Source organism: Embleya sp. NPDC056575, assembly GCF_042793325.1.
Classification (GTDB): Bacteria; Actinomycetota; Actinomycetes; order Streptomycetales; family Streptomycetaceae; genus Embleya.
This window is the reverse complement of the sequence record NZ_JBHTVA010000021.1, coordinates 1-115,343: the sequence shown is the minus strand read 5'-3', so window position 1 is coordinate 115,343 and position 115,343 is coordinate 1. Positions and strand designations below refer to the sequence as shown.

The window sequence follows — 115,343 nt, the reverse complement described above, 5'->3', positions numbered from 1 at the left end:
CCTCACCCACCGACCCCACCCCGCCCTCCGCCCGCGCCCGGGTGGGTCCGGCCGGATGGGCGTGCGTGCCGGCTCGGGGGCGTTTCGCGACCGGGTCTGCTGTGCTCTCTGCCCGCGCCCGGGTGGGGCCGGTTGGCTCTACCCGCCCGCCCCGGAGCCGTGCCTACCGGCGCCTCCGCGCCCTCCGCCTGCGCCCGGGTGGGTTCGGCCGGATGGGCGTGCCGGCTCGGGGGTGTTTCGCGACCGGGTGTGCTGTGCTCTCCGCTCGAGTTCGGGGTGGTTCGGCTGGTTCTACCCGCCTGCTTCGGGGTTGTGCCGCGACCTGCGGTGCTGCGTTCCGCCGCCGGCGCGGGGGCGGGTGGGGCCGGCCGGATTGGGCCGCCCGCGCCGGAGTTGGTCCGTGACTCGTTCCGCTGCGCTCTCCGCTTGGGGTCGGCTTGCGCTTGGGGTGCGGCCTCGGTTCGGGGGTGGCTCGTGCTTCCGTTATGGCTTTCGGATGGGGCTGGTTCAGGGTCGCCGCGTCACGTGCCGGTGCGCGTCGCCGCGCGCGACTCGGTGTCGGGCGGTGGTTTGTGGCGGGCGGGTCGGGGGTTAGTCGTCGCCGGAGACTCTCAGGACCAGGATGGCCATGTCGTCTCGGGCCTGTTCTTCGGCGAATTGTTCGACCGCGCGGTGGATTCGGGCCGCTACCGCGCCGGCGGTCAGGCCCGTGCAGCCGGACAGGACCTCGGCCAGGCCGTCGTCGCCGAGCATGCGGGTGCCCTCGCGGCGTTCGGTGACGCCGTCGGTGACGCAGACCAGGACGTCGCCCGGGTCCAGGTCCACCGTCTCCAGGACCAGGTCGACCTCGTCCATCACACCGAGCAGCGGCTGCGGGGTGGCCACCGCGTCGACCGTGCCGTCCGGGCGCAGGCGAAGCGGGAGCGGGTGGCCCGCGGAGACCAGGCTCAGGCGTACCCCGCCGCCGTCGCGGTGGGTCATGTGGCCGTGCAGGAGGGTCAGGAACCGGCTGCGCGGGCCCTCGTCCAGGATCGCGGTGTTCAGCCGTTGCAGGACGGCGGGCACCGACATGCCCTCGCGGGTCAGCAACCGCAGCGCCGTGCGGGCCAGTCCGGTGACCGCGGCGGCCTCCGGGCCGGTGCCGCACACGTCGCCGATGGCGAAGCCCCACTTGTCCTCGCCGATGGTGAACAGGTCGTAGAAGTCGCCGCCGACCTCGTTGCCCTCGCCGGAGGCCTGGTAGACGACCTCGACGTCCACCCCCGGCACCTTGGGCAGCTCCGGCGGCAGCAGGCTGCGCTGGAGGGCCTGGCTGGTCGCGTTGCGCTCCGAGTACAGCCGGGCGTTGTCCATCGCGAGCGCGGCGCGGCGGGACAGGTCCTCGGCGAGTTCCAGGGTGTCCCGGCGGAACCGGTCGCCGGCCAGGATGCCGAAGGTCAGCATGCCGATGCCGCGCCCCCGGGCGACCAGCGGCAGCGTGACCGCCTCGCCGGCGACCAGGTCGGTGTGCTCGCGGACCACCTCCGGGTCCAACGACCGCAGGCCCAGCCAGCGCCGGGCGCCGGGCGTGGGCTGCGCGCGCGGCGCCTCGGCGTGGTCCAGCAGCGCGCGAAGGTCGTCGATCCGCATCTCGTCGGCGTGCCACACCACGCTCAGCACCGGCGCGTGCGACTCGCCCGTGTGCACCGCACACCACGTGCCCAGTCGCGGCACCACGATCTGGGCGATCATGGCCAGCGTCATCTCCGGGTCGAGGGTGCCGGCCAGCAGGTCGGACGCCTCGGCGAGGAAGGACAGCGAGCCGCGCCGGACCCGCTCCAACTCGGACAGGCGCGCGCTCTCCACGGTCAGCGAGACCCGGTCGGCGGCGCGCTGGAGCCGGGCCGCGTCGTCGTTGTCGAAGCGGGCCGCCGACTCCGAGGCGACGCCGAGCGTGCCGGTGAGCCGGCCCTCGACCTTGAGCGGCACGGTCACCGCCGAGCGCATCCGGGTCTCCTGGAGGATCGGCACCGCGTCGGGCCCGGCGGCCAGGTCCTCGTGCACGGCGGGCATCCGGGCCGAGCCGTAACGGCCCACCGAGGTCTCCACCGGCACCCGCGACAGCCGATGCACCGCGCCCGCCAGGCCGGTGGTCGCGCGCACCTCCATCTCGCTCTCGTCGTCGGTGGCCAGCAGCACGAACGCGGCGTCGGCGTCGAGCAGGTCGCGGGCACGTTCGACCGCGCGCTGGAGCAGGTCCTCCAGGCCCAGTCGGTTCAGCCCGTCGATCCCGTCCCATTCGCTGTCCACCGGGATCGCCGCCCCGGCGCGACCGCGCGAGGCGTCCCGGTTCTCCAGCAGCGCGCGGGCCTGCGCGGGCACCAGGAGCGCGACCAGCGCGGGATCGCCGTCGGCGTCGCGCAGCCGCACGTGCGAGGCGAAGACGCGCGTGGCCACCCCGTCGGCGGCGCGCACGTCGTACCCGCCCTGCCAGCGGGACAGCTCCAGCATCTCGTCCAGGGTCAGCTCGGTGCCCGGCGTCTGCGGCCAGGCCACCAGGTCGCCCAGCGCCATGCCGATCGCCTCGGTGTCACTCAGACCGAACAACCCGGCCGCCTCGGGGCTCCAGTGGGTCACCTTGCGCGAGGCGTCGGCGTGCACCACCGCCACGCGGACCGGCACCGCGGCGTCGGGCAGCGCGTTGGCGGGCAGCAGCGGCCCGGCCGAACTGGTCGCCGAGACCGGATCGGGCAGTTCCAGCCGGAACCACACCCGCTTGACGTTCTTGGCGTATTCGACCCCCCACGCCGAGGCCAGCGACGCGGACAGGAACAGCCCGCGGCCGCTCTCGTCGCCGTCGTCGAAGCCGGTCGCCGGCTCCGGCAACTCGCGGCTGGGGTAGTGATCGGTGACCTCGATCTGGACGCCGCCGTCGTAGCGCACACACGAGACCTCGGCCGAGGTGCCCGCGTGCACGATCGCGTTGGTGACCAACTCGCTGGTCAGCAGTACGGCGTCGTCGACCACGTCGCCGGCGTCCCAGTCGGTGAGCGTCTTGCGGACGAACGAGCGTGCGGCCGCCACGGACCTGCCCTCGGGTGCGAAGGCAGCGCTCATCCGGGCAGTGATGAGCATGCTCGTTCCCTGATCCATACACTCCCGCATCTGCGACGAACGGCGGCTGCGGTGACGAATCCGGCTCCACAGTCCGGCAGATTCGCACCCTATCGGTTTCGGACGATCGGGCGGACCCCTTCCAAACAGTGACGCATCGATCACGATTCCGACAGATGTCCCGTCCGAGCGTGCCTTTCGGGCCCGCGCTTTCCGGATGACAAGCACCATCCTCCCGGACCGCCTCTGCTCTCAACCCTGTGAGTGAAAGACTGTGGATGGCAAGCGGCCGGAGGCACGGACGGTCGCGGCGAATCTGGTCCGGCGGAGGAAATGCGAGATGGCGAAGGCTTCCCCAGCGCAGGCGCGGACTGCGGCCGTCCGGCAGGGCCGGCACGACGAGCGGGATCTGCGGCGTCTGCTGGCCGCCCTGACCGGGGTCCGTGACGGCAACTTCCGCAAACGCCTGACGGTTTCCGGCGACGGGATCATGTCCGAGATCGCCGTCGTGTTCAACGACATGGTCGAGCGCAACCAGCACCTGTCCGGCGAATTGGCCCGGGTGCGTCGGGTGGTCGGTCGAGAGGGCAAGCTGACCGAGCGGCTGGACCCGGGCCCGGGCGAGGGCGCCTGGGCGACGAGCATCGACGCGGCCAACGCGCTCGTCGAGGACCTGGTGCGCCCCACCGTCGAGGTCGGCCGGGTGCTGGCCGCGGTCGCCGAGGGCGATCTGTCCCAGCGCATGGACCTGCGGATCGCCGAACAGCCGCTGCGTGGCGAGTTCCTGCGGATGGGCCGCACCGCCAACGGACTGGTGGACCAGCTCAGCGCGTTCGCCGACGAGGTCACCCGGGTGGCCCGCGAGGTCGGTACCGAGGGCAAGCTCGGCGGGCAGGCCCGGGTGCGCGGCGTCTCCGGCAGCTGGAAGGACCTCACCGACTCGGTCAACACGATGGCCAGCCGATTGACCCTCCAGGTGCGCGACATCGCCCTGGTGACCACCGCCGTGGCCAAGGGGGACCTGTCCCGCACGGTCACCGTCGAGGTGGCCGGCGAGATGCTGGAGCTGAAGGAGACCGTCAACACGATGGTCGACCAACTCTCCGGCTTCGCCCAGGAGGTGACCCGGGTGGCCCGCGAGGTGGGCACCGAGGGCCGACTGGGCGGCCAGGCCCGGGTCGAGGGTGTCTCGGGGACCTGGAAGGACCTCACCGACTCGGTCAACATCATGGCGGGCAACCTGACCGCCCAGGTCCGCGACATCGCCCAGGTGACCAAGGCGGTCGCGTACGGCGACCTGTCGCAGACCATCACCGTGTCCGCGCGCGGCGAGATGGCCCAGCTCGCCGAGACGATCAACGCGATGACCGGCACGCTGCGCACGTTCGCCTCCGAGGTGACCCGCGTGGCGCGCGAGGTCGGCTTCGAGGGCCGGCTCGGCGGCCAGGCCCAGGTCCCCGGCGGCGCGGGCATCTGGAAGGACCTGACCGACTCGGTCAACACCGCCTTCTTCAACCTCACCGCGCAGGTCCGCGACATCGCCGGGGTGACCACGGCGGTCGCCCAGGGCGACCTGTCGCAGAAGATCACCGTGGACGTCTCCGGCGAGATGCTGGAGCTCAAGAACACCGTCAACACCATGGTCGGCCAGCTGTCGGCCTTCGCCTCCGAGGTCACCCGCGTTGCCCGCGAGGTGGGCAGCGAGGGCATCCTGGGCGGCCAGGCGCAGGTCTCCGGCGTGGCGGGTACGTGGAAGGACCTGACCGACTCGGTCAACGTGATGGCCGGCAACCTGACCGGCCAGGTCCGCAACATCGCCCAGGTCTCCACGGCGGTGGCCCGGGGCGACCTGTCGCAGAAGATCACGGTCGACGTCTCCGGCGAGATGCTGGAGCTCAAGAACACCGTGAACACCATGGTGGACCAGCTGTCCGCGTTCGCCTCCGAGGTCACCCGGGTCGCCCGCGAGGTCGGCGGCGAGGGCCGGCTCGGCGGCCAGGCCCGGGTGGTGCCGGGCGTCGCGGGCGTGTGGCTCGACCTCACCGACTCGGTGAACTTCATGGCGGGCAACCTCACCGCCCAGGTCCGCAACATCGCCGAGGTGACCACGGCGGTCGCGCGCGGCGACCTGTCCAAGAAGATCGACGTGGACGCCCGGGGCGAGATCCTGGAGGTCAAGAACACCGTCAACACGATGGTCGACCAGCTCTCCGCGTTCGCCGACGAGGTCACCCGCGTGGCCCGCGAGGTGGGCACCGAGGGCCGACTGGGCGGCCAGGCCCAGGTGCTCGGGGTGGCCGGGGTGTGGCGCGACCTGACCTACTCGGTCAACTCGATGGCCGGAAACCTCACCGAACAGGTGCGCAGCCTGGGCCAGGTGACCACCGCGGTGGCCCGGGGTGACCTGTCGCAGAAGATCACGGTGGACGCCCGGGGCGAGATCCTCGAACTCAAGAACACCGTGAACACCATGGTCGACCAGCTCTCCGGCTTCGCCGACGAGGTCACCCGGGTGGCCCGCGAGGTGGGTACCGAGGGTCGACTCGGCGGGCAGGCCGACGTCAAGGGCGTCTCCGGCACCTGGAAGGACCTCACCGAGTCGGTCAACGTGATGGCAGGCAACCTGACCGGCCAGGTGCGCAGCATCGCCGACGTGACCACGGCGGTGGCCACGGGCGATCTGTCCAAGAAGATCACCGTCGACGCCCGGGGCGAGATCCTGGAGCTGAAGGAGACCGTCAACACGATGGTCGACCAGCTCTCCGCGTTCGCCGACGAGGTGACCCGGGTGGCCCGCGAGGTGGGTACCGAGGGTCGACTCGGCGGGCAGGCGCGGGTGCGCGGGGTCTCCGGCATCTGGAAGGACCTGACCGACAACGTCAACGTCATGGCCAACAACCTGACGTCCCAGGTGCGCAACATCGCCCAGGTGGCCACCGCCGTCGCCGACGGCGACCTGTCCCAGAAGAGCACCGTCGAGGCCAAGGGCGAGATGGCGGGCCTGGCGGGCACGATCAACACGATGGTCGACACGCTGCGCGCGTTCGCCGACGAGGTCACCCGTGTGGCCCGCGAGGTGGGCACCGAGGGCATCCTGGGCGGCCAGGCGCACGTGCCCGGCGTCTCGGGCACCTGGAAGGACCTGACCGACAACGTCAACTCGATGGCGGACAACCTCACCGGCCAGGTCCGCAACATCGCCAAGGTGACGACCGCGATCGCCGGCGGCGACCTGTCGCAGAAGATCGACGTGGACGCGCGCGGCGAGATGCTGGAGCTCAAGACCACCATCAACACCATGGTCGACCAGCTGTCGGCGTTCGCCGGCGAGGTCACGCGCGTGGCCCGCGAGGTGGGCACCGAGGGCATGCTGGGCGGCCAGGCCGAGGTCGAGGGCGTCTCCGGTACCTGGAAGCAACTCACCGAGAACGTCAACGAGTTGGCCGGCAACCTGACCCGTCAGGTGCGGGCCATCGCCGAGGTCGCCACCGCCGTGACCCGGGGCGACCTGTCGTTGCAGATCGCGGTGGACGCGTCCGGAGAGCTCGACGAGCTCAAGGACAACATCAACCAGATGATCTACAACCTGCGCGAGACCACCCGGGCCAACCGGGAGCAGGACTGGCTCAAGACCAACCTGGCCCGGATCTCCGGCCTCATGCAGGGCCGCCGCGACCTGATGGCGGTCGCCGCGCTGATCATGAGCGAGCTGACCCCGGTCGTGGACGCCCAGCACGGCGCCTTCTTCCTGGCCGAGCTGACCCAGGAGGACGTGGTCGAGCTGCGGCTGATCGCCTCCTACGGCTACCAGGACGGCGGCGGCGTGCCCACCCGCTTCCGGCTCGGCCAGTCGCTGGTCGGCCAGGCCGCGCTGGAGAAGCGCTCGATCCTGATCCTGGACGCGCCGCCCGGCTACATCAAGATCGCCTCCGGCCTGGGCGAGGCCGCCCCGGCGAACGTGATCGTGCTGCCGGTGCTGTTCGAGGACCAGCTGCTCGGCGTGCTCGAACTCGCCTCGTTCCGCCCGTTCACCAAGGTGCACCGCAACTTCCTGGAGCAGCTGAACGAGCAGATCGGGGTCACGGTCAACACGATCATGGCCAACTCGCGCACCGAGATGCTGCTCGCCGAGTCGCAGCGACTGACCGAGGAACTCCAGGAACGGTCCGAGGAGTTGCAGCGCCAGCAGGGCGAGCTGCGGCACTCCAACGCCGAGTTGGAGGACAAGGCGGCGCTGCTCGCCAGGCAGAACCGGGACATCGAGATCAAGAACCGGGAGATCGAACAGGCCCGGCAGGCGCTGGAGGAGCGGGCCGAGCAGCTCGCGCTGTCCTCCAAGTACAAGTCCGAGTTCCTGGCCAACATGTCGCACGAGCTGCGCACCCCGCTGAACAGCCTGCTGATCCTGGCCAAGCTGCTCGCCGACAACGTCGAGGGCAACCTGACCCGCAAGCAGGTCGAGTTCGCCGAGACCATCCACGGCGCCGGATCCGACCTGCTCCAGCTGATCAACGACATCCTGGACCTGTCCAAGGTGCAGGCCGGGAAGATGGACGTGCGTCCCGCGCGGATCGCGCTGGCCCAGCTGATGGACTACGTCGAGGCGACCATCCGCCCGCTGACCTCGGAGAAGAACCTCGAGTTCACCGTGCACGTCTCGCCCGCGGTGCCCGGGATCCTGTTCACCGACGAGCAGCGGCTGCAACAGGTGTTGCGCAACCTGCTCTCCAACGCGGTCAAGTTCACCGACTCCGGTTCGGTCGAGGTGTTGATCACGCTCACCGACGACATCCCGCTGACCAACACCGAGTTGGACAACGCGGAGCACGCGGTGGCCTTCTCGGTGATCGACACCGGCATCGGCATCGCGGTGGACAAGCTCAAGGTGATCTTCGAGGCGTTCCAGCAGGCCGACGGCACCACCAGCCGCCGCTACGGCGGCACGGGCCTGGGCCTGTCGATCAGCCGGGAGATCGCCTGGCTGCTCGGCGGCGAGATCCACGCGGAGAGCATGCCGGGACGGGGCAGCACGTTCACCCTCTACCTCCCGCTGGACAGCGTCCTGGTCCCGGGCGACGAGATCGGCCACGACCGCGACACCGAGTTGCCGCCGACCCCGTACCGGGCGGCGCTGCCCGCCGCCGCGCCGTCCACCCCGCTGCTCAGCGACGCCCCGGAGTTGCCCGGGGAGGGGGAGGACGAGCCCGACGACGCGGGCGAGGCGGCGCCGCGCCGGGTCCTGGTGGTGGAGACGCCGCAGTCCGACGGCGCGCCGCTGAGCACCGTGCTGGCCGGGCTCGACGGGCAGATCGACCTGAGCACCGCCGCCGACGAGGGCGAGGCGGTGCGCCTGCTCGCCGAGGCGCCGCCCGCGTGCCTGGTGGTGGACCTGCGGCTGCCCGACGAGGGCGCGTGGCAGGTGCTCGACGCGGTCGCCTCGCGGAACGAATTGCAGAGCCTGCCGGTGGTGGTGCACGTTCCGGCCCGCCCGACCCGCTCCGAGTCGGGCCGGCTGCGCGGCTACCGGCGCCGGATCGTGCTGCTCCAGCGGGTCTCCACCCCCGACGCGCTGGCCCGGGCGGTGCTCGGCGCCACCGGGCCGGTGCGGGCCGATCACACCGGCCCTGCCAAGCCGGTGGTCGAGCCGTTCGAGGGCACCTTCGACGGCGAGCGGGTGCTGATCGTCGACGACGACGTGCGCAACGTGTTCGCGCTGACCAGCGTGCTGGAGCAGTACGGGCTCAGCGTGCTGTACGCGGAGAACGGCCGCGAGGGCATCGAAGTGCTCCAGGGACACGACGACATCGCGATCGTGCTGATGGACGTGATGATGCCGGAGATGGACGGATACGCCACCACGTCGGCGATTCGCCGGATGCCGCAGTACGCGGGGCTGCCGATCATCGCGTTGACCGCCAAGGCGATGAAGGGGGATCAGGAGAAGAGCATCGACTCCGGCGCCTCCGACTACGTGGCCAAGCCGGTCGACACGCGGCACTTGTTGGGAATCATCCGCACTTGGCTCGACCACTAGTTCGCTTCTCGGGTGCCAAGCACCACATGATGGAACCCGTATGGTCGAACCGGCGTTGAAGGGGTGGAGGGGTCGATGGGGTGTTGTCGCAACCGTAGGTCGGGCTGTGGTGACACCATGCGGTCGTCTGTTCCGGAATACCTGCCGAGCCGATCGCCTGGCCACTACCATGACCGGGACGAGCACCACCCGGAACGTGTGCTCGACCGGCGTGGTGTGCGTCGGGGCGTTCTCGGCCGACGGTGTGCCGGGTCGAACCGTGTCGATCGAGGCCGTGTCATTCCGGGCGGCGTCAGCAGTGCCGGCAGTGTCAACCAGGCAAACCGAAAACATGCACAAGGACGAGTGGAGCCGACCGATACGCGGGGTCACCCACCGTGTCGGATCGAAGAGGGTGGGCCATGACGGAGAAGGCCAAGATCCTCCTGGTCGATGACCGTCAGGAGAATCTGCTCGCCCTGGAGGCGATCCTGTCCGCGCTCGACCAGACCCTGGTTCGAGCGCACTCGGGCGAGGAAGCCCTCAAGGCGCTGCTCACGGACGAGTTCGCGGTGATTCTGCTCGACGTCCAGATGCCCGGAATGGACGGGTTCGAGACGGCCGCGCACATCAAGCGGCGGGAGAAGACCCGCGACATCCCGATCATCTTCCTGACCGCGATCAACCACGGCCCGCACCACACCTTCCGCGGCTACGCGGCCGGTGCGGTCGACTACATCTCCAAGCCCTTCGACCCGTGGGTGCTGCGCGCCAAGGTCTCGGTCTTCGTGGATCTGTACAAGAAGAACTGCCAGTTGCGCGAGCAGGCCACGCTGCTGCGCGGGCGCCTGGAGGGGCCCGCCGGCGGCGACCGGGCCGGGGCGGACGTGATCGCGGAGTTGTCCACCCGGCTGGCCGCGGTCGAGGAGCAGGCCGACGGCATGGCCAAGCAGGTCGAGTCGACCGACGACCCGATCCTGGCCGCCTCCGCGGTGCAACTGCGCCGCCGGGTGGCCCGGATGCGCGCCGCGCTCGACGCCCTCGCGCCGGCCACGGCCGGCCACGGCGGACCCCCGCTGGTCCCCGCCCCGGACAAGGGCGAGGCGGCCGGCTGACCCCGGAGCGCTCGCGCGGACCGGACCGTCGACGACGGCCCGGTCCGACACGGCGCGCGCTCCGGGCCGGGACGCATGAGGTGGGGAGGGTCCACCGGTAACCTCGGGACATGGCCACACGTGCGTCCGGCGGCGGAGCGCAACCGCGCACGGCCGCGAAGAAGAAGGCTCCCGCCAAGAAGGCGGCCCCGCCCCCGCCTCCCCCGCCGAAACTGCTCGGCGGGGTGCCCGCGTTGCTCGGGAAGGGGCTCAAGGGGCTGTGGCTGGGGCTGGCGCACGCGTTCGGTTCGCTCGCGCGGGGCATCGGCTCCGGCGCGCGCGGACTCGACCCCGCGCATCGTCGGGACGGGCTCGGGCTGGCCCTGCTCGGCCTGGCGATAGTGATCGCCGCGGGTGCGTGGGGCACCATCGACGGCGCGGTCGGCGAGGGGGTCAACGCGGTCGTCGCGGGCCTGGTCGGCCGGCTGGACGTGCTGGTGCCGTTCCTGGTCGGCGCGTTGGGCGTGCGGGTGATGCGCCATCCCGACCAGAAGGACGCCACCGGGCGGATCGTGATCGGCTGCACGGCGCTGGTGTGCGCGGTGCTCGGGTTGATCCACGTCGGGTGCCGGACGCCGCAGCCCGGTGACGGCGCGGCGGCGATGCGCGACGCGGGCGGGCTGGTCGGCTGGGCGTTCGCGACCCCGCCGGTGCACCTGGTCACCCGGTGGGTCGCGGTGCCGCTGCTGGTGCTGCTGATCGTGTTCGGGCTGCTCGTGGTCACCGCGACGCCGATCAACGCGGTGCCGGAACGCCTCGGGGTCTTCCTCGGCTTCATCGAGGGCCCCGAGCCGGAGCCGTACGACGAGGACGACGACCGCCCGAGCGGGTTCGCCGGCTTCGACGAGGACGAGGAGCCCGCGCCGGCGCCGGTGCGCAAACCCCGGCCGCGCCGCCGCCCGAGCCCGGCCGCCAAAACCGGCCATCCGGACGCGGTCGACGTGGCCGCGGCCGCCGCCGCGGCGCTGGACGCGGGCGACGCCGGCCTGGTCGTCCCGCCCGCCCGCTCGCGCAAGGCGGCCGCCGCCCGGGTGGTGACCGATCTGCGGGCCGACGCCCCCGCGCACACCCCCGCGCCGCCGCGCAGCGAGCAGCTCAGGCTCTCCGGCGACATCACCTACCACCTGCCCGGCCCCGCGCTGCTGCGCAAGGGCCCGCCCGCCAAGGCCCGCAGCAAGGCCAACGACGACGTGGTCGCGGCGCTGTCCAAGGTGTTCGAGCAGTTCAACGTCGACGCGCAGGTCACCGGCTTCTCCCGGGGCCCGACGGTGACCCGCTACGTGATCGAGCTGGGCCCGGCGGTCAAGGTGGAGCGGATCACCGCGCTGGCCAAGAACATCGCCTACGCCGTGGCCAGCCCGGACGTACGGATCATCAGCCCGATCCCCGGCAAGTCCGCGGTGGGCATCGAGATCCCCAACACCGACCGCGAGATGGTCAGCCTCGGCGACATCCTGGCCTCCGACACCGCCGCCGGCGACACGCACCCGATGATCGCCGCGCTGGGCAAGGACGTCGAGGGCAACGACGTGGTGGCCAACCTGGCCAAGATGCCGCACCTGCTGGTGGCGGGCGCCACCGGCGCGGGCAAGTCGAGCTGCATCAACGGCCTGATCACCTCGATCATGATGCGCGCCACGCCGGAGGAGGTGCGGATGGTGCTGGTCGACCCCAAACGGGTCGAACTCACCACCTACGAGGGCATTCCACACCTGATCACGCCGATCATCACCAACCCGAAGAAGGCCGCCGAGGCGTTGCAGTGGGTCGTGCGCGAGATGGACATGCGCTACGACGACCTGGCCAACTTCGGCTTCCGGCACGTCGACGACTTCAACGTCGCGGTGCGCGCCGGCAAGCTGAAGGTGCCGCCGGGCAGCGAGCGCGACATCCAGCCCTACCCGTACCTGCTGGTGATCGTCGACGAGTTGGCCGACCTGATGATGGTCGCGCCGCGCGACGTCGAGGACTCGATCGTGCGGATCACCCAGCTCGCCCGTGCCGCGGGCATCCACCTCGTGCTGGCCACCCAGCGCCCCAGCGTGGACGTGGTCACCGGTCTGATCAAGGCCAACGTGCCCTCGCGGCTCGCGTTCGCCACCTCCTCGCTGGCGGACAGCCGGGTCATCCTGGACCAGCCCGGCGCGGAGAAGCTGATCGGCAAGGGCGACGCGCTGTTCCTGCCGATGGGCGCGAGCAAGCCGATCCGGATGCAGGGCGCCTACGTCACCGAGGAGGAGATCGAGGCGATCGCCCGGCACTGCAAGGAGCAGTTGCGGCCGGAGTACCGCGACGAGGTCACCGCGGGACCGGATCGCAAGAAGCAGGTGGACGAGGACGTCGGCGACGACCTCGACCTGCTCTGCCAGGCGGTCGAACTGGTGGTGTCCACCCAGTTCGGCTCGACCTCGATGCTCCAGCGCAAGCTGCGCGTCGGCTTCGCCAAGGCGGGCCGGCTGATGGACCTGATGGAGAGCCGGGACATCGTCGGACCGAGCGAGGGCTCCAAGGCGCGCGAGGTGTTGATCAAACCGGATGAAATCGAGCAGGTTATGGCCACGTTGCGCGGAGAATGATCTGACTTAAGTGATGATTGGTGTCAGTCGTGACGAATGACGCATAAGGGGCGAACAGTGTCGATCGGTCAGAGCCTCGCGGAGGCGCGTGTACGGGCCGGTCTCACCGTGGAACGGCTCAGTGAGGTCACCCGGATCCGACAGGTCATCATCGAGGGAATCGAACACGACGACTTCGAGCCGTGCGGGGGCGACTTCTACGCCCGCGGCCACATTCGCACCCTGGCGCGCGCCACGGGCCTGGAACCCGCGCCGCTGATCGCCGAGTACGACCACACCGTCGGCGGCACGAGCACCCCCCGGCCCACCGAGATCTTCGACTCGCCGCGCAAGTCGATCGAATACCGCCGCCCCAACTGGACGCTGGCCATGGGCGTCGCCGTGGTCATCGTGCTGATCTTCGCCTTCGTGCAACTCGCCGGCGGCCGGGCCGACGACGACGAGAAGGAGACCGCGTCCCGGGTCGCCCCGACCACCGCCGCCCCCGCGGCACCGGCCCCGCCGCCCCCGCCGCCGTCCTCGGCCGCGCCGGTGAGCAAGGCGCCGCAATTCCCGCCCGGCGTCGTGGTCACCATCACCGCCGTCGACGGCCGCAGCTGGATCCGCGCGTTCGACTCCAAGGACAGGCAGATCCTGGAGACGATCCTGGGCAAGGGCGAGGCCAAGACCTTCGAGGACCCCGCACAACTGCAGGTCCAGGTCGGCAATTCGGGCGCCGCGCGACTGAACGTCAACGGCCGGGACCTGGGCCCGGCGGGCGAGGACGGCGAGGTGGTCAACCGCACGTTCGTACCCGGGGACCCCATCCCGCAGATGCGGACGAGCGCGTCGGCGACCCCGTCGCCCCGGTGACCGGGCATCGTGACCTCCCCGGAACCATCCGACGCTTCCCTGCGTCCGGTCCACGTCCGCGTCTGACGTAGGCTTTCCGGCATGTCCGCCCGCGATACCACCCGCCCCGCCGCCCCGGCCGAGAGCCCCGCCGCCCTGCGCACCGTCGCCCTGGTCACCCTCGGCTGCGCCCGCAACGAGGTGGACTCCGAGGAACTCGCCGGCCGGCTCGAGGCCGACGGGTGGGCCCTCGTCGAGGACGCCGCGGACGCCTCCGTCGTCATGGTCAACACCTGCGGATTCGTCGAGTCCGCCAAGAAGGACTCGATCGACACCGTCCTGGAGGCCGCCGACCTCAAGGGCGACGGCCACACCCGGGCCGTGGTGGCGGTCGGCTGCCTGGCCGAGCGCTACGGCGACCAGCTCGCGGGCGCGCTGCCCGAGGCCGACGCCGTGCTCGGCTTCGACGACTACGGCGACATCTCCGGCCGGCTGCGCTCGATCCTCGCCGGCGAGAGCCACATCCCGCACGCGCCGCGCGACCGGCGCGCACTGCTGCCGATCACCCCCGTCGAGCGCCAGGCCGCCGACGTCGCGGTGCCCGGCCACGGCATCCCCGAGGACCTGCCCGAGGGCGTCGCGCCGGCCTCCGGGCCGCGCGCCCTGCGCCGCAGGCTCGGCTCGGGGCCGGTGGCCTCGCTCAAGCTCGCCTCCGGCTGCGACCGCCGCTGCTCGTTCTGCGCCATCCCCTCCTTCCGCGGCTCGTTCCTGTCCCGCCGCCCCTCCGACGTGCTCGCCGAGGCCCGCTGGCTGGCCGAGCAGGGCGTCCGCGAGATCGTCCTGGTCAGCGAGAACTCCACGTCCTACGGCAAGGACCTGGGCGACCTGCGCCTGCTGGAGACGCTGCTGCCGGAACTGGTTGCCGTCGAGGGCATCGAGCGGGTCCGGGTCAACTACCTCCAGCCCGCCGAGATGCGCCCGACGCTGATCGACGTGATCACCGGCACGCCCGGTGTCGCGCCCTACTTCGACCTGTCCTTCCAGCACGCCTCCGAGCCGGTGCTGCGCCGGATGCGCCGATTCGGCTCGGTCGAGGCGTTCGTCACCCTCATGGAGCAGATCCGGGCCAAGGCCCCCGAGGCCGGCGCCCGATCGAACTTCATCGTCGGCTTCCCCGGCGAGACCGAGGAGGACGTGGACGACCTGGAGCGCTTCCTGATCGCCGCCCGGCTCGACGCGATCGGCGTGTTCGGCTACTCCGACGAGGACGGCACCGAGGCGGCGAACTATCCCGACAAGCTCGACGCCGACGTGATCGAGGCCCGCGTGCAGCGGATCTCCCGGCTCGCCGAGGAACTGGTCGCACAACGCGCCGAGGACCGGATCGGCACCGAGATCGTCGTGCTGATCGAGGAACTCGGCGAGGACGGCGGTGCCGAGGGCCACGCGGCCCACCAGGCCCCCGAGACCGACGGCTCGACCACGGTGGTGGGCGAGGGCCTGCGCGTGGGCGACCTGGTCCGGGTCCGGGTCACCGACAGCGAGGGCGCCGACCTGTACGGCGAGGCGATCGACGTGATCGTGCGCGGGGGCGATCGGTGACGGCCGAACCGGCACCGCCGCGCCGGCGCCCGGCCGAGGCCGTTCGGGCCGCCGCCGCCAACCACCCGCCGAAGCCCGACCGCCTCGGCGACCCCACCACCTCCGTCAGCGCCTGGAACGCCGCCAACGCGCTCACGCTGATGCGGGTGGCCCTGGTGCCGGTCTTCGTCACCCTGCTGCTCCAGGACGGGGGCCACGACCCCGCCTGGCGCGCCTGGGCCTGGGCCGCGTTCACCGTGGCCAGCATCAGCGACCTGTTCGACGGCAAGCTCGCCCGGATGCACAACCTGGTCACCGACTTCGGCAAACTCGTCGACCCGATCGCCGACAAGGCGCTGATGGGCGCCGCGCTGATCAGCCTGTCCGCGCTCGGCGACCTGCCCTGGTGGGTCACCCTGGTGGTGCTCGCCCGGGAGATCGGCATCACCCTGCTGCGCTTTTGGGTCATCCGCCACGGCGTGATCCCGGCCAGCCGGGGCGGCAAGGCCAAGACCATGCTCCAGGGCAGCGCGATCGGGATGTACACACTGGTCATGACCGGCCCGCTGGCCAGCACCCGGGCCTGGATCATGGCGGCCGCGGTCATCGTTACCGTGGTGACCGGCCTGGACTACATCGTCAAGGCCGTACGACTGCGACGCGGCACCCCGGTGCCCGCCGGACAGGGCTGACCGTCGGGACGAATCCCGACCACGGGGGAAGCGGGGAAGCGGGACCATGAGCGAATTGAAGATCGAACTCGTCGCGGTGGGGGACGAGTTGCTGGTCGGCGACGTGGAGAACACGAACGCCGGCACGCTCGGCCGCCGACTCACCGCCGCCGGTCTGCGGGTGAGCGGGGTGTCCACCGTGGGCGACGGCCTCGACGCGATGATCGACGTCCTCACCCAGGCCGTCCGGCGCGCGGACGCGGTGATCGTCTCCGGCGGCCTCGGCCCCACCTCCGACGACCGCACCCGCGAGGCGATCGCCGCCGTCGGCGGTGTGCCGTTGCGCCGTGACCCGGCGATCGAGGACTGGCTGCGCCGGCGCTACCGGGGCCTGAACCGCACCCTCACCGCGCTCGGCCTCCAGCAGGCCGACGTCCCCGAGGGCGGGCGCAGCCTGCCCAACGCCAACGGCAGCGCGCCCGGCATCGCGGTGGTGATCGGCGAGGTGGCGGTCTACGCGATCCCCGGCCCGCCGCACGAGATGATCGCGATGACCGAGGAGCAGGTCCTGCCCGACCTGCTGCGCCGCGCGGGCGAGCCGCCGACCCGCGCGCAGCGTCAACTGCTCACCGCCTCGATCGGCGAGGGGGTGATCGCCGCGATGCTCGAACCGCTGGAGAAGGATCTCGCCCGGGACGGCGCGGTCGAGGTCGCCTACCTGGCCACCGCCGGACAGACCCGGGTCAAGCTCACCTCCGCCACCCCCGGCGGCGCCGCCGAGGTGGACGCCGCCGCCGCGCGGGCGCGCGAGCTGCTCGGCGGGTGTGTCTACGGCGAGGCCGGCGACACCCTCGCCGGCGTGGTGCTCGACCTGCTGCGTGGGCGCGACGCCACCGTCGCGGTGGCCGAATCGCTCACCGGCGGCCTGATCGCCGCCGAACTGACCTCGGTGCCCGGCGCGTCCGCGAGCGTGCGCGGCTCGGTCACCGCGTACGCCACCGACCTCAAGGGCTCGGTGCTCGGCGTGGACGCCGATCTGCTCGCCGCGGAGGGCGCGGTTCACCCGGACGTGGCCGCGCGCATGGCCGAGGGTGTGCGCGACGTCATGTCGGGTACGTACGGGGTGGCCACGACGGGGGTCGCCGGTCCGGACCCCCAGGACGGAAAGCCCGTGGGCACCGTATACATCGCGGTGGCCGGCCCCGAGGGAACAATCGTGCTCTCCCTGCTGTTCTCGGGCAGTCGGGACAGGATCCGCGAGATGACCACGGTCCGTGCGCTCGACCTGCTCCGGTGTGTGGTGGCCGGCCTGCCGACCGAGCAGGACCCGGCGTGTACGGGGTGACCGGGCGCGCCGATCGGCCGACGAGACCACGGCGGCCGGGCGTCCGGGGGAGATACGAAAGGCCGGCCGAGGACGTGCTGCGAATCGAGGTGGGAGTGAACCGGAACGCCTATGGACCCTGGGGACCCCCGCCGTCAAGGTTCCACGCCCTGAGTGAACAGGACGGCAAGGCGGGCACACCCGCACGGTCGGGCAGGTACGGTGGGGCTGTGACCCCCCGAGCCGCCCTAGGAGGGAGCGACCGATGATCCTGCTCCGTCGCCTGCTGGGTGACGTGCTGCGGCGCCAGCGCCAGCGTCAGGGTCGCACCCTGCGCGAGGTTTCGTCCTCAGCCCGGGTATCCCTTGGCTACCTGTCCGAGGTCGAGCGCGGCCAGAAGGAAGCCTCGTCCGAACTGCTCGCCGCGATCTGCGACGCGCTGGACGTGCGCATGTCCGTGCTCATGCGGGAGGTCAGCGACGAGCTGGCCCTCGCCGAGCTGGCCTCGGCCGAGGCGATGCGCCCGGTCCTGGAGCCGGTGGGTGCCGGCTTCACGCCGAACGAGCGCGCCACCGAGCGTCAGAACAACGACCGGACGTCGGGCACCGCCCCGATCGCCGGCGACAACGCGGTGAGCGTGGTGGTGGCGGCCTGAGCCGCGTCCGCGCGCCGGGCACCCGCCGGGTGTCGCACACCGGACACCGGGCCCGATCGACCCGAACACGACACCGAGGCCCCGTCCCCGAAATCGGGAGACGGGGCCTCGGCGTCGTCCCGGGCACGGGCGCGATCGACGGCGGGCGGTCTACCAGGGCATCGCGACGCCGCCGTTGGGGCGCAGGATCTGGCCGGTGACGAACTTGGCGGCGTCCGAGGCGAGGTAGGCCACCGCGTAGGAGATGTCGGTGGGCTCGCCGACGGTGCGCAGCGGGGCCATCCGGGCCATCGGCGCGGCGACGGCGGCCTTGCGCTCCTCGTCCTCGTTGCCGTCCGCGTCCGTCCAGTGCCGGCCCGTCATCCCGGTGACGATCCAGCCCGGCGCGACCGCGTTGACCCGCACGCCCCGCGGGCCGACCTCGGTGGCCAGCGTCTTGGTCAACTGCACCACCGCGGCCTTGGCCGCGCCGTAGCACAGCAGCCCGGAAGTGGCGGTGTCCACGGCCCCGGAGGCCATGTTGACGATGCTGCCGAAGCCTTGCCCCGACATCACCCGCGCGGCGGCGCGGCAGCCGAAGAAGACGCCCTTGAAGTTGATCGCCAGGACCCGGTCGAGGTCGGCCTCCTCGGTCTCGATCACCGTGCTCAGGTGCATCACCCCGGCGATGTTGGCGAGTACGTCGAGCCGGCCGTGCGCGGCGACCGTGTCGTCGATCAGCGCGTCCACCTGCGCGGCCCGCGAGGTGTCCACGGCGGCGGCGGTCGCGGCGCCGCCGGCGGCCACGATCGCCTCGGCGGTCTCCCGCGCCCCGGCCTCGTGGATGTCCGCGCAGACCACGGTCGCGCCCAGCTCGGCCAGCACCTCGGCGCTGGAGCGGCCGATGCCCGACGCCGCGCCGGTGACGACGGCGACCCGGCCGGTCAGATCGAGGGCTTCACGGAACACGGGTGACCTCCCGGCGCTGGTCGAGTATGGCGCGCCGACCGTACGAGCCATCTGACGAACAGTCAATAAAGGTGTGGGCCGGGAGATCGGCGTCACCGCAGGCCCTCCTGGCGGCGGCACCAGCGGTGCGTCTCGCCGCCGGCGGGGAACACGCCGGACGCCGCGAGGGCGTCGCAGGGGTCGGCGGGCATACGCGCCGGCCGTCCGGTTCGGCCGCCGCCGGTGTGCGCCGACCGGGGCGGGTGGGCCGGGCCGGTCTCCGTGCGGGGGCGCGGGCGGGCGGCCGGCGGCGCGGCGTCCTCGGTGGGATCGTCCGCCGGCGGCGTCGGGTGTTCGGTCGGGGTCGGCTCGGCCGCGCCGCCCGCCATGGCGGTGATCGCCGGCGCGGGCTCGCCGGCGAGCGGGTCGACGGGGGAGGGGGCGCCGGTCGGCCGGTGCGGCGCGGCGGCCGCGGGCGGGGTCTGCGGGCGCGGTACGGGGGTCGGCGCGGACACCGAGGTGCAGCCGGCCGAGGCCAGGAACAGCACGGGCAGCACCAGGACGGGCAGGATCCGGGGAGGGGTCATGCCCGGTACGACGAACCACCCGGTCGTCGGTCACCGGGTGTACCTCCATCGGGTGACGGCTGGCAGCGCGGACACCAGAAGGTCACCCTAGGCGGATCGCCCACATCGGCCCGCCGGATCCCGCTGCCGCAGCGCGCGCACGGACGACCGGCGCGCCCGTAGACCCAGTGGCGCCGGCCCGGCCGGGTGTCGCCGGTGGTGATGTGCCCGACCCGGTCCCGATTGGCCGCGAGCAGGCGCTGGGCCAGTACCGCCCAGGCGAGCGGGTCACCCGCCTCGGCGACCGGGGTCCACGGCGCGACGCCGCGCAGGAAGCACAGCTCGGCCCGGTACACGTTGCCGATCCCGGCCAGATTGCGCTGATCGAGCAGCGCCTCGCCGATCGGCCGGCGCGGGCGGGCGGCCAACCGCCGGGCCGCCTCGGGCGCGTCCCAGTCCGGGCCGAGCAGGTCCGGGCCCAGATGCCCGACCACGGTCGACTCGTCGGCGGCGCGCAGCAGCTCCACCACCGGCATCCGCATCCCGACCACGGTGTGCGCGGTATTGCCGAGCACGAGTCGGATCGCGTGCCAGGGGCGGGGCAGCGGATGCGCGCCGGTGTCCTGGACGTGCCAGGTGCCGTCCATCCGCAGGTGGGTGTGCAGCGTGACGCCGCCCTCGACCCGGGTCAGCAGGTGTTTGCCGCGCGGGACCACTTCGAGCACCGAGCGGCCGGTCAGATCCACCGTCGCCAGCGCGGGCACCCGGAAGTCGGTCACGGTCAGCTCGCGGTCCACGAGGGCCGCGCGCAGTCGCCGCGCCGCCTGGTACACGGTGTCGCCTTCGGGCATACCGCCATTGTCCCGGCCGTGCCGCCGGCCGTGCGCCCGGCCCGGGGCCGGCCCCCGAGTCCCCCCGGACCCGTCGGTGCGGCCGCCCCCGGGGGTCGGTGACGCCACGGGACACGCGCTGCCTCACGCCACTGCGCGCTGCCGCGCGGTACACGGACCGACGTCGCGAACGCGCGGCCAGGAACACGTCCGCGACGCCGGATCCGAGTGCACCCGACCGTGACGCGTGCAGGGTCGCCACGGGCGGGATGGTGCCGGCCGGTCCACCGGGATCGCTCCCGGGTCGCCGTCCGTGACCACGATCCTGCGCGATGTACATGACCGGGGTGTTTCGCGGACCGGGCGCTCGTGTAACGAAACGATGTCACCCTCGGAGGCGCAGCCCCTTCGGGGTGGCATGGAACCCGGCCGCCTCCAGCGCCTTGCCCAGCGAGGAGGTCAACACCTCGGCGCCGTCGGCCTTCTCCACGGTCAGCTTGCCCAGCGCGCCCGCGCGCACCGCGTCCGCCAGCGCCTCGGCCGCCGGACCCACCCGATCCGGGTCGTCGGTCCAGGACAGCAGGGTTCGACCGCCGCGTTCGACGTACAGGATCGGCTCGCCGTCGAGCAGGATCACCAGCGCGCCGGCCTTGCGCCCGGGCCGATGGCCGCCGCCGGCCTCGCCCGGCCGATCCGGCCAGGGCAGCGCGGCGCCGTACGGGTTGGCCGGGTCGGCGGCGGCCAGCACCACCGCGTCGGGCCGCTCGTGCGGCTCGCGGCGCTCGCTCGCGTTGTGCACCGCGCGCAGCCGGTCCACCGCGCCGTCGGCGGCGAACTGGGCCGCGCCCAGGCCCTCCACGAAGTAGCCGCGGCGGACCCGGCCGCCCTCCTCGAACACGCTCAGCACCTTGTACGCCGCCGCGAAGCCGCCGGGGCTGCCCTCGGCGACCACCGCGCCGCGGGTGACCACGCCGTGCCGGTCGAGCAGCGTCTCGGCCAGCGCGTGGGCGCGCCGGGTCGGGTCCGGCTCGGGCACGGGGGCCAGCGACCAGCGCCCGGCCACGGTCGGCGGCCCGGTGCGCGCGCTCGCCACGGGGCGGCCCCGACTCAGGCCCGCGTACCGCCCGCGCGGGGTCGCCCGCCGGGCCCGGTGCGCCGTCGAGCCGGAGGTGCGCCCCGAACCGAGCAGCGCGCGCAGCGGGGTGAGCGTGTCCCCGGTGACCCGCCCGGCCCACACCAGGTCCCACAGCGCCTCGGCGATCGCCGCCTCCGACGCCGGCGTCTCCGAGGCCAGCCGCTCGGTCAACTGCCGGAAGAACAGTGCGTATCCGCCGTCGAGCGCGGTCAGGATCGCCCGGTGCAGATCGCCCGTGTCCAGCGGCACCGGAGGCGGCAGCAGGTAGGGCGCCGCGTCGGCGAGGTAGAGCGAGAGCCACCCGTCCTTGCCGGGCAGCGCGCCGTGCCCGGCCCACAACACCTCGCCCGCCGCGCACAACTCGTCCAACATCGCGGGCGTGTAGCCGACCACCCGCGAGGGCAACACCAGCTTCTCCAGCGCCGACGCGGGCACGCTCGCGCCCTGCAACTGCTCGATCACCCGGACCAGGCCGTCCAGGCCGCGCACCCCGCTCGCCCCCACGCCCTGCCACGCGGTGAGGAAGCGGGCGAGGGCCACCGGCGGCACCGGCTCCACCTCGTGCCGCAGTGCGGCCAGCGAACGACGGCGGAGCATCCGCAACACCTCGGCGCCGCACCACTCCAGGCCGGACCCGCCCGGGCGGAACTCGCCGGAGACCACCTGCCCGTTCGCGGCCAGCCGCTCCAGCGTGCCGGTGGTCACCGCCACGCCCAGGCCGAACCGGGCCGCGGCCTCGCCCGCGCGAAACGGCCCGTGGGTACGCGCGTGCCGGGCCAGCAGGTCGCCCAGCGGGTCCTTGACCGGCTCGGTGAACGCCTCGGGGACCCCGACCGGCAGCGGCGTGCCCAGCGCGTCGCGCAACCGGCCGGCGTCCTCGATGCCGGCCCAGCGCTCCTCGCCCGCGATCCGCACCCGGATCACCCGGCGGGCCCGCTCCAGAGCGGTCAGCCACTCCTGCTCGAAGCCCGGCTCGGCCCGCGCCGCCACCTCGGCGGTGGTCAACGGCCCGAGCAACCGCAGCAGATCCGCCACCCCCTCCGCGTCCCGCACCCGGCGGTCCTCGGCCAGCCGCTGCAGCTCGCTCTCGGTGCGCGCCAACACCTCCGGATCCAGCAACTCGCGCAGCTCGGCCTGCCCCAGCAACTCGGCAAGGAGTCGCGAGTCCAGCGCCAGCGCCGCCGCCCGCCGCTCGGCCAGCGGCGAGTCGCCCTCGTACATGAACTGCGCCACGTAGCCGAACAGCAGCGAGCGGGCGAACGGCGACGGCTCGGTCGTGGTCACCTCGACGATGCGCACCGCGCGCGTGGCGATGTCGCGCATCAGCCCGGTCAGGCCGGGTACGTCGAACACGTCCTGCAGGCACTCGCGCATCGTCTCCAGGACGATCGGGAACGAGCCGTATTCGCTCGCCACCGCGAGCAGTTGGGCCGAACGTTGGCGCTGCTGCCACAGCGGGGTGCGCCGACCCGGCATCCGGCGCGGCAGCAGCAGCGCCCGGGCCGCGCACTCGCGAAAGCGCGACGCGAACAGCGCCGAGCCGCCCACCTCGGCGGTCACCAGCGGCTCGACCTCGGCCTCCTCGAACACCGCGAAGTCCGGCGGCAGCGCACCGGCCGCCAGGTCCTCGGGGGCGTCGCCGAACGGGTCGCCGGTGTCGGGCAGCCGCAGCACGATCCCGTCGTCGCCGTGCATCGTCTGTACGTCCAGGCCGGTGCGCTCGCGCAGCCGGGCCGCGATGGCCAGCGCCCACGGCGCGTGCACCTGCGCGCCGAACGGCGAGTGCACCACCACCCGCCAGTCGCCCAACTCGTCGCGGAAACGCTCGACCACGATGGTCCGGTCGTCGGGGACGTGGCCGCACGCCTCGCGCTGCTCGCCCAGGTAGCCGAGCAGGTTGTTCACCGCCCACGGGTCCAGGCCCGCGGCGGCCACCCGCTCGCGCGCCCGATCCGCCGGCAGCGCGCCCACCTCGCGGACGAACGCGCCCAGCGCGCGGCCCAGTTCCACCGGCCGGCCGAGTGCGTCGCCGTGCCAGAACGGCAGCTTGCCGGGCACCCCGGGGGCGGGCGAGACCAGCACCTTGTCGTGGGTGATGTCCTCGATTCGCCAAGAGGAGGTGCCGAGCGTGAACACGTCGCCCACGCGCGACTCGTAGACCATCTCCTCGTCCAACTCGCCCACGCGCGACTTCGCCTCGCCCGCGATCAGGAACACCCCGAACAGACCGCGGTCGGGGATGGTGCCGCCGGAGGTGACCGCGAGCCGCTGCGCGCCCGGGCGGGCGGACAACACGCCGGCCACCCGATCCCACACGACGCGCGGGCGCAACTCGGCGAACGCGTCGGAGGGGTAGCGGCCCGCGAGCATGTCCAGGGTCGCCTCGAAGGCCGACGCGGGCAGCGCGGTGAACGGCGCCGCCCGGCGGACCAGCGCGAGCAGCGCGTCCACGTCGCGGTCCTCGACCGAGACCATCGAGACGATCTGCTGGGCGAGCACGTCCAGCGGATTGCGCGGCCCGCGCACCGACTCGATCGCGCCCTCGCGCATCCGCTCGGTGACCACCGCGGTCTGTACCAGGTCGCCGCGGAACTTCGGGAAGACCACACCCCGGGAGACCGCGCCCACCTGGTGGCCCGCCCGGCCCACCCGCTGCAGGCCGGAGGCCACCGAGGGCGGCGACTCGACCTGGACGACCAGGTCCACCGCGCCCATGTCGATGCCCAGCTCCAGGCTGGAGGTGGCCACCACCGCCGGCAGCCGGCCCGCCTTCAGGTCCTCCTCCACCTGGGCCCGCTGCTCCTTGGACACCGAGCCGTGGTGGGCCCGGGCGAGCAGCGGCGGCGCCCCCTTGCCGCTCCCGGCCTGGGCCATCACCTCGGCGGGCGAGGCGTCCTGCGGCAACTCCTCGCCGGTCGCCCGCTCGTAGGCGATCTCGTTCAGCCGGCCGCACAGCCGCTCGGCCAGGCGGCGCGAGTTGGCGAACACGATGGTCGAGCGGTGCGCCTGGATCAGATCGACGATGCGCTCCTCGACATGCGGCCACACCGAGGTCTTGCGCTCGTTGCCGGCCTCGTCGAAGTCGCCGGTGCCGCCGCCCAACTCGCCCATGTCCTCGACCGGGACCACCACGGACAGCTCGAACGTCTTGGCCGACGGCGGCTGGACCACGTGCACCTCGCCCGTGGCGCGCATCCACCGGGCCACCTCGTCGACCGGGCGCACGGTCGCCGACAGGCCGATCCGGCGGGCGGGCCGCTCCAGGAGTTCGTCCAGCCGCTCCAGGCTCAGCGCCAGGTGCGCGCCGCGCTTGGTGCCGGCGACCGCGTGTACCTCGTCCACGATCACCGTGTCCACCCCGCGCAGCGCCTCGCGGGCCTGCGAGGTGAGCAGCAGGAACAGCGACTCGGGCGTGGTGATCAGGATGTCCGGCGGCTTGGTCGCGAACCGGCGCCGATCGGCCGCGGGGGTGTCGCCGGAGCGCACCCCCACGGTCACCTCGGGCTCGGGCAGGCCCAGCCGCACCGACGCCTGCCGGATACCGGTGAGCGGGCTGCGCAGGTTGCGCTCGACATCGACCGCGAGCGCCTTGAGCGGCGAGATGTACAACACCCGGCAGCGTCGCCGGGGATCCTCCGGCACCGGCTCGGCGGCGAGCCGGTCGAGCGCGGACAGGAAGGCGGCGAGCGTCTTGCCGGAACCGGTCGGGGCGACGACCAGCGCGTCCTTGCCCTCGGCGATCGCCCGCCAGGCGCCCTCCTGGGCCCGGGTCGGCGCGTGGAAGGCGCCGGTGAACCACGCCCGGGTGGCGGGGGAGAAGCCGGCCAGGACGGAAGCGGAATCGTCGTGTGGCATAACTCCCCATGGTGCCCGGTGGCTCCGACATTCGCGTCGGCCGACAGGCGGGCGGCGGTGCGGGCGGCGGGCCGGCCGGCCCGCACCGGGATACTGGTCGTATGGGACTCACCGACTTCTGGCGACGCATGCGCGCGCACTTCGGCGACTCGTATTTCGAGTCCTTCGCCCGCGACCACGTGATGTCCGAACTGGGCGGGCGTACCGTGCACGAGGCGCTGGCCGCGGGCATCGACGCCAAGGACGTCTGGCGGGGCGTGTGCGTGTCGATGGACCTGCCGACCACCAAACGCGCCTGAGCCCGGCGACCGGGTCGGGACCCGGCGGAGCCGGCGCGCCGCGTCCTCGGCCTCGTCGTGCCGGTCCGTGCGGGCGAATCTGCATAAAACGACCCAGCGTGACGCTCTAGTCTCTTTCTGTCATACGACGCACGGCACCGCACATGCCGCGCGACCGACAGGGAGCCCACGTGACCACACCCGACACCCGGACCACCCGGGTCGCGGCGCGCGACCGCATGCCGTCCTGGTTGCCGCGGGCGGTGTTCCTGGTCCTCGTGACGATCGCCGGCTTCCGGCTGCTCGGCTGGACCCTGAACCAGTTGCGCACGCTGCTGATCGACCTGCTGGTGGCCTTCTTCCTCGCGCTCGCGTTCGAGCCCGCCGTGGACCGGCTCGCCCGCCGCGGGATGCGGCGCGGCGTGGCCACCGCGATCGCGTTCGTGGTGGTCTTCCTGGCCTGCGCGGGATTTCTGGCCGTGGTCGGCTCGCTCCTGGTGGACCAGGTGGTCGCCTTCGCGAACCACCTGCCGCGCTACCTGGAGGACCTGGTCGCGTGGGTGAACCGCACCTTCGGCACCGATCTGACCGTGGAGAAGGTCCAGGGGAGGATCTTCAAGGACACCGGCACCGTGCAGGGCTACGCCGAGCAGGTGGCCAACCACGCGCTCGGCTGGTCCGCGCGGATCGTCGGCGCGCTGTTCCAGCTCTTCACCATCGCGCTGTTCACCTTCTACTTCACCGCCGAGGGCCCTCGGATGCGGCGCGCGGTGTGCTCGCTGCTGCCGCCCGGCCACCAGGCCGAGGTGTTGCGCGGGTGGGAGATCGCGATCGACAAGACCGGCGGATACCTCTACTCGCGCGCCGCGCTCGCGCTGATCTCGGCGCTCGCGCACTACGTCGCGTTCCTGATCCTCGACCTGCCGTACGCGATCCCGCTGGCGTTGTGGGTCGGGCTGATCTCGCAGTTCGTGCCGACCGTGGGCACCTACATCGCGATCGTGCTGCCCGCGCTGATCGCGCTGACGGTGAGCCCGGCGACCGCCGTGTGGGTAGTGCTGTTCGCGACCGCTTACCAACAGTTCGAGAACTACCTGCTGCACCCGAGGATCACCGCGCGCACGGTGGAGATCCACCCGGCGCTGGCGTTCGGCTCGGTGATCGCGGGCGCCGCGCTGCTCGGCGCGGTGGGCGCGCTGATCGCGATCCCGGTGACGGCCACCGCGCAGGCGTTCGTCGGGAGCTACGTGCACCGCTACGAGGTGCCCGAACACCACCTGACGCCCGACGAGACCCGGCCGCGGAGGCGCCCGGGTCGGCTGAGCCGACTGTGGCGGCGAAGCGGGGACCAGGCGGGATCGGCGGGGGACGCGGACGCTCAGGACCAGAAGCGGAACAGCCGGTAGCCGTCGTTGGCCAGGTACGGCGACACGTCCAGCGCGTCGGTGATGTGGTCGACCACGTCGTAGAAGTAGTGATTGACCGACGGCGACCACAGCAGCGCGAACAGGAACAGGATCGCGTAGGGCGCGTACGGCGCGATGGCCCGGCGGAACCCGAAGGGCAACCACGGCTCCAGCACGCCGTATCCGTCCAGACCCGGCACCGGCAGCAGGTTCAGCACCGCCGCGATCACCTGGAGCTGGATCAGGAACGAGAACGCGGCCACGAAGGTCGCGCTCGCCCCGTCCACCACGCCGGACGACAGCAGCAGCGCGAGTACGCCGGCCAGCACGGCGTTGGTCAGCGGTCCGACCGCCGAGACCAGACTGTTGCGGGCCCGGCCGCGGATCGCGCCGCGGTCCAGGTAGACCGCCCCGCCGCTGAGCGGGATACCGCCGAGCAGCACGAAGACGGTCGGCAGGATGAAGGACAGCAGCGGGTCGCTGTACTTGAGCGGGTCCAGGGTCAGATAACCCTTGCCCACCACGCTGTGGTCGCCCGAGCGCAGCGCGGCGAAGGCGTGCGCGAACTCGTGCAGGCACAACGAGACCAGCCAACCCGACATGACCAGCAGGAACACGCTGGTGCGGGTGGCGGGCTCGGAGGTGCCGTCGTCGTGCCACGCGTACCAGCCCGAGGCGACGCAGACCGCGACGATGGCGAGGAAGACCGGGCTCGGCCGCACATGGCGCAGCGAGCCGGCCGCGGGACGGCGGCCGTAATCTCCGTAGGGGTGCGTCACGAACTGCTCCAGACAGGCGGAAGGGCCGTACGACCGGGAGTTCGCATCGTACGGCCCTGCCGGGACACTCAGTGGAACGCGTGTTCCGGTGCCGGGTAGGCACCCCCGACCACGTCGCCCGCGAACGCCTTGGCGGCGTCGCCGAGCGCGCCGCGCAGGTCGACGTACCGCTTGACGAACTTGGGGGTGTGGCCGGTGGTCATGCCGGCCATGTCGGTCCACACCAGCACCTGCGCGTCGGTGCCCGCGCCCGCGCCGATGCCGACGGTGGGGATGTCGAGGAGGTCGGTGACCCGGGCGGCCAGCTCCTCCGGCACACACTCCAGGACCACCGCGAACGCGCCCGCGGCCTGCATCGCCTTGGCGTCGGCGATCAACTGCTCGGCGCTTTCCGCGTCGCGCCCCTGCACCCGGTAGCCGCCGAAGGCGTGCACCGACTGCGGGGTGAGCCCGAGGTGGGCCATCACCGGGACACCCGCGGCGACCAGGGCCTCGACCTGGGGTACCGAGCGCCGCCCGCCCTCCAGCTTGACCGCGCCGGCGCCGGCCTCCTTGAGGAAGCGCACGCCGTTGCGCAGCGCCTGCTCGGGGGATTCCTGGTACGAGCCGAACGGCAGGTCGGCCACGATCAGCGCGCGCTTGGTGCCGCGCACGACCGAGCCGGTGAGCATCACGAGCTGGTCCATCGTGACCGGCACGGTGTTCTCGTAGCCGAGGTGGTTGTTGCCGGCCGAGTCGCCGACCAGAAGTACGGGGATGCCCGCGTCGTCGAAGACCGAGGCGACCATCGCGTCGTACGCGGTGAGCATCGGCCACCGCTCGCCGGCCCGCTTGGCCCGGGCCAGGTCGCGCACGGTGACCCGGCGCCCGGTTCCGTCGCCGCCGTACAGGGTCAGTCCCGGACCCTCGGCCGAAGCGGATATCGGTTGCGCGGACTTGTTGCTGGACATGGTGTTCTCCCGACTCGAGGCGCTCGGACGGCGTCCCCGGACAAGGCCATGGTGACATGCCTCCGAACAGCACAACAGAGGCGTCGGGCGGGGGATTCCGGGTGGTCGGAGGCGGGGCGGGAGCCGGTCGGAGGCGGGTCGTGGGCAGGTGGCGGTCGCGACGTTTGCCGAGGCTTTGCAATACGAGACCGTCTCGTTTCGTAAAGGCTCGCTAGCCTGAGGGGGAATCGAGCAGTGTCCACGTGTCGTACGAATCGAGCCTCACCCGTGACCGCAGCGAACGTTCCCCCGATACGCACTGTCGACGAGCACATACACCGCCGGCGCTGGGCCATCCTCGGCGTCCTGGTGATCAGCCTGCTGGTCGTCGTCCTCGACAACTCCATCCTCAACGTCGCGATCAAGACCATCGCCGACCCGGACAAGGGTCTGGGCGCCACCCAGAGCGAACTCCAGTGGGCAATCAACTCCTACACGCTGGTCTTCGCCGGCCTGCTGTTCACCGCCGGCATCCTGGGCGACCGCTTCGGGCGCAAACGCACGCTGTTGTTCGGCATGGTGATCTTCGGTCTCGCCTCGCTGTTGTCCGCCTATTCGCAAAACCCGGGGCAACTGATCGCGGCACGCGCGGTGATGGGATTCGGCGGCGCGTTCGTGATGCCGGCCACGCTCTCCATCATCAGCAACGTCTTCGAGCCGCAGGAGCGGGCCAAGGCGATCGGCATCTGGTCCGGCGCGGTGGGTCTCGCGATCGCGATCGGCCCGATCACCGGTGGCGCGCTGCTGGACCACTTCTGGTGGGGCTCGGTGTTCCTGATCAACGTCCCGATCGTGATCGTCGGCATCGTCGCGATGCTGGTGCTCGTACCGGACTCGCGTGACCCCCGCCCGGGCCGGCTCGACCCCATCGGGGTGGTGCTGTCCATCGCGGGCCTGGTCTCGCTGGTCTACGGCATCATCCGCGGCGGCGACGCGGGCTGGGGCAGCATCGAGGTGATCGGCACGATCGTGCTCGGCCTGGCCGTACTCGCCTTCTTCGTCTGGTTCGAAAAGCGCAGCGACCACCCCGCGCTCGACGTGCGGTTCTTCCGCGACCCGGCGTTCTCCGCCGCCGCCGCCGCGATCGGCCTGGTCTTCTTCGCGCTCCTGGGCGTGACCTTCTTCATGGCCTTCTACCTGCAGAGCGTGCGCGGCTACACCCCGCTCCAGACCGGTCTGCTGCTACTCCCGCTGGCCGTCGCGCAACTGTTGTTCTCGGCGCGCAGTTCGGTGATGGTCAAGCGGTTCGGGGTGCGCGCGGTGACCACCGGCGGCATGCTGCTGGTCGGCCTGAGCTTCCTGTCCTTCCTCTGGATGGACCGCACCTCGCCGATCTGGATCCTGTGCGTGGTCTTCTTCGTCCAGGGCGCGGGCATGGCGCACGTGATGCCGCCGGCCACCAACTCGATCATGTCCTCGCTGCCGCGCGAGAAGGCCGGCGCCGGATCCGCGGTCAGCAACACCGTGCGCCAGGTGGGCGGCGCCCTCGGCGTGGCGATCCTGGGCTCGGTGTTGTCCTCGGTCTACCGGGACCGGATCTCGGGCGACCTCGACAAGCTGCCGCCGAACGTGCCGCGCGGCCCGGCCGGCGACTCGGTCGAGGCCACCCTCGCGGTCGCCGGCCGGCTCGGCGACCGGGGCGCGGCGCTGGTCGACCCGGCCAAGGACGGCTTCATCGACGCGATGCACGCGGCCTCGATCGGCTCGGCGGTGGTCGGCCTGATCGGCGCGGTCGTGGTGTTCCTGTGGATGCCGCGCCGCGATGCCGGGCAGACTGCCCCGGGAGCGGGCCGACCCGGGGAGCCCGTCGAGGAACAGCGCTCCGCGAAGGTCTGACATGCAGCCTGCGACATCCCGATCAGCGGTCGAGCCGACGCCGGCCGACCCCACCGTGCACACCGACGCCGTCGAGATCGACGTCGAAGACCCCGGCGCGGCGGACAAGCCGCGCCGGGGTCGGCCCCGCAGCGAGGAGGCCGAACGGGCGATCCTGCACGCGACATTGCGACTGCTCGCCGAACACCAAAGCATCACCGGCCTGTCCGTCGAGGCGGTGGCCCAGGAGGCGGGGGTGGGCAAGGCCACCATCTACCGCCGCTGGCCCGGCAAGGAGGCGCTGATCATCGCGGCGATCGAGGCCGCCGAGGTGACCCCGACCGTGCTCGCGGGCCGCTCGTTGCGCGAGGACCTGGTCAGCGTGTTGGAGAACATGCGCCGGCAGGCCATCGACAAGCGCGGCGACGGCCTGATGGGGGTGGTCGCGGGCGAGATCCGCAACCACCCGGAGCTGCATCGGCGCTACCACGAGGTGGTGGTGGAAAAGCGCCGGGCGATCCTGCGGGACCTGCTCCAGCGCGGGATGGACTCCGGTGAGTTGCGTGTCGACCTTCCGATGGAAGTCCTGATGGACCTCGTCACGGGCCCCATACTGGTACGCAAGCTCGTACGGGAGAACGCGAGTCTGGATCCGGAACTGCCGGGCCAACTCGCGGACGCGCTGCTCGGCGGAATCCGCGCTCGCTCCTGAGCCCAAAGGGAACCTATCGGCCGCTTCCCGGCGTCCGTTTCGACGTAGGCGACGTTTTGTTCGTACGTTGACGCGGACAGTCGGGACCCGTACCCCGGGACATCAGGAGGCAGCATGACGTGGCCCACCACGACCGATACCGGAGCCGAGCCGCAGCCGGCCGGCGACGGCGGTCCGCGGCGCGGGTCACGTTGGTCGTGGGAGTCGATCCGGGACGGCGCGGTCCGCGTCTGGCGCACCCCGCCGTGGCGGCGCGGCCGGGTGATCGCGGTGTTCGCGGTGCTGGCCGCGCTGCCGATGGCCTTCCACCGGCTCGTGCCCAACACCCCGGGCAACTGGGGCAGCTTCATCGAGACCTTCCTGCCCTGGGCGGGCCTGGTCGTCCCGGTGCTGCTGGTCTGCGCGGCGATCCGCCGCTCGTGGACCGCGGTCGCCGCGACGATGTTGCCGGTCCTGGTCTGGGTGACCATGTTCGGCGGCTTCTTCCTGCCCGGCCGCGGCGGCGGCCCGCACGACCTGCGGGTGGTCAGCCACAACGTCAACGCGGACAACCCCGACCCGGCCGGCACCGCCCGCTCGCTGCTCGGCTCGGGCGCCGACGTGATCGCGCTCGAGGAACTGCCCGAGGGCGCGTGGAAGCAGTACAACGCCGTGCTCAAGGACCGCTACCCGAACGTGCAGCACGAGGGCACGGTGGCGGTGTGGACCACGGCCCGCTTCCCGATGGGCAAGGCCGAGGCGATCGACGTCGGGATGGGCTTCACCCGGGCACTGCGCACCGTGATCACCACGCCCAAGGGCGACGTGCCCTTCTACGTCGCGCACCTGGCGTCGGTGCGTTTCGGCCCGAGCGGCTTCACCGTCGGCGACCGCAACCGCACGATCGACCGCCTCGCCTCGTCGCTCGCGGTCGAGACCGCGCCGCAGGTGATCCTGGTCGGCGACCTCAACGGCACCACCGACGACCGCGCGCTGCGCCCGGTCACCCGCTACCTGCGCGACGCCCAGGACACGGCGGGCACGGGCATGGGCTTCACCTGGCCCGAGTCGTTCCCGATGGCCGCGATCGACCACATCATGTACCGGGGCATGGCCGCGGCCGACGCGAAGGTCCTCGGCAGCACCCCGAGCGACCACAAGCCGGTCCAGGCGGACCTGCGCCTGAAGTGAGGCACCGCGAAGCCACTGGCCGAAGGGCCCGACCACATCGGTCGGGCCCTTCGGGCGTCTCGGCCTGCGGGCTCACGCCGGCCCGGCCCCCGGTCGGCCGCTTTCGCGCCAGCGGCTGGTGATGGGTAGGCGGCGGTCGCGGCCGAAGGCCTTGAGGGAGATCTTGGTGCCCGGGGGGTATTGGCGCCGCTTGTACTCGGCGGTGTCCACGAGGGCCAGGATGCGGTCCACCAGTGCCGGTTCGAAGCCCGCGGCCACGATCGCGTCGCGGCCCATGTCCCGTTCGACGTAGTCGTCCAGGATGTCGTCGAGCAGTTCGTAGGGCGGCAGCGAGTCGGTGTCGACCTGGCCCGGCCGCAGCTCGGCGCTGGGCGGCTTGGTGATCGAGTTGACCGGGATCGGCGCGACCTCGCCGCGCCGCTCGGCCTCGGCGTTGCGCCAGCGGGCCAGCCGCCACACCGCGGTCTTGGGCACGTCCTTGATCGGTGCGAAGCCGCCCACCGCGTCGCCGTACAGGGTGGAGTAGCCGCAGGCCAGCTCGCTCTTGTTGCCGGTGGCCAGGACCAGGTGGCCCTCCTGGTTGGACAGGCCCATCAAGGTGGTGCCGCGCACCCGTGCCTGGAGGTTCTCCTCGGCCAGGCCGGTCAGCCCGAGCGCGGCCAGGTAGGCGTCGACCATCGGCGCGATCGGCACCTGCCGGTAGTGGAGCCCGATGCGCTCGGCGGTGTCGGCCGCGTCGTCCCTGGAGTGTTCGGAGGAGTAGCTGCTGGGCATCGAGACGCCGTACACGTTGCCGCCGCCCACCGCGTCGGCCGCGATCGCCGCGACCAGGGCCGAGTCGATCCCGCCGGACAGGCCGAGCAGGACCGACTCGAAGCCGTTCTTGGCCACGTAGTCGCGCAGACCGATGACCAGCGCCTGGTAGATCTCCGCGTCGTCGGACAGGGCCGGCGCGATGGTGTGCTCGGCGGCGGGCGCGGGCGGCGGCGCGGACTCCTCCGTCAGCACCACGTGCCGGATGGTCAGGTCGTCGGCCACCGTGTCGTCGGTGCGGGCGAGTCGGGCGTCGACGGTGTGTTGCGGCAGGTCCAGGTCGGCCACGAGCAGTTCCTCGTGGAACTGTGCGGCGCGCGAGAGCAGCCGGCCCCCGGCGTCCACGATCAGCGAGTCGCCGTCGAAGACCAGTTCGTCCTGCCCGCCGAAGGCGTTGACGTAGGCCAGCGTGCAGTCGGCCTCGCGGGCCCGGCGGCGGACCAGGTCGAGCCGCGAATCGTCCTTGCTCACCTCGTACGGCGACGCGTTGATCGACAGCAGCAGTCCGACCCGGGCGGCGCGCGCGGCGGCCACCGGGCCGCCCTCCTGCCACAGGTCCTCGCAGACCGCGATCGCGATGTCCACCCCGCCGATCCGAACGACCAGGAGCCGGTCGCCGGGCACGAAGTAGCGGTATTCGTCGAAGACGCCGTAGTTGGGCAGGTGGTGCTTGGCCGAGCGGGCCGCGATTCGGCCCCGGTGCAGCACCGCGACCGCGTTCTGCGGGGCGCCGGCCGGACGGCCCAGGCGCGGCGCGGACTCCTCGCACCGGTCCAGATAGCCGACCACCACCGCGATCTCGCCCAGCCCCTCGGCGGCGAGCCGGGCGGCGAGGCCCTCCATGGCCAGTCGGGACGCCTCGACGAAGGACGAGCGCAGGGCCAGGTCCTCGACGGGGTAGCCGGTCAGGGCCATCTCCGGGAAGGCCACGAGTGTCGCGCCGCGCTCGGCGGCCCGCCGGGTGCGGCCGACCACCAGCTCGGCGTTGCCGTCGAGGTCGCCGACCGTGGGGTCGATCTGGCTCAGGGCAATGCGAATCCGGGTCACGCGTTCCAATGTACCCGACCCTTGACGTCAAAGTGACGAATAGTCGACGACGGCCACCGCAAGCCATCCGCGACCCGCCCGCGACCCGTGCGTGCGGACCGGGTGCGGCGTGCGATGGCGGCCCCTCGGCCGGACGGAAAACCGCAGGCCAACAGCGGGCGAAAGGCGTTCGCCCGGCCGGGCCCGGGGCTCGGCGTCGAACCGCCCGGAGGATACCCTTGGCACGGTTCACCACCGGGCCCCGACGACTCGCCCGACGGGATTCCCCAACGGGTGTGACGCCGCACGAAACAGCCGCCCCGCAGGTCGTCCCCGCGCGGTTTCGGGGTACCGGAGCACGGGGCGTGGCGAAGCACGGCGGTAGCTGTACGCGGCCGAGGACGCAACGCAAAGGGCACGTAATGTGCTCGAAACCCCGCAGCGGGATACTCGGGTGCCCGCGGTGCCCCTGCCGATCGCTCACAGGCCGTCCGACCTGCAAGGATAGGGAATTATGGATAAGCAGCAGGAGTTCGTGCTCCGCACCCTCGAGGAGCGCGACATCCGGTTCGTGCGGCTCTGGTTCACCGACGTGCTCGGCTTCCTGAAATCCGTCGCGGTGGCACCGGCCGAACTCGAGCAGGCGTTCGCCGAGGGCATCGGCTTCGACGGCTCGGCGATCGAGGGCTTCGCGCGCGTGCACGAGTCGGACATGCTCGCCAAGCCGGACCCGGCCACGTTCCAGATACTGCCGTGGCGGGCCGAGGCCCCCGGTACCGCTCGCATGTTCTGCGACATCCTGATGCCCGACGGCTCGCCGTCCTTCGCCGACCCGCGCTACGTGCTCAAGCGCACCCTGGAGCGGGCCTCGGAGAAGGGCTTCACCTTCTACACGCACCCCGAGATCGAGTTCTTCCTGCTGAAGGAGAAGCCGGTCGACGGGACCCCGCCGACGCCGATCGACCACAGCGGCTACTTCGACCACACCCCGCAGCCGGTCGGCCAGGACTTCCGCCGCCAGGCGATCACCATGCTCGAGAACATGGGCATCTCGGTCGAGTTCAGCCACCACGAGGGCGCGCCGGGCCAGCAGGAGATCGACCTGCGCTACGCCGACGCGCTGAGCACGGCGGACAACATCATGACCTTCCGCCTGGTGGTCAAGGAGGTCGCGCTGGAGCAGGGCGTGCACGCGTCCTTCATGCCCAAGCCGTTCTCCGAGCACCCGGGCTCGGGGATGCACACCCACCTGTCCCTGTTCGAGGGCGACCGCAACGCGTTCTACGAGGCCGGCGCCGAGTACCAACTCTCCAAGGTCGGCCGCTCGTTCATCGCCGGGCTGCTGCGGCACGCGGGCGAGATGGCCGCGATCACGAATCAGTGGGTCAACTCGTACAAGCGGCTGTGGGGCGCGTCGGCGCGCACCGCGGGCATGGGCGGTGAGGCGCCGTCCTACATCTGCTGGGGCCACAACAACCGCTCCGCCCTGGTGCGGGTGCCGATGTACAAGCCCACCAAGGGGCAGTCCACCCGGATCGAGGTGCGCCAGATCGACTCGGCGTGCAACCCCTACCTGGCGTACGCGGTGCTGCTCGGCGCCGGGCTCAAGGGCGTCGAGGAGGGCTACGAGCTGCCCCCGGGCGCCGAGGACGACGTGTGGGCGCTGACCGACGCCGAGCGGCGCGCGCTCGGCATCGCGCCGCTGCCGCAGAACCTGGCCGAGGCGATCGCGCTGATGGAGCGCAGCGAGTTGCTGCCGGAGATCCTGGGCGAGCACGTCTTCGAGTTCTTCCTGCGCAACAAGCGGCACGAGTGGGAGGAGTACCGCCAGCAGGTGACTCCCTTCGAGCTGAAGCGCTACCTGCCGGTGCTCTGAGGCGGGCACCGGCACGGCCGCCGGTCCGGCACCGTCCCGACTCCGGGGCGCCGGCACGTCGAACGGCCCGACCCCACCGGGGATCGGGCCGTCGGTCGTCGGGCGGCGCGGGGCGTTCGGACGTACGGGCCGCCGGGGTCTCGGGGCCTCGTGTCCGGGGCATCCTCGCCCGGACGTGCTCGGGACGTCCGGGCCCGGGACCTGCCCGGGACGGCCGCGCTCAGGACATCGGCGGGCCGAGCAGCTCCAGGATGTAGCGGACGTAGGCGTCCTTCTCCTCGCCCTGCGGCAGCAGCTGCGGCGCGCCCCGGCGGATCAGCGCGATGCCGACGGTCATGGTCAGCGCGGTCAGCGCATGCCGGTAGGCGGCGTCGGCGGGCAGGCCCAGCTCCTCGGTCAGTCGGGCGCCGAACTCCAGCCGCCGGCGGGTGACCTGCTCCAGGATCGGGCCGACCACCGGGTGCTGGGCGTGGATCAGCAGCGTGGTGGTGATGTCCGCGCCGCTGGGCGCGGTGAACGCGTACTCGGTGAGTCGGCGCCCACGCTCGACCGGATCCTCGATCCGTTCGGCCGAGGCCATCAGTTCCTCGGACTCGGCCACCCAGCGCTCCAGGGCGGCCTGGATGAGCGAGTCGCGATCCTTGAAGTGCCAGTAGAAACTGCCCTTGGTGGTGCCGAGGCGTTCCGCGAGGGGTTCCACCGCGACCGCGCCCAGGCCGCCTTCCCGCATCGCCTCCAGGGCCGCTCGAGCCCAGTCCTCTCGGCTGAGGGTGCGGCGGCCGGGGCGAGCGGACCGTTCCGGTTCGTCGTCTGATTGAACCCTCTCCGAGGGAACACCGTTGCGCATGGCACCTACGCTAACGTAGGGTGACGTCCCGTACGGTGGCGTATGGCGGCTCGTCGCTACGGAGGCCTCTTCGGGCCGTGGGACGGACGGCTCGCAGAGTGGAATCGTCGTTCACCACCGGACGAGGGCGCGCCGCACATGTGTTCGCCGCGGTCGGGGGGCTCGGCGAACCCCCGGTGCGGCGCGTCCACATTCCCAGTTCCGTGCTTGATCGATCAGTCGTTTGACCGGATACGCTCGGTCGGTGACCTCTGTGGATCAGCCTCGCGAACCGGCGGCCACCGACGGGCGTCTGGTGCGACTGGGCTTCACCGACATCGCGAGCGCCGCGCGCAACCTGCGCGATCCGGCCCTGCTCGGCGCGGGCGACGACCCGCTCTTCCTGGACGCGCTGGCCGCCACCGCCGACCCCGACCTCGCGCTGCTCGGCCTGGTCCGACTCGCCGAGGCCGCCGCCGACCGCTCGGTCCTGCTGTCCACGCTCGCGTCCGCGAAGCCCTTCCGGGACCGGATACTGGGCGTCCTCGGGGTCAGCGCCGCGCTCGGCGACCACCTCGCCCGGCACCCCGACGACTGGCGCTCCCTGGTCACCTACGACGTCCGCGACGCCCGGCCCACCCCGGCCTACTTCCACACCGAACTCACCGGCGCGCTCACCGGCCTGCGCGGCGACCCGGCGCTCGACGCGCTGCGCGTCGGCTACCGGCGCTGCCTGCTTTCCATCGCCGCGCGCGACGTGTGCGGCTCGGCCGACGAGCCGACGGTGGCCGCCGAACTCGCCGACCTGGCCGGCGCCACCCTGGACGCCGCGCTCGACCTGGTCCGCCGCGAGCACCCGGTCGAGGCCGAACAGTGCCGGCTGGCGGTGATCGGCATGGGCAAGTGCGGCGGACGCGAACTCAACTACATCAGCGACGTGGACGTGGTCTTCGTCGCCGAGGCCCCGCCCGGCGTGTCGGAGGGCGTCGCGGTCGCCGCCGCCAACCGGCTCGCCGGCGCCCTGATGCGGGCCTGCTCGGCGACCACCGTCGAGGGCTCGATCTGGGAGGTCGACGCCAACCTGCGCCCCGAGGGCCGCAACGGCCCGCTCACCCGGACCCTGGCCAGCCACCTCGCCTACTACGAACGCTGGGCCAAGACCTGGGAGTTCCAGGCCCTGCTCAAGGCCCGCCCGGTGGCCGGCGACCCGGCCCTGGGCCGCAAGTACATGGACAGCGTCTCGCCCATGGTGTGGACCGCGGCCGGCCGGGAGAACTTCGTCGCCGACGTGCAGGCGATGCGCCGCCGGGTGGTGGACAGCATCCCCGCGCGCGAGGTGGCGCGCGAGGTCAAGCTCGGGCCGGGCGGCCTGCGCGACATCGAATTCGCCGTGCAGCTGCTCCAGCTGGTGCACGGCAAATCCGACCCGACGCTGCGCCACGGCTCCACCCTGGAGGCGCTCGCCGCGCTGTCCGCCGCCGGCTACGTGGGCCGCGACGACGCTGCCGGGCTGGACGCCGCGTACCGCTTCCTGCGCACCCTCGAACACCGCATCCAACTCTTCCGGCTGCGCCGCACCCACCTGTTGCCCACCGACCCGGGCGAACTGCGCCGGATCGCCCGCTCGATGGGGATGCGCTCGAACCCGGTGGGCGAGTTGGAGAAGGCCTGGAAGCAGCAGACGCTGGAGGTGCGCCGGCTGCACGAGAAACTGTTCTACCGGCCGCTCCTGGACGCGGTCGCCCGGCTCAAGCCCGGCGAGCAGCGGCTCACCGCCGAGGCCGCGCGGGCCCGGTTCGAGGCGCTGGGCTATGCCGATCCGGCCGCCGCGATGCGCCACCTGGAGGCGCTGGCGTCCGGGGTGAGCAGGCGGGCCTCGATCCAGCGCACGCTGTTGCCGGTGATGCTGAGCTGGTTCGCCGACTCGGCCGATCCCGACGCCGGTCTGCTCGCGTTTCGGCAGGTCTCCGACGCGCTCGGCAACACGCACTGGTACCTGCGGCTGCTGCGCGACTCGGGGGCGGGTGCTTCCGGGGCGGCGGCGGAGAACATGGCCCGGGTGCTCGCCTCGGGGCGGCTCGCGCCGGATCTGCTGCTGCGTGCGCCCGAGGCGGTGGCGATACTCGGCGACGGGGACGGGTTGCGGCCGCGTTCGCGGGCGGCGCTCGAGACCGAGATCCTGGCCGCGGTCGGGCGGGCGCCGGGGCCGGAGAGCGCGGTACAGGCGGCGCGCAGCGTGCGCCGACGGGAGCTGTTTCGGATCGTCGCCGCCGACGTGCTGGGCCGACTGGACGTGGACGCCATCGGCCGGGCACTGACCGACGTCAACGCCGCGACGCTGACCGGCGCGCTGCGGGCCGCCGTCGACGGGTACGAGCGCGAGCGAGGGCCGATCCCGGCCCGGATCGCCATCATCGCGATGGGCCGGTTCGGCGGCTACGAGCAGGGATACGGCAGCGACGCCGACGTGATGTTCGTGTACGAGCCGATCGAGGGCTCGCCGGAGGAGCCGGCCGCCAAGGCCGCACAGCGGGTGTGCAACGAGGTGCGCCGGCTGCTGCAGATCCCGTCCACCGACCCGCCGCTGCTGATCGACGCCGACCTGCGCCCCGAGGGCCGGCAGGGGCCGCTGGTGCGCACGCTCGCGTCGTACCGGGCCTACTACGAGCGTTGGTCCAAGCTGTGGGAGAGCCAGGCCCTGCTGCGCGCCGACGTCACCTCGGGCGACGCCGACCTGGGCCTGCGGTTCCTGGCGCTGGTCGAACCGGTGCGCTACCCGTGCCGAGGGATCGACGACGGCCAGGTCCGCGAGATCCGCCGGATGAAGGCCCGGATCGAGGCCGAGCGGCTGCCGCGCGGGGCCGACCCGACCACGCACACCAAGCTGGGCCGGGGTGGTCTGGCCGACGTGGAGTGGGTGGTGCAACTGCTCCAGCTGCGGCACGCGCACGAGGTGCCCGCGCTGCGGGTGACCGGCACCCGACAGGGGCTGGCGGCGGCCCGGGACGCGGGGCTGCTCGACGCGCACGACGCCCGGGTCCTGGACGACGCGTGGGTCGAGGCCACCAGGGTGCGCAACGCGGTGATGATCGTACGTGGCCGGTCCTCCGACAGCTTCCCGTCCGACGTGCGCGAGTTGGGCGGGGTGGCCCGGCTGCTCGGGCACGCGTCGGACGAGACGGGCAGCCTGCTGGAGGAGTATCGGCGGGTGACCAGGCTGGCGCGGGCCGTGGTGGAGCGGGTCTTCTACGGCGAGGACGAGATTTCGACGGGCTCGCGCTGAGGCTTCGCGCGAGGGGCGTCGGGCGTGTGGTCGTCGTCGTGCCCGTCGTCGTGCCTGCCGTCGGCTTTGTTGTCCGGCGGCGGTGGCGGCGCGGCCCGCGGGTCGTCCGGCGGATACTGCGGGAAGCGGTACGCGGAGCGTCCGTTGACCAGGCACTGGACGCCGAAGGCCGCGGCCAGGGTGATCCAGCCGCCGACCGCGTCGAGCACGAAGTGGTTGCCGGTCGCCACGATCACGAACAGGGTGGCGACCGGGTACAGGACGCCCAGCACCTTGGCCCACAACGGCCGGGCGAACATCACGATCGCGAGCGCGCACCACGTCGACCAGCCGATGTGCATCGACGGCATCGCCGCGTACTGGTTGGAGACGTTCTTCATGTCGCCGGACGCCATCGATCCCCACGTGTGGTGGACCAGGACGGTGTCGATGTAGCCCGCGCCGGGCAGCAGCCGCGGCGGCGCGAGGGCGTAGAAGAAGTAGCCGAACAGGGCCAGACCGGTGGTCAGGAACAACACCGTGCGCACGGCCCGGTAGCGGCCGGGGTGTTTGTGGAACAGCCACACCAGAACACCGATGGTGACCACGAAGTGCAGCGTGGCGTAGTAGTAGTTCATCGGCACGATCAACCACGTGATGCCGTTGACGGCGTGGTTCACGCTGTGTTCGATGTCGATGTGCAGTGCCTTCTCGACATCGAGGAGTTGCCAGGCGCGGTCCACCGCGAGGTGTTCACGCTCGGGCACCGCGTTGCGAATCAGTGAGTAGACCCAGTAGCTCAACGCCACCAACGCGAGTTCGACCACGAATCGCGGACGACGCGGCGTGTGCAGATATACCCGCAATCGGGTCATCGTGGGGATTGGCTGCATGGATTTCCGTCCGGCTTCGTCGGTCAGCCGTCGCCCCGACGGCGGCATGGTCTCTCGGCTCGGATTGCCCCCCATGACTCAAGTCTGCCAGAGCCCGCCCCCGGGCCGATCACCCCGTGGGGCCATCCGGGGGCGGTCTTCTCCTTCTTCGGACGGAGGAAACGCACGTCGCGAGGGTGCGCGAAGGCCGCCCTCCGTGGAGATGGAGGGCGGCCTTCGGAGTGTCGGACGGGGTTCGTGACATCGGTCGGGGCCCGTGGGCCGGTGTGTGATCAGGGGGTCGGGACGGACTCGGGGGCGGGGTCGGCGGAGGTCGGGTCGGCGGCGCCGGCGGGCTTGCGCAGGGTGATCGCGGCGATCACCGCGCCGGCGGCGGCGATGGCGGAGGCACCGAGGAACGCGGCGGAGAAGCCGTCGGTGAGCGCGCCGGGGTTGCCGACCTCCTGGGCGCCGTGTGCGGCGGCGACGGCGGTCATCGCGGCCAGGCCGAGGGCCGAGCCGATCTGGTAGCTGGTGTTGACGATGCCGGAGGCGAGGCCGCCCTCCTCGGGACGGGCGCTGGAGATCGCGGTGCCCAGGGACGGGATGAAGGCGAGCGCCATGCCGGCGGCGGCGAGCAGGGAGGCGGGCAGCACGTCGACCCAGTAGTTGCCGTCGGAGCGGACGAAGGACAGCCACAACATGCCGCCGGCGAGCGCGATCAGACCGGTGACCACCAGCGGGTTGGGACCGAAGCGGGCGATCAGGCGCGGTGCGAGCACGATCATCATGAGCATGATGGCCACGGTCATCGGCAGCAGGGCCGAGCCGGAGGCGAAGGCACCCAGGCCGAGCACCTGCTGGAGGTAGAGGTTGAGGAAGAACCACATCGGGATCCAGGCCGCGGCCATCAGCAGCTGGGCCAGGTTGGCCCCGGCGAGGTTGGGCGTACGCAGGATGCGCAGCGGCATCAGCGGCTCGGCCTTCTTCGCCTGGAGCAGCAGGAACAGGGCGATCAGGCCGATTCCGGCGACGAGGACCACCAGGGTCTCGGCGGAGCCCCAACCGGTCTCGGGGGCACGCACGACGGCGTAGACGGCGACGCCGAGTCCGGCGGTGGCGAGGATGGCGCCGAGCACGTCGATCGAACCGCGCCGGGCGGGGGCGTCCGGCATCAGCGACGGGGTGGCGACCAGGGCGAGTACGGCGACGGGGATGTTGATGTAGAAGACCCACGGCCAGCTGGCGTATTCGGTGATCAGGCCGCCCAGGAAGACGCCGGCGGTGCCACCGGCGGGCGCGGCGGCGCCGTACAGCGCGAACGCCTTGGTCAGCTCCTTGGGATTGCCGCCGAAGAGCATCATCAGCAGGGTCAGCGCCGAGGGCGCGATGAGCGCGGCACCGACACCCTGGACGGCCCGCCCGGCGAGCTCGACCCACACCTCGCCGGCGAGCCCGGCGGCCAGCGACCCGACACCCAGGATCGCCCAGCCGAGCGAGAACACCCGCTTGGCGCCGAACAGGTCGGACAACCGCCCACCGAGCAGGAGCAGCCCGCCGAAGGCGACCACGTAGGCGTTGAAGACCCAGGACAGGTTCTCCTGCGAGAACCCGAGATCGGTACGCATCTCGGGCAGGGCCACGCCGATGATCGACGTGTCCATGATGACCATGAACTGCGCGAGCGCAATGAGCGCAAGCGCCGTCCAGCGACGCGGATTGGCTTGTGGTTCGGACATCGCGATCACTCCATAGATACGACCGGGGGGTATCCGGCGACCAGGAACATACCCGAGGGGGGTATGTGAAATCCAGAGCTGCGCGAAAAATACCTGAGGGGGGTATGCAATCGGCATGCGTAAAGCCTCATCACATGCCAAAACGCCCGCACCGGGGTGATGCCCGCGAGGGCGCGGCAAAGCCCGGCACGGGGCACGCGACGGAGATCGGGAGGCGGGGGAGGCCGGGAGACCGCTACTTCGCGAGCGACGCCCGAAGCCGATCGATCGTCAACCAAGGTTCGCCGCGGTGCACCATGCGGTGGCAGTCGACCCGGACGAGCACAAGAAAGGCCGCCGACCGCGTGATGGCAGCGGTCGACGGCCTTGTCTTCGGGAGGGGGCGGGGCCGCCCTCGGGGGGTTTAGATGTCGAAGTAGAGCTCGAACTCGTGGGGGTGGGGGCGCAGGCGGACCGGGTCGATTTCCTTGGTGCGCTTGTATTCGATCCAGGTGTCGATCAGGTCCTGGGTGAAGACGCCGCCTTCGAGGAGGTACTCGTGGTCGGCCTCCAGGGCGTCGAGGACCTCGGCGAGGGTGCCGGGGACCTGGGGGACGGCCTGGTGCTCGTCGGGGGCCAGCTCGTACAGGTCCTTGTCGACCGGCTCCAGCGGCTCGATCTTGTTCTTGACGCCGTCGAGGCCGGCCATCAGCTGGGCGGCGAAGGCCAGGTACGGGTTGGCCGACGGGTCCGGGACGCGGAACTCGACGCGCTTGGCCTTCGGGTTGCTGCCCGTGATCGGGATGCGGATGCAGGCCGAGCGGTTGCGCTGCGAGTAGACCAGGTTGACCGGCGCCTCGAAGCCCGGGACCAGGCGGTGGTACGAGTTCACCGTCGGGTTGGTGAAGGCCAGCAGCGACGGGGCGTGCTTGAGCAGGCCGCCGATGAAGTAGCGGGCGGTGTCCGACAACCCCGCGTAGCCCTGCTCGTCGTAGAACAGCGGCGAGCCGTCGGCCCACAGTGACATGTGGCAGTGCATGCCCGAGCCGTTGTCGCCGAAGATCGGCTTCGGCATGAAGGTCGCGGTCTTGCCGTTGCGCCACGCGACGTTCTTGACGATGTACTTGAACAGCATCAGGTCGTCGGCCGCCGCGAGCAGCGTGTTGAACTTGTAGTTGATCTCGGCCTGGCCGGCGGTGCCCACCTCGTGGTGCTGGCGCTCGATCTCCAGACCCGCCGCCTCCAGCTCCAGGGAGATCTCCGCGCGCAGGTCGGCGAAGTGGTCGACCGGCGGGGTCGGGAAGTAGCCGCCCTTGTAGCGGACCTTGTAGCCGCGGTTGTTCTCCTCCGCACCGGTGTTCCAGGCGCCCGCCTCGGAGTCGATGTGGTAGAAGGACTCGTTCGCGCCGGTCGAGAAGCGCACGCTGTCGAACACGTAGAACTCGGCCTCGGGGCCGAAGTACGCCGTGTCGGCGATGCCGGTGCCGGCGAGGTAGCGCTCGGCCTTCTTCGCGATGTTGCGCGGGTCCCGGCTGTACTCCTCATCCGTCAGCGGGTCGTGGATGAAGAAGTTGATGTTGAGCGTCTTGTCCTTGCGGAACGGGTCGAGTCGCGCCGTGGACAGGTCCGGACGAAGCGCCATGTCCGACTCGTGGATCGCCTGGAAGCCGCGGATCGAGGATCCGTCGAAGGCCAGCGTCTCACTCGGGTCGAACGTCTTCGCCGGAACCGTGAAGTGCTGCATCACGCCAGGCAGGTCGCAAAAACGAACGTCGATGAACTTGACGTCGTTGTCGGCGATGTATCGCGACACCTCTTCGGCGTTGTTGAACATCAATCCTCCTCGACCCGGCGCCAGGCGCGGGTAGTTGCGTTCGCGGGGAGCGGCCTCCTCCCCGGTGGCCACTAGGCCATGAAGGTAGGCGCGAGCGGTTTCCCGTCGGTGTCCCTCGTGTTTCCGGGATGTTACGCACCCACCCGTACGGTCTAGCCGGTTTGCCTGGATGCGTGCCCGTGATCGGCCGCCCGTACGCCCACCCCGGAGCGGGTGAATCGGCCCGGCTCGTCTACTTTGGAGGGGTGGACGAGAACACGAGCGCATCGCGGACCCAGGCATCCGGGGCGGCGGACGACGAATTCGCCTACCGCGGCAAGCGTCTCGGGCTGCCCGAGGACGGACCCAATTCACTGGCGCCGACCGGGCGCCGGCTCCTTGCCCTGGTCATCGACTGGGGCATCTGCTACGTCATCGCGCTGTCCTTCCTCGGCGGCGGCAAGCTCAACGCGGTCGGCACCAGCTGGGGCACGCTCGGCGTGTTCGCCGTGGAGAACCTGCTCCTGGTGAGCACGCTCGGCTGGACCCTGGGCAAGCGGATCATGGGCATCCGGGTGGTCTCGGTCACCCGCGGCTCGCTGCTGCCGCTGGCGGTCGTGGTGCGGACGTTCCTGTTGTGCCTGGTGATTCCGCCGGCCATCTACGACCGGGACGGGCGCGGCTTCCACGACAAGGCGGTCGGCACGGCGGTGGTCCGGGCCTAGGACCTCCTGCGACGTCCCGCGGCCCGAAACGGAAGAGACGGAAGAGAGCGGCGGCGATCCGGGGTCGGATCGCCGCCGCTCTCGCGTCGAACGGGGGACGGGGCGCGGTGGTCGCGCGGGTGCGTGGCGCCGGGGTGGGTCAGCCGCGCGGGCCGCGCGGCATGCGCGCGCCCTTCGGCATCGGGCCCTTGGGCACCGGCATGTTCTTCATCAGGTCGCCGACCGCCCGCAGCCGGTCGTTGACCTGCGCGACCTCGGGCTTGGCCATGGTCGGGGTCAGCTTCATGATGTGCCGCTGGAGCTTGAGCAGCGGGACCTGACCCTCGTCGTTGCCGACGATGATCGTGTGCACCGTGGTGTTCGCCGCCAGTCGGGACATGCGCTTCTTCTCATCGGCCAACAGTCGCGTCACGCGACCCGTCTGACCCTCGCCCACCAGGATGATGCCGGGGCGACCCACGGCGCGGTGTACGACATCCTGGTTGCGGGTGATGGCCACGGTGGGGGTCACGACCCAGCCACGCTTGAGTGACTGCATGACCGCCAACGCGGCGCCGGGCTGGCCCTCCATCTGGCCGAGCACCGACTTCTCGGCCCTGCGTCCGAAGATGAAGGCCGCCGCGAGCAGACCCACGAGGGCACCGAAGATGCCCAGGTAGATCGGATGTCCCCACCAGAAGCCGATGGCCAGGAGTACTGCGAATACGCCCAGGCCCCAGGCCGCCACAATCAAGCCGACCCACGGATCGGCCTTCTTCGTCTGCTGGTAGGCGAGCCGGATCTGCTTCAGCCGGCCGCTCTTCTCGGATGGTTCCTTGCTCGCCATGTGAAAAGGATACTGGCGTGCCGTCCACCGGGGACAATGCCTGGCGCCGGCTTGTCGCGACCTTCCCGCCGAAGGCGCGGCGATCCGGCCGTCCGGCGGGAAATCCATCCCCCGAGGACGGCCGAATCACGGGCCGACCCGCCCCGCGCGGCGCTAGCGCGAGCCGGCGCCCGGCGCGGGCTTGACCGGGGCGAGCCGGGCCAGGATGTCGGAGGCCTCGGCGCGGGCCCGGGCGCGGCTGCGGTCGGCGCACACGGCCGCCCACGCGTTGCGGCGGGCGGTGCGCTGACCACCCTCGAACATCAGGACGGTCTCGACGGCCCGGAAGACCCGGCCGACGGTGGCCCGGCGTGCGGCGAGGCCGCGATCGAACGCGCCGCGCAGCACCGAGGCGTTGTCCTGCTGCGTGTCTGGCATGAGGTCGTCCCCCTAGCTGTGCTCGATGCGAGCTTCGGCCGCACCACGGCCGACTCTCGCGACACTGTGTTGCCCGATGATGGCGCCCGGGTCACACCGAGGTGAAACTCTGCGCACCTTCGGCCGACGCGGCGCGCGTCTCGCGCACCTCCAGGGCTTGGCGGTACAGCCGACCCGCGCGGTACGACGAGCGGACCAGGGGTCCGGAGAGCACGCCCGCGAAGCCGATCTCCTCGGCCTCCTCGTTCAGCTCGACGAACTCCTCCGGCTTCACCCAGCGCTCGACGGGGTGGTGCCGCACGCTCGGCCGCAGGTATTGCGTGATGGTCAGCAGTTCGCAGCCGGCGTCGTGCAGGTCCTGCATCGCCTGGCTGATCTCGGCGCGCTCCTCGCCCATGCCCAGGATCAGGTTGGACTTGGTGACCAGACCCGCCGCCCGGGCCTGGCCGATCACGTCGAGCGAGCGCTCGTAGCGAAAGCCCGGCCGGATGCGCTTGAAGATGCGCGGCACGGTCTCGATGTTGTGCGCCAGCACCTCGGGGCGCGAGGAGAACACCTCGGCCAACTGGTCCGGCTGCGCGGTGAAGTCCGGGATCAGCAGCTCGACGCCGGTGCCCGGGTTCAGCTCCTTGATCTGCCGGACGGTCTCCGCGTACAACCACGCGCCGCCGTCGGGAAGGTCGTCGCGGGCCACGCCCGTGACCGTGGCGTACTTCAGCCCCATCGCCTGGACCGACTCGGCCACCCGACGCGGCTCGTCGCGGTCCAACTCGGCGGGCTTGCCGGTGTCGATCTGGCAGAAGTCGCAGCGCCGGGTGCACTGGTCGCCGCCGATCAGGAAGGTCGCCTCGCGGTCTTCCCAGCACTCGTAGATGTTGGGACAGCCCGCTTCCTCACACACCGTGTGCAGCCCCTCGCGCTTCACGAGTTGCTTGAGCTCGGTGTATTCGGGGCCCATCTTCGCCCGGGTCTTGATCCACGAAGGCTTGCGCTCGATGGGAGTCTCGGCGTTGCGGACTTCCAGGCGAAGCAGCTTGCGGCCGTCGGGTGCGACAGCGGACACGCGCGACTCCCTCTTCTCGGGTCGGCCTGCGGGCGGGACAGACCGCAGTGGGCCCGACAGGATGGGACGGGCCCGTGGTGGGGCGGTACGTCCAGAGTACGCCGAGCGAATCGGCGCTCCGGACGCCCCGTCAAGTGGCAACCGGGACGAACCCGGGTGGATTCCCCGGCGGTCGGGTCCGGGACGAGGCGTGCGTCACGCGGCGCGGGTCGTGCGGTGCGCGTCACGCGGTGCCCGCTGCGCGGCTCGCGTCACGCGGCTCGTGTCACGCCGGGATCCGGGCGAAGACGTCGGCCAGGTGCCGCTCGGCCAGCGGCAGGATCTCGGCGACGGTGACCTCGCGGCCGAGTTCGCGGCTGAGCGAGGTGACCCCGGCGTCCTTGATGCCGCACGGCACGATGCGGTCGTAGTAGGTCATGTCGGCGTCGCAGTTGATCGCGAAGCCGTGCATGGTGACCTTGCGCGAGACCCGGACGCCGATCGCCGCGAGCTTGCGGTCGTCGCCGCGCTGCCCCGCGTTGGAGGGCGCGTACTCCGGACCGGCCAGGCGGGGGTCGAACTCGGGGTGCAGGCGCGGGTCGGGCGCGGCCGTGAGCCGGCTGTCCAGGCGCAGGTCGAGGCCGCCGGTCGGGGCGGCCGGCTGCGGCACCGCGTCGCCCAGGACCCACACGCCGCTGCGTCCCTCGATCCGGGTGGTCTCCAGACCCAGGTCGGCGCAGACCCGGATCAGCGCCTCCTCCATCCGACGCACGTGCGCGACCACGTCGACCGGCTCGGGAAGGCGCACGATCGGGTAGCCGACGAGCTGGCCGGGACCGTGCCAGGTGATCTTGCCGCCGCGGTCGACGTCGACCACGGGCGTGCCGTCCATCGGGCGCTCGGACGGGTCGGTACGGCGGCCGGCGGTGTAGACCGCGGGGTGTTCCAGGAGCAGACAGGTGTCGCCGACCTCGCCGCTCACCACCTGCTCGTGCACGCGGCGCTGTTCCTCCCAGGCGGCCTCGTACGGAACGGCGTCGGCGCCGAGGCCCAGGTGCACGAATCGCAAGAAGCTGGTCACGCCCACCAGCGTACGACGGGGTCGAACCTCACCCGCGACCGGCGTCGAGGCCGCGGACTCGGCAGGTCACGCCGGTGAAGGTGCAGCCGATCGCCTCGACCCGGCCGTACAGGCCGAACTCGATCACCACGCTCGCCCCGGGCGCCAGCGGTCCCCGGCCGCGGGCGGTCGCGACGCCGCGATCGGTGCTGGTGCGCATGTCCTCGCCGTAGAGCATGGTGAAGCCGCTCTGCCGGCCCGACGTGGTGAGCGTGAGGTCCCAGGCGGGCAGCGGGCGCGGGGTGCGGTTGGTGATCACCACGGTGCCGTCGGCGCCCCAGCCGGAGTCGGTCACGGTGGCGTCGACGGAGATGTCCGCGGGGCCGGTGGTGGCGGGCGGCGGCGGGACGGGCGGGGCCGGCGGCGCGCTCGAACGGGTCGCGGTCGCGCTCGCCCCGGGGTTGGCGCTCGCCGAGGCGGACGGGGAGCGGGTCGCCGACCGTGTCGCGCTCGCGGTCGTCGGCGGGCCCGTGGCGGTGGCCGTACCCGCGCCCGGGCTCGCCGCGGCGGTGCCGGGCAGCGGGAACGCGGGCGCCGGCAGCGGCAGGTTCCGCTCGAGCGAGACCGGGGCGTCGCCCCGATCCGAGTCGCCGAGTCCGGCGAACAGGAAGACCCCGCTGGTGAGCAGCAGGCAGACGATCGCGACCGCGGCGAGGGGGATCACGATCCCGCGGGCGGTGTCGTCCGATTGCCGGGTCACGCGTGCGTTTCCTTCGCCTGGTCGCGGGCGGCTCGCGATTCCCGGACACTCCGGCCGATGTGGCCCGACGCCCCCGAGGCGCGTCCGCGCGGACGTCGGCCGCGCGGAAGTCGATCACCCCAACGGGTGAACTGCCTCGCGCATGTTCCACCACCGCTACGCGCATCGCAAGCGGCGGCAGGCTGGTGACAGCGCGGTGGATCCGTGTCGTCGATTCGGCAGGTTTTGCCGAACTTGGCCGAACCGGGGCTTCCTCGGGGCGAATTCGACCCATCCCGGCGGGTCCTTCGGGCGTAACTCGAAAGGGTCATTGTTGTGAGCGTTCGGGTTGTAGCGCTCCAGAAATCGCTAGATTCTCGCGCGATCACCCACCCACACCCGAACCACCGCACCAGCGGGAGGCGTTCATCTCCATGGCAGCCAGGGTCGAGCGGCGCCCCAATCACCGGCTGGCGGCGCTTGTCGAGGAAGCCGGCTTCTCGCATGCCGGTCTGGCCCGACGCGTTGACCAACTCGGTGCGGAACAGGGCATCGATCTCCGGTACGACAAGACCTCAGTGGCACGCTGGCTGCGGGGCCAACATCCGCGCGGGATCGTGCCGATACTGCTCGCGGAGGTCTTCACCCAACGACTCGGCCGCAAACTCAGCGCCGAGGATCTGGGCATGGCCGGATGCCGGCCGGACTACGCCGGGCTGGAGTACGCGTCCGGACCGCCCGAGGCGGTCGAGATCGTCACCGGCATGTGGCAGGCCGACTCGGCGCAGCGATCCGCCCTGGTGGAGGCCGCGTTCACGCCCGGGGCGCTGGTGGTGCCCAGCCGGGACTGGCTGATCGGCGCCGGTGACGAGCGGCCGGCGCGGCAGGACGGGGACCGCGTGGGACCCGGCGACGTGGCCGCGGTGCGCGCGGTCGGCGAGGCGTTCCGGCGGTTGGACAACTCGTTCGGCGGGGGGCACGGCCGGCAGGCGCTGGTGCGCTACCTCGACACCGAGGTGACCGCGATACTGCGCGGGACCTACGACTCGCGCACCGGCAGCGCGCTGTTCGGCGCGGCGGCCACGCTCACCCGCCTGGTCGGCTGGATGGCGTACGACGTGGGCGTGCACGGGATGGCGCAGCGCTATTTCGTCCAGGCGCTGCGGCTGGCCCAGGCGTCGGGGGATCGGGCGCTCGGCGGGTTCGTGTTGTCCACGATGAGCCGGCAGGCGGTTTACCTCGGGCACGGGCGCGAGGCGGTACAGCTGGCGCGGGTCGCCCAGCAGGGCGCGTCGGCGGTGGCCACGCCCCGGGTGCGCGCGCTCTTCCACGCGGTCGAGGCGCGCGGGCACGGCCTGCTCGGCGACGCGCGGGCGTGCGGGGCGGCGCTGTTGCGGGCCGAGCAGGCGTTGGAGTGCGTCACGTCCGGGGACGACGAGCCGGAGTGGGTCGTGTTCATGGACGAGGCCCAGTTGGCCGACGATCACGCGCACTGCTACCGGGACTTGGAGGACTACGACAAGGCGCGCGAATACGCCGAGCGCTCGTTGCGGCTGCGCGGGAGCGAATACGCGCGCAGCCGGTTGTTCTGCCAGACGATCCTGGCCACCGCGTTGTTGGAGTTGGGCGAGGTGGAGCAGGCGTGCCGGGTGGAGGCGGAGGCGACCGAACAGGCGGAGGGGCTGCGGTCGTCGCGGGCGGTGGACTACGTACGCGAGTTCACCCATCGGTTGGCGCCGTATCGGGATGTGCCTGCGGTACGCGAATTCGAGGCGCGGTCGGGCTGCTTCGTCCGCACGGCCTGAGCGGCGCGGCGGATCAGGCCGCGAGGGCGCCCAGGTCGGCGAGGGCGGAGCGGGCCGCTCTGCGACCGGAGGCCAGGGCGCCCTGGATGGAGCTGGAATCGCGATGGTCGCCGCAGACGTACAGACCGCCGATCAGCCGGACCGGTCGGCGGAAGTTGTGGCCGGGCTCGACCACCGGGACGGCCTGCGGGATGTGACAGGTGGTCAGGTGTGCCCACGTGGTGGTGGGCGTGTCGTGGACGACCGCGAGCCGTTCGCGGACCCGTAGTTCGAGCTTGGCGGGCTCCGAGCCGTCGTGCCCGAGCACGGTGGTGGCGATCAGCGCCCGGCGGTCCGGCGCGTAGGTGGGGGCGACCTGGCTGACCACCGTCGTGTGCGTGAACGGGCTGCGGGCGTCGGCCTCCACGAGTAGCGACGCGTCGGCCCGGGGCGCGCCTCGGGCCACGTGGTACAGCGTGGTCACCGGGTGGAACGCGGGCATCCGCAGGCCCGGCAGCAGCGCCACCGCCGTACTCGGATCGGTGGCCACGATCACCGCGCGGGCCCTGATCTCGCCCGCCAGGTCGGTCAGTACACGATCGGCCGAGACGGACGACACGCGCACGCCGTAGCGCACCACGCCCGCCGGCAGGGCCGCCGCGAGCTGGGTCGGCACCGCCGCCATGCCCCGGGCGGGCAGCGCCACCCGGCCGCGCAGGAAGGACCGGAGCATCAACTCGGCGAACCGGCTGGACGAGCGCAACGCGGGATCGTGCAACAGCGCGGCCAGCAGCGGGCGCAGGGTCCGCCGGGTCAGCTCCGGCGGCAGCGCGCGCAACACCGGCGCGTCGGCGGCGGCCGTCTCGGCGGCGCCGAACACCCGCGCCACCGGGGCGGACGCGGTCCGGGCGAGCAGTGCGGCCAGCCGCGTCCGGTCGGTGCCGCTGCCGTTGCGCAACCCGCCGATCGCGTCCCGGACCCGGCGCACGTCGCCGATCCGCTGCGTGCGGCCGTCCTCGTACAGCAGCACACCGGGCTGAAACGCGCGCAACCCCAGTGCGGCGACGTCGAGTTGCCGGCGCACCTGGGGCCAGGAGGTGGTCAGCGACTGAAAGCCGCGGTCGACCCGGAAACCGTCCACGAGATCCGTCCGCACCCGTCCCCCGGGTCGATCGCCCGCTTCCAGCACGGTGACCGGCACCCCGGCCGCGGCCACGGTCCGTGCCGCGCTCAAGCCGGCCAACCCGGCCCCCACCACGATCACCTCGGTACGGCGCACGTCGACCACGATCGTCCTCCCGTCCCCGGCCCGCGATCACCCGCGCCGCGGTGTCGGTGTCGTCGCCTACAGGTCATGCCCGTCGAAAGCCCGGTCGGTCTCACGCCTACAGGTCATACCCCTCGAAAGCCGGGTCGATCTCACGCCTACAGGTCATACCCATCAAAAGCCCGAAGGAGCGCCCTGACGAACACCGGTTGTCCGGTGGGCAACAACAGGGCGTCCACCTGTCGACGAGCGTGCCGGACGTGACGTCGGGGCTCAGGCGTCGAGGGCGGCGGCGATCGCGGTGTCGATGGTGGGGTGTTCGAAGGTGAAGGCGGAGTCCAGGAGGGCCCTGGGGACCATGCGTTGGCCGGTGAGGATTTCCTTGGCGAAGTCGCCGAGGGCGATGCGCAGGGCGAATGGGGGGACCGCGAGGACGGTGGGGCGGTGCAGGGCCCTGCCCATGGCCTTGGTGGCCTCGGCGTTGGTGACCGGGTGCGGGGTGGTCAGGTTGACCGGGCCGGACAGCGTCGGGTGGTCCAGGACGTGGCGGATCGCGGCCACCTCGTCGGTCAGGGAGATGAAGCTCCAGTACTGCCGGCCCGAGCCGAGTCGGCCGCCGAGGCCCGCCCGGAACAGCGGGAACATCCGGCCCCACGCGCCGCCGGAGCGGGAGACCACCAGGCCGGTGCGCAGGTGGGCGACCCGGATGCCGGCCTCGACGGCGGGCGCGGTGGCCGCCTCCCACTCCGTGCACAGGTCGGCCAGGAAGCCGGTCCCGGGCGGGGACGACTCGTCCACCTCGCACTCGCCCGTGTCGCCGTAGTAGCCCATCGCGGAGCCGGACAGCAGTACCCGCGGCGCCGGTCGCAGGGCCGCCAGCGCGCGGGAGACGGCCGCGGTGCCCAGGACCCGGCTGTCCCGGAGTTCGCGCTTGTACGCGGCCGTCCAGCGCCGATCCCCGATGCCCGCGCCGGCCAGATGCACCGCCGCGTCCACCGGGCCGAGCGCGGCGGTGTCCACCGTGCCGCCGTGCGGGTCCCAGCGCACCTCGTCGGGCCCGCGGGGGGACCGGCGGACCAGCCGGACCACCTCGTGGCCGTCGGCGGTGAGCGAGCGGACGAGAGCGGAACCCACGAGGCCGGACGAGCCGGTGACGGCGATACGCATGGGAGCATCCTCGCCCACCGAGACGGGCCCCAGGCGCCGAACATGCCGAAGGCGGCCCGGACCGGGGTCCGAGCCGCCTTCGGGTCGTACGTGTCGCCGGCCGCCTACAGGCCGAGGTCGCCCTCGAAGGCGCCTTCCTCGAGACGGGTCTTCACCGTCTGCAGGAAGCGGGCCGCGTCCGCGCCGTCCACCAGGCGGTGGTCGTAGGACAGGGCCAGGTACACCATCGAGCGCACCGCGATGACCTCGCCGAGCGTCGGGTCGTTGACCACGACCGGGCGCTTGACGACCGCGCCCGTGCCGAGCATCGCGACCTGCGGCTGCGGGAAGATCGGCGTGTCGAACAGCGCGCCGCGCGAACCGGTGTTGGTCAGCGTGAACGTGCCGCCGGCCAGCTCGTCGGGGCTGACCTTGTTGGTGCGGGTGCGCTCCGCCAGGTCCGAGATCTTCCGGGACAGGCCCGCGATGTTCAGGTCGCCCGCGTTGTGGATGACCGGGACCATCAGACCGCGGTCGGTGTCCACCGCGATCACCAGGTGCTCGGCGTCGTGGTAGGTGACCGTGCCCGCGTCCAGGTCCATCGAGGCGTTCAGGACCGGGTGGACCTTGAGCGCCTCGACCGCCGCCTTGGCGAAGAACGGCATGAACGACAGCTTGACGCCCTCGCGGGCCACGAAGTCGTTCTTGGCCCGGTCGCGCAGGCGGGCGATGTTGGTGACGTCCACCTCGACGACGGTGGTCAGCTGGGCCGAGGTCTGCAGCGACTCGACCATGCGCTTGGCGATCACCGTGCGCATCCGCGACAACTTCTCGGTCCGACCGCGCAGCGGCGACGGCTCGATCGGCGCCGCGGCCTTGGCGGCCGGAGCGGCGGCGGGAGCCGCGGCCGGAGCCGAGGCGGCTGCGGCGGCCGCGGCGGCTTGGGCCGCCTGCTGCTTGCGGGCCGTCTCCAGGACGTCCTGCTTGCGGATGCGGCCACCGATGCCGGTGCCCTCGATCGCACCCAGGTCCACGTTGTGCTCGGCGGCGAGCTTGCGCACCAGCGGCGTGACGTAGGCGCCGTCGGCCTCGGCCGGCGGGGCGAGCTGCGCCGCCGGGGCGGCGGCCTGCGGGGCCGGAGCCGGCGCGGGCGTCGGAGCCGGCTTCGGCGCGGGCGCCTGGGCCGGAGCCGCGGCGGGAGCCGGAGCGGGCGCCGCGGCCTGGGCCGGCGCGGTGGCCGGAGCAGCGGCAGGAGCCGGAGCGGCCGCCGCCGGAGCGGGCGCCGCAGCCGGAGCCGCACCGGGCGCGCCGATGACGGCCAGCTCGGCGCCGACCTCCACCGTCTCGTCCTCGGCGACCTTGATCTTCAGCAGCACGCCGCCGACCGGCGACGGGATCTCGGTGTCGACCTTGTCCGTCGAGACCTCGAGCAGCGGCTCGTCGGCCTCGACCGTGTCACCCTCCTGCTTCAGCCAGCGGGTGATGGTGCCCTCCTGCACGCTCTCGCCGAGCGCGGGCAGCAGCACCGGGGTGCCCTGCGCGTCGCCGGCGGGCGCGGCCGGAGCCTGGGCGGGCTCCTGCGCGGCCGGAGCAGCGGGGGCCTCGGCGGCCGGAGCAGCGTGCGCGGGCGCGGCCGGCGCCGGAGCCTCGGCCTCCTGCGGAGCCGGCGCGGCGGCCGGAGCCGCGGCCCCCGAGCCGTCGTCGATCACGGCCAGTTCGGCGCCGACGTCGACCGTGTCGTCTTCCTGGGCCTTGATCGACACCAGGATGCCCGCGGCGGGGGAGGGGATCTCGGTGTCGACCTTGTCGGTCGAGACCTCGAGCAGGGGCTCGTCCAGCTCGACGCGCTCACCCTCCTGCTTCAGCCAGCGGGTGATGGTGCCCTCCTGCACGCTTTCGCCGAGCGCGGGCAGTGTTACGGAGACCGGCATGGGTCAATGACTCCTTCTCAACGCTTCAAGGCGTGGGTCTTGGATGACGGGGCGCGATAGGGGCGCGTCGTCAGTCGTGGACGTGCAGAGGCTTGCCCGCCAACGCGAGGTGGGCCTCGCCAAGCGCCTCGGACTGCGTCGGGTGCGGGTGGATGAGCTGGGCGACCTCGGCCGGCAGGGCCTCCCAGTTGTAGATCAGCTGGGCCTCCGAGGTCAGCTCGCCCATCCGGGCGCCGACCATGTGGATGCCGACGACCGGGCCGTCCTTGACCGAGACGACCTTGACCTGGCCGGTCGTCTTGAGGATCTGGCTCTTGCCGTTGCCGCCGAGGCTGTAGCTGATCGACGCGAGCTTGTCCGAACCGTAACGCTCGACCGCCTGCGCCTCGGTGAGGCCGACCGACGCCACCTCCGGGTCGCAGTAGGTCACGCGCGGCACGCCCGCGTAGTCGATCGGCACCGGGTTCAACCCGGCGATCCGCTCGGCGACCAAAATGCCCTCGCCGAAGCCGACGTGGGCGAGTTGAAGGGTGGGGATGAGGTCGCCCACGGCCGAGATCGTCGGCACGTTGGTGGCGCAGTACTCGTCGACCAGGACGTAGCCGCGGTCCATCGCGACGCCGGCCTCCTCGTAGCCCAGGCCCGCCGAGACGGGGCCGCGGCCGACGGCGACGAGCAGCAGTTCGGCCTCGATCTGCTTGCCGTTCTCCAGCGAGACCCGAACGCCCGCGTCGGTGTACTCGACACCGGAGAAGCGCGCGCCGAGTTCGAACTTGATGCCGCGACGACGGAAGGCGCGCTCCAGGAGCTTGCTGCTCGCCTCGTCCTCCAGGGCGACCAGGTGCGGCAGCGCCTCGACGATGGTCACGTCCACACCGAAGGACTTCCAGGCGCTGGCGAACTCGACGCCGATCACGCCGCCGCCCAGTACCACCGCGGACTGCGGGACCCGGTCCAGCACGAGCGCGTGGTCGCTGTTGATCACGCGGTTGCCGTCGACCTCCAGGCCCGGCAGCGACTTCGGCACCGAGCCGGTCGCCAGTACCACGTGTCGACCCTCGTAGCGCTGCCCGTTCACCTCGACCGCGGTCGGCGACACAAGCTTCCCGGCGCCCTCGACGACGGTGATCTTGCGGCTCGCGATCAGCCCGGTCAGGCCCTTGAACAGGCGCGAAATCACGCCGTCCTTGTACGCGTGCACCGCGGCGATGTCGATGCCGTCGAAGGTCGACTTGACGCCGAACTGCTCGCTCTCGCGCGTCTGGTCCGCGACCTCGCCGGCGTGCAGCAGCGCCTTGGTCGGGATGCAGCCGTTGTGCAGACACGTGCCGCCGAGCTTGCCCTTTTCGACGAGGACGACGCGCATACCGAGTTCGGCCGCGCGCAGGGCGCACGCGTAGCCGCCACTCCCGCCGCCGAGAATGACTACATCGAAAACGGCTCCGGCGTCGTTCGCCACGTCACGTCCTCCTGTGATTGCGATGCCGACCCGCGCGGTACGCGGCGGGCGGCACCCCCTTCTTGTGGAAGGTCTCAAGTGCCGGTACAACATCCTCCCACTTGTCGGAGGCGACCCGGCACTCCGCCCCGGTGTTGCCTGTCCCACAGGGGCCGCACCGAAATGGCGGGTCGGGGGCACAACACACCCTCGCGACTCGTTGTTCCGGCACGATCCCGGCGTCCGCGCAGGACGGACGCGGGCGAACGCGCGAACGACAGGAAGGAAATCCCCGTGGGGCTGTTCCGACGCAAACGCGGTACCGGCACGGACGCGCCCGATCGTAAGCAGGCCGCCGCGACGGCCGGCCACCTCAGCGAATTCGCGCGCAGCCGCAAGGGTGTCGAGGCGTACATCGAACCGGTGACCACGCTGAGCGGCACGACCGTGGTGTTCATCGCCGATACGGGGGAGTGGACCCGGCGCCGGGTCGCCGACCCCGCGGCGGCGCGCTCCCTCGCGCGCAAGCTCGGCATCCCGGTGTACGAGGCGGCCCTGGTGGGCTATCCCAAGCGCATGCGCGAGTGGACCCGACGGCAGTCCGGCGGCGGTTCCTGACCCGATTCGCCGCCGCGCCGTGCGCGGGTGAGGCGCACGCCGGCGCGGTACGGCCGGTCCGGCCGGGGCGCCTGCGTGCCCCGCCCGGACCGGACCGCCGTCCCGCGTCCGGGTCAGATCCGGTTGTCCGCCACGTCCTGCGCGACCTGGAGCAGCGAACGCACCGCGACGCCCGTGCCGCCCTTGGCCCGGTAGCCGCCGGCCTCGCCCTCGTGGAACGCCGGGCCCGCGATGTCCAGGTGCGCCCAGTGCACACCCTCGGCGACGAACTCCTGGAGGAAGATGCCGGCGATCAGGCCGCCACCCATCCGCGAGTTGCCCATGTTCTTCAGGTCCGCGATCGGCGAGTCCATCTGCTTGCGCATGTCGGCCGGCAGCGGCATCGGCCAGGCCTGCTCGCCCGCCCGCGTCGCCGCGTCGTACACCGCGTCGCGGAAGGTGTCGTCGTTGGCCATGATCCCGTACATGTCGTTGCCCAGGGCGACCATCATCGCGCCGGTCAGCGTGGCCACGTCGATCAGCATCTGCGGCGACTCCTCGCACGCGCGCGTGATCGCGTCGGCGAGCACCAGGCGGCCCTCGGCGTCGGTGTTCAGCACCTCGACGGTGCGACCGCCGTACATCCGCAGCACGTCGCCGGGGCGGATCGCGGTGCCCGAGGGCATGTTCTCCGCCAGCGCCAGCCAGCCGGTCACGTTGACCTCGAGGCCGAGCCGGGCCACCGCGGTGACCGCGCCCAGGACGGCCGCCGCGCCGCCCATGTCCATCTTCATCGTCTCGTTGGACCCGGCCGGCTTGAGCGAGATGCCGCCCGAGTCGTAGGTGATGCCCTTGCCGACCAGCGCGATGGTGCGCTTGGCCTTGGGGTGCGTGTATCCCAGGCGGACCAGGCGCGGCCTGTTGGCCGAACCCTGGCCGACGCCGAGGATGCCGCCGAAACCGCCCTTGGCGAGCGCCTTGTCGTCCAGTACCTCGACCTTGAAGCCGGCGTTCTTGCCGGTGTCCACCGCGATCGCGGCGAAGTCCTTCGGGTTCAGGTCGTTCGGCGGGGTGTTGACCAGGTCGCGGGCGTGGTTCACGCTCTCCGCGGTGATCGCGGCGCGCTCCGCGGCGGCCTTGGCCGCCTTGTTGGCCTTCTGGCCGAGCAGCACGACGTCCTTGACCGCGTCCTTGCGGCCCTCGCGCGACTTCTCCCGGTAGGTCTCGAAGGAGTACGCGCCGAGCAGCACGCCCTCCCCGAACGCACCCACCGCCTCCGCACCGGCCAACGGCAGCGCCACACCGGCCTTCTTGACGCCCGCGAGCGCCCGCGCCACGGTGCCGCCCACGCGGCGCAGCGTCTCGTGCGCGAAGCCGTCGGCGGGCTGCTCGCCCAGGCCGACGACCAGCACGAGCGGGGCCTTGGCCGCGCCGAACGTCGGCACCCGGTGTAGTTCGCCCTCGGCCCCGGTGGCGTCGACCGCGGACAGGGTGGCGGTGAGCCGGCCGTCGAGCGCCGCGTCGACGCTTTCGGCGCCCTCGGCCAGGACGGCGCCGTCCTTGCCCTTGACGGCGCCGATCACGAGAACGTCGGCGCGCAGGGAAAGGGCCGCGGTGGAGCCGATACTCAGTGTGGTCACGAGTGTCCTGTCTCTCATCTCTCGGAGGTGCTGAGTGCCCGCACGATCGGTGGGGCACCGACGCGGCGATCCTTGCTCGGGATGCCTCGTCGAGCGGTGACGAGCCGTATGGAAGATACGTTCGCCCTCAGCATTTCACGCCTTCCCGGCAAACGTCTCAGCCAGTGGACAGGACCACCAGCGCGACGCATCCGGCGGTCTCCACGACGGCGCCCAGCACATCGCCGGTGATGCCGCCGAACCGGCGTGTGGTGTGCCGCAACAGCAGGGCGGCGGCGGTGAGTCCGGCGATCGCCGCGCCCAGCGCGCGCAGTGCCTCGGCCGGGTCCCGGACGAGGCCGTACAGGCCGGCGCCGGCGACCAGGACGAGCGACCAGGCGAGGAGCACGCCGCGCCCGACGGTGCCGGCGACCATCGCCCCGAGTCCGTCGGGACGTGCGGACGGTACGCCCCGGCCGCACGCGATGGACAGCGCGACCCGGCCCGTGACCACCGCGAACACCAGGGCGGCGGCGGCCGATCCGTCGCCGTGTCGCCCGAGCCGACTCAGCGCGCCGATCTCGATCAGGACCAGGAAGAGCAGGGCGAGCACGCCGAACGGGCCGATGTCGGACGCCTTCATGACGCGCAGCGCGTCCGGGGCGGGCTTGGCCGAGCCCAGGCCGTCGGCGGTGTCGGCCAGGCCGTCCAGGTGCAGCCCGCGGGTGAGCAGGGCCAGGGTGGCGACGGCGAGCGCGGCGGCGGTGAACGCGCCGGTGCCGGCCCGGTCGGCGAGGGCCAGGACACCCGCGGCGAGGCCGCCCAGGACCAGGCCGACCAGCGGCGCGCAGGCCATCGCGCGGCCGGCCACCGGGCGGTCCACCCGCTCCACCTCGACCGGGATCACCGACAGGATGCCGAACGCCAGGCGCAGCCCGGCCGAGGTGGTACCGGCGCTCACGGGGTGGGCTGCACCCGGGCCACCAGGTCGACCGCCGCGCGCAGCACCGGGAGCGCGAGCAGCGCGCCGACGCCCTCGCCGCCGCGGACCCGGTAGTCCAGGACGGGTTCGAGGGCGAGCCGGTCCAGCGCTTTGACGTGGCCGGGCTCGGGGGTGACGTGGCCGGCCAGCCACCAGTCGGGCGCGCGGTAGGAGATCCGCTGGGCGACCAGGGCCGCGGCGGCGGTGGAGACGTCGTCGAGCAGCACCGGCGTGCGGCGGACCGAGCACTGGAGCAGGAATCCGGTCATCGCGGCGAAGTCGGCCCCGCCGCTGACGCCGAGCAGCCGCATCGGATCGCCGAGCACGGGCCGGGCCCGGCGCAGCGCGTCGCGGATGGTGGCGCACTTGCGGATCCAGGTCGCGTCGTCGATGCCGGAGCCGCGGCCGATCACCGCCGCCGCGTCCATGCCGGTGAGCGCGCCGATCAGGACGGCGGCCGGGGTGGTGGCCGCCGCGCCCAGGGAGCCCAGCAGCAGTACGTCGGCGCCGGAGTCGATCTCGGCGTCGGCGATCTCTGTCCCGACCCGGAACGCCGCCTCGGCCTCGCCGGGAGCGAGCGCGTCCGCGCTGTCCAGCGCGCCGGATCCGCGCCGGATCCGGTGGCGTGCGATCGGCTCGGGGAAGGTATCGGGCTCGGCGTCGACGGCGATGTCGACGACCCGGATCGGCGTGTCGAGCGCGGCGGCGAACGTGGCCGCGGGCGTGGTGCCGGCGAGGGTGGCCCGCACCTCGCGCGTAGTCCAGCCGGGCGGGCGGACCGATACGCCGTGCGCGGCTACGCCGTGGTCGGCGGCGAACAGCACCACTCGGGGGGCGCCGATGGGCGCGGTGGTCTTGCCGCCCCGGATCGAGGCGTACCGGATCGCCAGCTCTTCGAGTCGGCCGTACGCGCTCGGGGCGCCCGCGAGGTCGGCCAGGTGTGTGCGGACGCGTGCGCGGGCGTCGTCGTCCGGGCGCTCCACCTGTGCGGCCAGGGAGTCGAGGTCGATTGTCACCTGGTCAGGGTAGTTGTCGTCGGCGCGGTGGTTGCGCCTCGGTGTGTCCGGGTTGGTTCACCCGCGCGCTTCACCCGTTGCGTTGCGGTCGAAGGCTGCGGTCATACGGCGTAGGGGTCCCGCCGATCACGCCCGCAGGCCCGTTCGGAGCCGTTGCGAGCGATTACGCAACACCGGCCCCGGTCGCGCTTTCGCCCACTCGCTCGCCCGCTCGCCCGCTTGCTTGCTTCGTGGGTTTTCGGGGTTGGGGTTAGGGGGCGGCGTGTTTGGCTTGGCTCGGGAGGGTGCGCAAGGTGAGGACCTGGCCTGCCACGACCAGCAGGACCTCGTCGGATTCGGCCGCGATCGTCGCGTTGAGACGGCCCAGTTCGTCGCGGAAGCGGCGGCCGGCGGAGGTTGCCGGCACCACCCCGCTGCCCACCTCGTTGCTCACCCCGACCACGGGGACGCGGCACGCCCGCCACGCGGCGGCCAGCGCCGCGACGTCGGCCCGCACCGCCTCGCGCGCGCCGCCGTCCGCCCACGCGTCGTCGTCCCACGCGCCGTGCGCGTCCATCACCGCGGTCAGCCACAACGACAGGCAGTCCACCAGGAGCGGCCGACGCGCCGTCGCGAGCAGGGCCGTCAACTCCACCGTCTCGGCGGTGCCCCAGGTGTCCGGTCGGCGATCACGATGCAGCGCGACCCGCTCGGCCCACTCCGGATCGCCCTCCCGGGTGCCGCCGGTCGCCACGTAGAGCACGTCCGGACAAGCCGCCAGGCGCCGTTCGGCCTCCGCCGACTTGCCCGAGCGGGCCCCGCCCAGGACGAGCGTGCGATGCGGACGCGGCCTCGGCGAGGGGTCGGCGCCGACCCGCACCACACCGCCGTCCGGCACCGCGCGAGCGCCCCACGCGGCCAACCGGCGGTGCAGCTCCTCGCCCGGCGGCGACTCGTGCGACAGATGGATCGCCAGCACGTCGGTGTCCTCGGTGACCGCGCCGTCGCGCCGCAGCGTGGCCAGCCGCTCCGGCCACGACACCACGTCGAGCAACACCACGTCGTAGTGCCCGCCCTCGCGCGTCCAGGCCCGGCCGGCCTCGGCCTCCGGCGGCAGCGTCGAGGGCGGCACGTACAGCAGCCGCGTGCCGTCGGCCCCGATCACCTCGTAGGCGACCCGTCCGGGAGTCCCGCCGGGCAACACCCGTATTCGCCGACCGTCCACCTCGAACGTGTCACCCGCCGCGACCCGTCGCCACCTCGGCCCGCCCGCCGAGGGAGCCGGCAACCAGGCCGGCGGCGCGGACGGCGCGGCCACCTCGTCGAGCCCCGCCGCCGGCAGCCAGGCCAGCGGGGCGGCCTCGGCCGGACCGCTCAGCAACAACCGTCGCACCCCGGTCAGCGGGTACCCGGCCCGCGCGGCGGCGTGCGCGGGCTCTGGACCGCAGTCGAGCAGCAGCGTGCCGTCGAGCAGCACGCACGCGGGTCCGCGCACCGCCGGCCCGGTGCTCCCCAGACACGAGGCACAGGTGCAGAACGGCTGGGGCCAGCCCTTGGGACCGGCCGTGCCGAGCAGCGTCAGCTCCATGGGTGTCGTCGAGCTCCTGGCTATGAGGTGGGTGGGCTTGATCTACTGTGCAGGTCTTTTCACGGTCCGAGATCCCAGATGAGGAGCCCGACATGTCGTGGGTGTGGCGGTATGAGGACGCGGACGGTGCCCCCGTCGAGGGCCCGGAGGCCGAGGACTTCACCAACCAGTCGGACGCCGAGAGCTGGCTCGGCGAGACCTGGAAGGACCTGCTCGCGGCGGGCATCGAGCAGGTGAGCCTGCTGGAGGACGACGCCGTCGTCTACGAGCACATGAGTCTGCGCGCGGCCGAGGGCTGACCACGCGCGGCGGACCGCGCCGATCGCACACGCCGGAGGGCGCGGCCCGGGCCGCGCCCTCCGGCGGTTCGGCTACGGACGCGTGCTCGGGCTCAGGGTGAGCGCCGGGTCGCGGTTGACCACCGGGTCCAGGATCACGTCGATCTTGGTCAGCAGGCTCTCGTCCAGCCGGACGCCCGCCGCCTTGACGTTCTCCCGCACCTGCTCCGGGCGGGACGCGCCGATGATCGCGGCCGACACGTTCGGGTTCTGCAGGACCCACGCGACGGCGAGCTGGGCGAGCGAGAGACCGACCTCGTCGGCCAGCGGGCGCAGCTGCTGCACCCGGGTGAGCACGTCGTCGGTGAGCATCCGCGAGACGAAGTCCTGGCCGCCCTTGTCGTCGGTGGCGCGCGACCCGGCCGGCGGCGGCTGCCCCGGCAGATACTTGCCGGTGAGCACGCCCTGCGCGATCGGCGACCAGACGATCTGGCCGAGCCCCAGCTCCTCCGAGGCCGGCACCACCTCGGCCTCGATCACCCGCCACAACATCGAGTATTGCGGCTGGTTCGAGACCAGCGGCACCCGCAACTCGCGGGCGAGTTCGGCGGCGGCGCGGATCTGCTCGGCGTTCCACTCGGAGACCCCGATGTACAACGCCTTGCCGGCGCGGACCACGTCGGCGAAGGCCAGCATGGTCTCTTCCAGCGGCGTCGCGTAGTCGAAGCGGTGGGCCTGGTACAGGTCCACGTAGTCGGTGCCCAGGCGTGACAGCGACCCGTCGATCGCCTCGAGGATGTGCTTGCGCGACAGACCCCGGTCGTTGCGACCGGGACCGGTGGGCCAGTAGACCTTGGTGAAGATCTCCAAGCCCTCGCGGCGCTCGCCCTTCAGTGCCCGGCCGAGCACCGATTCCGCGCGCGTCTCCGCGTACACGTCGGCGGTGTCGAAGGTGGTGATGCCACAGTCGAGCGCGGCCCGCACACATGCGAGTGCCGCGTCCTCCTCCACCTGGGAGCCGTGGGTGAGCCAGTTGCCGTAGGCGATCTCACTGATGACGAGACCACTGCGGCCGAGGTGTCGGAAGTCCATGCGAACACCCTATGTCGGACACCCGCGCGACGATCTTCCGCATCACCGGACACACCCGTCCCACGACGGGACACCGGGCTCCCGACGTGTCGGCCCGCCCCCCCGAAGCCCGGGCGCGTCCTAGCGCACGGTCTTCTCGGCGACCAGGTGCAGGACCGGCGCGATCAGGCGGTACGGGTCGCGGCGCGACGCGTCCTCCTCGCAGGCGAGCAGGTTCGTCCACGCCTTCTGGCCGCGCGGCGGCTCGGCGTCGTCGGGCTGGAGGCCGCTGAAGACGCCCACGCCGTACCAGTCCAGGACCGGCGCGCCCAGGTCCGCGAGCACCGTGCACAGCCCGTCGACGGTGTCCGCGCGCAGCGTGCCGCCGGCCGGGTTGGGGTACGTGGTCGCGGACAGGCCCTTGAGCGTCGCGGTCCACTGTGCCGCGGCGCCGGCGCGCATCGCCAGCGAGCCGGCGTTGCGCGAGGTGACCGAGATCAGCCCGCCCTGCGTCATCATCCGGGCCAGCGCGGCGAGCATGCCGTCGGGCTCGGGCTGGGCCTCCAGCACGTCGTGGCAGATGGCCAGGTCGAAGCTGCCCGGCGGGAAGTGCCGGCCGGCCTCGGCGCCGTCGCCCTCGACCAGCCGCATCCGCCCCTGCACGTCGGCCGACTCCCGGGCCAGGTCCTCGTGCAGCGCGGTGAGCACGTCGGTGTCGGTGTTCACCGAGGTGACGATGTGTCCCGCACGGGCGAGCAGGATGCCGGGCGAGGCCGGCCCGCAGCCGACGTCGAGCACCCGCAGCGGACCGCGGTCGCGCAGGCTCGTCATGTGCTCGGCCAGTTGGCGGGCCACCAACTCGCGGCGGACCTGCGTGTGCAGGTCGCCGCTCAGCCCGGTGATCGTCGTCATGCGACCTTCTCGCCTCGTTTGACCTGCGGTTTGGGCAACCGCAGCCGACGGAGCTGGAGACAGCGCATCAGCGCGTACGGGGTGACGCCCTTGAGGTTCTCCTTCGGGAACTTCGCCCGCAACGCCTTCTTCAGGCCCATGTTGACCCGGACCGAGTCGAGGATGATCAGCAGGATCACCGCGATCCACAGGAAGAGCGAGAAGTTCTTGATCGCGAGGCTGGGCAGGATGCTCAGGATCAGGATGATCACGGCCGAGGGCAGGAAGAACTCGCCGACCGTGTAGCGCGCGTCGACGTAGTCGCGGGCGAACCGGCGCAGCGGCCCCCGGTCGCGGGCCGGCAGCGCCCGCTCGTCGCCGGTGAGCAGCGCCTGGCGCTGCGTCTCGCGCTCCTCGCGCATCCGCAGCCGGGCCTGCCTGCGCGCCGCCTTGGGGTCCTTGGGGACGGACACCTTGGTCTTGCGGTTGGCCTGGGCCTCGGAGCGCTTGGGCGTGGGGCGGCCCTTCGGGGCCTGGGGGTCCCGGACGGCCGACTCGCCCTGGAGACGCTCCAGGGACTGCTCGGCGGTCTCGGGCTCTGCGTGGGAACGTCGTCGGAACACGGTCAAAGCCTACGTGTTCGAGGGGCGGGAGATTTCAACGCTCCCCGAATCGGGCACGAGGACGATCCGGAACTCTCGCGGGCGGGAACACGTCAAGTGAGGCAAAGCCCTGCTGCCACAAGGTCGCTTGGGCATTTAGGCTTCAGGGAGCAGCACGGGTTGCCTACGAAGGGGGCACGCGAGGCCCATGAGCGGTGTAATGAAGCGAATGGCGATGATCTTCCGCGCGAAGGCCAACAAGGCCCTCGACAAGGCCGAGGATCCACGCGAGATGCTCGATTACTCGTACCAGAAGCAGCTCGAACTGCTGCAGAAGGTGCGTAGGGGTGTGGCCGATGTGGCGACCTCCCGCAAGCGGCTCGAATTGCAGATGACCGGTCTGCAGCAGCAGTCGGGCAAGCTCGAGGACCAGGGCCGCAAGGCGCTGGCGCTCGGTCGCGAGGATCTGGCCCGCGAGGCGCTGATGCGCCGCTCGGGTGTGCAGCAGCAGATCTCGGATCTCGGTACCCAACACCAGAACCTCCAGGCGGAGGAGGAGAAGCTCGTCCTTGCCTCGCAGCGACTGCAGGCCAAGGTCGACGCCTTCCGCACCCGCAAGGAGACGATCAAGGCGACCTACACGGCCGCCGAGGCCCAGGCGCGGATCGGTGGCGCGGTCGCCGGCATCTCCGAGGAGATGGGCGACGTCGGGCTCGCGATCCAGCGGGCCGAGGACAAGACCGCGCAGATGCAGGCCCGTGCGGGCGCGATCGACGAGTTGCTCGCCTCGGGCGCGCTCGACGACCCGACGGGGATGGCGAAGGACGACATCACCGCCGAGCTGGAGCGTTTGTCCAGCACGTCGGATGTGGAACTGGAGCTGGAGCGGATGAAGGCCGAGCTGTCCGGAGGCACCCCGCCGCCGGCGATCGGCCCGGGTCAGCCCCGGCCGCGGTTCGACAAGCAGGGAGAAGGCACATGATCGTGCGGATCGTGGGTGAGGGCCAGCTCGACGTCGCGGAGGAGCATCTCGATGCGCTCAACCGGCTCGACGAGGAGCTTCAGGCCGCGATCGAGGGTGGCGACGACGCCGCCTTCCACGCGGGGCTGACGGCGCTTTTGTCCAGGGTCCGCGACCTCGGCACCCCGGTGCCGGACGACGAGATCGTGCCCTCCGACCTGCTGCTGCCGGCGGAGGACGCGCATGTGGACGAGGTCAGGAAGATGTTGAGTGCGGACGGCCTGATCCCGGGCTGACCAGACCATCGCTCTTCCGTGCTGCGTGTGGGCGGTGTGCCCCGGGGCTTCCGGGACACACCGCTCGCTCACGTCGGTACACCGTCCGCGCCGCCCGGCGACGATCCGCCGTCGGGGCCCGCGGTGGGCGGGCGCCTAGGGCAGGGCCAGCATGCGGTCCAGCGCGACCTTGGCGAACTTCTCGGTCTCCGCGTCCACCCGGATGCGGTTGACCACGGTGCCCTCGACCAGCGACTCCAGGGCCCAGACCAGGTGTGGCAGGTCGATCCGGTTCATCGTCGAGCAAAAGCACACCGTCTTGTCGAGGAAGACGACCTGCTTGTCCGGATGCGCCGCGGCGACCCGGCGGACCAGGTTCAGCTCGGTGCCGATCGCCCACGCGGACCCCGGCTCGGCGGCGTCCAGCGTGTTGATGATGTATTCGGTCGAGCCCACGTGATCGGCGGCGGTGACCACCTCGTGTCGGCACTCCGGGTGGACCAGCACGTTGACCCCGGGGATGCGCTCGCGCACCTCCTCGACGGAGCTCACGTCGAACCGGCCGTGCACCGAGCAGTGCCCGCGCCACAGGATCATCTTCGCCGCCCGCAGCTGCTCGACGGTGAGGCCGCCGTTCGGCTTGTGCGGGTTGTACAGCACGCAGTCGTCCAGGCTCAGCCCCAGCTCCAGGACGGCGGTGTTGCGGCCGAGGTGCTGGTCGGGCAAAAAGAGCACCTTCTCGCCCTGCTCGAAGGCCCAGTCGAGGGCCCGTTTGGCGTTGGACGACGTGCATATCGTGCCGCCGTTGCGCCCGGTGAACGCCTTGATGTCGGCCGAGGAGTTCATGTACGAGACCGGCACGGTCACGTCCGCGATGCCCGCCTCGGCGAGCACGTCCCAGCACTCCTCGACCTGCTCCGAGGTGGCCATGTCGGCCATCGAGCAGCCCGCGGCCAGGTCGGGCAGGATCACCTGCTGCTCGTCGGAGGTGAGGATGTCCGCGCTCTCGGCCATGAAGTGCACACCGCAGAAGACGATGTACGGCGCGTCGGGCCGGGCCGCCGCCTCGCGCGCGAGCTTGAACGAGTCGCCGGTCACGTCGGCGAACTCGATCACCTCGTCGCGCTGGTAGTGGTGACCCAGGATGAAGACCTTGTCGCCGAGCTTCTCCTTGGCCGCGCGCGCCCGGGCCACCAGGTTCGGGTCGGAGGGCGAGGGAAGGTCGCCGGGACACTCGACGCCGCGTTCGCTGCGCGCGTCGGCGGCGCGCCCGAGCATCAGCAGGGCGAGCGGCGTCGGCCGCACCCCCGGCGGCAGGTCCAGATCGTGTGTCGCGGTCACTGCGCGCACCTCTTTTCGTCTACTTGACATTAATCATCCTATCCTGTTCATGTCAGGTTGACGAGAGTGGGGGTGTGCGACCATGAGTAAAACGCGAGGGCCCGAAGCATGATGTGGGAATAGGGCCGAGCCACCATCGGTTGCCGACGGTGGAAGTGGCGTACGAATGTCGAACCACCACGTGGGAGCTTGCAGATGACTGTCCAGGACGAGACCACCAAGACCGGTGGCATCCTCCTCAGCGATGAGGCGGCGGCCAAGGTCAAGACTCTGCTGGAGCAAGAGGGTCGCGACGATCTCGCGCTGCGCGTGGCCGTCCAGCCCGGCGGTTGTTCCGGCATGCGGTACCAGCTGTTCTTCGACGAGCGCTCGCTCGACGGCGATGTCGTGGCCGACTTCAACGGTGTCTCCGTGGTCACCGACCGGATGAGCTCGCCCTACCTGAGCGGCGCCACGATCGACTTCGTCGACACCATCGAGAAGCAGGGCTTCACGATCGACAACCCGAACGCGGCCGGTTCGTGCGCGTGCGGCGACTCGTTCCACTGATCCTGTCGGGACCCGTCCCGAACTCGACGCCGCGTCGGCCCGCAGGGGCCGGCGCGGCGTCGTCGTGTGTGGGTCCGGGGCGGGTGCGGTCAGCCGGCGGTGAAGGGGTTGCCGCCCGGGGTGATGGTCGCGCCGGTCTCGGCGTCGACGAGTCGGCGGGCGCCCAGCGGTGTGGGAAGCATCACGTCGGCTTTGTTCTCGACGGCCATGTCGGTGCATACGTCGCCGGTCCGGGTGACCTCCACCCGCACGGCCACCGCGTCGGCCGTATCACTCGCGACCACCAGGCGGTCGCTCTCGCACTGGCCGCCCCACAACCACGCGGTCAGGGCGCGGCCGTCGGGGGCCACCGTGTAGCGGCTGAAGCGGGTATTGGGCTGGGCCGGGTGATAGGTGTGCGGAGCGGCCCCGGGCAGCACGGGGGAGGACGTCGAGGTGTCGGGGCCCGAGCCGCTGTCGCCGCCGGGCGCGCCGGGTCGGGCCCGGGCGGCGTCGCTCGGGGCGGCGGGCGGGGCGCCGCTCGCCGCGCCGCCGGGGGCGGCCGGTTCGATCTGCGCGGGTGCGCTCGGGTCTGCGGCGCTCGAACGGGGTGATCCCTCGTCGCCGTCGCCCTGCAGCGCCCAGGCGCCGCCGCCGATGCCGAGCACCCCGACGATCGCCAGGACGGTGATCAACGGGCGCCGGCGCGCGGTGGGTTCGGGTCGGATGCGGTCATCGGGCTCGCCGTGGATACGCATGGCCCTTGGACGCACCCGCCGCCGGGGCGGTTCCCGCGGCGGGGCGACCCGGGACGGTCAGTCGCCGTACTCGGACATGCCCGCCACGAGGGTCGCGCCGTGCGCGGGCACGTCGGTGGCGGGGGCGTGCGAGCCGGCGGGTGCCGCCTTGGCCGGAGTGCGCTCCGGGCCGGGCGTGGTCCACGAGGCGTCGATGTGACGGCAGTCGCCGCGCAGGTCGTCGAGCGTCTCGGGCTCGGCCTGGGACGGCATCACGGGCATCACGGGCATCGGGGACATTCCCTGACTCCTCGACTTGACTGATCACCGGGGGATTTCCAGCCTAATTCGCACAGAGCGTGACGGCACGATCTACCGATGGGTAGTTTGCGAAGGTCACCCGAGCGAGGTGGGTTAGTGTGTGCGGGTTTCCCCCACCCCCCTCCCTCGTTCGCACCGTTGCTCGCCGTACTCCACAGGAGAGACGTGCCATGCGTATTGCCGTGACCGGATCGATCGCCACCGATCACCTGATGACGTTCCCGGGTCGCTTCGCCGACCAGCTCGTCTCGGACAAGTTGCACGTGGTCTCGCTTTCCTTCCTCGTCGACAGGTTGGACATCCGACGCGGCGGAGTGGCGCCGAACATCTGCTTCGGCATGGGCTGCCTGGGGTTGTCGCCGATCCTGGTCGGCGCCGCCGGCGCGGACTTCGTCGACTACCGTTCGTGGTTGGATCGACACCAGGTGGACACCGAGTCGGTGCACATCTCGCAGACCCACCACACCGCCCGGTTCGTGTGCACCACCGACGAGGAGCACAACCAGATCGCCTCCTTCTATACGGGGGCGATGAGCGAGGCGCGGGAGATCGAACTGCGGCCGGTGGCCGATCGGGTCGGCGGCCTGGACCTGGTCGTGATCGGCGCCAACGACCCCGAGGCGATGTTGCGCCACAGCGACGAGTGCCGCGAGCGCGGCTACCCGTTCGCGGCCGACCCCTCGCAGCAGTTGGCGCGGATGGACGGGGAGGACATCCGCCGGCTCATCGAGGGCGCCGCGTACCTGCTCACCAACGAGTACGAGAGCGCGCTGATCGTGCAGAAGACGGGGTGGTCCGAGGCGGACATCCTGAAGAAGGTCGGCGTACGGGTGACCACCCTCGGCCCCGGTGGCGCCCGGGTGGAGCAGGCCGACGCGGAACCGATCGTGGTGACCTGCCCGGCCGAGGAGGCCAAGGTCGACCCGACGGGCGTCGGCGACGCGTTCCGCGCCGGCTTCCTGTCCGCCATCTCGTGGGGCCTGTCCCTGGAGCGCGCGGCGCAGGTGGGCAACATGCTGGCCACCCTGGTCATCGAGACGGTGGGCACCCAGGAATACTCGCTGCGCCGCGGGCCGTTCCTGGCCCGGCTCGCCGGGGCGTACGGCGACGTGGCCGCGGCCGAGGTCGCGGAGCACCTGCCGCTCTGACGTGAGGACACCCCTCGGGCGCCGGCCGGACCGCTTCGGTCCGACCGGCGCCCGAAGTCGTCGCGGCGCGGATCAGGAACGGCGCCGGACCACGTACGCGCTGCCGCGCTCGCGGGGTTCGGCGCGGACGAACTCGTGGCCGGTCATCTCGCACCAGGCCGGGATGTCCAGCGCCGACGCCTCGTCGTCGGAGAGCACGGTCACGGCCGCGCCCTCCTCGACGTCGAGGATGCGCTTGGCCAGTTCGATCACCGGGATCGGACAGCGCCGGCCCAGCGCGTCGACCACCACACCCTCCTCGGCGCCGACCGCGGCCGGCGCCGCCGCCGGCCGCGCGACCACCGTGCGCAGCCGGGCGACCAGGCCCGGAAGCAGCGCCAGGAAACGGTCCACCTCGGCCTCGGCCGTGCCGCGCGGCAGCGAGACGCGGATGTTGCCCTGGGACAGCACGCCCATCGCCTCCAGGACATGACTGGGCGTCAGCGTCGAGGACGTGCACGAGGACCCCGAGGACACCGCGAACCCCGCCCGGTCCAACTCGGCCAGCAGCGCCTCGCCGTCGACGTACAGGCAGGAGAACGTGACGATGTGCGGGAGTCGCTCGACCGGGTCGCCGACCACCTCGACGTCGGGCACCGTCTCGCGGACCCGGGCCCGGATCCGGTCGATCAGCCCGGACAGGCGCGCGTCCTCCTCGGCCGACTCGGTGCTCGCCGCGCCCAGCGCGACCGCGGCCGCCACGATCGCCGGCACGTTCTCGAAGCCGGGCACGCGCCGCGCCTCGCGCTCGTCGTAGGGCAGCGCCGACACGTAGCGGGTGCCCTTGCGCACCACGAGCAGGCCGACCCCGGCCGGGCCGCCCCACTTGTGCGCGCTCGCGGTCAACACCGACCACCCGTCCGGGACCGGCATCCGGCCCACCGACTGCGCGGCGTCCACGAGCAGCGGCACGCCCGCCGCCCGACACGCCGTCACCACCTCGGCGATCGGCTGTACCGTGCCCACCTCGTGGTTGGCGCTCTGCACACACGCGAGCGCGGTGTCCGAACGAAGCGCCGACGCGAATGCCGACACGTCCAGGCGGCCCGTACGGTCCACCCCCGTCCGGGTGATTTCCGCGGTCGTTCCGCGCTGCTCGGAACGGGCCGCGTGGCTGTCCGCGGTGTGCAGTACAGAGGAGTGTTCGACCGCGCCGAGCACCAGATGGGCACCCACCCGGCGGCGTCCGGCGAGCACGCCGAGCATGCCCAACTGGACCGCCTGTGTCCCGGATGTGGTGAATGACACTTCATCGGGTCGGGTGCCGAGCACGGACGCCACGGTCTCCCGCGCGGCGTCGAGCAGCATCCGCGCCCGTCGACCGTCGTGATAACCGCGTGCGGGGTCGCCCCAGCCCTCGTCGAGCGTGCTCAGGAACGCCGCTTTCGCGGCCGGGTGCAGTGGTTCGGTGGAGGCCGCGTCGAAATACGCCATGGGTCGGACCGTAGCCAATATCCGAATCCCGGACGCGTTCGGGCCGTTCGCCCGAACGGACGCACCGTCACATCAACCCGGCCCGCCACACCAGACCTCCGCGCGCGACCCGAATAGGGCTGGAGTAGGGTTTGGCCCGCAGAAACATCCATACCTGTCCGCGCAACGGGTCGCCAGGGAAGAAAAGTTCCCCACCCCGACTCGCGCGCGGGCGAGACATTCGGGAAGGCGCTACGTGAGTCCCTACGGCTCCGACCGCTCGCCGCGGCGCTGGATGCGGCGCAGGGTGCCGCAGCTGCTGGCTCTGGGCCTCGTCACCGCGACCGCCACCGGCTGCTCCGTCGATTCCAAGGACCTGCCGAGACTCGGCCTGCCCAACCCTGTCACCGAGCAGGGTCCGCGAGTCCTGTCGCTCTGGCAGGGCGCCTGGATTGCAGCGCTGATCGTCGGGGCCGTGGTGTGGGGGCTCATCCTGTGGAGCGTCGCGTTCCACCGCCGGTCGCGCACCAAGATCGAGATCCCGCCGCAGACGCGATACAACCTCCCCATCGAGGTTTTGTACACGGTCATCCCCGGCATCATGATCGCGGTCTTCTTCTACTTCACCGCGCGTGACGAGACCAAGCTCGAAGAACTCTCCAAGAACCCCGACAACGTGATCAACGTGGTCGGTGTGCAGTGGAGCTGGTCCTTCAACTACAAGGGCGACCCCGCCGACGGCACGGTCGACGTCTACGAGCAGGGCACGCCCGGCAAGAAGCCGACGCTCTACCTGCCCGTCAAGGAGTCGATCCGGTTCGATCTCACGTCGCCGGACGTCATCCACTCGTTCTGGGTCCCGAACTTCCTGTACAAGAAGGACATCATCCCGGGCCGCACGAACAAGTTCGAGGTCGTTCCGACCAAGAAGGGCACCTACGGCGGCAAGTGCGCCGAACTGTGCGGTGTGGACCACTCGCGCATGCTCTTCGACGTGAAGATCGTGGACAAGGCCGACTACGTCCAGCACCTCAAGGAGCTGGCCGCGAAGGGCCAGACCGGCGAGCTGCGCAGCAAGATCAACGAGCCGGCCCCCGTTGACGCGCACGGGAAGAAGTGACGAGTGACAATCCTCAGTGAGCCACAGACCGTGGCCCCGGACGGGCCGCCCCCGATCCGCCGGAAGCAGCCCGGGAACATCGTCGTCAAGTGGATGACGACCACTGACCACAAGACGATCGGGTCGATGTACCTGATCACCTCCTTCGTCTTCTTCTGCATCGGTGGTGTGCTCGCGCTGCTCATGCGCGCGGAGCTGGCCCGCCCCGGCACGCAGTTCATGTCGAACGAGCAGTTCAACCAGTCGTTCACGATGCACGGCACGATCATGCTGCTGATGTTCGCGACGCCGCTGTTCGCCGGCTTCACGAACTGGATCATGCCGCTGCAGATCGGCGCCCCCGACGTGGCGTTCCCGCGCCTGAACATGTTCGCCTACTGGCTGTACCTGTTCGGCTCGATCATCGCGGTGGCCGGCTTCATCACCCCGCAGGGTGCCGCCGACTTCGGGTGGTTCGCGTACGCGCCGCTGTCGGACGCGGTGCGTTCGCCGGGCATCGGCGGCGACATGTGGATCATGGGTCTGGCGATGTCGGGCTTCGGCACCATCCTCGGTGCCGTCAACTTCATCACCACGATCATCTGCATGCGCGCGCCCGGTCTGACGATGTTCCGCATGTCGATCTTCTGCTGGAACGTCCTGCTGACCTCGGTCCTGGTCCTGATGGCGTTCCCGGTGCTGGCCGCCGCGCTGTTCGCGCTGGAGGCGGACCGCAAGTTCGGCACACACGTCTTCGATCCGGCCAACGGCGGACCGATCCTGTGGCAGCACCTCTTCTGGTTCTTCGGCCATCCCGAGGTGTACATCATCGCGCTGCCGTTCTTCGGCATCGTCTCGGAGATCATCCCGGTCTTCGCGCGCAAGCCGATGTTCGGTTACAAGAGCCTGATCGCCGCGACGATCTCGATCGCGGGCCTGTCGGTCACCGTGTGGGCGCACCACATGTTCCCGACCGGCGCGGTCATGCTGCCGTTCTTCTCCTTCATGACGTTCCTCATCGCCGTACCGACCGGCGTGAAGTTCTTCAACTGGATCGGCACCATGTGGCGCGGCTCGTTGTCCTTCGAGACACCGATGTTGTGGACCGTCGGCTTCCTGGTCACCTTCGCCTTCGGTGGCCTCACCGGCGTCATCCTCGCCTCGCCGCCGCTGGACTTCCACGTCTCCGACACCTACTTCGTGGTGGCGCACTTCCACTACGTGGTGTTCGGCACCGTGGTGTTCGCGATGTTCGCGGGCTTCCACTTCTGGTGGCCCAAGTTCACCGGCAAGATGCTCGACGAGCGGCTGGGCAAGATCACCTTCTGGACGCTGTTCATCGGCTTCCACACCACGTTCCTGGTGCAGCACTGGCTGGGTGCCGAGGGCATGGCCCGTCGGTACGCGGACTACCTGGACTCGGAAGGCTTCACCACGCTGAACACGATCTCGACCCTGGGCTCGTTCCTGCTGGGCCTGTCGATCCTGCCGTTCTTCTACAACATCTGGAAGACGCACAAGTACGGCAAGAAGATCACCGTGGACGACCCGTGGGGCTACGGCCGTTCGCTGGAGTGGGCGACCTCCTGCCCGCCGCCGCGGCACAACTTCACGAGCATCCCGCGGATCCGTTCCGAGGCGCCCGCGTTCGACCTCCACCACCCGGAGATCGCCGCGCTGGAGTACCTCACCGACGAGCGTTCCGAGGCATCGCCCGAGCTGGCGAAGGGAGCCGAGAAGTGAAGTTCAACGGTGTCCTGTTCGCCGTCCTGGCCGTGTTCCTGCTGCCCGTGACGATCGTCTACTGGGTGCTCTCCGAGGACCCGACCGGTACCACCGCGTTGTCGCTGACCTTCGGCCTCGCGCTGATGATCGGGTTCTACCTGATCTTCACCGCGCGGCGGATGGACCTGCTCGCGCAGGACAACGAAGAGGGCGAGATCGCCGACGACGCCGGCGAGTTGGGCTTCTTCGCCCCGCACAGCTGGCAGCCGCTCATGCTCGCGTTCGGTTCGGCGCTGCTGTTCCTGGGCGTCATCTTCGGTTGGTGGCTGGCGATGTTCGCCGCGCCGATCGTCGCGATCGGCGTCTTCGGCTGGGTCTTCGAGTTCTACCGGGGCGCCGACCAGCGCTACTAGGACCGCCGCCGCGGGCCACCGGTTCGCAACCAACGCAATACGGTTTCGCCACAAGGCCGATCATCCGAAAGGGTGGTCGGCCTTGTGTGATATCTACAAGGGACTCCCACACCCTCGAATGTCACCGATGTGTGACTGTTCGCCGGTTGTAGCAACCTCGACGGGGGGTCGATGCGTCAAATGGGCGCAAGGGAGTACCAGGACGAGGGAGGAACACGCGTGCCCCGGATACACGGAGCATCGCGCACGGGGGCAGCGGGCGGCGGCATACGCCTCTTCGCGGGACTCATGGTGGCGCCGCTCATATTCATCGCAGGCTGCTCGTCCGACGGCGGCAAGACCGAACCCGGCGGCTCCGGAGGTACTTCCGGCGGCACGGGGGGCGGTACGAACAAGAAGGTCGCGGCCGGTCCGGCGACCATCGCGATCACTCCCGCCGACGGCACCAAGAGTGTGGAGACCGACGGTGTCCTCAAGGTCGACGCGACCGGGGGCAAGCTCACGTCGGTGGTGGTGACCGACGCCAAGGGCAAGACCGTGGACGGGCAGATCAGCCCCGACGGCATCGGCTGGAAGCCGACCGCGCCGCTGGCCAACGCCGGGGCCTACACGGTGGCCGCCAAGGCCGCCAACGCGGACGGCGCCGAGGTCACCGCGCAGAGCAAGTTCAACACCAAGTCCGCCGACGACACCTTCGTGGCCGACTTCAACGTCGACCCCGACAGCACCTGGGGCGTCGGCGCCATCATCTCGCTGAAGTTCAACGCGCCGATCAAGGACAAGGCCGCGATCGAGCGCAACCTCAAGGTGGTCAGCGAGCCCGCGGTGCAGGGCTCGTGGTCCTGGCTCAAGGACCTCGACGGCAACGACCGGATCGACTACCGCCCGGAGAAGTACTGGGCGAGCGGTACGAAGGTCAACCTCAAGGCCAACCTGACCGGCGCCAAGGCGGCGCCGGGCGTCTACGGCAAGCAGACCAAGGACATCAAGTTCACCATCGGCCGCTCGCTGGTGGCGACCGCGGACCTGAAGTCCAAGCACATGTCGGTGAAGAAGGACGGCGCCGAGGTACAGGACCTGCCGATCTCGGCCGGCGGGCCCAACTACCCGACCTGGGGCGGCACGATGGTCGTGCTCGACAAGGTCGACGGCATCACGATGGACTCCGAGACGGTCGGTCTCGGCGACGCCTACAACATGAAGAACGTGCGGCACGCGGTGCACCTGACCGCGTCCGGGACGTACGCGCACGGCGCGCCGTGGAACGAGGGCAAGTTCGGGCGGCAGAACGACAGCCACGGCTGCATCGGGCTCAGCGCCTCCAACGCGAAGACCTTCTTCGACCTGGTCGACCAGGGTGACCCGGTGGAGGTCGTGAACAGCACCGACAAGACCGTCAAGGCCGGCAACGGGCTCGGCGGCTGGAACGTGGACTGGGCGACCTGGGTCAAGGGCAGCGCGCTCGGCGGCGCCGGTTCGACGGCGGCTCCCGCCGCTCCGGCCGCGTAGGGCGCGAGACCCGAGCAAGACGAGAACAGCGGACCGGGCCCGTGATCGGGCCCGACACGATAGGGCGAACCGCCCGATCGCGCGATCCGACCGGTGGTCGGAATCATGCGATCGGGCGGTTTGTCTGTTTATCCGAATGAATCGGGATCATCCCGGCCACTCTCGATGCGGCAACCGCGCGTGCTCCGCGCTCGCCCCGCATGGCTGGAGGTCTTGCATGATGCGGAATGGAGCTGTCCGCCCCCGGTGGCTCTGCGCGGCCCTCGTGTCGGCGCTGCCCCTGGTGTTCGTCGCCGGCTGCGGGACCTGGGACAAGCATCGCGACGCCGACAAGCCCCGCCCCGACGCGGGCGTCGCCCAGGTGGCCGTGGACGTGCGGCCGGACCGTCCCGCGCAGCCGGGCCGGCCGATCGTGGTCAGCGTGCGCGACGGCCGGTTGTACGCGGTGAACCTGGTCGGCCCCGACGGCAAGGTGGTGCCCGGAGGCAACGCGCCCGGCGACGCGACCTGGTCCAACTCCGAGCCGCTGGGCTACGCCACCAAATACACGCTCACCGCGTCCGCGGTGGACGCCTTCGGGCACACCACGACGCGTACCGAGGACTTCACCACGATCGCCCGGGACGCCGAGTTGACGGTGGACACGGTGGCGCCGGACGCCGATTCGACGGTGGGCGTGGGCATGCCGATCACCGTCACGTTCCACGGGCCGGTCACCGATCCCGCGCAGCGCGCCGAGGTGGAGCGGCACCTGGAGGTGTCCACCTCCGCGCCGGTCGAGGGCGCCTGGGGCTGGGTGGACGACAAGACGGTGCGCTATCGGCCCAGGGCGTACTGGCCGGTCGGCACGAAGGTGGCGGTGCTCACCAGCCTGCTCGGCGTCGACTTCGGGCACGGCGTGTACGGCGGTCCCGGCGGGCGGGTCGGGTTCGACGTCGGCGACTCGGTGATCGCCACGGTGGACTCCGGGGCGCACACGATGACGGTCGAGCGCAACGGCACCGACCTCAAGACCGTGCCGGTGACCACGGGCAAGCCCGGCTTCACCACCCGCTCCGGTACCAAGGTCGTGCTCGGCAAGGCGCCGCACGTGCTGATGGACGGCACCACGGTCGGCATCTCGGCGGACAGCGCCGACGGCTACCGGCTCGACGTGGAGTGGGCCACCCGGGTGACCTGGAGCGGCGAGTTCGTACACGCCGCGCCGTGGTCGGTGGGCTCGCAGGGCAGCGCCAACGTGAGCCACGGCTGTGTGGGGATGAGCACCGACAACGCCAAGTGGTTCTACGACCAGGTCAAGATCGGCGACGTGGTCACCGTGGTGAACACGGGCGATCCCAAGGCGATGGAGCCGATCGGCAACGGCTACGGCGAGTGGAACCTGGACTGGCCGGACTGGCTGGCCAGGAGCGTCGCGGGAGCGGGCACGACCCGGCCGCTGTGAGGCCGATGTCGGTGCCTGTGCCGCCAACCGTGACCTCCGGGGCCGCGTCGGCCCGAGGGGCGGCCGGGAACGGCCCTGTACGGCCGGCTGGGGGGCGAACGACGAAGGCCCCACCGGATGATCCCCGGTGGGGCCCTTCGTCGTTCCTGCGCGTCCTACGGGTCGTGCCGATGTGGCGTCAGCAGCCCGGCCCCGGTCGCGTCAGTGGTGACCGTGTCCGCTGGTCAGCTCCTTGTACTCCTCCGCCGTCGGCTTCTCGATCGGCTCGGCGAAGTACCAGTGCGACATCCGCGACCGCAGCTTGTCCGAACGCTTGACCTTGCGGGCCACGCCGTTCTCGTCCTCGGCCGCTTCCAACGCGTACGGCTTCGGCTGCTCGTGCGCGGTCAGGGTGTGCCGCATCGCCGGGTCCAGCGGTTCGTGGATCTCGATGAACTCGCCGTGCGGGAGCTTCTTGATCACACCGGTCTCGCGACCGTGCAGGACCTTGTCCCGGTCCCGGCGCTGCAGACCCTTGCAGATCCGCACCGTGGCCAGGTAGGCCAGCACCGGGGCGACGAAGAAGGCGACCCGGCCGATCCAGGTGATCGCGTTGATCGACATGTGGAAGTGCGTCGCGATGATGTCGTTGCCACCGCAGACCCACAACACGCCGTAGCAGGTGATCCAGGCGACACCCAGACCGGTGCGCACCGGCATGTTGCGCGGGCGGTCCAGCAGGTGGTGCTCACGCTTGTCGCCGGTGATCCAGCCCTCGATCCACGGGTACATCGCCATGAACGTGAACAGCACACCGGGCAGGATCAGGGACGGGATCAGCACGTTGAAGCTGAACGTGTGGCCCCAGATGTTCCACTCCCAGTTCGGCATCAGGCGCAGGGATCCCTCGAGGAATCCGATGTACCAGTCGGGCTGGGAGCCCGCCGTGATCTGTCCGGGGTTGTATGGACCGTAGGACCAGATCGGGTTGATCTGCACCAGGCCGCCGAGCGCGGCGGTGATGCCGAACACGATGAAGAAGAAGCCACCGGCCTTGGCCGCGTAGACCGGCAGCAGCGGCAGGCCCACGACGTTCTTCTCGGTCTTGCCCGGGCCGGGGAACTGGGTGTGCTTCTGGTAGAAGACCAGGATCAGGTGGACGGTCACCAGACCGACCATGATCGCCGGGATCAGCAGCACGTGGATGGTGAACAGGCGCGGGACGATGTCCTCGCCCGGGAACTCCCCGCCGAACAGGAAGAACTGCACGTAGGTGCCGACCAGCGGGATCGCCAGGACGACGCCCTCGGCGATGCGCAGACCGGTACCGGAGAGCAGGTCGTCGGGCAGCGAGTAGCCGGTGAAGCCGTTGACCATGGCCAGCACGAGCAGCAGGAAGCCGAACAGCCAGTTTATTTCGCGCGGCTTGCGGAACGCCCCGGTGAAGAAGATCCGGAACATGTGCACGAACAGCGACGACACGAAGATCAGCGCCGCCCAGTGGTGGATCTGACGCATCGCCAGACCACCGCGGATGTCGAAGCTGATGTCCAGCGTCGAGGCGTACGCCTGCGACATGTGGATGCCCTGCAGCGGCACGTAGGAGCCGTCGTAGACGACCTCCTGCATGCTCGGCTTGAAGAACAGCGTGAGGAACACGCCGGTCAGCAGCAGCACGATGAAGCTGTACAGCGCCACTTCACCGAGCATGAAGGACCAGTGGTCCGGAAAGACCTTGCGCAGGTTCTTCTTCGCCGCACCGTAGATGCCCAGCCGGCTGTCCAGCGCGTCGGCCGCGCGAACGGCCGCGTTGTCCGGGATCGGGGTGCTCTTGTTGGCCCCGCCCTTGGGTTGTTCGCTCGACATCAGCCACGCTCCCAGAAGCTCGCGCCGACCGGTTCGGCGAAGTCCTGCGACGCGGCGAGGTTACCCGCCTCGTTCACATGGATCTTCAACTGCGGCAGCGAGCGAGCGGCCGGGCCGAACACGACCTTGCCGTCGTCCGCCAGGTCGAAGGTGGACTGGTGGCACGGGCACAGCAGGTGGTGCGTCTGCTGCTCGTACAGGCCGATCGGGCAACCCACGTGGGTGCAGATCTTCGAGTACGCCACGATGCCCTCGTAGCCCCAGGCCAGTTCCTTCTTGGACTTGATGTCCTTCGGCTCCAACCGGACCAGCAGGACCGCGGACATGCCCGCCTTCTCCAGCCAGCCGTGCGAGAGCTCCTCCTTCTGGCCGGCCGGGCCGTACTTCTCGACCAGACCATCGGGCAGCGCCATGGTGAGCGAGCCCTTGACGATGTCGTCCGGCTTGATCGGCAGGCCGGTCGCCTCGTTGATCAGCTCCTTGCCCGGCTTCCACTCGGTGTGCCGGAGCTTGGTGCCGGGCATCGGGCCGAGGTCGCGCAGCAGCACCACGCCGGACAGCGGCACCAGGGCCATCGCGCCGATCATCGTGCGCCGGATCAGCGGCCGACGGCCGATCACCGAGTCGGAGGCGCCCTGGGTGAACTCGCGGATCGCGTACTCGCGGGTCTCCGGGTCCGAGGTGAACTCGTGGCGCTCCTGGACGATCTCCTCGTCCGTCATCAGCGTGCGCGCCCAGTGGATCGCGCCGGCGCCGATGCAGAACAGCGCGATGCCGAGGGTGCCGCCGAGGGCGGCGTTCTGGGCGCCGATCTTCCCGAAGAAGAAGATGTCGATGATGCGGTCTTTGTCGATGCCGACGTACGACCAGATGAAGCCGATCGTGGCCAGCATCGAGATCACGAAGAGGAACGCGACCTGACGCTCGGCGCGATTGGCCGCCTTCTCGTCGATGTCGGTGCGGCGCGGCTCGTGGGCCGGCAGGCCGGGGTCGGCGAACGGGTCGCTTTCCGCCGGAACATGTGCCGAGGCGGGAACCTCGGGCAGGTGCTCTTCGGGCACTTCGGATTTGTCCTGGCTACTCATTTGGTCCTGGCCTTGGGGGTCCGGGCGGCAATCCAGATCGCACAGCCGATCAGCAGGCCGAGCGCGATGATCCAGCCGAAGAGGCCCTCGGAGACCGGGCCGAGGCGGCCGAGACCGAGACCGCCGGGGTTCGGCTCCTTGTGCGTCGTCTCACGCACGTAGGTGACGATGTCCTTCTTCTGCTGCTCGGGCATCGTGCTGTCCGGGAACGAAGGCATGTTCTGCGGGCCGGTGAGCATGGCCTCGTAGATGTGCTTCGGGTCCACGTTCTTCAGCGGCGGCGCGAACTTGCCCTGGGTCAGGGCGCCGCCCTCGCCGGAGAAGTTGTGGCACTGCGAGCAGTTCGTGCGGAACAGCTCGGCGCCGTTGACGATGTCGCCGTTGGGCGCGTACATGTCCGGCGTCGGGATCTTGGGGCCGACGCCGAGGGAGGCCACGTACGCGGAGAGCTGTTCGATCTGCGCCGGGGTGTAGACCTCGGGCTTGCGCGGTGCCTGGGCACCGGGCTGCTGGAGGGGCATCCGGCCGGTCGACACCTGGAAGTCGACGGCGGCCGCGCCGACGCCGATCAGGGAGGGGCCGTCCGAGGAGCCTTGGGCGTCGAGCCCGTGGCAGGTCGAACATCCGCTCAGGTAGAGCTTCTTGCCCGCTTCGACCGCGATGGAGGCAGAGTCGTCGGCCTCCGCCTTCTTGGCGGGCGCGAACGCGGCGTACAGCCCCCCCGTGGCCGCGAGCGCAAAAATGAGTACGACGATCGCCGCCAAGGGGTGGCGTCGCCGCGCGGAGAGCTTTTTCACGGATAACCCCGGTCCAATGTCGTCTGCGTAGTGAGTGTCGGGACGTCTACCTGATGACGTAGATCGTGAAGAACAGACCGATCCAGACCACGTCGACGAAGTGCCAGTAGTACGAGACGACGATTGCGGCCGTGGCCTGCTCGTGCGTGAACCGTCGGGCCGCGTAGGTGCGTCCGAGGACCAACAGGAAGGCGATCAGACCGCCCGTCACGTGCATGCCGTGGAAGCCGGTGGTCAGGTAGAAGACCGAACCGTAAGCCGACGACGAAAGAGTCGTGCCCTCCTTGACCAGCTCCGTGTACTCCATCACCTGACCGCCGACGAAGACGGCGCCCATGATGAAGGTGATGATGAACCACATGCGGAGCTTCTTGACGTCACCGCGTTCGGCCGCGAAGACGCCGAGCTGACAGGTGAGCGAGGACAACACGAGGATCGTCGTGTTGCCCGTCGAGAACGGGATGTTCAGCTCACTGGCATGCTCGCGCCAGGCGTCCGAGCCGGTGACCGACCGGATCGTGAAATACATCGCGAACAAGGCCGCGAAGAACATCAGCTCCGACGCCAACCAGACGATCGTGCCGATGCTGACCAAGTTGGGACGGTTGAGTGTCCCGTGTGTCCCGTGTGAGGGGGGCCCGGTTTCTAGTGAAGTTGCTGTCGCCACGGCGGCCATTATTGCGGTCGCCGGATCTGCCCACACTTCGGGGGGTAACCCTCGTTGAACGTGTCGGGGTTAGGCTCTGGTTCCGTGAGTGGCTCTGCAGGCGATGCCGGGATGTTCCTGGCACACGCGACCCCCGGGAACGTCCCGCCCGAACTGACCCCCATTCGGCTCCTGACCGGGTGGGTGTTCGAGCCGATCCCGATCCTGGTCGCGATGTTGTTCGGCGGGCTCTATCTGTACGGGGTGCACAAGCTCAGGGCTCGCGGGGACGCGTGGTCGCGGTGGCGCACCTTCTCGTTCCTGGGGTTGGGTCTCGGCACGTTCCTGATCGCGACCGAGTCGGCGCTGGCCGCCTACGACACCGTGTTGCTGAGCGTGCACATGGTGCAGCACATGGTGCTGGCGATGATCACGCCGATCTTCCTGGCGCTGGGCGCGCCGATCACCCTCGCGCTGCGCACCCTGCCGACCAAGTGGCGTAATCGGCTCAACGCCCTCCTGCACAGCAGATTCTCGAAGGTGGTCACCTTCCCGGCCTTCGCCGGTTTCGTCTTCGTGCTCAATCCGTTCGCGCTGTACTTCACGCCCTGGTACGAGCTGACGCTGCGGAACACCTTCATGCACGACATGAATCACGTGCACTTCGTGATCATCGGCTGTATGTGGTTCTGGCCACTGCTCGGGCTCGACCCGATGCCGCGCGCGAGCCATCCGATGCGGTTGCTCGCGGTCTTCGCGACGTTGCCGTTCCACGCCTGGCTGGGCATCGCGATCATGAGTTCGTCCACCGTGCTGGCCGGTGACTGGTACAACGACCTCGGTCGCGATTGGGGCGCGAGTCCGCTGTCCGATCAGGGCACCGCCGGCGGGATCCTGTGGGGCAGCGGCGACATCATCGGGCTGCTCGTCTTCCTCGTGTTGTTCGTGCAGTGGGCCAAGGCGTCCGAGCGCGAGGCGGTGCGCGAGGATCGGCGGCTCGATCGACTCGAACTGATCGAGGCCGGGCGCAAGGCCCGGGAGGAGCGGTTGGCGCGCGAGGCGGCGGCGGGCGGCGACGGTGCCGAGGCCGTCGGGAGCGCCGGGGGCGCCGGAAAATCCGTCGCGAAGAGCACTCGTGCGGGTGACTCTGCCCGAACGGAGGACGGCGATTCGGCCGTCCGGGTGCCCCCCGGGGCCGAGCCGAGGCCGGCGGGCGCGGCCGAGTAGCGTCGCGGCATGATCCTCGAACGGTTCCTCCGCAGGCGGCGTGCCGAGCCGGTGCCCGTGCTCGTCGACGACGGCACGCTGGTCGTGGTCGGCTCCTGCTTCGATCCGGCGCGTGCCGACTCGGCGGTGGTCGCGGAGATGCGGGCGGCCGGAGTGGCGGTGGAGACCGGTCCGTTCGTGATGCGGCACCTGGTGACCCTGCCGGACCACGACGCGGTCGCGGAGGCGACCCGGATCCTGGCGGCGGACGAGTGGGCGGTCACGGTCGTGGCGGCCGACGAGCGGCCGCTGCGGGTGCGGATCGCGCGGCAGCAGGTGCTCACCGGCCTCGAACCGGCCCGCGAGCGCACCCGGATGGCGGGGCTGGCGCAGCGGTTGGGCGGGGACGCCGAGGGCTACGAGGTGCTGGCGCGCGGGTGAGTCGGGCGGACCCGGGCGGTCGGGCCGGGATCGGGGCGTGACGAGCCCCACATTCCGGCGGGGAAAAGCGCTAACATCCGGGGCGGATCCAAGTTGTCGTCCCGTACCCGGACTCAGGCAGGTGGACATGACGCGCGGCGAGACCATGACCGTCCTTGTGTACAGCGACGACCGCAACACCCGTCGGAAGGTCACCCTCGCGCTCGGGCGCAGGCCCGCCGTCGACGTGCCGTTCGTGGAATACCTGGAGTGCGCCACCGAGCCCGCCGTGATCGCGGCGATGGACAAGGGCGGCGTGGACCTCGTGATCCTGGACGGGGAGACCGCCCCCGCCGGCGGCATGGGTGTGTGCCGTCAGCTCAAGGACGAGATCTACAACTGCCCGCCCGTACTCACCCTGGTCGGTCGCCCGCAGGACGCGTGGCTGGCCACCTGGTGCCGGGCCGACGCGGTGGTCGCGCATCCGCTGGACCCGCGCACGCTCGCCTCGGCGGCGGCCGACCTGATCCGCGGGCGGATCGCGGGACGTCAGCCGGCCTGACCGCATCGCGGATAACCGTCGGGTGTCGCCGGCCCCGGTCGGTACGCTGGCGCCGACTCATCCGATGACACTGCGGGAGCGGACCATGGGCGCCTCGGCCTCCACGTACCAGAGCGGCGGCAATCCGGCGGCCCGTTCCTGGCGCGACATCCTGGCCTCGCTCATGCGGGGTGACGACCTGCCGGCGGATGCCACGGCGTGGGCCATGGACCACATCATGACGGGTGAGGCCACGCCGGTGCAGGTGGCCGGGTTCGTGATCGCGCTGCGGGCCAAGGGCGAGACCGTGGACGAGGTCTCGGGTCTGGTGCGGGCGATGTACGAGCACGCGTCGACCATCGAGGTGCCCGGTCGCACGGTGGACATCGTCGGCACGGGCGGCGACCTCGCCCGCACGGTGAACATCTCGACCATGTCCGCGATCGTGGTCGCGGGCGCGGGCGAGACCGTGGTCAAGCACGGCAACCGGGCGGCGTCGTCCGCCAGCGGCGCGGCCGACGTGCTCGAAGCGCTCGGCGTGGTGCTGGATCTGACCCCGGAGCAGGTGGCCCGGACGGCCGGGGAGGCGGGCATCACGCTGTGCTTCGCGCAGCGTTTCCACCCGTCGCTGCGGCACGCCGCGCAGGCGCGGCGCGAGCTGGGGGTGCCGACCACGTTCAACTTCCTGGGTCCGCTGACCAATCCGGCGCGGGTCCGGCATCACGCGATCGGGGTCGCGGATCTGCGGATGGCGCCGATCGTGGCCGGTGTGCTGGCCGATCGTGGGGCCACCGCCCTGGTCTTTCGCGGTGACGACGGGTTGGACGAGTTGACCGTGACCACCACGTCCCAGGTGTGGATCGTGCGGGACGGCGACGTGCGCGAGGACCGGGTGGATCCGCGCGACCTGGGCATCGCGTTGAACGGGATCGAGACGCTGCGCGGCGGCGACGCGATGTTCAACGCGGGGGTGGCCCGGAAGCTGCTCGCGGGGGAGAAGGGCGCGGTGCGCGACGCGGTGTTGTTGAACTCGGCGGCGGCGCTGGCCGCGCTCGGCCCGGGAGACGGATCGTTGACGCAGCAGTTGGCGGCCGGGATCGAGCGGGCGGCGGAGGCGATCGACTCGGGGGCGGCGCAGGCGGCGCTCGATCGATGGGTGGGCGTGACGCGGTCGTTCGCCCGGGGGTAGCCGGAGGCGGATGTGTGCGCCGGGTGGGCCGAGGTCGGCCCGCCCGGCGTCGTCGCGTTCGGCTCCGTCCGGGCGCGGGGGCGGGTGTCCAGTATGTGGAACCGGTGGGGTGGTCGTTGCGCGCGGCGATTCCTGCGGTAATAATTCTGCGCAGGTCACGAGTGACAGTGGAAAGCCCCGGCTTGCTGTCCGGCAACCCTCGCTCCGCGGTGGGGTGCCCCGGGTGATGACACGGTCGGGCGTCGTCAGGCGTCCCGGCAAGCGCGGACCCCTGGTGTGGCGGTAGGCAATTGCCCCATGCGAACCGGGTCCTGTACCTGGGGAGCATGTGATGGCGTGAAATCTCTTTCTCGAAACGGGCTGATCGGCCCATTCCGTACGCGCTGAGTCGTCGCGCGTCGCTTTTCCGAGACCACATTTCATCCGGGGATCACTCCGCGCTGTTTTGATGTCGACTTCTCGACATCGCGTGGGGTCGGTTCTCGTCTGCCGAGGAGATTTGCCATGACCGCCGGTACCGCTTCCGCCGCCTCCGCCGCTTCCGCCGCCTCCGTTGCCTTCGACGCCGATGTCGCCATTGCCGCCCCGTTGCCCGTGGTCGGGCGGGATGTGCTCGTTCCGCTGGTCACCGGGGGTGAGGTGGAGTACGCGGCGCTCGACTACGGGGCCAGCGCGCCGTGTCTGCAGCGGGTGTGGGACGACGTGGCCGGCTATCTGCCGTACTACGGCAGCGTGCACCGCGGCGCCGGCTACCTGTCGCAGTTGTCCACCGAGCTGTACGAGCAGAGCCGGGCCACGGTCGCGGAGTTCCTCGGGCTGCGGGGTGACGACACGCTGCTGTTCACCCGGGGCACCACCGACTCGCTGAACCTGCTCGCCTCGGTACTGCCGCGCGGCACGCGGGTGTTCGTGTTCGAGACCGAGCACCACGCGGCGCTGCTGCCGTGGCGTCGGCATGCCGGGGTGACCCAGTTGGCGGCGCCGTCCTCGCCGGCGCAGGCGGTCGCGGCGCTGGAGGCCGCGCTCGAAGGCTCCGGTGACGGGCCTCGGCTGGTGTGCGTGACCGGCGCCTCGAACGTGACCGGCGAGCTGTTCCCGGTGGCGGAACTGGCCGAGGTGGCGCACCGGTTCGGGGCGCGGATCGTGCTGGACGCGGCGCAACTGGCGCCGCACCACCCGGTGTCGGTCGCGGACCTGGACGTGGACTGGGTCGCGCTGTCGGCGCACAAGCTGTACGCGCCGTTCGGCTCGGGGGTGTTGGCGGGGCGCGGGGACTGGCTGGACGCGGCGGAGCCGTACCTGGCGGGCGGCGGGGCGAGCAAGGCGGTCTCGCGCGACCACGTCGAGTGGCAGAGCGGCGCGGCCCGGCACGAGGCGGGGTCGCCGAACGTGATCGGCGCCTACGCGTTGGCGTCCGCGTGCCGGGCGATCACCGAGGCGGGGCCGGCGGCGCTGGTCGCGCGCGAGGAGGCGCTGTTGGCGCGGTTGCGGGCGCGGTTGGCGGAGATTCCCCAGGTGCGGACGCTGGAGCTGTTCGGGCCCGAGTCGGCGCGGGTGGGCGTGCTCTCGTTCGTGGTCGAGGGGTGGAACAGCTCGCGGTTCGCGGCGGTGTTGTCGGCGGAGTACGGGATCGGGGTGCGCGACGGGCTGTTCTGCGCGCACCCGCTGGTGCGGCACCTGTTGGGCGGGCGGGCCGATCAGCCGACCGAGTGTGGGTCGCCGGACGCGCCGGAGGGGCAGCAGAACCTCAACGCGATCCGGGTCAGCTTCGGTGTGGGGACGCCCGTCGAGCACCTGGACCGCTTCGCGGCGGCGGTTCGGGAAGTGGTGGAGCGGGGGGCGCGGTGGAGCTACACGGTGGATGGAGGCCGGTGCGTTCCTGATTCGGACCCGCGCGTGTTGCCTGCGGCGTGACGGAGGTGTGGGCGGGCGGGGGTCGCGTGCCTGGGCCTTGGACGGGGTGGGGCGTCCTCAAACGCCGGACGGGCTGATTGGGGCTGGGTCGCGTTCTGGGCCGGCCTCCGGCCCGGGAGTCCTCAAACGCCGGACGGGCTGAGAGGTGCCGGGTCGGGGGTGGGGGGCGGTTGGGGTTGGTTATTCGAGGCCGATGGCGAAGGCTGCTTCCAGGTCGTGTTGGGAGTAGGTGCGGAAGGCGATGTGGGTGGTGGTGGCCTCTACTCCCGGGACCTTGTTGAGGCGGCCGGGGATGACGTCGGCCAGGTCGTCGTGGGCGCGTACGCGCACCATGGCGATCAGGTCGAATTCACCGGTCACCGAGTAGACCTCGCTCACGCCCTCGATCGCGGCGATCGCCTCCGCGATTTCCGGGGTCTGGTCCACACGCGTCTTGACCTGCACGATCGCGGTGATCACGGGGTAGTCCTCCGGCTGTCGACGACAAGATGCCCGAGCTTAGTCGGCGCGCCCGTCGGTGCGGGATCGCCGGCGCGACCATGTGTACTCGAAGCCGGGTCACGGGTCACCCGATCGGAGTGGTTTGGCGCTCGCGGACGCCCGGTGCCGGGGGGCGGCCCAGGGCCAGGAGGTCGGCCAGTTCGTGGCGCCCGCTCGCGTGCATCCGGTCGATGAACGCGCGTAGCACGTGTGCCGTCGCGCGTGCGTCGGCCAACGCTCGGTGGGTCGGGTCGGTGGGCGCCTCGAAGTAGCGCGCCAGGGTGCCCAATCGCAGGTTCGGCAGTGTCCCGGCGGGCAGCAGCGCACGGGCCAGGGCGAGGGTGTCGACGACCCGGAAGTCGGGCCAGGCGTGGTCGCACGCGATGCTCGCGGTACGCAGAAAGCCCACGTCGAAGGGGGCGTTGTGGGCGACCAGGATCGCGTCCTCGGCGAAGTGGGTGAACGCCGGCAGCACCAGACGCAGCGGGGGCGCGTCGGCCACCAGATCGTCGGATATCCCGGTCAGGTCGGTGATGAACTCCGGGATCGGCACCCCGGGCGCGACCAGGGTCGCGAACTCGCCCAGGCGGTCCGCTCCACGCACCCGGACGGCGGCGATCTCGGTGATCCGGGCCTCCTGCGGATCCAGGCCCGTGGTCTCCAGATCGACGACCGTGAACACCTGTCGCTCCACCTCGTCACGAATCGCTCGGGATCCGGGCATGGTTCGCAACTCGTGGCCCGGGGCGATACTGTCCGGCGGGCGGGAACGCCGCGGCGGGTCGGCCGCCGGCAAGCCCTGACCCGCCGAACCTCGTGACCGGCAATCCCGGTGCGCGGTGCTGCTCATGTACCGGACGGTACGTTTCCGGCCCGACACGGCCGCGCCCAGGTACCTCTCGCAGCCCGGCATCATGGGGTGTACGCGGCCGACGGTGAACGGGTAAGGCTTCGCGGACCGAACCAGGAAAGGAACACGCATGTCGATCCAGGCCCCCACCGAGGACACCCGGTGGCGTTGCACGCTGTGCGGCAACCTGACCCGGTTCGACGTGACGCGGACCACCAAGGTCGTGGAGTTCACCCACCTCGACCTGGCGGGCGCCCCCCGGGTCGAGGAGCGCGAGATCGTCTCGGACGAGATCGAGTCGGTGCGCTGCCGCTGGTGCAACGCGACCGATTCCGTCGAACTGGTGGCGCGCCCCGACGCGACCTGATCGCCGAGACCGTCCGGGGACAATGGGACTGTGCATCGTTTCGGCATCGGGGCGGCCCGGCGCGACCGCCGGCGGTGCGGAACACGCCATGATCAAGGCGTCGGCGTCCCGGCAACGGTGACGCGGGGAGGGGCCTCGAGGGAACGGGAAGGACCGGAGGAGCAGTGAGCGGACCGGATACCCGCGCGGACGAGGTCACGCCTGCGCACGCCGCCGACGCCGCCGAGGCGGTGCCGGACGCCGAGCCCGACCTCGACGCGCAGTCCGGGACCGCGGCGGCCACGGATGCCGCGACCGATGCCGCGACGGACGCGGAGCCCGTCGAACCGGGGCGGCGGGCCGGGCCCAACGGGCTCGTCGACTCCGCGACGGGGTCGCTACGGTCCGCGGGATCTGCGGGGTCCGAGGAGTTCGCCGGGGCCGTCGAGCCCGAGGCGGAGCGGGCCGCGTCCGAGGCGCCGGTCGTCGAGCCCGAGGCGTTGACCGGGCCGTTGCCGGAGGCGGTCCGGGTCCGGGTGATCTCGGTGGCCGCCGACGCGCTCGGCACGATGACCGCCGACGAGGTCCCGGGGCCGCTGCGCCGGTTCGCCCGGTTCACCCACCAGCGCCGGGCCAAGTTCGCCGCGACGCCGCTGGCCGCCGCGCTGGAGAACGATCCGGTGTTCCGCCAGCGCATAGCGGAGCGCTTCCGCAAGGGCCTGCCGGAGATCTCCGAGGCGCTCGAAGCGGGCAAGGTGCCCGCCGCGGCCGACCCGCTCGACGTGGCCGCGGCCGCCTACCTGCTGCGCCCGCGCGGCTGGGTCCGGCTGATCGAGACCGCCGGCGACGCGGCCAAGGAGGCCGCCGCCGACCGCGCCGAGGCCGAGGCCGCCGAGACGTTGTCCCGCCTGGAGCACGAGGTCGGTGTACTGCGCGCGGCCTCGAAGACCGAGCACGAACGACTGCGCACCGAGCTGGAGACGGCCCGCAAGGAGGCCGACCACCTGCGCCGCCAGGTGCGCGGCCTGCAGGGCAGCGCCAAGCACGAGGAGAAGGAGGCCCGCCGGGCCCGCTCCGAGCTGGACGCGGTGCGGGTCGAGGCGCAGGCCGCGATCGCCGCCGCGGAGAAGGAGGCGCGCCGGCTGCGCGGCCGGGTCGCCGAGGTCGAATCGGCCCTGGAGGCCAGCCGCCGGGCGGCCCGCGAGGGACGCAGCATGGAGGACACCCGGGTCCGGCTGCTCCTGGACACCGTCCTGGAGGCGGCCCAGGGCCTGCGTCGCGAGCTGGCGCTGCCCCCGGTCGGGATCAGGCCGGCCGACATGGTGGACGCGGTCGTGCCGGGCGCGTCCGGGATAAAGGACATCGCGCAGCGCGCGCTGGAGGGCGACGACCCGGCCCTGCTCGACCAGTTGCTCGCGCTGCCGCAGGCGCACCTGGTGATCGACGGCTACAACGTGACCAAGACCGGCTATCCCACGCTCGCGCTGAACAAGCAGCGCGACCGGCTGGTCGGCGGGCTGACCGGGCTCGCCGCGCAGACCGGTTGCGAGGTGACCTGCGTGTTCGACGGCGCACAGCTGGACGCGCCGGTGCTGCTCGCCCCCGCGCGCGGGGTGCGGGTGATGTTCAGCAAGCCGGGCGAGACGGCCGACGAGCTGATCCGCCGGCTGGTCCGGGCCGAGCCGCCGGGCCGGCCGGTCGTGGTGGTCTCCACGGACCGCGAGGTGGCCGAGGGCGTGCGCAAGGCGGGTGCCCGCCCGGTGCCCTCGACGATGTTGCTGCGCAGGCTCACCCGCGGCTGACCGCACCGCGTGTCGGTAGCGCTCCCTACCGTTGACGAGGAAGGTCGACGAGGGGGAGGAGTCACATGCGCATCGCCTGTCGTACACACCGCGGCCGAGGGCGCGCCGGCGCCGCCGGCTGCGCGATCCCGGCTTCGATCGGGCCGGCCCTGATCGGCGCCCGCGTCATCGGTATCGACATATCGCCCGAATTATCGAATACCGCTTCTTTCGGTGACTTCGGCGACCTCGGTGGTTCCGGCGATCCCACCGACCCCGGGTCGCCCCCCGAGCCCGCCGGCCGGCCCGACTACATCGAGTTGGACGAGGAGACGCTGACCGCGCTGCGCCTGTTCGCGGCGGAGGGGATGTTCGCGGCGCCGAGCGGATCGGTGCGCGACGGCGGCGAGCCGCCGGGCGTTCGGCGCCCGGCCGACCGCCGGGGCTGAACCGGGCGGCGGGACCGCTCCGGGGCGGGTCGGCGACACCCGTTCGCCGCAGCCCCGGTCACCGTTCCGAGTGGGGAGCACGCGGGCCCACGTTACGATCGAGCGGTGGATGACCCGAATCGGGCCGCGCGCCGGATCCGCAGCCTGCTGCCCGTTCTGGTCGTTGTGTGCGCGCTCGCCCAACTCGGTGCCGTGCTCGGGGTGACCCGATTCGTCGCCGACACGGTGACCCACACCCCTCCCGGCGTGCACGCCGGCCGTTCCGCCGGCCCCGGGGCGAGCGGCGACGGCGAGCAACACGCGAACGCCCGCCGGATAGCGATCGGCGCCCTCCTGGAACGGCGCGCGAACGCGTTCCTCACCCGGGACCGCGAGGCGCTCTCGTCCACCCTCGACCCGCAGAACCCGACGTTTCGGCAGAACCAGATGGGCGTCTTCGACAACATCGCCGAGGTGCCGTTCGCCGCGTGGGAGTACGAGATCGTCACGCCCGACGCGTTCGACCTCTCCGCCACGCGCAGGAACACGCTCGGTGGGCCCGTGTTCACCGCCCAGGTGGACCTGCTCTACCGGATCACCGGACACGACGTGGCGCCGGTGCGGGTGCCGCAGTTCCTGACCTTCGTACTGCGGGGCGGGACCTGGTACCTCGCCGCCGACGGCGACGGCGCCGCGATCGGGATGCGTACCCCCGCCCAGGTGTGGGACCTGGGCCCGGTCACCGTGGTCCAGGGCGCGCACAGCATCGTGCTGGGCATCGGCACCCGCGCCGCGCTGCGCGAGTTCGCCGACACCACCGACAAGGCCGTGCCGCAGGTGAGCGCGGTGTGGGGCGAGTCCTGGCCCGGGCGGGCGGTGGTGGTGGTGCCCGGCACCCAGGCGGAGATGGCCCGACTGCTCGGCGCCGAACCGAGCAAGTACGCCAGGATCGCCGCGGTCACCACCGGCGAGCGCGGCGCGGCGGCCGACGCGGCCGCCGCCGACCGGGTGATCGTCAACCCGGACGCCTTCCGCGAGCTGGGCGATCTGGAGCGCCGGGTGGTGATGACGCACGAGATCACCCACGTGGCGAGCCGCGCGTTCACCCGGGCGTGGACGCCGACCTGGCTGTCCGAGGGGTTCGCGGACTACGTCGGCTACCTGGAGTCGGCGCAGACGATGCGCACCGCCGCGCCCGAACTGCGCCGCGACGTCAAGGCGGGCAAGGTGCCCGTACAGCTGCCCGCCGACACGACCTTCGAGACCACGCAGGAGGACCTGCCCCAGGCGTACGAGATGGGATGGCTGGCCTGCAAACTGATCGCGGAGCGGTGGGGCCGGCCCAAGCTGGTCGAGCTGTACCGTACGGTCGGCGCCGAGCGGCCGCCCGGGGTCGGCGCGCCCGACGCGGCGTCGGCCCTGTCGTCGGCGATGGTGTCCGTCCTGGGCACCGGCCCCGACGCGTTCACCAAGACCTGGCTCGACTACCTGCGGACGCAGGCCGAATGACGGGGGCACGGCGGGCATGTCGGTCCAGAGGTTGTTGCTGATCTGCCTGATCTGCACGGGTGTGGTGCTGCTCGTGGCGGTCGCGGTGACCACGCCGTGGCGCCCGCTGCCGGAGCCGCCGGGCGGGTTCACCCACCCGGACGCGGCCCGGGACTTCACCGCCGCCGAGATCGCTCGCGGACAGGCGCTGGCCCGGGCCGCGCGCCCGCCCGCCTACCTGTCCATGGCGCTGTCCCTGGTGGTGTCCCTCGTGCTCGGGCTCACCCCGGCGGGGGCGCGGATCATCGAGGCGGTCGCCCGGCCCCTGGGTGGAGGCTGGGCCTGGCGGATCCTGCTCGGCGGGCTGGTGCTCGCGCTGATCGGCCGGCTGGCCACGCTGCCGTTCGCGGCCCGCCTGGAGGTGGTCCGGCGGCGCTATGGGCTGTCGGTGCAGAGCTGGGGGAGTTGGTGGGCCGATCTGGGCAAGGGCTTCGCGATGTCCACCGGGCTGCTGTTGGTGGTGGGACTGGCGCTGTACGCGCTGATCCGGGCGCTGCCCCGGGCCGGCTGGCTGATCGCGGCCGGCGGCGGCGCGCTGCTCGTGGTGGCGATCTCGTTCCTGTACCCGCTCCTGGTCGAACCGGCCTTCAACAAGTTCCACTCGATGCCCGACGGGCCGCTGCGCACCTCGCTCTTGCAACTGGCCGAGCGGGACGGGGTGCCCGTACAGGACGTGCTGGTCGCCGACGCGTCGCGGCGGACCACCGCGCTCAACGCGTACGTGTCCGGGTTCGGCTCGACCCGGCGGATCGCGGTGTACGACACCACCGTGCGCGACGCGGATCCGCGCGAGGTGGAGCTGATCGCGGCACACGAACTGGGCCACGCCAAGCGCAACGACGTGCTGCACGGCACGCTGATCGGCGCCGCCGCGATGGCCGCCGGCGTCTGCGGGCTCGGCCTGCTGATGTCCTGGACGCCGCTGCTGCGTCGGGCCGGCGCGGACTCCGCGGGCGACCCGCGCTCGCTCGCCCTGCTGCTCGCGGCGGTCGCGGTGATCGGCACGCTGGCCGGCCCCGGCGAGATGCTGATCAGCCGGCGGCTGGAGGCCCGGGCGGACGTGCACGCCCTCGACCTGACCCGCGACCCGGAGGCGTTCATCCGCATGCAGCACAACCTGGCCGTGACCAACCGCTCCAACGTCACCCCGAACCCGATCCTGCAATTCCTCTTCGCCTCCCACCCCTCCGCCCCCGAACGCATCGCCTCGGCAAGAGACTGGGAACGCCTGCACGGCAAGGGGTAGCGGCGCGGCCGCTCGGGGGCCGGGCGGTATACGAACGACGGTCACGAGCAACCGTCCCGCCGGTGCGTCGGGGGCCTGTGACGGTGGCGAAGGGGCGTGGCGTGCCTACACGGTGGACCTCGCCACGGGGCGGTGCGGGTCCGTCGGGGGCGAAGGTTGCTTCGTCGGTGCTGTCGGGGTCGGTGCGTCGACGACACGGCTCGCCTGCCACAGACGCCGGGCCGACCACGCCGTCGCCGTCACCAGCAGGGTGTTGCGGGCGGTCAGGGCCAGGACCGCGGCCGGTTCGCTGCGGAGGAGTTCGCCGAACCAGATCGGGAATTCCAGGGTGGTCAACGGCATCGCGCACAACAGCAGTAGGGCCACCGGGCGCTGGGTGGTGTCCGGCCGCAGCAGGCACACCGCCGCCAGGCCGATCAGCCACACCAGATACTGCGGGCTGATCACCCGGCTCGTGGTCACGAAGATCAACATCGCGCACAGCGCCGCGTCGGGCGCCGTGGCCGCGGTGAACCGGCGGGCCCGCACCCGCCACAGCAGCAGCCAGCCGAAGCCGAGCACGCTGGTGAGCAGGCTGAGTCGGCCCACCGCGGTGATGTACGGGCCGTGGAATTCGAGGGATCCGTAGCTCTCCCGGACCTGCCCGCTCCATCCGCACCAGGAGGCGAGGTGGAACGGCACGGCGAACACCGACTCCACCTCGATGCCGCGTTCGCGCTGGTATCCCAGGAAAGCGAAGGCCCCCGGCAGCGCGGCGGCGAAGCCGAGCACCACCACGGCGGCGCCGAGCAGGGTCCACGCGTACACCCGGGCCGGTCCGCGTCGCCCGCGCAGCCCCACGAAGATCAGCGCCGGCCACAACTTTATCGCCGTCGCGAAGCCCGCCGACAGCCCCGCGAGCCGGTGTCGGTCGGTGCGCCGGCCCGTGATCAGGACCAGCGCCGCCACCGTGGGCGCGGTCACCGCGAGGTCGTACCGGGCCAGGACTATCGGCCCGAGCAGCGGCACCGCCACCACCCACAACGCCGCACCGTACGGCGGGACCCCGCGCGGGATGCCCCGGGCCAGCAGCCACACCACCGCCGCGTCGGCGACGAGCATCAGCAGGTACACCGATGTCGCGTAGTCGAACGGCAGCAGCCCGGGCAGCAGCAACACCCCGGCCGCGCCCGGCGGGTACTGCCAGCGCACGTCGTCCACCGGAAAGGTCCCCGAGCGCAACACGTGGAACCACTCGCGGTAGATCGCCCGCGCGTCACCGGTGACGAACGGCCAGGGATTGGGCACCACTTCCATCGCCGTCAGCAGCAACACCGCCCGGGTCGCCGCCCAGACGAGCACGACGGCCCACAGCGCGCCCGACGGCGTCCGGAACGGATTCCGCGCACGGTGCCACGAGGGAAGGCTCACCGACGGATCGTACAGAGAGCGCCCGCTTCGACCGGATCCTTCCGCCGGCCGGCGCGTCCGGTCTGGGATCCTCGTGCGTGATGAAGACCTTGATCGTCACCAACGACTTCCCGCCCCGGCCCGGCGGCATCCAGTCCTTCGTGCACTCCATGGCGCTGCGGCTGCCCGCGGACGGCGTCGTCGTCTACACCTCCTCGTGGCGGGACCGGGCCGAGACGGCCGCGTTCGACGCGGCGCAGCCCTTCCCGGTGGTGCGTGATCGTACGTCGATGCTGGTGCCCACGCCGGGCGCGGTACGCCGGGCCCGGGAGATCGCCCGGGCCGAGGGCTGCGACACCGTCTGGTTCGGCGCGGCGGCGCCGCTGGGCCTGATGGCGCCGAGCCTGCGCGCGGTCGGCGTGGAGCGTCTTGTGGCCACCACGCACGGGCACGAGGCGGGCTGGGCCGTACTGCCGGGCGCCAGGCAGCTGTTGCGACGGATCGGCGAGGGGGTGGACACGGTCACCTACCTGGGTGAGTACACCCGGGGCAAGATCGCGCCGGCGCTCACCCCGGCCGCCGCCGCGCGCATGGTGCAACTGCCGCCCGGCGTGGACGAGACCGTGTTCCGCCCGGACGTCGGCGGCGCCGAGGTGCGCGCCCGACACGGCCTGGGCGATCGGCCGGTCGTGGTCTGCGTGTCGCGGCTCGTGCCGCGCAAGGGCCAGGACGTACTGGTGCACGCGCTGCCGAGGATTCGCCGCCGGGTGCCGGACGCGGCGCTGCTGATCGTCGGCGCCGGGCCGTACCGGGACCGCCTGGAGACGATGGTCGACCAGGTCGGCGTGCGCGACTCGGTGGTGTTCACCGGCGCGGTGCCGTGGGCCGAGTTGCCCGCGCACCACGAGGCGGGCGACGTGTTCGCGATGCCGTGCCGCACCCGGCGTCGCGGCCTGGACGTGGAGGGCCTGGGGATCGTCTACCTGGAGGCGTCGGCGGTGGGCCGGCCGGTGGTGGCGGGCGATTCGGGCGGCGCGCCCGACGCGGTCCTGGAGGGCGAGACGGGCCACGTGGTCGACGGCCGCTCGCCGGCCGCCGTCGCCGACCGGGTGTCGGGCCTGCTGGCCGACCCGGAGCGGGCCGCCCGGATGGGCGCGGCGGGCCGCGCCTGGGTGGAGCGGTCCTGGCGGTGGGACCTGCTCTCGGAACGACTCCGGGGGCTGCTCGACCCGAAGGCGGGCTGAGCGACACACGTGCCGAGGGCGGGCGGCCCCGGGATCCCGGAGCCGCCCGCCCTCGTGTATTCGTCGCGCCCGAGCCCGCGCGCCCGCCCGCGTGTGCTCAGCCCTCGTAGATCTTCTCGATGTCCTGCTCGAAGTCCTTGAGCACCAGGTTGCGCTTGAGCTTGAGGGACGGCGTCACATGGCCGCTCTCCTCGGTGAAGTTGATGGTCAGCACGCGGAACTTGCGTACCCCCTCGGCGCGCGAGACGGCCTTGTTGCCCTCGTCGACCGCGTCCTGGACGGCGGCCAGCAGGTCCGGGTCGTCGGCGAGATCGGCGACCGTCGCGTCGGCGGGCTTGCCGTTGTGCTCCTTCCAGGTCGGGAAGGCATCCGGGTCGATGGTGATCAGCGCGCCGACGAACGGGCGGCGGTCGCCGACCACCATGCACTCGCTGATCAGCGGGTGGGCCCGGATCCGGTCCTCGATCAGGGCCGGCGCGATGTTCTTGCCGCCGGCGGTGACCAGGATCTCCTTCTTGCGCCCGGTCACGGTCAGGAAGCCATCGTCGTCCAGGACGCCGATGTCGCCGGTGCGGAACCAGCCGTCGTCCTCGAACGCCTCGGCGGTGGCCGCGTCGTTCTTCCAGTAGCCGGTGAACACGTTCGGACCCTTGGCCAGGATCTCGCCGTCCTCGGCGATCCGCACCGCCGAGCCCGGCACCGGCCGACCCACCGTGCCGATCCGGATGCCCTCGGCGGGGTTGACCGTGTGCGCGGCGCACGTCTCGGTCAGGCCGTAGCCCTCCAGGACGGTGAAGCCGATGCCGCGGAAGAAGTGGCCGAGCCGGGTGCCCAGCGGCGCGCCGCCGGAGATGGCGTGTGTGGCCCGGCCGCCGAGCGCCGCGCGCAGCTTGCCGTAGACGAGCTTGTCGAACACCCTGTGCTTGATCCGCAGGCCCAGGCTGATGCTCGCGCTGTCCATGCCCTCGCTGTACGCGATCGCCGTCTCGGCGGCCATCTCGAAGATCTTGCCCTTGCCGTCGGCCTGCGCCTTGGCCGAGGCCGCGTTGTAGACCTTCTCGAACACGCGCGGCACGGCGAGCACGAAGGTCGGCTGGAAGGTCTGGAGTTCGCCGGTGAGCTGCTTGACGTCCGGACAGTGCCCGATCCGGACCCGGGCCATGATGCAGCCGATCTCCAGGATCCGGCCCAGCACGTGGGCGAGCGGCAGGAACAGCAGGCAGCTCGACTTCTCCGGGACGAACAGCCGGTTCAGCAGCGCGACCACGTTGCCCAGCTCGGCCTGGAAGTTGCCGTGTGTCAGGACGCAGCCCTTGGGCCGCCCGGTGGTGCCCGACGTGTAGATGATGGTGGCGACCGAGTCGGCGCGCAGGCCCGCACGGCGCTCGTCGACCACCGCGTCGGCCACCTCGCGCCCGGCGGCGGTGAGCGCGGGTACCGCGGCCTCGCCGTCGCCCTCGTCGATCCGCCACACGTGGGCCAGCTCCGGCAGCCGCTCGCGGGCCCGCTCGACCGCGCCCTGGTGCGCCGCGTTCTCCACGACCACCGCCCGCGCCCCCGAGTCGGACAGGATCCACTCGATCTGCTCGGCGGAGGAGGTCTCGTACACCGGTACCGAGATCGCGCCGGCGCACCAGATGGCGAAGTCGAGCAGCGTCCACTCGTAGCGGGTGCGCGACATCAGGCCGATCCGGTCGCCGGGCTCGATGCCCGCCGCGATCAGGCCCTTGGCCACCTCGTACACCTCGGCCAGGAACCGGGTCGAGGTCACGTCCGTCCAGCGTCCGCCCACCTTGCGGGCCAGCGCCGGGGCATCCGGCGCCTCTGCGGCATTGCGCTTGATGAGGTCGGTCAGGTTGCCCTCGGCGGGAACCTCGGCCAGGGCCGGGACGCTGCACTCGCGCACTGATGCTCCTCGTTGCGGTCTCGGCGCCGGAGGTCGGCGCTGCCGGTGCCGGTGTCGGTGTTGCCGGCCGTCTCGGTGGCTGTCCATCTTGCCGACTCGTTGACGGGGGCAGACGTTACTGGCAAGTAGGTCTGGGGGACAGGGGTCGTGAGGATCCTGTGCCCGGTCTCACGCTACGGACAAGCCCACATCCGTATCGACTCGCGATTCGTGGCGGGGCCGACGAGCATCCGTCCCGATTCGACCGGGCATGTCGAGAGTATCGATTCGGCGCGCGGGGCGGGTGTGACGGAGGCAACCCCCTGGTGTCGTCGGTTTCGGTTCGAAGCCGTCAGTACAGTGACCGACATGCGGGTCCACGTGGTGAGCGACGTCCACGGTGCCGCCGAGGCGCTCGCCCGCGCGGGCGACGGCGCCGACGCCCTGGTGTGTCTGGGCGATCTGGTGCTCTTCCTCGACTACCACGACCTGGACCGCGGCATCTTCACCGACCTGTTCGGCGTGGAGAACACCCGCGAACTGCTCGCGCTGCGCAACGCCCGCCGCTTCGCCGAGGCCCGGGCCTTCTCCGGCTCGTTGTGGGCGGGTGTGCCGGGCGGCGCCCGGCAGGCGATCGAGGCGGCGGTGCGCCGCCAGTACGCCGCGCTGTTCGCGGCCTTCCCCACCCCCACCTACGTCACCTACGGCAACGTCGACGTGCCCGAGTTGTGGCCCGACTACGCGCGCGAGGGGGTGACCGTGCTCGACGGCCAGGTGGTGGAGATCGGCGGTCGCACCTTCGGCTTCGTCGGCGGCGGGCTGCGCACCCCGATGCACACGCCGTACGAGATCTCCGACGAGGAGTACGCGGCCAAGGTCGCCGCGGTCGGTCGGGTCGACGTGTTGTGCTGCCACATCCCGCCCGCCGTGCCGGACCTGACCTACGACGTGGTCGCCCGGCGGTTCGAGCGTGGCAGCGAGGCGGTGTTGCGGGCGATCCACGAGACCGGGCCCGACCTGGTGCTGTTCGGACACGTGCATCAGCCGCTGCGCGCGCGGATGCGGATCGGGCGCACCGAATGTGTCAACGTGGGGCATTTCCAGGCGAGCGGGAAACCGTACGTCCTCACCTGGTGAGCCGGTGCCGCGTCCCCGCAGGTCGGGCACGATAACCTTCGAGCGGATCGGCTGTACTCGACCATCCCGAGGTGTTGTCGAGACGGCCAACAACGGCTACGCGAGCTTCCGGAGGACTCCTCACGATGGCTGAACGGACCAGCTCGACCATCACGATCGACGCCACGCCGGCCGAGGTCATGGCCGTCATCGCGGGGTTCGAGGGCTATCCCGAGTGGACCGGCGAGGTCAAGGAGACCGAGGTCCTGGAGATCGACGAGTCGATCGGGCGCGCGGTGCGGGTGCGGTTCAAGCTCGACGCGGGCGTGATCAGCGACGAGCACGTGCTCGGTTACACCTGGGAGGACGACCGCGAGGTGCGGTGGACCCTGGTGACCAGCCAGATGCTCAAGTCGCTCGACGGTCGCTACGCGCTGAGCCCGATCGCCGGCGGCACCGAGGTCACCTACGAACTCACCGTCGACGTCAAGATCCCGATGCTGGGCATGCTCAAGCGCAAGGCGGAGAAGGTCATCATCGATCGGGCCCTGACCGGGCTCAAGAAGCGCGTCGAGAGCTGACCCGGCGGTGACGCGGGTCCTGCTGGTCACCGGTCTCCCGGGCGCCGGGCGCACGACCGTCGCCGCGGCGACCGCGGTGGCCGCGGCGCGGGCGGGGCGGCGCACGCTGCTCCTCGCCGCCGACGGCACGCGCGACGTGGACACGGTGCTCGATGTGCCGGTCGGCGCCGATCCCTTCGACGTGTTGCCCGGGCTGACCGTGCAGCGGGTCGCGGTCCGGGCCGAGTTCGAGCGCGAGTTCCTGCTGGTGCAGGCACAGTTGGGCGCCGCTCTCGGGGTGGTCGGGGTGGAGCCGCTGGACCCCGAGGAGATCACCGTGCCGCCGGGCGCGGGGGACGTGCTGGCGCTGCGGGTGCTGGCGCGGGCGGTGGACGCGCGGCGCTACGAGTTGATCGTGGTCGACCTGCCCGCCGCCGAGCGGGCGGTGCCGGCGCTCGCGGTGCCGGAGGGGCTGGCCCGCTACGTGGACCGGCTGCTGCCGGTGGAGCGGCAGGCGGCGCGCGCGTTGCGGCCGGTGCTCGCGGCGGTCGCCGGGGTGCCGATGCCCGACGACTGGGTGTACGACACGGCCCGGCGGGTGGCCGCCGAGCTGGAGGTGCTGCGCGCGCTGGTGGCGGCGCCGACCACGACCGTGCGGCTGGTGGTGCGGCCCGGGACGGTCGCGCTGGCCGCGGCGCGGCGGGCCGCCTCGGCGCTGGCGCTGTACGGGCACCGCGTCGAGGACGTGATCGTCAACGGGGTCGGCGCGGCCGACTCGCCCGATCCGGCGGTGCGGGTGCGGGCCGAGGTGGCGCGCGAGACCGTGGACGCGCTGTGCGCGCTGTTCCCGCGCGTGCCGTTGGCGCAGATCCCCGTGCTGCCCGCCGAGCCGCTGGGCGCGAGCGAACTCGCCGACGTGGCGGCGCACTTCGGCCCGGTGGGCCCGGGCGGCGCGGCCGACGACGACGGGCACACGATCGAACGCGACGGCGAGCGGCTGCTGTTGCTGCTGCCGCTGCCGGGTACGGATCGCGACGGCCTGGACCTGCTGCGCCGCGGCGACGAACTGGTGATCACGATCGGCCCGCACCGCCGGCTGATCCGGCTGCCCTCGGCGCTGCGCCGCTGCCTCATCGAGGGCGCGGGCCTGCGCGACGGCGTCCTGCGCGTGCGTTTCGTCCCCGACCCGGCCGTGTGGATGCGCGCGCCGCGGTAGCGCCACCGGCTCGCCGACTGCCGGGATCCTCGGCGCGGAACCGCCCTTCGTCGGCGTGGATCGGGGCGGAGGGTTCGCGTTGGGCGGTGGGAGCGCGGAGAATGCGTCGGATGGATCCTGATGAGCGGGTGACGGGCAAGGACGCGGCGGATGCGTGGGCGGGCAGCACGGACGAGGTGCCGCCGGACGCGAAGGCCGAGGGGGACGGTGGGCGGGAGCGGGTCGATCCCTGGGCGCGGCTCGGGGAGGAGGCTCGGCGGCTCGGGGAGTCGTTGACCGGCGCCGACAAGGGGGATCAGGCGCCGGCCGCGCGATTGGCGGAGGAGGCGCGGCGGCTGGCCGAGACGCTGGTGGAGCAGGCCGGGGCGATGCGTGAGCAGATGGCGCGCAGGCACCCCGAAGTGGCCGCGCACCTGGCCGCCGCCGGGACCGAGCTGGCGTCCGCGTACCGGGCCTTCGTCGGCGACCGCGAGCGCCGGTGGGCCGCGAAGCCGGCCGAGAGCGAGCGGATCCGGCTCGACGACGACGAGTAGCCGGGTGACCTCGCCGCCCGCGGCCCCGGTGCCCGCCCTCGGGCGGTCGGGTGGAGTCCGGCGGGCGTACGCGTGGGGTGGGGGCGGGGAAGGGACCAGTACGATCCGTTGCGGGCAATGCACGCGAACGAGCTTGGGACGACATGGGACTCACGATCGGTGTCGACATCGGCGGCACCAAAATCCTCGCGGGTGTGGTCGACGCCGACGGGGTGATCCTCGATCGGCTCAAGGTCGCCACCCCCAAGGACGCCGATGGCACCGCGCAGGTGATCGCCGAGGCGGTCAACACCCTGCGGCGCAACCACGTCGTGGAGGCGGTCGGGCTCGGCGCGGCCGGATTCATCGGCGCGGACCGTTCGACCGTGCTGTTCTCGGCCAACGTCGGCGCCTGGGTCGGCGAGCCGCTCCGGGATCGTATGGAGGCGCTGATCGGCCTCCCGGTCGTGGTCGAGAACGACGCCAACGCCGCGGCCTGGGGCGAGGTGCGCTTCGGCGCGGCCGCCGGGCACACCAACGTGATGTGCGTGACCGTCGGCACCGGCATCGGCGGCGCGATCGTGTTCGGCGGCGAGCTGTACCGGGGCGGCGGCGGGATAGCGGGTGAGCCCGGCCACATGCGGGTGGTCCCCGACGGCCTCGCCTGCCCGTGCGGCAACTACGGCTGCTGGGAGCGGTACGCCAGCGGCAGCGCGCTGACCCGCTACGCCCGCGACCGGGCGGCCGGCCTGCCCGAGGCGGCGGAGAAGCTGCTCGCCCTCGGCGACGGCACCCCCGCGGGCATCCAGGGCCCGCACGTCACCCAGGCCGCGCTGCTCGGCGACCCCGTCTCGCTGGCCGCCTTCCGCGAGCTGGGCACCTGGCTCGGCCAGGGCCTGGCCGACCTGTCCGCCGTGCTCGACCCCGCCGCGTTCGTGATCGGCGGCGGCGTCTCGGACGCGGGCGACCTCCTGCTCGTCCCCGCCCTGGAGACCTACCGCGGCGTGCTGCGCCGCGGCCACCGGCTCGGCGCCGAGGTCGTGGTCGCCACCCTGGGCAGCGACGCGGGACTGGTCGGCGCGGCGGACCTGGCCCGCCACTGACGACACCGCCACAACGCGCGCGGAACACACCGCCTCCCGGGGACCGGGCGGGCGTACACAGCTGGTCGATCGTGGTTCGGGCCGGGAGCCTCGAACCGGGCAAGGGGGCATCAGTGGCCGTCGGCAACGGAGAGATCCGGGTCATGTCGTACAACGTGCGTTCGCTGCGCGACGATCGGGACGCCCTGGTGCGGATCGTCCGGCACGCCGCGCCCGACCTGCTCTGCATCCAGGAGGGCCCCCGCTTCGTGCGCCGTCGGCAGGCGGTGGCCCGCCTCGCGCGCGACTGCGGCCTGGTGGTGATCGCCGGCGGCGGCACCGCGTCGGGGTTGCTCGTGCTCGGCGGGCTGCGGGTGAGTGTGCGGCGGGCGTACGACGAGCTGCCGCCGGCCGCGACCGGCCGGCGCGCGCTCGGGCCGGCCGGCGCGGTGGTGGCGGTCGGCGGCGCCGAATTCGCGGTGGCCAGCGCACAGTTCGGACCGGCCGCCGGCGAACGGCCGGCGCAGGCCGACGAGTTGTTGCGCCGTCTGGCCGGGCTGGACACCGAACACCGGGTGCTGGCCGGGGACTTCAACGAGTCGGCTGGCCGTCCCGGTTGGGACCGCCTGGCCGAGGAACTCCGCGACGGATACCCGGCGGCGCCCAGCGGCTCGGAGTTCACCGCGCCGCGCCGCGACCCCGGCCGCCGCCTGGACGGGGTGTTCGTGTCCGAGCACGTCGAGGTGCTCGGCTGCGGCGTCCCCGACGACGTCACCGACGCCGACTACGCCGCCGCCTCCGACCACCGCCCGGTACTGGCCACGTTGCGGATACCCGTCGGCTGACCCGGATCGTCCGGATCACCCGGGACCACCCGGGCTCAGGGCCGAAAGCTCGCCATGAAGCCGGCCAGCAGCTCCTGCGTGGCCGGGTCGTTCCAGACCGCGTCCGGGGTGTCCATGTAGAGCGAGTAGCCGCGCCCGGACGGCACCGTGAAGCCGAGGTTGAGCACGTGGTGCCGGGTGCCGCTGCCGTAGGTGAAGTGCCACGCGGCGGCGGGGTAGTCCCGGTAGTCGGCCTTCTCGATGCTCACCCTCTGATAGTTGGTGAAGCGACGGCGGACGTCGGGCTCGGCCTGCTTCCAGTCCTCGACCGGGTCGGTCGGTGAACTGGCGACGGTGTCCACGTTGAGCTTGAGGGTGCCCTCGGCGTTGGCGAAGAACTCCTGGCTGTCCTCGGTCTTGACCTTGCGCCACCCGGGCGGCAGGCCGATTTTGTAGCCGGTGGTGGCACCGGTGTACGGCGTCCAGCCCGCCGGCAGGCCGTCGGTGCCGGTCGGCGGCTGCGGCGAGCCCTGGGTCGGGGGTGTGGTCCGCGCGGGCGGCGGCGCCGAATCGCTCGGCGGGGGCGCGGTGTTCGGCGGCTGGGTGAGCTGTCCGCCGACCGGGGCGGTCTCGGCGGCCGGCCCCGGGCTCGACGGTGGTGTCGAACCCGACTGCGGCGAGGGCGAGTCGGAGCCGGCGGCGCCCTTCGCCCGATCGTTCTTGTCGTTGCCGGGGGCGATCAGGAACAGGATCAGCCCGACCGCGACGCCGAAGACCACCAGGGCGGCGATCGCGGCCGGCAGCGGCAGCCACGGGAAGGTCCGGGCGGGGCGATCCTCCCGAGCCGGCTTCGGGGGCTTGGCGGGTGGGGCGACGAGCGGGGACACGACCTCCGCCTCGCCCCCGGATATCGCGTCGGGCTCGGGCTCGACCGTCCGCGGCGCGGGTACGGCCGCGGGTATCGGCTCCGCCGCGGGTAGCAGCGCGGGCGGCAACGCCCGGGTGGCCGCCCGCTCCTCCCGGATCTCGCGCAGCGCGTCGCGCAACATCGCCTCGGTCTCGGCCGCGTCCGGCCGCCCGGCCGGATCGCGCGCCAACAGCGCCTGCAGCACCGGGTCGAGCGGGCCCGCGTGCTTGGCCGGCACCGGTTCCTCGCTGACGATCGCGGTCAACGTGGCGAGCGGCGTGGAGCGTTCGAAGGGGGCCTTGCCCTCGACGGCCGCGTACAGCGTCGCGCCGAGCGACCACAGGTCCGAGGCCGCGGTGGGACTCAGGCCCCTGGCCCGCTCCGGCGGGATGTACGCGGGAGCGCCCAGCACCACGCCCGACTGGGTCACCGACGAGTCGCCCTCGACCACCGCGATGCCGAAGTCGCTGAGCACGGCCCGGCCGTCGGGGGTGATCAGCACATTGCCCGGTTTGACGTCACGGTGCAGGATCCCGGCCGCGTGCGCCGTGCGCAGCGCGTCGATCATGGCCAGGCCGATCTCCGCCACCGCCTCGGCGGCCATCGGCCCATCGCCCCGGATCACCTCGGCGAGCGAGCGCGAGGGCACCAACTCCATGACGATCCACGGCCGATCGTCCTCCTCGACCACGTCGTAGACGCGCACCACCGAGGGATGACTCAGCCGCGCGGCGGCGCGCGCCTCACGGGCGGCGCGCTCGCGCAGCCGGGCCCGTTCGGTGTCGTCGGCGCCCGGTTGCGGCAACATCTCCTTCACCGCGACCTCGCGTCCCAGGACCTGGTCCCGAGCCCGCCAGACCGCACCCATGCCCCCGCGCCCCAGTCGCTCGGCGAGCAGATAGCGCCCGCCGACCAGGCGTCCCTCGTTGTCCGCGTCCACGCAAGGAAGGTACCCGGCCGGGGACTTCCAATGTGGCATGACGCCCCGTCAGAACCGGTCGGGATCAAGCCGAATCACGCCGAAACGGGTCATCCGAGGTCGTCCGACGCGGTGTTCCCGTCGCCGACTCGGATCACCGCGCCGTCACCGGCTCAGACCACCGCGCCGTCGTCGGGGTCGTCCTCGTCCCGATCCCGCCGCATTCGCGCCACGAGCGCGACGAAACCGCCGGTGAACGCGGCGAACGCGGCGAACGAGGTCCACGGTCCGACCGCGCGGCCGAGCAGCACCGACACGAGGAGGTAGAGCGGCCCGCCGACCAGCGCGATCCAGGCGATCTTGGTGGCCGCGTCGGTCTTGGGCAGCGGAGGCGGCGGAGGCGGCACGAAGTGCTCGTCGGGGTCCTCGTCCAACTCGTTGATCACCGGCGGCCCCGGCGGCGCGAGCGAGTAGTCGCGCGGCCCCGCCGCGGCGGACAGGCCGACCTTGAACGAGCCGTCGGCCGGCCCCTCGGGTCCCGGCCGCTCGCCGCCCAGGTCCTCGGCCACCGGCCAGCGCGGCACCGGGTCGGCGACCTCGCTGTCGAAGGACGCGACGATCTGCGCCCACACCTCGTCGTCGCCCGGCCGCTCGGCGGGCGCCTGGGCATCGTCGTTCGCCGGTTCGGCCGGCTGCGCCCGGGGCGGCTCCACCGACGGGATGTCGGCGGGTCCGGCCGTCGGCTCCTTGGCCCGCGCGCGCGGCGCGGACGGCTCGGTCAGCGAACGCAGGATGGCCCGCGCCCGCGACGTCGCCGCCGCGTCCACCCACAGGCGCTCGATCTGCTCGGGCTCCTCGTCCGGATCCCGGGGCTCCAGCGTCGAGACGTATGCCGCCACCCCCGCGTCCCGCAGGGCGACCAGCATCACGTCCGCCGCCTCGGGATCGAGGTCGGTCAGGGGCTTGAAGGACTCCGCGTCGAGTCCGTTGCCACGTCCGCGCACCGTTCGTTCAGTCCCTCTCGGCCGTCTCCGGGGTCCGCGCGTCCGGCGCGAGCCGGCGTACGAACTCCAGGCTGGATGCGAAGATCCGTTCCGCGTCGTGGTCGAGCGTCGCCACGTGATAGCTGTCGTTGAGCAGGACGTCGGTGACGTCCGTGGAGGAGATCCTGGCCAACACCGTCTCGGAGTTGGCCGGCGAGACCACGTGATCGTGCGGGCTGTGCAGGAGCAGCACCGGCTGGGTCACCTGCGGCAGGTCGGCGCCCACCACCCGCCAGAACCGGGACAGCGAGTAGGCGGCCTTGACCGGCGTACGCGCGTAGGCGAGCTCGACCGAGCCCTCCTTGCGGATGTCGGAGGCGATGCCGGCCACCGACGGTATGACGTGCCGCATCACCGGCAGCAGGCGCACCTTCGGATCGTCGGCCTGTACGGACGGGTTCACCAGGACCAGCCCCGCCACCTTGTCGCCGTGCTGCTCGGCGAGCCGCAGGGCCAGTCCGCCGCCCATCGACAGGCCCATCACGAACACCGTGTCGCAGCGCTCGCGCAGCCGGTCGAACGCGCGGTCCACGGCGGCGTACCAGTCGTGCCACGTGGTCAGGTTCATGTCCTGCCACCGGGTGCCGTGACCGGGCAGCAGCGGCAGCGACACGGTCAGCCCCGCCGCGGCGAGGTGTCGGGCCCACGGCCGCAACGACTGCGGCGTGCCGGTGAACCCGTGGCACAGCAGGACGCCCACCGGACCGCCGTCGTGGTGGTCGGGCTCGGCACCGGGCAGGATCGACACCAACGGGCTCCTTCGGGCGACGGGCTGGGCGGGGCGAGCCGACCGGATGGGCGCCACGTGGGGTGGCGACCGCCGGCCGACGGCGGTACAGGTTCCATAACGGGGTCGGGAGGCGAGTGGTTCCGCCCCTTACCCCCAACACCTGGGCGCTCTGGAATCGTCCCACGGGCGTGCGCGATGCGTACAGCGCCGCTGCGCCGGCCCGGACGGCTCGCCGGCCCGGGCTCGGGCGCGGTCCGCCCCCGCGCCGGCCCGGGCTCGGGCGCCGGCGACAACTTCCGTACCCCGGTCCCGGCGGGGAGCGATGCTCTAGGGTTCGTCCTGTTCCCAGGAGGAGGTCAGGGTTGTTCTACCGGCTGATGAAAATGATCGTCGGCCCCGTATTGAGGCTCTTCTTCCGCCCCTGGGTGGAGGGTCAGGAGCACATCCCGGACCGGGGCCCGGCCATTTTGGCGAGCAACCACCTCTCGTTCTCGGACTCGTTCTTCCTGCCCGTGGTCGTCCCGCGCCGGATCACCTTCCTGGCCAAGTCGGACTACTTCACCGGTCGCGGGGTCAAGGGCCGGCTCACCGCCGCGTTCTTCAAGGGAGTGGGCCAGCTGCCCGTGGACCGCAGCGGCGGCCGGGCGAGCGAGGCCGCGCTGAACGCCGGGCTCAAGGTGCTGCGCGAGGACCACCTGTTCGGCATCTACCCCGAGGGCACCCGCTCGCCGGACGGCCGGCTGTACCGGGGCAAGACCGGGATCGCCCGGCTGGCGCTGGAGTCGGGCGCGCCGGTGATCCCGGTCGCGATGATCGACACCGAGAAGATCCAGCCGCCCGGCAAGATCGTGCCGAAGATCATGCGGGTGGGCATCCGGATCGGCGAGCCGCTCGACTTCTCCCGCTACGAGGGCATGGAGGACGACCGCTTCATCCTGCGCGCGATCACGGACGAGATCATCTACGCGCTGATGGAGTTGTCCGGCCAGGAGTACGTCGACATGTACGCGGCCGACGCCAAGAAGCGCATCGACGAGGCGCGCAAGCAGGCGGCGGCGGCCAAGGCCGCCGAGAAGGCCGCGGATCAGGACGCGGAACAAGGCGCCGAGCAGGGCGTCGAGCGGGCTTCGGGGCAGGACACCGGGAAGGGCACGGACCGGGCTGCCGACCCCGGCACCGCGTCCGGGGCGAACGACGACTCGGGCGGCTCCGGCCGACCCGCCGGCTGACCGGGTCCACCCGGCACCTCTGGGGGGTTCGGATGGGGGTCGAACAGTCGTTGTGGCGGGCGCTGACGGTCTATCGCACGCTCGCCCTCGTCTATGCGATCGCGCGCTACGCCCAGGTCGCGGACGAGTACGAACACCCGGTCGGCGGGTGGGCCGTCATGGCCCTGCTCGTGGTGTGGACGGCGGTGACCGCGTACGGCTTCCGCGACCCCCGGTTCCGCGAGCCGCCCTGGTTGATCGTCGACCTCTGCGTCGCGGCCGGATGCCTGCTCTCCACCCGTTGGCTGGACGATCCCGAGCGGGTCGCCCAGGGCACCATGACGCTGCCCACGGTGTGGGCCTCGGCGCCGGTGCTGGCGTGCGCGATCAAGGGCGGCTGGAAGACGGGCTCGGTGGCGGCGCTGACGATAGGCGCCGCCGACACCCTCGAACGCGGCGCGCTCACCGCCGACAACCAGCACAACATCGTGCTGTTGCTGCTCGCGGGCGGCGCGGTCGGCTACGTCGTCGAGATCGCCCGGGTGAGCGAGAAGGCGCTGACCCGCGCGCTGCAACTGGAGGCCGCCACCCGCGAACGCGAACGATTGGCGCGGGACATCCACGACAGCGTGCTCCAGGTGCTCGCCCTGGTGCAGCGCCGGGGCGCCGAACTCGGCGGCGAGGCGGCGGGGCTCGGCCGGTTGGCCGGCGAGCAGGAGGTGGCGCTGCGGCAGTTGATCTCGGCGACACCCGCCCGGGTCGAATCGGCCGACCTGCCCGGCTCCGGCGCCGACGGCGACCCGGCCCGGCAGGACCTGCGGGTGCTGCTCGGCGGCTTCGCCGGGGCGCGGGTGACCGTGTCCTCGCCCGGCACGCCCGTGCTGCTGCCCACGCCCGCGGCGCGCGAGGTGGCCGCGGCGGTCTCCGCGGCCCTGGACAACGTGCGCCGGCACGCGGGCGAGCGGGCTCGGGCGTGGATCCTGCTGGAGGACGAGCCGGACGAGATCGTGGTCAGCGTCCGGGACGACGGCCCGGGCATCGAACCGGGACGACTCGAGGCGGCCCGGGCCCAGGGGCGGTTGGGCGTGGCCCAGTCGATCGAGGGCCGGGTGCGCGATCTCGGCGGCACCGTGGTGTGGTCGTCGGTGACGGGAGAAGGCACCGAACTCGAGTTCCGGGTGCCGAGGCAGGGGAGCGGATGAACGACACGAACACGGACACACCGACCGACGAGGCAGCGGCCGCCGCACTGCGCGTCCTGGTCGTGGACGACCACCCGATGTGGCGCGAGGCGGTGGCGCGCGACCTCGCGGCGGCGGGCTACGACGTGGTCGCCACCGCCGGGGACGGCCCCGAGGCGGTCCGCCGGGCCCGGGCCACCTCGCCGAACGTGGTGATCCTGGACCTGAACCTGCCCAAGCTGCCGGGGGTCGAGGTGGCCCGCGAACTGGTCCGCCACGACCGGGCGGTGCGGATCCTGGTGTTGTCCGCCAGCGGTGAGCAGGAGGACGTCCTGGAGGCGGTCAAGGCCGGCGCGACCGGCTACCTGGTCAAGTCCGCGAGCCGCGAGGAACTGGTCGACGCGGTGCGCCGGACCGCCGTCGGCGACCCGGTGTTCACCCCCGGGTTGGCCGGCCTGGTGCTCGGCGAGTTCCGCCGGATGGCCACCGATCCGCCGCGCCGGGACGCGGCGGGCGGCCCGACCGCGCCGCGGCTGACCGACCGGGAGACCGAGGTGTTGCGCATGGTCGCCAAGGGGCTGTCGTACAAGCAGATCGCGGAACGCCTGTTCCTGTCCCACCGCACGGTGCAGAACCACGTCCAGAACACCTTGAACAAGCTGCAACTGCACAACCGGGTCGAACTGGTCCGCTACGCCATCGAGAAGGGCCTGGACGACTAGCGCCTGGTTCGGCGCGATCAAGCCGACACGATCAAGTCGGGTACCTCGAACGGGTGGTGGGAAGAGTCGAGGTGGCTTCTCGCACCGGTAGCGTGGGCCGCGAATCGTGCCGGACGGAAGAAATCGGAGATTTCGATGCGTGTCGGAGTACTGACCGGCGGCGGCGACTGCCCGGGTCTCAACGCGGTGATCCGGGCGGTCGTCCGCAAGGGCGTCCAGGACTACGGGTACGAGTTCATCGGCTTTCGGGACGGCTGGCGCGGTCCGCTCGAAGGCGACACGATGCCGCTCGACATCAAGGCGGTACGCGGGATCCTGCCGCGCGGCGGAACCATCCTGGGCTCGTCCCGGACCAACCCGATCAAGGTCGATCGCGGCATCGAGCGGATCCGGGAGAACCTGGGCAAGTTCGAGGTGGACGCGCTCGTGGCGATCGGCGGCGAGGACACCCTCGGCGTGGCGACCCGGCTGCACGAGCACGACGTCAAGGTCGTCGGTGTGCCCAAGACCATCGACAACGACCTGAACGCGACCGACTACACGTTCGGCTTCGACACCGCGGTCAACATCGCCACCGAGGCCATCGACCGCCTGCACACCACCGCCGAATCGCACCGCCGGGTGCTGATCGTCGAGGTGATGGGCCGGCACGCGGGCTGGATCGCGATCCACTCCGGCATGGCCGGCGGCGCCAACGTGATCCTGATCCCCGAGCAGAACTTCGACGTCGAGGAGGTCTGCGCCTGGGTGGACAGCCGGTTCCGGACCAACTACGCGCCGATCATCGTGGTCGCCGAGGGCGCCATCCCGCTCGCCGGTCAGATGGTGACCAAGGACCAGACGCTGGACGCGTTCGGCCACGTCAAGCTGTCCGGGATCGGCGACTGGCTGGCCTCGGAGATCGAGAAGCGCACCGGGCACGAGGCGCGCACCACGGTGCTGGGCCACGTGCAACGCGGCGGCACGCCCACCGCGTTCGACCGCTGGCTGGCCACCCGGTTCGGGTTCCACGCGATCGACGCGGTCAACGCGGGCGAATGGGGAAGGATGGTCGCGCTGCGCGGGACCGACGTGGTGACCGTGCCGTTGGAGGCGGCCACGCGCGAGCTGAAGACCGTGCCGCCGGCGCTGTACGAAGAGGCGAAGGTGCTGTTCGGCTGAGGCCGTGCCGGCGCGCCGGGGTCGGGCGTCAGGCGTCGGGCCCGAGCGGGGTTCCGGCGCCCTGCCGGCGGTTCTTGCGGGCGAAGTACACGACGGTGGCGCCGAGGGCCGCGAGGGTGACCCAGATCGCGACGGTGGCGAACGTGAACGTGTCGTCGCGGTCCTCCCGGCGCTGCCCGGCGGCCGAGTCCGGGGCGGTCGGCGGCAGTTCGGGCCGCAGCGTGGGCGCGCGCGTCGGCCCGCCGGGGTTGGGCACGTGGAGCACCTGGTAGTCGCTGCGCGAGGAGAGGTCGGGGCCCACCCCGTTCGGGGCCGCGCCGCCGGCCAGTACGGCGAGGTCGCCGCCCGCCACCGGCGAGCCGGCCGGGATCGACACGCGGAGCGAGATGGTCGCGAACTCGCCGGGCGGCAGCTGCCGTTGGCCGTCCCACGGCCTGGGCGTCAGCGCACCGGCGAGGTGCGCGTCGCGGCCGTTGGCGGGGTCGGTGAGCACCTGGAGCGACACCGGACTCCAGCCCCGGTCGTAGGAGTCGTACACCTCGACCATCAACTGCCGCGGGGTGATCGGGGACTGGCCGGTGGTGAACACCACTTCCGGACGCACGTTGGGGATGATCCGGCCGGTGTCGTTGGTGAGGGTGACCTTGAACTCGGCCGCGCCGCCGCCGGCCTGGAGCAGACCGGGCACACCGACGAGGTTGAACGTCGGCCCGTCCCCGCGCCGCGCCGTGGGGAACGTCTTCGCGACACCGCCGGACCGATCCGGGCCCGCGTTCGGCACGGACGGCGAGCGGGTCTCGTCCGGGGACGGTGGGCGTGTGGGCGCGCTGCCGTCCGGCCCGAGCAGCGCGGCGTCGAACGCGAAGCCTCCGGTGAAGCGCGGCTCGTCGCCGGCGCTCGGGGAGTGGCTTCGTCCACTCATGGAGACCTGGACGAACTGCGTCGGAACGTTCGCCGCGATCGTGAATCGCAGTCGGAACTCGACGCTCGCGCCGGGCCCGAGCCGACCCGAGGTCTCGGTGCCCGCGCCGGGGAACGGCAGCGACGCCGAGCCGAGCGTGCCCAGGGGCCTGGGCACCCAGGTGTCGCGGACCGGGTCGAGGACTTCCAGGCGCACCTGCTCCGGGGCGATCCCCCGATCCCCGCCGATCGACACCTCGGGCTCCAGGAGCAGCGGGGTCGGACCGGCGTTGCGCATCCTCGCGGTGACCTCGACGGGAACGGCCGGCCGGATCCGCTCCGGCACCCCGGTCAGCTCGACCCGCCCGTCGGCGGCCGGCACCTCCGCCGCCGGAGCGGTGGGGACCGGCGCGGCGACGACCGGCGGCGACCCGAGCAGCACGAGGAACGCCGTCGAGGCCAGACAGCGACGCAGAGGCATGCGGGGTACCCGTCGTAGGAAGGAGCCTGTTCGACCGAATGTGCGAACGGCCGGAGCCTACCGGGCGGTACACCGTGGGCCCAGGGGATATTCGGGCAGCCCGGCGACCGGCCCGGGCGACGGGCGGTGTGCTTGCGGGGCGGGGGTCAGTCCAGTGTCGAGCGGCGGCGCGAACCGACGGGGCGGGCGGGGCAGGCACGGCGGTGGGTCCGTGCGGCGCGGGCCTCGGCCAGGGCGGTCAGGCGGGCGTTCCAGGGGGCGGCGTCGGCGGCGCCGATACCGCGCGAGCACTGGTTGGTGGCGGCGAACACGAAGGTCTCCATCGCCTCCCGCGAGACGGTGCGCCAGCACGCGAAGCGGTCCGCCCAGGAGGCCGCCTGTTCGGCGGTGTGCCCCTCGTCCATCAGCCGGCCGGCGACCATGGTGACCTCGATCCAGGCCGGGCCGCGGGCCGGTTGCGCCCAGTCGACCAGGTACGCGCGCGGCCCCCGGTCGCCGATCAGCACGTTGTGCGGATGCAGATCGGTGTGCAACAGGCTTTCCCCACGCAGCAGTTCGAGTTGACGGTGGGTCAACAGCGAACGCCAGCGCTCCTCGATCCGCGGCAGCGGCAGGTCCCGTACGGCGACCCGGCCGAGTCGGCGCAGCGCGTCGGCGATCAGCGGCAGATCGGCGGTGCCCGGCGCGAAGTCGGCGTGCCGGCCGGTGATGTGGTCGAAGCCGAGCAACACCCAGTCGTCCAACCGCACCTCCCAGCGCAGCCGGGGCGCGACGGTGTACACGTGCGGCGCGACCCGGACCTCGACCCGCTGCTGCAAGGCGGCCGGATGATCGCGCGGAACCCCCTTGACGAAGAAGCGTGATCGCTCGGTGGTCACCGTGGCGGCGAACTCGCAGTTGAATCCGGCCCACACCGTGGCGACCCCCAGCACGCGCCCCGCACACCGTTCGACCGCGGCGCGCGCGTCGGTGGGCAGTGCGTCCCACGGAGTGCGCGGCGCCGTATGGAAGTTCGGCGGCGGGGGCGGCGAATCAGCCATCGGCGTCCGGCGGCGAGGGGGGCAGCGGGCGCGGTCCGCCGAAGGTGACTCCACACTTGCGACAGCGCTTGCGACCACTCCAGTCGACGGGGTCGTGCGGCGGACAATCGGAGCCCACGGGAACCCCCTCCACTGGGAATCGGTCAACGAACGGGGTCGAGCATCCTCCGTCGTACCGCGGCGAGCAACGCGATTATCGTCGCACGCCGGTGCGACACCGGAGGCATCCGCGCCCCCCTGAACGGCCCGGCGCCCGACCGCGCGCCGCCCGGCGCGGACCGGGCGCCGACCCGGCCCGCACCCGCCGCGGGGGGGGGCCCCCCCCCGCGCCCCCCCCCGCGCCCCCAACCCCCCGCGCCGCGGTCGAGGTTAAACAAAAACCAG

General features: G+C 71.9%; 94 protein-coding genes and 1 riboswitch. Of the genes, 49 read left to right on the top strand and 45 right to left on the bottom strand.

Annotation, left to right across the window (positions count from 1 at the left end):
- Positions 1-591: 591 nt before the first annotated feature.
- Positions 592-3,114 carry a SpoIIE family protein phosphatase gene (locus tag ACFRCG_RS18740; protein ID WP_380032802.1) on the bottom strand — a complete coding sequence of 841 codons (2,523 nt, stop codon included), beginning with the start codon at positions 3,112-3,114 and terminating at the stop codon, positions 592-594.
- Between the two features lie 319 nt (positions 3,115-3,433).
- On the opposite strand from ACFRCG_RS18740, the gene ACFRCG_RS18735 reads away from it, so the two are divergent.
- The 8 genes from ACFRCG_RS18735 (at position 3,434) to ACFRCG_RS18700 (ending at position 17,898) form a co-directional block, all read left to right on the top strand.
- Positions 3,434-9,127, top strand: a complete 5,694-nt coding sequence (locus ACFRCG_RS18735; protein ID WP_380032800.1) for a HAMP domain-containing protein — start codon at positions 3,434-3,436, stop codon at positions 9,125-9,127.
- A gap of 401 nt (positions 9,128-9,528) precedes the next feature.
- Entirely contained in the window at positions 9,529-10,221 is a 693-nt protein-coding gene (locus tag ACFRCG_RS18730; protein ID WP_380003118.1) for a two-component system response regulator, read from the top strand.
- A 110-nt stretch (positions 10,222-10,331) separates the two neighbouring features.
- Entirely contained in the window at positions 10,332-12,836 is a 2,505-nt protein-coding gene (locus tag ACFRCG_RS18725; protein ID WP_380032798.1) for a DNA translocase FtsK, read from the top strand.
- A gap of 57 nt (positions 12,837-12,893) precedes the next feature.
- The gene (locus ACFRCG_RS18720) at positions 12,894-13,688 is read left to right on the top strand and encodes a helix-turn-helix domain-containing protein (RefSeq protein WP_380032796.1); all 795 of its coding nucleotides are present in this window, start codon (positions 12,894-12,896) and stop codon (positions 13,686-13,688) included.
- An 81-nt stretch (positions 13,689-13,769) separates the two neighbouring features.
- Positions 13,770-15,269, top strand: coding sequence for a 30S ribosomal protein S12 methylthiotransferase RimO (gene rimO / locus ACFRCG_RS18715; RefSeq protein WP_380032794.1), 1,500 nt, complete (start codon positions 13,770-13,772; stop codon positions 15,267-15,269).
- Positions 15,266-15,940, top strand: coding sequence for a CDP-diacylglycerol--glycerol-3-phosphate 3-phosphatidyltransferase (gene pgsA / locus ACFRCG_RS18710; protein WP_126638402.1), 675 nt, complete (start codon positions 15,266-15,268; stop codon positions 15,938-15,940). Before rimO ends, pgsA begins: the two co-directional genes overlap by 4 nt.
- A gap of 46 nt (positions 15,941-15,986) precedes the next feature.
- Positions 15,987-17,264 carry a CinA family nicotinamide mononucleotide deamidase-related protein gene (locus tag ACFRCG_RS18705; RefSeq protein ID WP_380032791.1) on the top strand — a complete coding sequence of 426 codons (1,278 nt, stop codon included), beginning with the start codon at positions 15,987-15,989 and terminating at the stop codon, positions 17,262-17,264.
- Positions 17,265-17,508: 244 nt separating this feature from the next.
- Positions 17,509-17,898 (top strand): helix-turn-helix domain-containing protein, encoded by a 390-nt coding sequence (locus tag ACFRCG_RS18700; RefSeq protein ID WP_380032789.1) that lies wholly within the window; start codon positions 17,509-17,511, stop codon positions 17,896-17,898.
- 150 nt (positions 17,899-18,048) lie between these two features.
- On the opposite strand, the gene ACFRCG_RS18695 is transcribed toward ACFRCG_RS18700, so the two are convergent.
- The 4 genes from ACFRCG_RS18695 to ACFRCG_RS18680 form a co-directional block, all read right to left on the bottom strand.
- Positions 18,049-18,846, bottom strand: coding sequence for an SDR family NAD(P)-dependent oxidoreductase (locus ACFRCG_RS18695; protein ID WP_380032787.1), 798 nt, complete (start codon positions 18,844-18,846; stop codon positions 18,049-18,051).
- A gap of 92 nt (positions 18,847-18,938) precedes the next feature.
- Positions 18,939-19,412: a hypothetical protein gene (locus ACFRCG_RS18690; protein WP_380032785.1), complete on the bottom strand. Its 474-nt coding sequence runs from the start codon at positions 19,410-19,412 to the stop codon at positions 18,939-18,941.
- Positions 19,409-20,242 (bottom strand): DNA-formamidopyrimidine glycosylase family protein, encoded by an 834-nt coding sequence (locus ACFRCG_RS18685; RefSeq protein WP_380032783.1) that lies wholly within the window; start codon positions 20,240-20,242, stop codon positions 19,409-19,411. The genes ACFRCG_RS18690 and ACFRCG_RS18685 overlap by 4 nt, the downstream gene beginning before the upstream one ends.
- 364 nt (positions 20,243-20,606) lie before the next feature.
- Positions 20,607-25,211: an ATP-dependent helicase gene (locus ACFRCG_RS18680; RefSeq protein WP_380032781.1), complete on the bottom strand. Its 4,605-nt coding sequence runs from the start codon at positions 25,209-25,211 to the stop codon at positions 20,607-20,609.
- A gap of 101 nt (positions 25,212-25,312) precedes the next feature.
- Here ACFRCG_RS18680 and ACFRCG_RS18675 point away from each other — a divergent pair, with 101 nt between their 5' ends.
- Both ACFRCG_RS18675 and ACFRCG_RS18670 read left to right on the top strand, forming a co-directional pair.
- Positions 25,313-25,510: a DUF3046 domain-containing protein gene (locus ACFRCG_RS18675; protein ID WP_078977480.1), complete on the top strand. Its 198-nt coding sequence runs from the start codon at positions 25,313-25,315 to the stop codon at positions 25,508-25,510.
- Positions 25,511-25,680: 170 nt separating this feature from the next.
- Positions 25,681-26,895 (top strand): AI-2E family transporter, encoded by a 1,215-nt coding sequence (locus tag ACFRCG_RS18670; RefSeq protein WP_380032779.1) that lies wholly within the window; start codon positions 25,681-25,683, stop codon positions 26,893-26,895.
- Here ACFRCG_RS18670 and ACFRCG_RS18665 read toward each other — a convergent pair.
- Positions 26,868-27,674 (bottom strand): site-2 protease family protein, encoded by an 807-nt coding sequence (locus ACFRCG_RS18665; protein WP_380032777.1) that lies wholly within the window; start codon positions 27,672-27,674, stop codon positions 26,868-26,870. The two genes, ACFRCG_RS18670 and ACFRCG_RS18665, sit on opposite strands and share 28 nt — an antisense overlap.
- 68 nt (positions 27,675-27,742) lie before the next feature.
- Positions 27,743-28,624: a 3-methyl-2-oxobutanoate hydroxymethyltransferase gene (panB, locus tag ACFRCG_RS18660; RefSeq protein WP_078977482.1), complete on the bottom strand. Its 882-nt coding sequence runs from the start codon at positions 28,622-28,624 to the stop codon at positions 27,743-27,745.
- 267 nt (positions 28,625-28,891) lie between these two features.
- Between panB and ACFRCG_RS18655 the strand changes: the two genes are divergently transcribed.
- The 3 genes from ACFRCG_RS18655 (at position 28,892) to ACFRCG_RS18645 (ending at position 32,360) form a co-directional block, all read left to right on the top strand.
- A complete protein-coding gene (locus ACFRCG_RS18655) occupies positions 28,892-30,499 on the top strand; it encodes an MFS transporter (RefSeq protein ID WP_380032775.1) in 1,608 nt (535 codons plus the stop codon).
- Position 30,500: 1 nt separating this feature from the next.
- Positions 30,501-31,190: a TetR/AcrR family transcriptional regulator gene (locus tag ACFRCG_RS18650; protein WP_380032773.1), complete on the top strand. Its 690-nt coding sequence runs from the start codon at positions 30,501-30,503 to the stop codon at positions 31,188-31,190.
- Positions 31,191-31,304: 114 nt separating this feature from the next.
- Positions 31,305-32,360: an endonuclease/exonuclease/phosphatase family protein gene (locus ACFRCG_RS18645; RefSeq protein WP_380032771.1), complete on the top strand. Its 1,056-nt coding sequence runs from the start codon at positions 31,305-31,307 to the stop codon at positions 32,358-32,360.
- A gap of 72 nt (positions 32,361-32,432) precedes the next feature.
- Here the strand turns inward: ACFRCG_RS18645 and ACFRCG_RS18640 are convergent, their stop codons facing one another.
- Positions 32,433-34,220: an NAD+ synthase gene (locus ACFRCG_RS18640; protein ID WP_380032769.1), complete on the bottom strand. Its 1,788-nt coding sequence runs from the start codon at positions 34,218-34,220 to the stop codon at positions 32,433-32,435.
- 493 nt (positions 34,221-34,713) lie between these two features.
- Between ACFRCG_RS18640 and ACFRCG_RS18635 the strand changes: the two genes are divergently transcribed.
- Entirely contained in the window at positions 34,714-36,075 is a 1,362-nt protein-coding gene (locus ACFRCG_RS18635) for a glutamine synthetase family protein (protein ID WP_078977486.1), read from the top strand.
- Between the two features lie 220 nt (positions 36,076-36,295).
- On the opposite strand, the gene ACFRCG_RS18630 is transcribed toward ACFRCG_RS18635, so the two are convergent.
- A complete protein-coding gene (locus ACFRCG_RS18630; protein ID WP_380032767.1) occupies positions 36,296-36,922 on the bottom strand; it encodes a TetR/AcrR family transcriptional regulator in 627 nt (208 codons plus the stop codon).
- A gap of 244 nt (positions 36,923-37,166) precedes the next feature.
- Here ACFRCG_RS18630 and ACFRCG_RS18625 point away from each other — a divergent pair, with 244 nt between their 5' ends.
- Positions 37,167-40,184, top strand: coding sequence for a bifunctional [glutamine synthetase] adenylyltransferase/[glutamine synthetase]-adenylyl-L-tyrosine phosphorylase (locus ACFRCG_RS18625; RefSeq protein WP_380032765.1), 3,018 nt, complete (start codon positions 37,167-37,169; stop codon positions 40,182-40,184).
- Here the strand turns inward: ACFRCG_RS18625 and ACFRCG_RS18620 are convergent.
- The 3 genes from ACFRCG_RS18620 to glnA form a co-directional block, all read right to left on the bottom strand.
- The gene (locus tag ACFRCG_RS18620; RefSeq protein ID WP_380032763.1) at positions 40,148-41,056 is read right to left on the bottom strand and encodes a phosphatase PAP2 family protein; all 909 of its coding nucleotides are present in this window, start codon (positions 41,054-41,056) and stop codon (positions 40,148-40,150) included. The two genes, ACFRCG_RS18625 and ACFRCG_RS18620, sit on opposite strands and share 37 nt — an antisense overlap.
- A 272-nt stretch (positions 41,057-41,328) precedes the next feature.
- Positions 41,329-42,774, bottom strand: coding sequence for an MFS transporter (locus tag ACFRCG_RS18615; protein ID WP_380032761.1), 1,446 nt, complete (start codon positions 42,772-42,774; stop codon positions 41,329-41,331).
- 403 nt (positions 42,775-43,177) lie between these two features.
- Positions 43,178-44,587, bottom strand: a complete 1,410-nt coding sequence (gene glnA / locus ACFRCG_RS18610) for a type I glutamate--ammonia ligase (RefSeq protein WP_380032759.1) — start codon at positions 44,585-44,587, stop codon at positions 43,178-43,180.
- 245 nt (positions 44,588-44,832) lie between these two features.
- On the opposite strand from glnA, the gene ACFRCG_RS18605 reads away from it, so the two are divergent.
- Complete coding sequence (locus tag ACFRCG_RS18605) at positions 44,833-45,291, top strand: RDD family protein (protein WP_380012478.1); 459 nt, start codon at positions 44,833-44,835, stop codon at positions 45,289-45,291.
- A 139-nt stretch (positions 45,292-45,430) separates the two neighbouring features.
- Here the strand turns inward: ACFRCG_RS18605 and ACFRCG_RS18600 are convergent, their stop codons facing one another.
- The 5 genes from ACFRCG_RS18600 to ACFRCG_RS18580 all read right to left on the bottom strand — a co-directional run bounded on the left by ACFRCG_RS18600 (position 45,431) and on the right by ACFRCG_RS18580 (position 49,396).
- The gene (locus ACFRCG_RS18600; RefSeq protein WP_078977506.1) at positions 45,431-46,117 is read right to left on the bottom strand and encodes a DUF4191 domain-containing protein; all 687 of its coding nucleotides are present in this window, start codon (positions 46,115-46,117) and stop codon (positions 45,431-45,433) included.
- A gap of 153 nt (positions 46,118-46,270) precedes the next feature.
- A complete protein-coding gene (locus ACFRCG_RS18595; protein ID WP_380032757.1) occupies positions 46,271-46,534 on the bottom strand; it encodes a hypothetical protein in 264 nt (87 codons plus the stop codon).
- A 91-nt stretch (positions 46,535-46,625) separates the two neighbouring features.
- Positions 46,626-47,597, bottom strand: coding sequence for a lipoyl synthase (gene lipA, locus ACFRCG_RS18590; protein WP_380032755.1), 972 nt, complete (start codon positions 47,595-47,597; stop codon positions 46,626-46,628).
- A 265-nt stretch (positions 47,598-47,862) separates the two neighbouring features.
- Entirely contained in the window at positions 47,863-48,657 is a 795-nt protein-coding gene (gene lipB, locus ACFRCG_RS18585; protein WP_380032753.1) for a lipoyl(octanoyl) transferase LipB, read from the bottom strand.
- Between the two features lie 28 nt (positions 48,658-48,685).
- Positions 48,686-49,396, bottom strand: coding sequence for a hypothetical protein (locus ACFRCG_RS18580; RefSeq protein ID WP_380032751.1), 711 nt, complete (start codon positions 49,394-49,396; stop codon positions 48,686-48,688).
- Positions 49,397-49,809: 413 nt separating this feature from the next.
- Here ACFRCG_RS18580 and ACFRCG_RS18575 point away from each other — a divergent pair, with 413 nt between their 5' ends.
- Positions 49,810-51,180: a regulator gene (locus ACFRCG_RS18575; RefSeq protein WP_380032749.1), complete on the top strand. Its 1,371-nt coding sequence runs from the start codon at positions 49,810-49,812 to the stop codon at positions 51,178-51,180.
- Between the two features lie 13 nt (positions 51,181-51,193).
- Here ACFRCG_RS18575 and ACFRCG_RS18570 read toward each other — a convergent pair whose 3' ends face one another.
- The 4 genes from ACFRCG_RS18570 to lpdA form a co-directional block, all read right to left on the bottom strand.
- Positions 51,194-52,447, bottom strand: a complete 1,254-nt coding sequence (locus tag ACFRCG_RS18570) for an NAD(P)/FAD-dependent oxidoreductase (protein WP_380032747.1) — start codon at positions 52,445-52,447, stop codon at positions 51,194-51,196.
- Positions 52,448-52,699: 252 nt separating this feature from the next.
- Complete coding sequence (locus ACFRCG_RS18565) at positions 52,700-53,593, bottom strand: TIGR01777 family oxidoreductase (RefSeq protein ID WP_380032745.1); 894 nt, start codon at positions 53,591-53,593, stop codon at positions 52,700-52,702.
- Between the two features lie 104 nt (positions 53,594-53,697).
- Positions 53,698-55,503: a 2-oxoglutarate dehydrogenase, E2 component, dihydrolipoamide succinyltransferase gene (gene sucB, locus ACFRCG_RS18560; RefSeq protein ID WP_380032743.1), complete on the bottom strand. Its 1,806-nt coding sequence runs from the start codon at positions 55,501-55,503 to the stop codon at positions 53,698-53,700.
- A 70-nt stretch (positions 55,504-55,573) separates the two neighbouring features.
- Positions 55,574-56,962: a dihydrolipoyl dehydrogenase gene (lpdA, locus tag ACFRCG_RS18555; protein WP_380032741.1), complete on the bottom strand. Its 1,389-nt coding sequence runs from the start codon at positions 56,960-56,962 to the stop codon at positions 55,574-55,576.
- A 273-nt stretch (positions 56,963-57,235) separates the two neighbouring features.
- Here lpdA and ACFRCG_RS18550 point away from each other — a divergent pair, with 273 nt between their 5' ends.
- Positions 57,236-57,559, top strand: a complete 324-nt coding sequence (locus tag ACFRCG_RS18550; RefSeq protein ID WP_380032739.1) for a hypothetical protein — start codon at positions 57,236-57,238, stop codon at positions 57,557-57,559.
- Between the two features lie 113 nt (positions 57,560-57,672).
- On the opposite strand, the gene ACFRCG_RS18545 is transcribed toward ACFRCG_RS18550, so the two are convergent.
- The 4 genes from ACFRCG_RS18545 to ACFRCG_RS18530 form a co-directional block, all read right to left on the bottom strand.
- On the bottom strand, positions 57,673-59,178 hold the full coding sequence (locus tag ACFRCG_RS18545) for a leucyl aminopeptidase (RefSeq protein ID WP_380032737.1): 1,506 nt from the start codon (positions 59,176-59,178) through the stop codon (positions 57,673-57,675).
- A gap of 157 nt (positions 59,179-59,335) precedes the next feature.
- Complete coding sequence (locus tag ACFRCG_RS18540; RefSeq protein ID WP_380032735.1) at positions 59,336-60,118, bottom strand: adenosylcobinamide-GDP ribazoletransferase; 783 nt, start codon at positions 60,116-60,118, stop codon at positions 59,336-59,338.
- Positions 60,115-61,155 (bottom strand): nicotinate-nucleotide--dimethylbenzimidazole phosphoribosyltransferase, encoded by a 1,041-nt coding sequence (locus ACFRCG_RS18535; RefSeq protein WP_380032733.1) that lies wholly within the window; start codon positions 61,153-61,155, stop codon positions 60,115-60,117. Before ACFRCG_RS18535 ends, ACFRCG_RS18540 begins: the two co-directional genes overlap by 4 nt.
- A gap of 250 nt (positions 61,156-61,405) precedes the next feature.
- Positions 61,406-62,722: a bifunctional adenosylcobinamide kinase/adenosylcobinamide-phosphate guanylyltransferase gene (locus ACFRCG_RS18530; RefSeq protein WP_380032731.1), complete on the bottom strand. Its 1,317-nt coding sequence runs from the start codon at positions 62,720-62,722 to the stop codon at positions 61,406-61,408.
- Positions 62,723-62,814: 92 nt separating this feature from the next.
- On the opposite strand from ACFRCG_RS18530, the gene ACFRCG_RS18525 reads away from it, so the two are divergent.
- Positions 62,815-63,021 (top strand): hypothetical protein, encoded by a 207-nt coding sequence (locus ACFRCG_RS18525; RefSeq protein WP_078977518.1) that lies wholly within the window; start codon positions 62,815-62,817, stop codon positions 63,019-63,021.
- 72 nt (positions 63,022-63,093) lie between these two features.
- Here the strand turns inward: ACFRCG_RS18525 and ACFRCG_RS18520 are convergent, their stop codons facing one another.
- The 3 genes from ACFRCG_RS18520 to ACFRCG_RS18510 form a co-directional block, all read right to left on the bottom strand.
- Positions 63,094-64,092: an aldo/keto reductase family protein gene (locus ACFRCG_RS18520; protein WP_380032729.1), complete on the bottom strand. Its 999-nt coding sequence runs from the start codon at positions 64,090-64,092 to the stop codon at positions 63,094-63,096.
- Between the two features lie 120 nt (positions 64,093-64,212).
- Positions 64,213-64,983: a class I SAM-dependent methyltransferase gene (locus ACFRCG_RS18515; RefSeq protein ID WP_380032727.1), complete on the bottom strand. Its 771-nt coding sequence runs from the start codon at positions 64,981-64,983 to the stop codon at positions 64,213-64,215.
- On the bottom strand, positions 64,980-65,585 hold the full coding sequence (locus tag ACFRCG_RS18510) for a DUF3043 domain-containing protein (protein ID WP_380032725.1): 606 nt from the start codon (positions 65,583-65,585) through the stop codon (positions 64,980-64,982). The genes ACFRCG_RS18515 and ACFRCG_RS18510 overlap by 4 nt, the downstream gene beginning before the upstream one ends.
- Before the next feature lie 187 nt (positions 65,586-65,772).
- Here ACFRCG_RS18510 and ACFRCG_RS18505 point away from each other — a divergent pair, with 187 nt between their 5' ends.
- Both ACFRCG_RS18505 and ACFRCG_RS18500 read left to right on the top strand, forming a co-directional pair.
- Positions 65,773-66,546, top strand: a complete 774-nt coding sequence (locus ACFRCG_RS18505; protein ID WP_078977522.1) for a PspA/IM30 family protein — start codon at positions 65,773-65,775, stop codon at positions 66,544-66,546.
- A complete protein-coding gene (locus ACFRCG_RS18500) occupies positions 66,543-66,821 on the top strand; it encodes a hypothetical protein (protein WP_380032723.1) in 279 nt (92 codons plus the stop codon). The genes ACFRCG_RS18505 and ACFRCG_RS18500 overlap by 4 nt, the downstream gene beginning before the upstream one ends.
- 135 nt (positions 66,822-66,956) lie before the next feature.
- Here the strand turns inward: ACFRCG_RS18500 and nadA are convergent, their stop codons facing one another.
- Positions 66,957-68,171 (bottom strand): quinolinate synthase NadA, encoded by a 1,215-nt coding sequence (nadA, locus tag ACFRCG_RS18495; protein ID WP_380032721.1) that lies wholly within the window; start codon positions 68,169-68,171, stop codon positions 66,957-66,959.
- Positions 68,172-68,336: 165 nt separating this feature from the next.
- Between nadA and ACFRCG_RS18490 the strand changes: the two genes are divergently transcribed.
- On the top strand, positions 68,337-68,690 hold the full coding sequence (locus tag ACFRCG_RS18490) for an iron-sulfur cluster assembly accessory protein (protein WP_020553010.1): 354 nt from the start codon (positions 68,337-68,339) through the stop codon (positions 68,688-68,690).
- Between the two features lie 89 nt (positions 68,691-68,779).
- On the opposite strand, the gene ACFRCG_RS18485 is transcribed toward ACFRCG_RS18490, so the two are convergent.
- Both ACFRCG_RS18485 and ACFRCG_RS18480 read right to left on the bottom strand, forming a co-directional pair.
- Positions 68,780-69,427, bottom strand: a complete 648-nt coding sequence (locus ACFRCG_RS18485) for a hypothetical protein (protein ID WP_380032719.1) — start codon at positions 69,425-69,427, stop codon at positions 68,780-68,782.
- A gap of 57 nt (positions 69,428-69,484) precedes the next feature.
- On the bottom strand, positions 69,485-69,706 hold the full coding sequence (locus tag ACFRCG_RS18480) for a hypothetical protein (protein WP_126638362.1): 222 nt from the start codon (positions 69,704-69,706) through the stop codon (positions 69,485-69,487).
- Between the two features lie 191 nt (positions 69,707-69,897).
- Here ACFRCG_RS18480 and ACFRCG_RS18475 point away from each other — a divergent pair, with 191 nt between their 5' ends.
- Complete coding sequence (locus ACFRCG_RS18475; RefSeq protein ID WP_380032717.1) at positions 69,898-70,875, top strand: carbohydrate kinase family protein; 978 nt, start codon at positions 69,898-69,900, stop codon at positions 70,873-70,875.
- 72 nt (positions 70,876-70,947) lie between these two features.
- On the opposite strand, the gene ACFRCG_RS18470 is transcribed toward ACFRCG_RS18475, so the two are convergent.
- Positions 70,948-72,348 carry a cysteine desulfurase/sulfurtransferase TusA family protein gene (locus ACFRCG_RS18470; RefSeq protein WP_380032715.1) on the bottom strand — a complete coding sequence of 467 codons (1,401 nt, stop codon included), beginning with the start codon at positions 72,346-72,348 and terminating at the stop codon, positions 70,948-70,950.
- A 235-nt stretch (positions 72,349-72,583) separates the two neighbouring features.
- Here ACFRCG_RS18470 and coxB point away from each other — a divergent pair, with 235 nt between their 5' ends.
- The 5 genes from coxB (at position 72,584) to ACFRCG_RS18445 (ending at position 78,517) form a co-directional block, all read left to right on the top strand.
- On the top strand, positions 72,584-73,447 hold the full coding sequence (coxB, locus tag ACFRCG_RS18465; RefSeq protein WP_380012547.1) for a cytochrome c oxidase subunit II: 864 nt from the start codon (positions 72,584-72,586) through the stop codon (positions 73,445-73,447).
- A 3-nt stretch (positions 73,448-73,450) separates the two neighbouring features.
- Entirely contained in the window at positions 73,451-75,169 is a 1,719-nt protein-coding gene (gene ctaD / locus ACFRCG_RS18460) for a cytochrome c oxidase subunit I (protein ID WP_380012550.1), read from the top strand.
- Complete coding sequence (locus tag ACFRCG_RS18455) at positions 75,166-75,564, top strand: cytochrome c oxidase subunit 4 (RefSeq protein ID WP_380032713.1); 399 nt, start codon at positions 75,166-75,168, stop codon at positions 75,562-75,564. The genes ctaD and ACFRCG_RS18455 overlap by 4 nt, the downstream gene beginning before the upstream one ends.
- Positions 75,565-75,783: 219 nt before the next feature.
- Positions 75,784-77,073 (top strand): Ig-like domain-containing protein, encoded by a 1,290-nt coding sequence (locus tag ACFRCG_RS18450; protein WP_380032711.1) that lies wholly within the window; start codon positions 75,784-75,786, stop codon positions 77,071-77,073.
- A 217-nt stretch (positions 77,074-77,290) separates the two neighbouring features.
- Positions 77,291-78,517, top strand: a complete 1,227-nt coding sequence (locus ACFRCG_RS18445; RefSeq protein ID WP_380032709.1) for an Ig-like domain-containing protein — start codon at positions 77,291-77,293, stop codon at positions 78,515-78,517.
- 201 nt (positions 78,518-78,718) lie between these two features.
- Here the strand turns inward: ACFRCG_RS18445 and ACFRCG_RS18440 are convergent, their stop codons facing one another.
- The 4 genes from ACFRCG_RS18440 to ACFRCG_RS18425 are packed head-to-tail and all read right to left on the bottom strand — an operon-like array spanning position 78,719 to position 82,920.
- Positions 78,719-80,362 (bottom strand): cytochrome bc complex cytochrome b subunit, encoded by a 1,644-nt coding sequence (locus ACFRCG_RS18440; protein WP_380032707.1) that lies wholly within the window; start codon positions 80,360-80,362, stop codon positions 78,719-78,721.
- Positions 80,362-81,447, bottom strand: coding sequence for a Rieske 2Fe-2S domain-containing protein (locus ACFRCG_RS18435; RefSeq protein ID WP_380032705.1), 1,086 nt, complete (start codon positions 81,445-81,447; stop codon positions 80,362-80,364). Before ACFRCG_RS18435 ends, ACFRCG_RS18440 begins: the two co-directional genes overlap by 1 nt.
- Entirely contained in the window at positions 81,444-82,244 is an 801-nt protein-coding gene (locus ACFRCG_RS18430; RefSeq protein WP_380032704.1) for a c-type cytochrome, read from the bottom strand. The genes ACFRCG_RS18435 and ACFRCG_RS18430 overlap by 4 nt, the downstream gene beginning before the upstream one ends.
- A 46-nt stretch (positions 82,245-82,290) precedes the next feature.
- Positions 82,291-82,920 (bottom strand): heme-copper oxidase subunit III, encoded by a 630-nt coding sequence (locus ACFRCG_RS18425; protein WP_126638353.1) that lies wholly within the window; start codon positions 82,918-82,920, stop codon positions 82,291-82,293.
- 75 nt (positions 82,921-82,995) lie between these two features.
- Here ACFRCG_RS18425 and ACFRCG_RS18420 point away from each other — a divergent pair, with 75 nt between their 5' ends.
- From ACFRCG_RS18420 to ACFRCG_RS18400, 5 genes are all read left to right on the top strand, one after another.
- Entirely contained in the window at positions 82,996-84,117 is a 1,122-nt protein-coding gene (locus tag ACFRCG_RS18420; RefSeq protein WP_380032703.1) for a cytochrome c oxidase assembly protein, read from the top strand.
- Positions 84,118-84,126: 9 nt separating this feature from the next.
- Positions 84,127-84,537, top strand: coding sequence for a hypothetical protein (locus ACFRCG_RS18415; protein ID WP_380032702.1), 411 nt, complete (start codon positions 84,127-84,129; stop codon positions 84,535-84,537).
- Positions 84,538-84,664: 127 nt separating this feature from the next.
- Positions 84,665-85,078, top strand: coding sequence for a hypothetical protein (locus ACFRCG_RS18410; RefSeq protein ID WP_380032700.1), 414 nt, complete (start codon positions 84,665-84,667; stop codon positions 85,076-85,078).
- Positions 85,079-85,163: 85 nt separating this feature from the next.
- Positions 85,164-86,246, top strand: a complete 1,083-nt coding sequence (gene trpD / locus ACFRCG_RS18405; protein WP_380032854.1) for an anthranilate phosphoribosyltransferase — start codon at positions 85,164-85,166, stop codon at positions 86,244-86,246.
- Between the two features lie 153 nt (positions 86,247-86,399).
- Positions 86,400-86,516, top strand: a riboswitch (SAM riboswitch).
- A gap of 234 nt (positions 86,517-86,750) precedes the next feature.
- Positions 86,751-88,160: an aminotransferase class V-fold PLP-dependent enzyme gene (locus ACFRCG_RS18400; RefSeq protein WP_380032699.1), complete on the top strand. Its 1,410-nt coding sequence runs from the start codon at positions 86,751-86,753 to the stop codon at positions 88,158-88,160.
- Positions 88,161-88,340: 180 nt separating this feature from the next.
- Here ACFRCG_RS18400 and ACFRCG_RS18395 read toward each other — a convergent pair whose 3' ends face one another.
- Together ACFRCG_RS18395 and ACFRCG_RS18390 are read right to left on the bottom strand one after the other, a co-directional pair.
- Positions 88,341-88,619 (bottom strand): Lrp/AsnC ligand binding domain-containing protein, encoded by a 279-nt coding sequence (locus ACFRCG_RS18395; protein ID WP_078977541.1) that lies wholly within the window; start codon positions 88,617-88,619, stop codon positions 88,341-88,343.
- Between the two features lie 106 nt (positions 88,620-88,725).
- Positions 88,726-89,364 carry an exonuclease domain-containing protein gene (locus tag ACFRCG_RS18390; protein WP_380032697.1) on the bottom strand — a complete coding sequence of 213 codons (639 nt, stop codon included), beginning with the start codon at positions 89,362-89,364 and terminating at the stop codon, positions 88,726-88,728.
- Between the two features lie 256 nt (positions 89,365-89,620).
- On the opposite strand from ACFRCG_RS18390, the gene ACFRCG_RS18385 reads away from it, so the two are divergent.
- From ACFRCG_RS18385 to ACFRCG_RS18365, 5 genes are all read left to right on the top strand, one after another.
- The gene (locus tag ACFRCG_RS18385) at positions 89,621-89,857 is read left to right on the top strand and encodes a hypothetical protein (protein ID WP_380032695.1); all 237 of its coding nucleotides are present in this window, start codon (positions 89,621-89,623) and stop codon (positions 89,855-89,857) included.
- A gap of 164 nt (positions 89,858-90,021) precedes the next feature.
- On the top strand, positions 90,022-91,638 hold the full coding sequence (locus ACFRCG_RS18380; RefSeq protein ID WP_380032693.1) for an NYN domain-containing protein: 1,617 nt from the start codon (positions 90,022-90,024) through the stop codon (positions 91,636-91,638).
- Between the two features lie 65 nt (positions 91,639-91,703).
- Positions 91,704-92,066, top strand: a complete 363-nt coding sequence (locus ACFRCG_RS18375) for a hypothetical protein (RefSeq protein WP_380032691.1) — start codon at positions 91,704-91,706, stop codon at positions 92,064-92,066.
- 105 nt (positions 92,067-92,171) lie between these two features.
- Entirely contained in the window at positions 92,172-93,554 is a 1,383-nt protein-coding gene (locus ACFRCG_RS18370) for a hypothetical protein (RefSeq protein WP_380032689.1), read from the top strand.
- A gap of 16 nt (positions 93,555-93,570) precedes the next feature.
- The gene (locus ACFRCG_RS18365) at positions 93,571-94,839 is read left to right on the top strand and encodes a M48 family metallopeptidase (protein ID WP_380032687.1); all 1,269 of its coding nucleotides are present in this window, start codon (positions 93,571-93,573) and stop codon (positions 94,837-94,839) included.
- A 105-nt stretch (positions 94,840-94,944) separates the two neighbouring features.
- Here ACFRCG_RS18365 and ACFRCG_RS18360 read toward each other — a convergent pair whose 3' ends face one another.
- Positions 94,945-96,249 (bottom strand): glycosyltransferase 87 family protein, encoded by a 1,305-nt coding sequence (locus tag ACFRCG_RS18360; RefSeq protein WP_380032685.1) that lies wholly within the window; start codon positions 96,247-96,249, stop codon positions 94,945-94,947.
- A gap of 77 nt (positions 96,250-96,326) precedes the next feature.
- On the opposite strand from ACFRCG_RS18360, the gene ACFRCG_RS18355 reads away from it, so the two are divergent.
- Complete coding sequence (locus tag ACFRCG_RS18355; RefSeq protein ID WP_380032683.1) at positions 96,327-97,472, top strand: glycosyltransferase family 4 protein; 1,146 nt, start codon at positions 96,327-96,329, stop codon at positions 97,470-97,472.
- A gap of 97 nt (positions 97,473-97,569) precedes the next feature.
- On the opposite strand, the gene ACFRCG_RS18350 is transcribed toward ACFRCG_RS18355, so the two are convergent.
- Positions 97,570-99,378: an AMP-dependent synthetase/ligase gene (locus ACFRCG_RS18350; protein ID WP_380032681.1), complete on the bottom strand. Its 1,809-nt coding sequence runs from the start codon at positions 99,376-99,378 to the stop codon at positions 97,570-97,572.
- Between the two features lie 348 nt (positions 99,379-99,726).
- Between ACFRCG_RS18350 and ACFRCG_RS18345 the strand changes: the two genes are divergently transcribed.
- The 6 genes from ACFRCG_RS18345 to ACFRCG_RS18320 all read left to right on the top strand — a co-directional run bounded on the left by ACFRCG_RS18345 (position 99,727) and on the right by ACFRCG_RS18320 (position 104,688).
- Complete coding sequence (locus ACFRCG_RS18345; protein ID WP_380032679.1) at positions 99,727-100,494, top strand: metallophosphoesterase; 768 nt, start codon at positions 99,727-99,729, stop codon at positions 100,492-100,494.
- Between the two features lie 125 nt (positions 100,495-100,619).
- The gene (locus ACFRCG_RS18340; protein WP_380032677.1) at positions 100,620-101,054 is read left to right on the top strand and encodes an SRPBCC family protein; all 435 of its coding nucleotides are present in this window, start codon (positions 100,620-100,622) and stop codon (positions 101,052-101,054) included.
- A gap of 7 nt (positions 101,055-101,061) precedes the next feature.
- Positions 101,062-102,249, top strand: coding sequence for an ArsA family ATPase (locus tag ACFRCG_RS18335; RefSeq protein ID WP_380032675.1), 1,188 nt, complete (start codon positions 101,062-101,064; stop codon positions 102,247-102,249).
- A 110-nt stretch (positions 102,250-102,359) separates the two neighbouring features.
- A complete protein-coding gene (locus ACFRCG_RS18330; RefSeq protein ID WP_380032673.1) occupies positions 102,360-102,782 on the top strand; it encodes a DUF5304 family protein in 423 nt (140 codons plus the stop codon).
- A gap of 143 nt (positions 102,783-102,925) precedes the next feature.
- Entirely contained in the window at positions 102,926-103,864 is a 939-nt protein-coding gene (locus ACFRCG_RS18325; protein WP_380032671.1) for an ROK family glucokinase, read from the top strand.
- A 113-nt stretch (positions 103,865-103,977) separates the two neighbouring features.
- A complete protein-coding gene (locus ACFRCG_RS18320; protein WP_380032670.1) occupies positions 103,978-104,688 on the top strand; it encodes an endonuclease/exonuclease/phosphatase family protein in 711 nt (236 codons plus the stop codon).
- 35 nt (positions 104,689-104,723) lie between these two features.
- Here the strand turns inward: ACFRCG_RS18320 and ACFRCG_RS18315 are convergent, their stop codons facing one another.
- The 3 genes from ACFRCG_RS18315 to ACFRCG_RS18305 form a co-directional block, all read right to left on the bottom strand.
- Positions 104,724-106,514, bottom strand: a complete 1,791-nt coding sequence (locus ACFRCG_RS18315; RefSeq protein WP_380032668.1) for a protein kinase — start codon at positions 106,512-106,514, stop codon at positions 104,724-104,726.
- A gap of 152 nt (positions 106,515-106,666) precedes the next feature.
- Positions 106,667-107,497: a hypothetical protein gene (locus tag ACFRCG_RS18310; RefSeq protein ID WP_380032666.1), complete on the bottom strand. Its 831-nt coding sequence runs from the start codon at positions 107,495-107,497 to the stop codon at positions 106,667-106,669.
- Positions 107,498-107,504: 7 nt separating this feature from the next.
- Positions 107,505-108,284, bottom strand: a complete 780-nt coding sequence (locus ACFRCG_RS18305; protein ID WP_380032665.1) for an alpha/beta hydrolase — start codon at positions 108,282-108,284, stop codon at positions 107,505-107,507.
- Between the two features lie 344 nt (positions 108,285-108,628).
- Here ACFRCG_RS18305 and ACFRCG_RS18300 point away from each other — a divergent pair, with 344 nt between their 5' ends.
- The 4 genes from ACFRCG_RS18300 (at position 108,629) to ACFRCG_RS18285 (ending at position 112,538) form a co-directional block, all read left to right on the top strand.
- Positions 108,629-109,495 carry a lysophospholipid acyltransferase family protein gene (locus tag ACFRCG_RS18300; RefSeq protein ID WP_380032663.1) on the top strand — a complete coding sequence of 289 codons (867 nt, stop codon included), beginning with the start codon at positions 108,629-108,631 and terminating at the stop codon, positions 109,493-109,495.
- Between the two features lie 32 nt (positions 109,496-109,527).
- Positions 109,528-110,676 (top strand): MacS family sensor histidine kinase, encoded by a 1,149-nt coding sequence (macS, locus tag ACFRCG_RS18295; protein ID WP_380032661.1) that lies wholly within the window; start codon positions 109,528-109,530, stop codon positions 110,674-110,676.
- Positions 110,673-111,377, top strand: a complete 705-nt coding sequence (locus tag ACFRCG_RS18290) for a response regulator (protein ID WP_380032659.1) — start codon at positions 110,673-110,675, stop codon at positions 111,375-111,377. The genes macS and ACFRCG_RS18290 overlap by 4 nt, the downstream gene beginning before the upstream one ends.
- Positions 111,378-111,512: 135 nt before the next feature.
- Positions 111,513-112,538, top strand: coding sequence for a 6-phosphofructokinase (locus ACFRCG_RS18285; protein WP_078977559.1), 1,026 nt, complete (start codon positions 111,513-111,515; stop codon positions 112,536-112,538).
- 28 nt (positions 112,539-112,566) lie between these two features.
- On the opposite strand, the gene ACFRCG_RS18280 is transcribed toward ACFRCG_RS18285, so the two are convergent.
- On the bottom strand, positions 112,567-113,919 hold the full coding sequence (locus tag ACFRCG_RS18280) for a hypothetical protein (protein ID WP_380032657.1): 1,353 nt from the start codon (positions 113,917-113,919) through the stop codon (positions 112,567-112,569).
- Between the two features lie 146 nt (positions 113,920-114,065).
- The gene (locus ACFRCG_RS18275) at positions 114,066-114,959 is read right to left on the bottom strand and encodes a phosphotransferase family protein (RefSeq protein ID WP_380032655.1); all 894 of its coding nucleotides are present in this window, start codon (positions 114,957-114,959) and stop codon (positions 114,066-114,068) included.
- Positions 114,960-115,343 lie beyond the last annotated feature (384 nt).

Coding starts and splice junctions, on each gene's coding strand:
- ACFRCG_RS18740 (WP_380032802.1), bottom strand. CDS start 3,114: ATGCTCATCACTGCCCGGATGAGCGCTGCCTTCGCACCCGAGGGCAGG.
- ACFRCG_RS18735 (WP_380032800.1), top strand. CDS start 3,434: ATGGCGAAGGCTTCCCCAGCGCAGGCGCGGACTGCGGCCGTCCGGCAG.
- ACFRCG_RS18730 (WP_380003118.1), top strand. CDS start 9,529: ATGACGGAGAAGGCCAAGATCCTCCTGGTCGATGACCGTCAGGAGAAT.
- ACFRCG_RS18725 (WP_380032798.1), top strand. CDS start 10,332: ATGGCCACACGTGCGTCCGGCGGCGGAGCGCAACCGCGCACGGCCGCG.
- rimO (WP_380032794.1), top strand. CDS start 13,770: ATGTCCGCCCGCGATACCACCCGCCCCGCCGCCCCGGCCGAGAGCCCC.
- ACFRCG_RS18705 (WP_380032791.1), top strand. CDS start 15,987: ATGAGCGAATTGAAGATCGAACTCGTCGCGGTGGGGGACGAGTTGCTG.
- ACFRCG_RS18700 (WP_380032789.1), top strand. CDS start 17,509: ATGATCCTGCTCCGTCGCCTGCTGGGTGACGTGCTGCGGCGCCAGCGC.
- ACFRCG_RS18690 (WP_380032785.1), bottom strand. CDS start 19,412: ATGACCCCTCCCCGGATCCTGCCCGTCCTGGTGCTGCCCGTGCTGTTC.
- ACFRCG_RS18685 (WP_380032783.1), bottom strand. CDS start 20,242: ATGCCCGAAGGCGACACCGTGTACCAGGCGGCGCGGCGACTGCGCGCG.
- ACFRCG_RS18680 (WP_380032781.1), bottom strand. CDS start 25,211: ATGCCACACGACGATTCCGCTTCCGTCCTGGCCGGCTTCTCCCCCGCC.
- ACFRCG_RS18675 (WP_078977480.1), top strand. CDS start 25,313: ATGGGACTCACCGACTTCTGGCGACGCATGCGCGCGCACTTCGGCGAC.
- panB (WP_078977482.1), bottom strand. CDS start 28,624: ATGTCCAGCAACAAGTCCGCGCAACCGATATCCGCTTCGGCCGAGGGT.
- ACFRCG_RS18650 (WP_380032773.1), top strand. CDS start 30,501: ATGCAGCCTGCGACATCCCGATCAGCGGTCGAGCCGACGCCGGCCGAC.
- ACFRCG_RS18645 (WP_380032771.1), top strand. CDS start 31,305: ATGACGTGGCCCACCACGACCGATACCGGAGCCGAGCCGCAGCCGGCC.
- ACFRCG_RS18635 (WP_078977486.1), top strand. CDS start 34,714: ATGGATAAGCAGCAGGAGTTCGTGCTCCGCACCCTCGAGGAGCGCGAC.
- ACFRCG_RS18630 (WP_380032767.1), bottom strand. CDS start 36,922: ATGCGCAACGGTGTTCCCTCGGAGAGGGTTCAATCAGACGACGAACCG.
- ACFRCG_RS18620 (WP_380032763.1), bottom strand. CDS start 41,056: ATGCAGCCAATCCCCACGATGACCCGATTGCGGGTATATCTGCACACG.
- ACFRCG_RS18615 (WP_380032761.1), bottom strand. CDS start 42,774: ATGTCCGAACCACAAGCCAATCCGCGTCGCTGGACGGCGCTTGCGCTC.
- glnA (WP_380032759.1), bottom strand. CDS start 44,587: ATGTTCAACAACGCCGAAGAGGTGTCGCGATACATCGCCGACAACGAC.
- ACFRCG_RS18600 (WP_078977506.1), bottom strand. CDS start 46,117: ATGGCGAGCAAGGAACCATCCGAGAAGAGCGGCCGGCTGAAGCAGATC.
- ACFRCG_RS18595 (WP_380032757.1), bottom strand. CDS start 46,534: ATGCCAGACACGCAGCAGGACAACGCCTCGGTGCTGCGCGGCGCGTTC.
- ACFRCG_RS18575 (WP_380032749.1), top strand. CDS start 49,810: ATGGCAGCCAGGGTCGAGCGGCGCCCCAATCACCGGCTGGCGGCGCTT.
- ACFRCG_RS18565 (WP_380032745.1), bottom strand. CDS start 53,593: ATGCGTATCGCCGTCACCGGCTCGTCCGGCCTCGTGGGTTCCGCTCTC.
- sucB (WP_380032743.1), bottom strand. CDS start 55,503: ATGCCGGTCTCCGTAACACTGCCCGCGCTCGGCGAAAGCGTGCAGGAG.
- ACFRCG_RS18530 (WP_380032731.1), bottom strand. CDS start 62,722: ATGGAGCTGACGCTGCTCGGCACGGCCGGTCCCAAGGGCTGGCCCCAG.
- ACFRCG_RS18525 (WP_078977518.1), top strand. CDS start 62,815: ATGTCGTGGGTGTGGCGGTATGAGGACGCGGACGGTGCCCCCGTCGAG.
- ACFRCG_RS18520 (WP_380032729.1), bottom strand. CDS start 64,092: ATGGACTTCCGACACCTCGGCCGCAGTGGTCTCGTCATCAGTGAGATC.
- ACFRCG_RS18515 (WP_380032727.1), bottom strand. CDS start 64,983: ATGACGACGATCACCGGGCTGAGCGGCGACCTGCACACGCAGGTCCGC.
- ACFRCG_RS18505 (WP_078977522.1), top strand. CDS start 65,773: ATGAGCGGTGTAATGAAGCGAATGGCGATGATCTTCCGCGCGAAGGCC.
- ACFRCG_RS18500 (WP_380032723.1), top strand. CDS start 66,543: ATGATCGTGCGGATCGTGGGTGAGGGCCAGCTCGACGTCGCGGAGGAG.
- nadA (WP_380032721.1), bottom strand. CDS start 68,171: ATGTCAAGTAGACGAAAAGAGGTGCGCGCAGTGACCGCGACACACGAT.
- ACFRCG_RS18490 (WP_020553010.1), top strand. CDS start 68,337: ATGACTGTCCAGGACGAGACCACCAAGACCGGTGGCATCCTCCTCAGC.
- ACFRCG_RS18485 (WP_380032719.1), bottom strand. CDS start 69,427: ATGCGTATCCACGGCGAGCCCGATGACCGCATCCGACCCGAACCCACC.
- ACFRCG_RS18480 (WP_126638362.1), bottom strand. CDS start 69,706: ATGTCCCCGATGCCCGTGATGCCCGTGATGCCGTCCCAGGCCGAGCCC.
- ACFRCG_RS18475 (WP_380032717.1), top strand. CDS start 69,898: ATGCGTATTGCCGTGACCGGATCGATCGCCACCGATCACCTGATGACG.
- ACFRCG_RS18470 (WP_380032715.1), bottom strand. CDS start 72,348: ATGGCGTATTTCGACGCGGCCTCCACCGAACCACTGCACCCGGCCGCG.
- ACFRCG_RS18445 (WP_380032709.1), top strand. CDS start 77,291: ATGATGCGGAATGGAGCTGTCCGCCCCCGGTGGCTCTGCGCGGCCCTC.
- ACFRCG_RS18440 (WP_380032707.1), bottom strand. CDS start 80,362: ATGTCGAGCGAACAACCCAAGGGCGGGGCCAACAAGAGCACCCCGATC.
- ACFRCG_RS18435 (WP_380032705.1), bottom strand. CDS start 81,447: ATGAGTAGCCAGGACAAATCCGAAGTGCCCGAAGAGCACCTGCCCGAG.
- ACFRCG_RS18425 (WP_126638353.1), bottom strand. CDS start 82,920: ATGGCCGCCGTGGCGACAGCAACTTCACTAGAAACCGGGCCCCCCTCA.
- ACFRCG_RS18415 (WP_380032702.1), top strand. CDS start 84,127: ATGATCCTCGAACGGTTCCTCCGCAGGCGGCGTGCCGAGCCGGTGCCC.
- ACFRCG_RS18410 (WP_380032700.1), top strand. CDS start 84,665: ATGACGCGCGGCGAGACCATGACCGTCCTTGTGTACAGCGACGACCGC.
- trpD (WP_380032854.1), top strand. CDS start 85,164: ATGGGCGCCTCGGCCTCCACGTACCAGAGCGGCGGCAATCCGGCGGCC.
- ACFRCG_RS18400 (WP_380032699.1), top strand. CDS start 86,751: ATGACCGCCGGTACCGCTTCCGCCGCCTCCGCCGCTTCCGCCGCCTCC.
- ACFRCG_RS18390 (WP_380032697.1), bottom strand. CDS start 89,364: ATGCCCGGATCCCGAGCGATTCGTGACGAGGTGGAGCGACAGGTGTTC.
- ACFRCG_RS18385 (WP_380032695.1), top strand. CDS start 89,621: ATGTCGATCCAGGCCCCCACCGAGGACACCCGGTGGCGTTGCACGCTG.
- ACFRCG_RS18375 (WP_380032691.1), top strand. CDS start 91,704: ATGCGCATCGCCTGTCGTACACACCGCGGCCGAGGGCGCGCCGGCGCC.
- ACFRCG_RS18365 (WP_380032687.1), top strand. CDS start 93,571: ATGTCGGTCCAGAGGTTGTTGCTGATCTGCCTGATCTGCACGGGTGTG.
- ACFRCG_RS18345 (WP_380032679.1), top strand. CDS start 99,727: ATGCGGGTCCACGTGGTGAGCGACGTCCACGGTGCCGCCGAGGCGCTC.
- ACFRCG_RS18340 (WP_380032677.1), top strand. CDS start 100,620: ATGGCTGAACGGACCAGCTCGACCATCACGATCGACGCCACGCCGGCC.
- ACFRCG_RS18330 (WP_380032673.1), top strand. CDS start 102,360: ATGGATCCTGATGAGCGGGTGACGGGCAAGGACGCGGCGGATGCGTGG.
- ACFRCG_RS18325 (WP_380032671.1), top strand. CDS start 102,926: ATGGGACTCACGATCGGTGTCGACATCGGCGGCACCAAAATCCTCGCG.
- macS (WP_380032661.1), top strand. CDS start 109,528: ATGGGGGTCGAACAGTCGTTGTGGCGGGCGCTGACGGTCTATCGCACG.
- ACFRCG_RS18290 (WP_380032659.1), top strand. CDS start 110,673: ATGAACGACACGAACACGGACACACCGACCGACGAGGCAGCGGCCGCC.
- ACFRCG_RS18285 (WP_078977559.1), top strand. CDS start 111,513: ATGCGTGTCGGAGTACTGACCGGCGGCGGCGACTGCCCGGGTCTCAAC.
- ACFRCG_RS18280 (WP_380032657.1), bottom strand. CDS start 113,919: ATGCCTCTGCGTCGCTGTCTGGCCTCGACGGCGTTCCTCGTGCTGCTC.
- ACFRCG_RS18275 (WP_380032655.1), bottom strand. CDS start 114,959: ATGGCTGATTCGCCGCCCCCGCCGCCGAACTTCCATACGGCGCCGCGC.